The sequence below is a fragment of the Alkalimarinus alittae genome (genome assembly GCF_026016465.1).
Lineage (GTDB): Bacteria > Pseudomonadota > Gammaproteobacteria > Pseudomonadales > Oleiphilaceae > Alkalimarinus > Alkalimarinus alittae.
Genome location: NZ_CP100390.1, coordinates 4,086,075 through 4,201,417, shown reverse-complemented (window position 1 = coordinate 4,201,417; position 115,343 = coordinate 4,086,075). Strand labels below are relative to the sequence as shown.

The following is a 115,343-nucleotide window of genomic DNA, read 5'->3' as shown; positions in this document are numbered from 1 at the left end:
TCAATATTGTTGTGAAAGGCAAGCCCGGCACGGCCATGCAAGCATTTGCTGCTCAATTGAGTGATGTCGACCTTGCGGCTGTCATTACCTACGAACGAAATGCATGGGGCAATAACACGGGCGACTCTGTGTCACCACAAGACATTGCTAAAGCGAAGGGAAACTAATCTTATGAGTGCTGTCGTTGAAACCGAGTTGAAAGAAGAGAATCATCACGGCCCTGCAACTGGGATTGGCCGTTGGTTGTTTACCACTAACCATAAAGATATTGGCTCGATGTATCTTTGGTTTAGCTTTGCCATGTTTATGGTAGGCGGTTGTTTAGCGCTGACTATTCGCGCTGAGTTGTTTCAACCTGGTCTGCAAATTGTAGACCCTGGTTTTTTCAACCAGTTGACCACTATGCATGGTCTAATTATGGTGTTTGGGGCGGTAATGCCCGCCTTTGTGGGGCTCGCTAACTGGTTAATCCCCATGATGATAGGCGCGCCTGACATGGCGCTGCCTAGAATGAACAACTGGAGTTTTTGGATACTGCCTTTCGCCTTCACTATGTTGCTCTCTACTTTTTTTATGGACGGGGGCGCACCTAATTTTGGTTGGACATTTTATGCACCTCTCTCGACGACTTTTGCGCCGCCGAGTGTGACGTTCTTTATCTTCGGTGTGCATATGATGGGGGTTTCGTCGATCATGGGGGCGATCAACGTGATCGCGACTATTTTGAACATGCGTGCACCAGGCATGACCTATATGAAAATGCCCATGTTTGTCTGGACTTGGCTGATAACGGCATTCTTATTGATTGCGGTCATGCCGGTATTAGCAGGCGTGGTCACCATGATGTTAATGGACATTCACTTTGGCACTAGCTTTTTTAATGCCGCGGGGGGGGGCGATCCTGTCTTGTTTCAGCATGTGTTTTGGTTTTTTGGTCATCCAGAAGTTTATATTATGATCCTGCCAGCCTTTGGTGTGGTTTCTCAGATCATACCGACCTTTAGCCGTAAAAGATTATTTGGTTATCACTCAATGGTCTGGGCGACCTGTGCGATTGCCCTGCTTTCATTCTTAGTGTGGGCTCACCATATGTTCACCGTGGGTATTCCTTTATTCGGTGAGTTGTTCTTTATGTATGCCACGATGCTAATCGCCGTGCCAACGGGGGTTAAAGTGTTTAACTGGGTGGCGACGATGTTTAAGGGGTCGATTACGTTTGAAACACCGATGCTCTTCTCTATCGCATTTGTAATTTTGTTTTCAATTGGGGGATTTTCTGGGCTCATGTTAGCGATAGCCCCGGCTGACTTTCAATACCATGATACATATTTTGTTGTAGCGCACTTTCATTATGTATTAGTACCCGGCGCGATCTTCGGTATTTTTGCTGCGGTGTATTACTGGTTGCCGAAGTGGTGTGGCAACATGTATAGCGAAACATTAGGTAAAACGCATTTTTGGTTATCGTTTGTGGGGATGAACTTAGCGTTCTTCCCTATGCACTTCTTAGGATTGGCGGGGATGCCTCGCCGAATTCCGGATTACGCATTGCAATTTGCAGACTTCAATTTGATCTCATCGCTGGGTGCGTTCTTGTTTGGCTTCACTCAACTGTTATTCCTATTTATTGTCATTCACACCATACGCAGTGGTAAGAAAGCAACGGACGAAGTTTGGGAGGGTGTAGAAGGACTTGAATGGACGATTCCATCACCTGCACCTTATCACACATTTACAACGCCTCCTGAGGTTAAATAACCCAATATGAGCGGTCAATCAGCGTCTAAAAATAAACGAACAGTGCTGATAGCGCTGGTCGTTGTTGTGGGGATGTTTGGTTTTGGTTTTGCCCTCGTGCCTTTGTATAACGTGTTTTGTGAATTAACCGGCATTAATGGCAAAACGGGGCCTAAGTATGTACTGCAGTCCGGTGAGTTGGACACAGACTTAACCAGGTTGGTTAAGGTGCAGTTTGTGACTCAAAACAATGAGGCGATGCCCTGGCACTTTAAGCCAGAGATCAGTCAGGTGGAGGTTCACCCCGGCGAGATGATGCAGGTGGACTTTATTGCGCGTAACCCGACTTCTCGCGATATGGTAGCTCAGGCTGTACCGAGTTTATCACCCAATGAAGGGACGGACTTCTTTCATAAAGTCGAGTGTTTTTGTTTTACACAACAAACGCTAAAAGCGGGCGAAGAGGCCCGTATGCCCTTGAGGTTTGTAGTAGATAAAGATCTTCCTGAATACCTGACCAAACTGACACTTTCTTATACTTTGTTTGATCAGCCTGAAGCCCAGATAGTTACAGAGTCAGATAAGGCTGGTTAGGGATACATAAGCGAGTATAAAAGCAAAATAATAATAGGAGGCTCCATGACCACACCACAGTCATACTATGTGCCCGCACAAAGTAAGTGGCCCATCATTGCGACCATCGGTTTGGCTCTCACCTTATTTGGTGCAGGGTCAATAATGAACGACAGTTCAGCAGGCCGAGATACCGGCGGCTCTTGGTTAATATTTCTAGCAGGGTCTATTGTGATGGCCTATATGCTGTTTGGTTGGTTTGGCAATGTGGTGCAAGAAAGCCGCAGTGGTATGTATAGTCATCAAATGGATCGCTCGTTCCGTTGGGGGATGAGCTGGTTTATTTTTTCTGAAGTGATGTTCTTTGCCGCGTTTTTTGGTGCATTGTTCTATGCGCGGGTATTTGCCGTGCCGTGGTTAGGGGGTGAAGGCGAAAGGGGATCATCAGCGATGTTATGGCCAGGCTTCGAAGCGGTGTGGCCGTTATTGCAAACTCCGAACCCTGAACTTTTCCCCAGTGCTAAAGCGACGATTGATCCTTGGCATCTGCCTTTAATAAACACGCTGTTGCTAGTGAGCTCAAGTGTCACCATTACCATCGCTCATAAAGCCTTAAAAAAGAACAACCGAACACAGCTTAAACTATGGTTAGCTGCGACCATATTGTTGGGTGCGATCTTTTTATTCTTTCAAATTGAAGAGTATATCGAAGCCTATACCACACTCGATCTGACGCTACGATCGGGTATTTATGGTTCGACGTTCTTTATGTTAACAGGGTTTCATGGGGCGCACGTGACATTGGGAACGCTGATGTTATTCATTATGTTCGTGCGCATTCTAAAAGGGCACTTTGATAATGAAAACCACTTTGGTTTTGAGGCGGCTAGCTGGTATTGGCACTTTGTTGATGTGGTGTGGTTAGGGCTGTTTATTTTTGTTTATGTTATCTAGCGACCGTTACCTGATGGGTGACGGGTTTATAGGAAGTTGCCCGCTCAAGACCGCATAAACCAGCAATGCCAATAGTAATACGGATAGTGTCACCCGAACGGTTAGCGCATTAACGGTTCGAGTGGACTTTCCGTCATCTTTTACAAGAAAGACAAGCCCACTGAAGAGGCTGATGATAATCGCAAATAACAGTACCACAATAAGGATCTTAAGCATTTTGTATTGGCCTAGTCGTAATCAGTGTTATCTCAGTATAGTTGTAAATTAATGGTAAGAAGGAATAGATGCACAAAAGGAACATTAGGGCTGATGATCTTTGCGCTATTGATGACGCCGCTATTAGTGGGGTTAGGGGTATGGCAACTCAACCGTGGAGATGAAAAAAAAGCGCTTATTAAGCAGCAGGCAGAAGGTCGCCAAGAGCAACATATAGAGCTAACAGACCTCAATACTGTTGACTGGCATGACTCCGCAGCGGCAGAACAGTGGAATTATAAGAACGTCGATACGAGAGGACGATTTGATCGCAAGGTCTATCTACTGCTCGATAATCGAACGCGCAACGGACATGTGGGTTACGAAGTGATTAACTTGTTCAGAACAGATAATGGTCAGGCGGTGTGGGTAAATCGGGGGTGGGTTAAAGCACCTCTTTACCGGGATCAGTGGCCGGATATTGAGCCCGTATTAGGCGATGTGGAGATTACCGGCTCCGTCTATTACAAAAATACTCAAGCCTTCACGCTGGCTGATAACCCCACAACCCTGCAGTGGCCAAAGCGTATTCAGGCGCTCGATATGACAGGTCTTATGGCAGAGCTAAAGCAAGATATCTATCCATTTACGCTGCGGCTGATTGATGATGAACAGCCTGGCGCATTAAAAACCGGTTGGCGCGTATCAATAATGTCATCTGACAAACATTTTGGCTATGCGGTTCAATGGTTTTCGCTGGCGTTTGTGCTAGTGGTCATGACAGCCATAGCGATTAAAAAAAACAATACAACAGAGGTTGAAAAAACCCATGACAGTTGAGACAAATCTGACCCGCAAAACGATCCGCATCAATCGACTTAAACTCTTAGGCTTGTTTTCCATTGTGTTTGTGCCGATGGCGGCCGCGACCTCGATGTATTTTGCTGGTTGGGGGGTACCTTCAGGTTCAACCAATAATGGCGAGCTGATATGGCCGCCTATTCATATTGCGGAGTTACAAGCCATCGACTCGCAAGGCGCGCCATTGGAACAGCATTTTTCACTGGATGAGCCCGGCGCTCGACCATTGAAGTGGGATTTACTCTCGGCTGATGCTGATAAAGACGCCACTGAAAGCAAGTGGGTTTTATTAGTGACAGGTAATCAGGATTGCAGTGAAGCTTGTCAGAAAGCCCTTTATACCGTGCGGCAAGTTAATATTGCGCTAGGAAAAGAATCTGAGCGCGTGACGAGAGTGCTAGCGAGTAGTGATGATATCAATTCACTCTCGAAAGTGATTGCCCCGCAATACCCTATGTTGGCGTTGGCTTCGGTAAACACTGAAACGTTACAACGGTTTTCTGCAGGGCGAGTGGCGAATGCTAATACCGACAAAATGAATGGGGAAACCATTGATAACTGGAGTATTTGGGTTGTTGATCCACTCGGTAATGTGATTTTGAGATACGAAGCCGATCGCCATGGCAAAGAGATCTTAAAAGACATGAAGCGGTTATTGAAATTGTCAAATATTGGCTAAGTCTTATAGCGAAATAAAGAACATAGTAAAAAGCTCGCAGTGAATAAGGTGTTGAAATGGAAAAGGGAATGACAACCACTATCAGGCGAATGGCAGTGATTACTACGCTGTTAGCGGCTATTGTGGTGGCGTTGGGGGCATACACAAGGCTTAAAGATGCCGGGCTTGGCTGTCCAGATTGGCCCGGTTGTTATGGATTTCTAACCGTGCCCGAACATGTAGATGATGTAAAAGTAGCCGAAGCGCGTTTTCCTGAGTCTCCCGTTGAAGCTCATAAAGGCTGGCCAGAAATGATACACCGTTACTTTGCGAGTGGGCTGGGGTTATTGATAGTGATACAAGCGGTGCTCTGCGTGCGTTATTTTAGGCGCTTTCAAAAAGAGCATCGCGAGCATCAAACCAGCCAGCGGCCGCCCTTAAAACTGCCACTATTTTTGGTGTTGTTGGTAATATGCCAAGGACTGTTTGGTATGTGGACGGTCACGTTAAAGCTCTGGCCGCAAGTCGTGTCAGGCCATTTGTTGGGCGGGTTTGCAACGCTTTCATTATTGTTCTTGTTAACGTTGCGGGTGTTGAATCAGTCTAATCAAAGCCCAAGTATTGATCGGTCTTTTGTCAAACAAATGCGGTTTTCACCTTGGGCCGTAACCGGTCTAGTATTGGTCGTTATACAGGTGTTTTTGGGGGCGTGGACGGCTTCTAATTATGCCGCCGTCGCGTGTCCTGATTTCCCAACGTGTCAGGGGGCATGGTGGCCCGAAATGAACTTACAGGCAGGCTTTAATCTGTTTCAGTCAATTGGCCCTAATTACTTGGGGGGATTGATGGACGGCGAATCACGCGTTGCGATTCAAATGGTTCATCGGGTCGGTGCGTTGTTGCTCACCGTTTACCTTGTTTTGATGTCATGGCGGTTATGGGGTCGTTCAGCTCGACCCGCTAAAATGGCGATTTTATTGGTATTAGCGGCACTAACGGTGCAGGTTAGTCTAGGCATTATTAATGTACTTTGGCTTATTCCTTTACCTGTCGCAGTTGCGCATAACGCGGGTGGCGCGGTGCTGCTACTCAGTCTCGTGTACTTAAATTTTAAGCTTTATGGCGCGTATCAGAGTGATGCGCATCAGGCTGAGCTAGGTCAAACTTATCTAAATATAACAAAAACAAAAGCACCACAATTTGCGAAAAACGCAGAGGTGACCTCATGAAAGCAATTCCAGAGTCTTTGGCTCAGCCCACTCAACCAACAGCCTATAGCTCAAAAACCATGGCTTCTAATGATGATAGGGTAAAGGCAAGTTGGCGAAGTTATCTAGAATTATGTAAGCCCAACGTAGTGGCTCTGATGATTCTTACTTCTGTTATCGGCATGATGTTGGCTAGCCCGACGTTTCCTCACTGGAAGGTAATGCTGTTCGGAAATTTAGGTATTGCGCTTATGGCTGCATCGGCTGCGGCGATTAACCATATTGTCGATCGAAAAATAGATCCTATCATGTCTCGTACTCGCAATAGGCCATTAGCCAAAGGTAATGTAGATGTGACCCACGCGTTATTATTTTCAACCATACTAGGCGTATCGGGTATGGCCTTATTAATCACGCAGATTAATGCATTAACTGCATGGCTCACGTTTGCTTCATTAATAGGTTATGCCGTTGTTTATACGTTATTTTTAAAGCGCGCGACTCCTCAAAATATTGTCATTGGTGGTTTAGCCGGTGCGGCACCTCCTTTGTTGGGCTGGACCTCTGTTACCGGTGTTGTTGAGCCCAATAGCTTGTTGTTGGTACTGATTATATTTGCTTGGACGCCACCACATTTTTGGGCATTAGCGATACACCGAAAAGCGGAATATGCTAAGGCTGATATCCCCATGTTGCCAGTGACGCACGGGGAGGCCTATACCAAAGTTCAAATTTTGCTGTACACCTTAATTCTTCTGGCAATTAGCTTGTTTCCGTTTATCACCGGTATGAGCGGTTATCTTTATTTGGGGGCTGCATTAGCGTTAGGTTTACGGTTTATCTATTGGGCTGTAGTGATGATCAGAAACGTACGGCCTCATGCGGCGATTAATACATTTAAATACTCCATTACGTATTTGATGCTGTTGTTCTTAGCGCTTTTAGTTGATCATTATCTAGTGGCTTACATTGGAACTTAGCAATCACTTAATATGCTAGTGAAATGATATAAGTCCATTCTATTTCTCAATGAAACCGCTAGAATGGGCTTTTTACGATAGATTGGACATTTCCTCTTGGATACACAACTTTTAATGGCTGCATTAGCCGGGTGTCGTGATGGCATTGTGATTACTGATGCTATTTCACCCAAAAATCAAATTATCTATACGAATAAAGCATTTCAGCTAATGACGGGCTTTAGCGAATCAGACCTTATTGGTAAAGGATCTCGTTTTCTATTGGGTACTAAAACGAGACCTACCGCGGCAAAAGCTTTTCGGCAAGCGCTAGGGGAAGGTTCGCGTGTACAAGTGACCCTCAGTGCTATTTGCAAAGATGGGTCCCAAAAATGGCTAGAAATTAGCGGTGGCCCTTTTGAATATAATGGCGAAAAGAAACGATATTTTATCGGTTCTTGTCGAGATGTCGGCGAAAGAGTTGAAGCGGTAGAGGCGTTAATGGCGTCTGAAATAAAGTTCGAGAAAAGTGATGTAGAGGCTAAAGTATCAAGCTACGACAGCATAACCTCCTTGTATAACCGAAGTTATTTTGAAGAGGTTGCTGAACGTGAATGGTTGGCAATGCTAAGAGAACGGCGCCCTCTCTCGGTTTTTTTGATAGGCATATCGAACCTAGCAGGCTTTAAAGCGTCACGGGGGTTAGATAATTCGAACAGGTTGATGGCTAATACGGCTGACGCATTGCGGCAAGTCTTTCGTCGAGGGATTGATTTAGTCGCAAAGTATGATGACGAGCGGTTTATTGTCATTTCAACGGGGATGGCTTGGGAAGAAGCAGAAAACATGGCAGCAAAACTCAATGATGTCGTGGATGGTGAGCTTGCACAAAATACCCCTATAGAAGCGAGATTATATGGCTGTATTGGTGTTGCCACTAAAATTCCAGAAGAGGGGTTTCATGTAGACCATCTTATTGAGTTGGCTGAACAGGCGTTATTAAAAGCGTCTACTTACCCAGAGAGTACTATCATTGTCGCTGAGAGTGATTGTGTAGCTTAGTATGTCATAATATTATTGGCAGTCGCCTTTGTTAAAACCATGGACGACTGCTAAATCTTCTCTTCTTGGTGCTGATTTACAGGGTGCTGAAGCCAGCAATTTGATAGGCACTGTACTGCCAACCTCTATGCTTTCGTAAAGCGCTTTCCTACTAATATCAAATACCGATTTATAGGCCTTGTCGTAAGCATATTTGTATTCAATAAAATAGGTCGTTTCGCCTAATTTTTCTTCACCATCTTCACCGTAGTGTTTGGTTCTGTCAAAAAAATGCGAGGTATCCTCTATATATTTATGGCTTACGATACCGGTTGCTTTAATCCCAAATTGATTCACAAGAGCGACTTCATATTCATGTTTGATAGTCGACTTAAGCATTGAGAGCATGAAGTAAGGGATGATGAAAAACAGTAGGCCAACGATGATAGGTATGAGGAGTATTTCGTTACCTGCAATTCCGATCGCAATACCGCCGAGCGGAATTAACAGTGCCACGATAAAGGTAATGACAAGGCCTAGATGGTTTTTTGCGGCGGAAAGGTAGAGAAAGGTTTTTTCAGATGTGGGTATCGGGGCACTGGCGCCTTGCATCTCTTCTTCCTTGAAGTGAATATTAAAATCGGTGCGAATAGTATCATAAATGAGCTTGTTGTCGCCTGCTATAAATGCATTTATAAACTTTTTAGGTATTTTTAGTCAAGATGATTTTATTCCCTCTAATTTGGCAACAAATCTCAAGGGCTAATAGCGCCTACTGAGTCGTGTAGATTCAAGGATAAGCTAACTGAAGACATTGTTCCTTAATAATGGGTTATAAAAAACACGAATCAGTCTAATGATTAAACCCAAAAACCCTGATATTCTGAAACTAATGTACCTAGAAGTTAATGCACCTAGAAACTAATGTATCTGTAGGCGTTATTATTTGAACTGCGGTTATGACGGTTGTTGCTAACAGACATGGCTGAATAGTGTTTATGCCATCTGAGGTGTGTGCAACCTGTGTTTAGAATCAGTGAGAAAAGACCCGATGAAAAAAGCGTTAAAAAAAATACTAAATACCATCGATGTTCCTAGTGATCTTAATTCGATTATATCCATTGACCATAAGCGAGAAGTGTCTCCTGAGTCAGTAGGGATGACTGAGAACGGTGTGAATGACATATGGCAGTCGGTGATAAACTTATACAAAACGGGTACACAGCCTGCGATAGAGCTTTGTTTAAGGCGTAAAGGCGAAATTGTATTGAATCGTTCTATTGGTCATGTGCGAGGCAATGGCCCTTTAGACACCCCTTACACGCCTAAAACGATTGCGACCCCTGACACACCTATTTGCCTTTTCTCTGCCTCTAAGGCGGTTACTGCATTATTGGTTCATATTTTGGCTGAAGACGGTAGTATTAGCTTGCTTGACCCTGTTAGTTATTACTGTCCTGAGTTTGCCCAAAACGGCAAGAAAAATATAACCATTCACCAAATTCTGTCCCATCGAGGCGGTATACCAGGCATTCCACCGAATACACCGATTGAGGTGCTCTGGGATAACGATGAAATATGGCGTTTGCTCTGCGAGGCGAAGCCTATATCCGTTGATGGAGACCACCTTGCCTATCATGCTATTACTGGTGGGTATGTCTTAGAGCGAGTGATTAAAACCGTTACAGGTAAGAACATTCAACAATACCTAGATGAAAAAATCCGCAAGCCAATGGGCATGAAATACTTTACGTATGGGGTTGAAGATAAAGATTTATCTACGTTGGCGGAAAACTATATGACGGGGCCGAAGCTTGGCTTTCCAATATCATGGGTCGTCAAGCGTGCATTAGGCGCGGATGCTGAGACCATCGGGCAGGTCATCAATGACCCTCGTTTTCAAGAAGCGGTTATTCCTGCGGGTAATTTAGCTGCCACCGCCGAAGAAATTTCTCGATTTTTCCAGATGATGAATAATGGTGGTGAATGGAGTGGTAAACGCATTTGTGACCCGTTAACGATTAAGCGTTCAGTGCAAGAGTACGGCTCAATGCAAATCGATAGAACGATGATGGTGCCCATGCGTTACAGTGCTGGCATGATGCTCGGCGGTAATCCTGTCGGCATTTGGGGGCCAATGAGTGGCTCTGCGTATGGTCACATTGGCCTGATTAATAAAATGTGCTGGGTTGATGAAGCGAGGGATATTTCTTGCTCGATGCTGACCACAGGGATCTCATTTGTGGGTCATCATATTCCGAGTTTGGTGATGTTTGTTAATTCGGTGGGTAAAAACTGTAGTCGCATACCCAATGCAAAAAAAGTAAGTGCATTTGCTTAGTTGAACTTACTCCTGCTAACTGTTTTTTGGGTTAGCAGGAGTGACCGTAATACTTATGAACCGCCTGTTTGAGCTTCAAGAATACTAAGCACGTTTGACATTACCTCTTTAATATCAATCAACGTTTGAGTACGTTGAATAACATCCTCTTTCTTTTCATCTAAGCGTTCTATTTTTGGAATCACTCTTCGAATGCCTTCGGTAATGATTTCATAAGGGTAATGGTGATCTTGAATACTAAGCTTATTGAGCTCAGATATTTCTAATGAAAAAATACTAATAATATCGTACAGAAGGTCTTTAGATTCTAAGGTGGCGGCTTCCCAATAGGCATCATCCATTAGTTCGATAAACGACATAAACTCTTGAATAGTACTGGCTATCGTCACTTGTTTCATTGGCTGGTTTCCTGTCCTTTGCCGCTCAATTATTGAAATACACTTGTTAAAACCGTCGCACTGAAACTGCGAAGCGAAATAAGGGGTGTTTTATCGGTGCTTTTTAAATTGAACAGCGAGTTAAGGTTTATATCTTTGAAGCATAGCAGGTTTGTGTAAGTTGGCTTTGTTTGGTGGGGCGCGGGGAAGGTAGAAGCGGGCATGATGCCCGCTTCTAAGAAGATTATCGGTCGCCTACTGAAAATGTGCCGGTATAGGTTTCAATAGGAGTAGGAGCTGTGCCCGAATCAGGCTTGTCAGGGTCCACTCCTGTTATATCATAACCTGGGTCGCGATAAGTGGTTCTGTCTTCAAGGTTTTGACAGTTGTTGTCTATAAGATCTTGGGGGCTAGGGTCTTTTAGTATTAATGATGTGTCACCGTTAGAGGGGTTGCAGGTAACTGCACTCACAAAGTCAGAAATAAACACATTTGCTTCTCCTGTTCCATAGTTGATGGAGAGTTTAAGTCTATTAATCTCAGTGTTGGTGCCTGTGGCGCTAGTGGTTACTGTAAAGTCAGTAGCCGAGACATATTCCGCCCTATCAATTCGGGTTTGGTAGTCTTTAGTAATTTTTAAAGATTCTTTACTGTCCCCCCAGCTGATGACTGATGACAAAGGTTCGTTATAACCCGATGTTAAAAAAGTATCAGGGTTCAGGGCTGTTAGACTTGTTGCTAATACTTCATTGGTGGTTACTTCTTCGTCATTGACGGTTTTCTTAACTTCTTTGAAGTAGGCAAAGGTTCGTGAAAGTTGCTTACTTGAAGATATAAAACTGTAATCCAAGATATAAGGAAGGAAGTTAGTGGTTTCGTCAGAGTTACTTTCATCACGCAAGATAGCTGCTTTGTTATTATAGGAGCAGCTTACATTATCACGAATGGCGCCTTGAATTTGAATTCTACCACTTTTGATATTGCCTGCGGTATCTTCAGAAGATTCGGCTTGATCCATAGTATCGATGGGGTTGTTGAGAGATATGATCCCAGTTGACGGCCCTTCATATACTGCAAACTGTTTTATTTTGCTTTCCATCAAGGCCACTATGTCGGGTGTTTCTGCACTAGCATTAGCGGTTGGCTGAATAGCTTGTAAATAGTCCCAACTAGAACTTCGGCTGAGGTTTTCTGATACTTCAAATGTTGGGAGAGGGAGTTCAAATGGTACTGCGGTGTTAAGACAAACCGGTTGCCCATTATGGCCTAAGGCTTCCTTTTTATCGCACCCAACTAAACCTAGAGACACTATAGAGATTGAAGCTATGAGTAGATATTTCATTATCATCCTGCTGATAGTACATAAATGGTGCCGAAGAACTATAGTAAAACCGGCAATATAGGCGCTATTTTCGCTATTAGAGACTGTTATTTCAATTGCTGTATTTGTTATCAGTGACGTAATGCCGATTTAGAGGCTACTTTAGTGTGAAAAAGTAACAAAAAAATGCATAAATATGGTCTGTGGCAGGAGCAAATTAGAAGTTAAAGGTCTAAAGTTACAGGGATGCCATGTATTTTAATAGCGAGAGTCGGTCTACAAGGTTCGTTTTAGCTGTCAGCATTCATTTTCAGTGATTACTTTATAACAAAAAAAGGATATTAGACGAGTGTACCGCATTCAAAAAACAAAGTGGCCGCTATCCGTATTTTTATTTGGATGGGTCATCGTATTGTGCGGGTTAATACCATCGTTAACTTCAGCCGAGGTTCTTTATCCCGCCCAAAAAGTCTTAGAATTAAACGATAAAAGCTTGTTGTATGAAATCAATGAGGCCGTAAGGGTTCTTGAGGACTCAAGCAATGGGCTAACGTTAAATGATGTCGTTAAACCAAGTTGGAAAAATAAGTTTAAGCCGGCTAAAAAGGGACCATTGAACCTAGGTTATAGTGATTCCTCCTTCTGGATAAAGCTTCCTATGCGCTATACCGGTAGCCGTGACTCTGTTGAGTGGTGGTACCAACTTGACCTTCCATTGCTAGAGTACTCTGCGTTTCATTTAGTGGTGGGGGAGCCGGATTCACCGACACGAATAATCAACAAATCAATGCATTATGACCTCCCTTTAAATGATCGTGATGTTAACCATGTTACTCAGGTATATCGCTTTTCTTTAAATAAAGGTGAGCAGGCAACGTTGTATGTCAAAATTAAGAATGACTTCTCGATTCATTTACCGTTATCAATTTATACACCTGAAGGGTTTACTGATCATGTTGCGGTAGAAGAGCTGTTATATGGCGCGTTTATAGGCGCAATCCTGATTATGACTGCTTATAACCTCTTTATGTTTATATCGGTTAGAGAGCGTAGTTTCCTGTTTTATATTTTATACATGGCCTCGTATCTTGTCTTCTTAATGACTGAGCGTGTGCATGGGCTATCGTTGTTTGGCGATATTCCTGATGTATTTCATAAAAAGTATCTGGCTTTCTATATTTGGGCATCATGGTTTTTTGCGCTGCTAATGGCTCGCTCTTTTCTTGATACTAAAGAGAAAGAACCAGGGCTAGATTTTGTTATAAAAATGTTTATCGGTATTGTCGTTATATCGATGACTATTACGGCCTATACCGACCTTACAACAGGTATTCAATGGGCCGTATTTTGTACTTTGCTATATGCCATTTTAATGGCTTGGATCGCTTATACGGTGATGATGAGAGGCAATGCAGCCGCACGCTTTTACTTTGTTGCATGGATATTGAATTTTGGCGGAGTCGCTATTTATGCTCTCACGGTGACCGGCTATATCCCCTATAACTTTATAACGGGTAACTCCCCTCATCTTGGTATTGTTTGCCAGTTAGTACTTATTTCATTTGCATTGGGTGATCGCTTGAAGGTTGCTCAGCGTGACGCAGTGTTGGCTAACCGACAAGCACTGGATAACATGAAGCGATACCGAGCGCTATTTGATAATGCTGTGGAGGGTATTTTTCAAATATCTCTAAATCGACGATTTATTGATGTAAACCCTGCAATGGCTAGCATGTTAGGGTATAGCTCTCCTCAGAAAATGATCAAAAACGTTAGGGATGCTATTAGTATTTGTTACCCGAGGGAGGAAGATTTTAATACTGTGGTAAGCGCTATTGAAGAGGGTCATGAAGTTTATGAAATGACAGCGCGTTATAATGGACGAAACGGCCAAGAGTGTTGGGCCACATCAACGGTAAGGGTGATTTATAATCACAAAAGCATCCCTCAGCATCTAGAGGGTACGTTTGTTGATATTACTGAGCGTATTGAACGAGAGCGAGTCGAGCGAGGCAGTGAGCAGGCACGACTTGAAACAGAAGTAGCAGAAGCCTCGGCTGCAGCGAAAAGCCAGTTCTTAGCGAATATGAGCCATGAAATACGGACTCCGCTCACCGCGATTATTGGATATGGCGAGAGCTTATTAGATGAGACGTTATCCGACGAAGAACGGCAAGAGTCATCTGAGGTAGTGGTACGTAGCGGAAAGCACTTACTTCAACTTATTAACGATATTCTAGACCACTCAAAAATCGATGCAGATAAACTCGATACTGAAGTGATGAATGTTAATCTATTAACGTTATTGAGTGAGATAAAAACCTATTTTGATGCCAAGGCAGCTGAAAAGAATATTAGTTTTAATCTGAAATACGACTTCCCACTGCCTTCTGAAATTCAAACAGACCCCACGCGCTTAAAACAAATACTGATTAACCTTTGCTCTAACGCACTCAAATTTACCGACCAAGGCAGTGTTTCGTTGATGGTGCGTTGTGAACCTATCGCTGAAAAGCTGTATATTAATGTGCTTGATACGGGTATAGGGGTTAAACAGGAGCAGCTTGAAAAACTGTTTGACCCGTTTGCTCAGGCCTCGCCTTCGGTCGCTCGGCAATACGGTGGTACAGGCCTCGGTTTAAGTATATCCCGCCGACTTGCTGAAATGTTGGGGGGCACCATTAGCGCCTCGAGTGTATATGGTGAAGGGAGTCAATTTGAAGTGACCATTGCGACAGGCCCACTAAAAAATGTTCGCTTTGTTCGTGATCGCAGCGAACTACATAATCAGCGTACTAAGCTTGAAGTGACCACTACACCCTGTTTACAAGGGGAGGTTTTATACGCCGAAGATAATGAAGTCAATCGCCGTTTAATTAAGCAACTGGTCAGCCGAACAGGCGCATCGCTAACATTAGTTACAAACGGTGCAGAGGCGCTTGAAGCCGGCACCCGAAACGGGCAATGTTTTGATCTGATTCTGATGGATATTCAGATGCCGGTAATGGATGGGCGAGACGCCACGAAAGCCTTAAGAGAAGCGGGTATCAACACCCCGATTATCGCATTAACCGCAAATGTGATGGCTGAGGATATTGCCGAATACAAAGAGGCGGGCTGTAATGAAGTGATGGCTAAGCCGGTTGAAAAAAGTCCGTTTTATAAAATGCTGAGTCGGTATCTTGAGCATAGTGACGAGGCAGAGACATCACCGCTAGATATACCTGATAAAGCTGCTATGAGTAAGATGCAGCCACTGTCGGGGCGTGTGTTGTTGGCAGAAGATAACGCGGATAACTGTCTGCTGATGACGCGTTATTTAACCAAGCTAGGCGTGACAATAATCATTGCCGAAAATGGACGAGAAGCGGTGAGTAAAGCGATGAAAGAGACCGTTGATGTTATCTTGATGGACCAACATATGCCAGAGATGAGTGGTCCAGAAGCGGTCGCGCTGTTACGTCAAACAGGGTTTAACCGCCCCATTTTGGCATTTACCGCTAGTGATGAGGCAGATGAATTGTTACAAATGAAAAATGCCGGCTGTAATGGTGTTGTCGAAAAACCCGTTAAGATAGCGAACTTGTACCAGATGTTGAGTCAGTACTTGCCTATTGCATCTGCAGTTAATGCAGCTTCACCCGACGAGCACCCTTGGCAAGACCCAGATCTGAGGCCGATTGTTGAGCATTTTGTAAAAGGCGTTCCTCAAAGGGTTGAGGCGATGATTGCTGCATTTAGCCAGAAAAATTGGGATGAGCTCCGTAGTCAATCACATCAAATAAAAGGTACTGCGGGCTCTTTAGGGTTCCCTGAGCTGACCGAAAGAGCGAGTCGCCTCGAAACGGCGATCAAACAGGGTGAAAATGAGAATATACAGGGTCTATTTGATGCGCTAGTCGAAGAAGCGACTCTATCAATAACAAAATTTAGCTGATAACGAATGTTAGACCCGCAGAATATCGTCAAGGTAATGGTTTTATTAACAATGCTCATTCATGGTCTATGCTAAAGACTAGAGTGGAAAGCAACGCACAGAGTGGTTAGTAATGAACAGGTATGATTTAAAAGATCAAAAAACAGAGAAGTATTTTGTAAACACTATGTACGGCACCTATGCCGATATTTTGTTTATTCTCTTTCCATTCTTAGTGATAGCGCTTCAGCGAATGTGGAATGAAGAAGGTATTGAAATGCTCAAGCAGCCTGATTTATCTATCGCTGCCGCCATTTTGGCAGGTATGGGCGTGGGTAAGTTTGTATTGGGGTTGATTGGCACGCAAGATCTTGGGCGCTATAAAGAGCGTATTGTGTTTTTTATTGCTGTGACGCTGTTTGTGGTATTAGGCCCGGCGTTGATTTTGATTATCAAAATCATAAACGAAGCTGAAGTACCCCGCTTTGTTATTTTTGTGCAACCTGTATTACTGATCATCGCGATTGCATTGTATTCAACAGCAGTGAGTATTGGCAGTATTATTACGTCTCACGGAGGCGATGATGAGGCGCTAGAAGAAGAGGCTTACGACCCTTATGAAGGTGAAGCTCCTGTGCCTCTAAAAATACAGCCTAAAGCTGAACAAGATAAAAGTGAAGAAACGAACACGCCCCAACGTTGAGGTTGCGGGCTAACAATTTTTAAAATAATGAGGTAAATGTCATGCGCAAAACCAGTGTGCTCATGGTAGAAGATGAAGCAGAAATGAGAGATTTGCTTCGAAATACGTTAGAAAAAGTCGGCGTAGAGTCTATTGGTGAAGCCGGAGACGGAAAAAAAGCCCTAGAAGCTTGCGTAGAAACCCACTATGACATCATTATGTTAGATATTGGGCTTCCAGATATGGATGGGCTTTCGGTGCTTAAAGCGATGAAACGCTTGAATAAAAAGCTATTTGTTGTTTTGGTGACAGCCGATGATTCGATCGAAAGCATCCAAACGGCTATTAGCTCTGGTGCTAACGGTTACGTAGTGAAACCGTATTCTTATGAAAAAATATTAGATGTTATTAATAATTATATTATGACCAACGATGTGGGTGATGATGCTATTAGGGATAACAACGCGTTTTAGTGCTTGTTATTCGTAGGTAGGGTGATGAGTGATGAGTGATGAGTGACGAGGGCATAGGGTTATGCCCTTTGTATTTCTTTGAGGCTGTCACTAAATGCCCGTATAATTCATCAATTCAAAACGATTGATTAGATCGAAATTTGGCAAGGATTGCCTAATTGACAGCGACCAGGAAGGTTAACATGTCTAAATATACGCCCGCGAACACCCCTGCAAAAAATATTGTCGCCCATATAAACCTCAACGTATAGGGGTCTTAAATTTGCTGCTATTTATTGCGTGAGGTGAGAAATTTGATACCTTTGCTTTGTAATAACACTTGTTTTTATAGATTACAGAATGAAAATTGGTCTCTTTTACTAGACTGAGAGCATACTCTAAGTCAGCTTTGGGTATTTTCGCGATATCGTCTTTGTAGTTTACTGTTCTAAACAGGGTGTCTTCATTTGTTGACCTCACCCCACCCGTCACATAAGTAACCACCTGCTCATCCAACGAATAATCAAACGGTGTATACTCAATCGAATCGTCCCCCATTGGCACCATGATAGCAATGATTTTATTTCGTTGATGCTGGTAGTTATTCACTCCTTTACCATGAGTGTGGGTGTATTTATAGCCGTTAAATGCGGCTAAAAAATAAACCAAGGAGAAAATAAAGGTAATGTAAACGGTTAATGCATAACCTGAGGTGTAAAGGTCTATAGTATGACCCTGAATATACGTGCGGATAAACATCGACGGCCTCCTTGCCGAGCGAGTGATACCGTAAATTGTGCAGTGAATGGTGGAAAGTACTTATCCGTTACCGGCTTTCGCGTACAGATTTCATTCTTTGTCTGATGAATAATAACACCATGTTGAAACAACCCGTAGGGCGTTTTTTCATTTCTCCTTTCGAGTAGCAAATACTCTGTTGAACCCAGTGTAACAAGCTCTCATTTAGGGGCATTATTGCCCCTTTTTTTCTTTTCTTTCTTTTCGCTTTTACTTAATGTGCTGAAGTCGTTTCCACGTTTCTTGTAAAATCATTGCGTCATTGGCTGCTCTGTGAGTCACGATATCCATTTCGCTAATCACTTGTTGACGAACGTCTTGCCACTTTAAAATCTGCTCTTCATTTAGCAACATAGAAATAGAGTCTAAATGAAAGGTTGGTTTAGCTTTTGCCGCCTTAAATAAACGGTGCATCCAGAAACTATCAAATGTCCAAGCATCGCAAAAAATATCGCCACTTAGCAGCTCATTCATTTCTTTGACGACCCTATATACCTCGATACCTTCGTCTACTAAGCGCTGACGGCAGAGACCATGAATTTCTTCAGCTGATTCTGACCAATCATTCCATAGCACGTGAGGCTTAATAAGCCAGCTATGGGTGCTACTATCTGGAAGGCAAATGCCTACCTCAATAGGGTAACTGGCAACCAGGTCTAGGCTGGATGCTTCAAAATCAATAAAAACAGGTTGCGATGGAGAATTCATTTTGACTAGGGGATTGCACTCTTGTGTTGTTGATTTTGAAAACCGAAGGGCTTTGAACAATGGTTATAGTAACGGTTTTGTCATTGCCCCTGCAATTTGTAATTTAGAGAAGGCTCTGATTAGTTGCTACTGCTCTGTGCTTCAGCTTTTGATAAAGAGCGTGAAGACGGCCCTGTTAGTGGCGTGTAGATCAGTTGATTACCTGCTATTTCGGGGAAATAGACAATCATTTTTGAGCCTGTATCTTGCTGTTTATGATAGATCACGGTGAGTAACCCTGGACGTTCGTCTGCAAGATACTTAATCATATCCTTGTGACGGTCATGTGAAAGGTCTATTAACACCGTGTCTTCGCTTGAATTGAATTCGTCAGAGTTAAATAATAGCTGAGTGACGTGGCTTCTAAGTTTTTGAAAGTCAGGGCTTTTGGGTTCTTCTGCGATTTCTTCTGCAGCTGTAATGGCGCGCGCCTCAGCAAGCGCGCTGTCAGACACTTGAATTTCTTCAAATGTGGGTGCAATTCCGGCTGCAGATGACGGCAGTGACTCTATAATCTTAATCGACGCGAGTGAATCGCTACCTTGTAATAACGTGTTATCGGCATTAATACCGAGTAAAGACCATGACACAGCGCTTGCTAAAAGTAGTAGCCCCGTTAGAGGACGTGCGGTTGATTTGGCAGATACTTTAGCGGGTAGTGGTTTCATTAGTTGGTAACTGGCAAGCAGCGATAAGCAGGCCGCTATGATGCAAACAATAGTAACCGTCATAGATAATGTAGTGACTTCTGCAGGCATGGCTTATTCCTCAGTAAATACTGAATAGACGCTTCAAAAACGTACCGATATTAGTATTAGTTATAGCAGATTAGCGTAGCTTCCGTTTAGGTTTTTGTATCAAATGAGGTTCTGGTCACTATTAACATTAGGCGGTGTAGTATGAATTATTGGGGAAGAGCCTTTCCCCTGACTTGCTGCAGCCGTACAATAGACATTTTAGGCAGTTAAGCTGCCTAGCGGGATGAGACTTTTGCGCCATAAAGGTGTTCGCAATGTCGAACAAAAGTCTTAGGAACTTAGCTACGTTATTACCGATTGGAAAATTATGTCTGAAAAAGTCGTGGTGATTTATTCAGGAGGGATGGACTCCTTCACCTTGTTGCACAAGGCGATTAAAGAAGGGAAGCAGGTCTATGCGCTATCATTTAACTATGGTCAGCGCCATTCTAAAGAGCTTCATTATGCACAAAAGGTGTGTGATGACTTAGCGATCCCTCATAAAATTGTTGATATCACAGCGATTAACCAGCTGCTGCTTGGGTCTTCTTTAACCGACGATATCGAAATTCCTGAAGGGCACTATGAAGAAGAAAGTATGAAATCGACAGTGGTGCCTAACCGCAATATGATCATGCTTTCTTTAGCCATCGGCTATGCGGTTTCGATACATGCCGTCGCAGTTTATTATGGTGCTCACGGGGGAGATCATGCCATTTACCCTGATTGTCGACCTGAATTTATAGACAAAATGGACGCAGTTTCGCAGATCGCAAATTATGAGGCTGTGGATATTATTGCCCCGTTCTCTAAGCAGAATAAGATAGATATCTTACGTACAGGGCTTGCGATGGGGCTAGACTATGGTAAAACCTGGACCTGCTATAACGGGCGTGATCGTGCCTGTGGTAAGTGCGGCTCGTGCCAAGAGCGTCTTGAAGCGTTCACTAAAAACGGCATGACCGACCCCGTGCCTTACGAGTCCGTTTAATCGTTGTTATTTCCTGAAAGGAAACCCATGCCTAGCGTTAATGTGTATCGCGTTAAAGAGATGTTCTATAGCCTGCAAGGTGAAGGGGCTCAGTCTGGCCGCGCGTCTCTCTTTTGTCGTTTTAGTAAATGTAATTTATGGACTGGGCGTGAACAAGATCGTGCAGATGCCGTATGTAATTTCTGTGATACCGATTTTGTCGGAACAGACGGCCAAAATGGTGGTACGTTTGACACCCCTCAGGCACTCGCTAACGCAATAAAAGTCCTTTGGGATGCTGGGATAGAAGCCGCAGGGGGCACAACGACAACGGCTGACAGCAACAAAACTAAGCCCTATGTGATCTTTACTGGCGGGGAGCCTTTGTTGCAGCTTAATGAGGTGTTAGTTGATGAAATGCACTTGCTAGGCTTTGAAGTAGGTGTTGAAACCAATGGTACTCGCCCTGCCCCTAAAGGCATAGATTGGCTCTGTGTAAGCCCTAAAGCTGATGCTGAAGTGGTGCTGATGCAGTGTAATGAGATAAAACTCGTATTTCCGCAGCCATTGGCAAAGCCTGAGCGCTTTGAGCACATAAAAGCACAGCACTATTTTTTATCACCGATGGCGGACCCTCTAATTATCGCAGGGCGAGATGAGAAAAAGGCAACGAATATGCGGTTGGCAACGGACTACTGTCTTGCTCACCCCCAATGGCGACTAACATTACAGATGCATAAGATCTTAGGTATTGATTAGACGAGTAACGCTTGCCTTTGTGGTGCTATAACCTTCTAGGAATTGAGTACGATGTTAAGTTTAAGAGATATTGTTCGAAGCGGTCATGTGGTTCGTTGGAATAGCGTTAAGCATGGTAGACCACAGTATCTGGCCGAGCATCATTATATGGTCACTATGATCGCTAGAGCATTGGCAAGGCGAATCTTAAGTGCCGATTATTACACGGCTGAAAAGCAAATATTGTTGGTTGATTATTGTCTTAATCACGATCTCCCTGAGCTTATAGGGGGGGATTTACCGTCAGTGAGTAAGCGTAAGCTAGAAGCCATGCTGGGCGATAAAGCCGATGTTTTTAAGCAGTTTGATTATGAGATTCACCCTCCACTGCGAAAGCTCGACCAGAAGATGGAGAACACGCCGTTAAAAGAAATTGCTAAGCTGGCAGACTGGGCTGATGCTATTGTTTATATACAACAAGAAGGCCAAGGAAACTACGAAGCCAAAATAACTCAGCACGCTATTAACAGCCTGGTGTCATTCTTGCCAGAATCATTAGTGAAAGAGGCGGGTATAAAAGACAAAGTCGCTACATTTTTTGAGCAGCCTATATCTCATACCCATAGCATTGAGATGAAGCTAAAAAAAGCTTACGCAGATAAAATAGTCAGTGCTCAAGCTATGTTTCCTGAGTTTGAATGGGCGGAAGCCGGAAAGGTTTTAGAGGCGTTGCTAGAAGGAGAGGATGCGCAGATAAAATTCGAGTATTAATGCATTTTTTGTGTATAATTTAACCAAAATTAATCTATGCTCATAATGGAATATTCTATGATGGGTGACCTTACAGCCTTCTAAGATATTGGGTAGATTTAAAATGTGTTTTATTCGTTACTCGCTGTTGGCCATTTTGAGTATGACTGTTTTTGTTGCCCAAGCTGAAACAGTTATCACTGTCGGTGGTTATGAGTTTCCCCCCTTCGTTAGTTCAGGCGATATACAACAACCTAATCACGGCATCACCATTGATTTGATTGAACATTTAAACCAAGTTCAAAGTGAGTATACGTTTAAGTATTTTCCCACCTCATCAAAACGTCGTTATATGGATTTTTCGGTAGGCCGTTATGATCTTATCATGTTTGAGAATTCTGGCTGGGGTTGGGCAGAACAACCGGTTGAGGCGTCTAACGTATTTATGCACGGTGCCGAGGTTTATATTGCTTATAATCGACCAGAGCGCGATCAGCAATTTTTTGATGATATCGCCAGTAAGCGCATAGTCGGTATGTTGGGTTATCACTATGGCTTTGCGAACTTTAATTCCGATGAAGATTACCTGTCAGAGCACTTTAATGTGCTACTCTCGACTGATCATTTAAGAAATATACGGTTAATCCTAACAGATCGCCCTGAACTGGCTGAAATCGCGGTAGTTACGCAATCTTTCTTGAATGATTACCTTGCCCAAAACCCGAAAGACCGCGAAAAGCTATTAATATCCAATAAGCTAGACCAAGAATATTTGCACCGAATGCTAGTACGGAAAGGCGCTGCAATATCGGTGGGCGGGCTAAATCATCTCATCGACAGTCTACAGACAGAGGGTATCATTGCTAAGTTAGAAAAAAAGTATGGTATTAAGCGAAATCGACTTGATTAGGCTCACCATCGATTAGTTTCAATACCTCGTTCATAGCGACGTGCACGTAGTTTGTGTGCCGTCAATTATCGAGTCGTTAAGTTAAACTCAGTGATGACTCGACCCTCTTTTGTTTGCCCTTCCAGTGAGGGCTGTAGTGCAAATACTTGGTCATTGGGTACGTTATTTTGCGCTACCAGCTGTGTTTTGATGCTGGTGATGCGCAGCTTAGCGAGAGTTGTCAGTTCTAGGCTAGAAACCGGTTCGGTTTTTAAAGCGGAGTTATAAAGTGCTGTTTCGTAGGCTTGAGCATTGATAGTGGCTTGTTCTGGGGTCGTCTCATTCTCGTTACTAACGGATGAAGCGACGGTAGCCTTGATCTGGTCTATCGCAGTCTGACCAAATGTTGTTGTAATAATTTTTTCAAGTGCAGCAGTACGTTGTTGACTGCCGTGTGCCGCCAGTTTTTCTTCTAGCTTCGCTTTCTTGAGTGCTTCTCCATCGCGGCTTTCGTCAACACTTGCTCTTATCTCAAGCATGAGTTGTGGACGGCTATTGAGTGCTTTAGCTAGTTTTTCAAGGTTACCTGTTTGCTCGGCTGTTAATGCTGCTTTGCCTGGCTCGAAAGAGACTGAATTGAGCGCCTCTGGATCTCCACCAACTAGGCTTCCGATCATCGAAAACGGCGCAGTAGCGGCTTTGGTAATGACGTTAGTGAACGCCTTTAGAATAATCCCGCTGATTTTGAAGTTCGGATCATCAAGGTTTCCTCGGGTTGGCAAGTCGATATCGATAACACCGTTACGGTCTTTTAGAATGGCGAGCGCTAACTCTAATGGTAGGTTAATAGACTCTTCGCTATTGACGGTATCGCCTAGCTCAAACTGATCGAGAATCAGTCGGTTTTCGCCTACTAACATGCGTTTATCGATTTTATAGTTAAGGTGAAGGTTTAGCTTACCTTTATCGATTCTATAGCCTGCATAGCGGCCAGAATAGGGCGTCATTGTTGATAACTCGATATTATCGAACTTGACGGCTAGGTCAGTATACAAGTCGCCGCTGAGCGGGTTGATTTTGCCTTTTATCAGTGCTTTTCCGTAGTCTTCAATCGTACCTTTAATATCCACGGAGGCTTTTTCGGCGTTTTTGGAGGTTAAGCCACTAATTTCGCCGCTGATATTCTGAATGCTGGTACCAAACTGAGGCGTTAATGATAAGTCAGCAAAATAAGCTGCGCCGTTATTAAATAAAATGCGATTGATATTTAAGGGTAGCGGTTCAGTTTTTGCTGCCGTTTTTTCGGTTGCTGGTTCAATCGGTGTTGGCTCTACCGTTGTGGATTCTTGAACCGCCTGTTGAGGTGCTTTATTTGCGACAACCAGCTGAGCTAGGTTTGTAGAGCGGTCTTCAGTGACGATAATTCGGCCATAGGGTTGCTCAAAACGAATGTCGTTGATATCAATGGAGAGTGGGTTAAAGTTTACCTTGATGGGCTCAATTGAAAGACTTTGCCAACCGATTAAGCGCTCATTGATAGTTTGATCTGTGGTGTTGAATTGATTAATGCTAACGGCCCCATCAAAGCCACCATTCATTACGTTGCTATTAGAGTCAGACGCCAGGGTTAGGTTGCCATTTACTGAAAGCGCACCTTCTTCAAGGGTTATTCTGACATGGTCATTAAGGTACGGCTGAATAATAGGCAGTGCTAGGTTGTCGATGTTAATCGCGGCTTTAAGATTAAGGGGTGTGGGTGTTACCTGCCCGCTAATCTCGCTTTTACCGGAGCTTTCAACAAAGTAAGAAAGCCCAAAATCGAGACTCTTGGTCATGTCCTGACTTAGACCTGATAAACGGCTGTTAATATTCTCTATGGTTACTTTTGCCGGCGTTGAGGGTTGTCGATCGGTAATATTGAGGCGGCTTTTATTTAGCTGAATCTCGCCAATCGACCATAGAAAAGGTTTATCCGCAGGCACTGAGGCGTTTACAGTTGAAGCAGTCGTGTCAGCGTTTGATTCTGCTTGGGCGCCAGAGGACGGTTTTTCGGTAACCGACGTTTGAGCAAAAGGCGCTAATAATGTTAGCTGGCCTTGAGCGTCACGCTCAAGATTGAGTGATAATGCGTCGATAGCGAGACGACTGATATCTAGTTTTTGTTTGGCTAGATTAAAATCAAGCGGACCAATAGACAGTTTGTCGATATCTAAAAATGCATCGTCTGTTGCATTAAGTGCGAGTAGTAGCTTATCTAGGGTAATAGTGGCATTACTAATCTCTAATAAGGGCTCGCTTTCAGTCATTCTGACATCATACTGCCCTTCGATGCCGATAAGACCGTGTGTGAGTGTATAGGGTGCTTGATTTTGTGCGTATGCCCATAGCCGCTCAGCTTTTATATTTTCTACTTTTAGAAAGCCGCTTGAGTGGAACGGAGCAATGCCGAGGTTTCCTCTCCAAGCTAACTGCTGACCGGTGCCTAGGGCAATATCTAATTGGTAAGCGCCTGCTTTGTTCACAAACGTAGAAAAGTTAGTTAAGGCAAAGCTGATGGGCTTGAGTTGATGTTCGATTAACTCAGATTGTGTGTGGTCTATGACTTCTACTTCACCGCCATCAACGAGAATGCTATCAAATAAAAGTTTAGGCGGCTTAGCGTTATTGTCATCTGTTGTGCTAGCCTCTACAGGTTTGTCTGCTTGAGCCTTCTCGATTGCTTTTTGGAAGTTGGTCTGGCCGTTTTCATCAATGACCAGTTTGACATACGGGGCGATCAGCTCAAGGTTGGAAAATGTTACCGCACCTTCAATAAGTGAGCGAAGCTCAATATCGTTGTGATAGCGATCAAACGATACAACGGTTTTACCTTGTTCGTCCTGTATTGCAAATTGGTTAATGGTTAGTGTAAGTGTAAATGGATTAAGCTCAACCGTTTCAATGCTGCTTGTCCAGCCTAGGTTTTGTTCTATTTGCTCAATCGCTATATCTTTGATGACATTCGGAAGAATAAAAAAACCAGCAATGGTATAGCTGGATAGAATGAATAAAAGCCAAAAAAGGCGTGACCGATACCAATAGCGACTAGTAATCTTTGAGAGTGCGTACACGTGAGTTCCTTGCGCTGAAAACTGATGAATTCAGAGTAGTAGATCAAAATAAAACTGAGATAAAATATTTTAACAAAAAGTATAGTTCAAAACTCATTAATTATAGGTTAACTCGGCATTGAAAGGTGTCCTAAAAAACAAAGGCAGGGTAGACGTGTGGATAAATGGAATATCAATAAAAAATGCGCTAACAGCTACATCATAGGGGGGCTGACGTCAGTACTTGTTTCCGCAGGTGCGATGGCTGATGAAGCCGATGACTGTATTTTAGAAGGCGTAAAAAATGCCACGCCAGAGTCATCGTTAGTAACACTAAAAGAAAACTGTGAGCGCTTGAGAGCGGCTGCAGTAGAAGTGCCTGCGCGGTTAATAGAAGAGAAAAATACTGAATTTAACCCATTTGTCATTACGCCACATCGCCAAAATTATATTCTCGCTTATAGCTATATAGACTCGCCTAACCAGCAGCCATACCAACAAGATATTTACCCAGGCATTACTGACCCGATTAACAATGAAGAGATTAAGCTTCAGCTTAGCCTTAAAGTGCCGCTAACGTACTCTAAATTATTGTATGAAAATGATGGCATTTACTTTGGTTTTACACTGAAGTCTTTTTGGCAGCTTTATAGTCCAGATATTTCTGCCCCTTTTAGAGAGACAAATTACCGCCCTGAAATTTATTATGAAACATCATTTCCGTTTGAACCGTGGAACGGAACGTTATTGACTCGGGTCGGTATTGAGCACGAATCCAATGGTCGCTCACAACTGTTAAGCCGAAGCTGGAACCGAATTTATGCAGGCGTAGGTTTTGCACAAAACAACTGGAGTGTTTACGTTCAGCCTTGGTATAGAATCCCTGAGCAGGCTAAAGTCGATGATGGCGACCCAACAACGCCTCCACCACCTAAAGGGGATGACAACCCAGATATTGAAGACTATTTAGGGCACTATGAATTACACGGGGTGTACTCCCATAAAGATGTCGAGTTTACAGGCATGACACGGTACAACTTTGAAGAAGGCAATGGTGCGATTGAAGTCGGTGTGAGCTTTCCCTTGTGGGGCCGACTCAAAGGTTATGTTCAGTACTATAATGGCTATGGTGAGAGCCTGATTGATTATAACTATCAGATAGAGCGCATTGGTATAGGGATTATGTTAACGGATATGCTTTAAATCCGTTTGAGAGTGTTAGGTTAGATAACGCTTATATACATAGGTGAAAAATATGATGGTAAATAGTCGCGATATTATTGAATTTTGGTTTCATGAAACCACGCCTAAACAATGGTTTGAAAAAGATGCTGCTTTTGATCAGGTCATTAAAGATCGATTTTTTATGACTCACCAAGCAGCCGCGCAAGGCGAGCTCTATCGCTGGCGTTCAAGTGCAGAAGGGTGTTTAGCTGAGATTATTATTTTAGACCAGTTCTCTCGTAATATGTTTCGAGATCAAGCGTTAGCGTTTGCCTATGATAACGTTGCATTGGTGTTGGCTCAGCGTGCGGTTGAGTTAACGCTAGACCAAGCCTTACCTGTAGAGCAACAGGGGTTTATCTATATGCCTTATATGCATAGTGAGTCTCGCCTTATTCATGAGCAGGCAGTGCCGTTATTTAGTCAGCCAGGGCTGGAGGAAAAACTGCACTTTGAATATCGCCATAAAGAAATTATAGACCGGTATGGTCGATATCCACATCGTAACGCTGCCTTGGGGAGAGCGTCTACCACTGAGGAACTAGATTTTCTAGAATCACCGGGCTCGTCATTTTAACGCATAGCCTATTTAATTCATGGCTATGCGATTTAACCTGAGCCCTTAGAGTCTCATGCTGACATTCGCTCGCGTGTTGATTTATCAAGCGAGCAGATATCCTTTACACCGACTAATTTAGTTAACTGATTAATTAGCATAGAAATACTCCGCTCGCCGGATACACTCAGTTCTATTTCCATGAGTTGGTCATTAGATTTCATGACCATATTGTCTAATGCAAAGCCTCTTACTCTGATGGTGCGCAGCAAGCGCTCTAAAATAGCCGGTGTGTTTTCTACGCTAAATTGAATGGTTGTTTGGTTGTAGGCTATCTGGCTCATGCTGCACTCCCTTTTGTTTGTTGAGTATGGCTAGTTTCATCAATCATTTCGCTATTAGCTGAACCGGGCTTAACGATCGGCCAAACGTTTTCTTGGCTGTTTATCTTTACATGGAGCAGCATCGGCCCTTCATAGGCAAACAGTGTTTCGATTGCCCGTCGCATCTGACTCGCCTGCGTGATTGAGTGCGAGGGTATCTCAAAGGCTTCGGCCATTTTAAGAAAATCTGGGTTGTCTGAAAGGTCGATTTCGCTGTAGCGCTGTTTATAAAATAATTCCTGTTGTTGCCTCACCATTCCTAAGCATTGGTTATCAAGAATAATAATCTTGATCGGTAATTGGTGGCGCTTTATGGTCGCTAGCTCCTGTACATTCATCATAAACGAGCCGTCACCACTCACATTAATAACGGTGTGGTCAGGCATAGCAAACTGCGCGCCGATGGCAGCGGGTAAACCAAAACCCATAGTACCTAAACCGCCACTGGAGAGATGGCTTCTTGGGTGATTAAACGTGTAGTGTTGTGCAACCCACATCTGATGTTGGCCAACGTCACAACTGATAATGCTCTTATCTTGGCTTAACCGCGATAACATAGCGACAAAGTCAGGGCCATTGATCGTCTCATGCGGAGTCGTTTGCTCGCTATTGGCTGGACGGCAAAAACCATTGGTTCTTTTGTCAATGGTGCACTTTTTCTGCCATTCGGTAATATCTAGAGGCATGCTTAATGCGGGTAATATCTCGGCTAAATTACCCTGTAAGGCAATATCACAGGCTTTTAACTTTGATATTTCAGCAGGGTCACACTCGATCTGAATAATATGAGCGTTAGGTGCAAAGGTGTTAACGTTACCGGTCGCCCTGTCATCGAACCGTGCGCCTGCCGATATGAGTAGGTCGCACTCTTGAACGGCTAAGTTTGCCGCTTTAGAGCCGTGCATTCCAAGCATTCCAAGGTTGTGACTATATGAGCGACCGCTATTACCCAACCCTTTTAGGGTTTCTACGCAGGGTATTTGGGTTTCTTCAAGAAACGTTCTAAGCGTATTTTCTGCCATGGCCATTGAAACCCCGCCACCACTATACAGTAATGGTTTCTTGGCAGATGCTAGCAACTGGCGGGCTTTTTCGATATTGCCTTGCCATGTTTTTCCAATTGTTTCCTTCTGAGCTGGCATCGCTATGTCAGGCCTAGGTGTTTGTTTTTCAGGTGAGGTCTCGCAGGCATTAGACTCAATTGCCATTAATGCCTCGCGGCTCACAGGCGCTAATAAAACATCCTTGGGAATATCTACCCAAACAGGGCCGGGTCTGCCACTTTGAGCCAACTGTATCGCCTGATCCACAATGCTCGGCAACTCATCAGCGTCAGTCACTAAATAGCTGTGTTTAACAATACCTAGCGTCATGCCAAGAATATCGGTTTCTTGAAAAGCGTCTGTGCCAATTAGCGCCGTTGGTACTTGCCCTGTAATGACTAGCATCGGAATTGAGTCGGCAAAGGCATTGGCAACCCCTGTAATAAGGTTTGTGGCACCCGGCCCAGATGTAGCCATGCATACGCCAATTTCACCACTGGCTCGAGCATAACCATCAGCAGCTAAGGCACAGCCTTGCTCGTGTCGACAGAGGATATGCTGTAATGCTTGCTCAGGTGTATTGTCGCTGACAGAGACCAACGCATCGTAGAGGGGCATGATACAGCCACCAGGGTAGCCGAAAATAGTCTCGATTTTATGGGTCTTAAATGCCGCGATAATACTCTCTGCGCCGTTCATGATTGTGTCCTTGTTCATTTTCACTATTGAGTCATCCTCGCGAAGGCGGGGATCTATTATTGTCTTTTCTGTTACCCAAAAACGAAAAAACCCCCGGTTCTTTCGAAGCGGGGGTTTTATACGTATTAAGTTAACTATTTACTCAGCAACGCAAAACTCCCCGGAGCGGTACGACGACCACCAGGACGAGAACATTGACGACGAGCATAATAGAGCGATTCATGATTACGTATTTTATACCTGATTCAACGAGCAAAACGTGTTTGCAAGGCTCGCTGTTGATTAATGGGCTGATCTAAATTTGATCATTATGGAGCAAAGTCTAGCCTTAGATGCTTATGGTTGGCAACCCTCTAAGGCCATTTTTTGTTAAAACAGTTAAGTCTGGCTAGGTTATTTTGGCGTTGATAGCTTTTTTAGCGCCGCTAATAGGTAGGTCCAAAACAGTTGAACGCTTTCGATATGTACTCGCTCATCGGGCGAATGAGCGCCTCTGATGGTGGGGCCGAATGAAATCATATCCCACTCAGGGTATTTTTGACCTAAAAGGCCGCACTCAAGCCCTGCGTGAATCACTTGTATTTTTGCGTCCTTACCAAACGTATTTTTATAGACGTTTTGCATGGTGGTTAATAATGGTGAAGCTGGCGCAGGTTGCCAACCAGGGTATGCGTTATCGGTAATAACGTTTGCGTTTGCCTCTGAAAAAACAGATTGAATGAGTGCGCAGGCTTTTTCTCTGGCAGTGTTGTCTGAACTGCGCACCAAACATTGGGCTGCACAAGATTGTTCATTTAGAGATACCGTGGCGAGGTTATTGGATGTTTCAACCACACCGTCAAATATGCTGCTCATTTTTATAACCCCGTTGGGGCATCGGTAAAGGGCATTAAGCAGCTGTAATTGGCTCTCATTGGTTAAGCATTTAGATGGGCTTTGGTTGTTCTGTGGATGAATATCAGCGGTAACAGTATCATTAGCCGCGCTCAGTTCACTTCTGAAAAGAAGCGTCATAGCGTTTACATAGTCTTCAAAATCTTCTTGTTGTTGTTTAGGTAAAACTACGGTTATTTCACTGTTGCGGGGAATCGCATTGCGCAATGTGCCGCCCTCAAAACGACTTATTCTAAGGTCAGGAAAGTCATGTCGAGACTCTAACGCAATACGGGTTGCTAGTTTAACGGCGTTGCCTAGCCCTTTATGAATATCAATACCCGAATGGCCGCCTTTCAGATCTTTTACTGATAATCTGAGTGCCGTGTAATGGTCGGGGATGGCTTCCCATTCAACAGGGATAGCAATATTAACGTCGATACCGCCTGCACAGCCAACATACAGTTCACCCTCTTCTTCGGTATCAAGGTTAAGTAGTAAACGCGCGTTGAGCACGCCGGCTTCAAGGTTTGTAGCGCCACCCATACCTGCTTCTTCATCAACGGTTAGGAGTGCTTCTAGTGGGCCATGTTCGATATCTTCGCTTAACATCACTGCCAGAATCGCGGCCACGCCTATACCATTATCAGCACCGAGTGTCGTGCCGTTAGCGGTCACCCACTCGCCATCAATATAGGGTTCTATCGGGTCAGTAAAGAAGTCATGAGTACTGGCATCGGTTTTTTGAGGCACCATATCTAAATGGCTCTGCATCACTATAGCGGTAGCATTTTCACGGCCTTTCGATGCCGGCTTTCTAATAATCACGTTGCCGGCTGAGTCAGTAAATGCGTCTAAGTTTTTCGTATGAGCGAGCTTGAGTATATGAGTGACTAGTGCCTGCTCATGTTTCGACGGGCGTGGAATCTCACACAGCTGATTAAAATAGTGCCAAATTAAGTGGGGTTTAAGTTGTGTGATATTCATAATGATGACCTTTAAAGCGCCTCGGTCTGACAGACATTGGGACGCATGCGAGAATAAATGGTTGAAACTATGCGTCACACAATAAAGAAAACTAGCTGTCTTGAAAAGGGCTGGTGATATCAGCCTTCCTAGGATAATCCTTGCGGCTTTATTTTTTCGGCTAGACTTACATTAACCTAGAGTCAATTCATCAACCCATTGAGCATGAGTGTTAGGAGTGAAGCCTATATGGCGGTGTCACCAGAACAGCGAGAAATTGAGCGTAAAGCACGAGAATTAAAGGTTCAGGAAGATCGCCTGACACGACGTTTAGAGCAGCAGCAGAGGCAAGAGGATAAGCTTGCACAGAAGCAACAAACGCTCATAGAGCGAGAGGCGTCAGTGGCGGCTCAAGATCAGGATATTAGACGTCGAGAGCAACAGCTTGAACAACAACTTAAGCAGTTTCACAGTGACCAATCAAAACGGGCTGATGAACTGCAAGGGTATCAGCGAGCGAGCAAGCGCCGGTTATCGTTTATGCTACCGATACTATTGATGGCAGGGGCTGCTTCAGGGTATCTAACGTATGATTATTACGCAAAGAATAATGTGTTTTCGCAGCGTCTGACTCAAGCTAATCAAAACGTTAATAAATTGAGCTCAGTGCTGACCAAGGCAGAAGACCAAAAAGCGGAGGTACTGCAAAAGCTTGTACTAAAAGAAGATGAATTGAATGGTAAGCAAAGAGAACTAGACACTCGGCTAAAAGCATTAGAGGCCTCCATTGCTTCTTTGACCTCAGAAAAAGAAGCCTTACTGCAAGCGAGCAAAAAATTGGAAAGCACGTTGGCTGAGAGCGCTCATAAACTAAATGATAGCAGTGACTTAATCGCCCGCTTGAGTGAGGAGAACGAGCAGATTAAAGCCGCTATGGTTGAGCATGAAGCCTTACTAGCAGAGATGGACGTGCGTGAACAAGCACTGACAGCAGCGTTTGAAGAAAAAAAAGCGGAATTAATCGACTCAGCACTGGTCATGGGTGAACAAGAGGAAGCAATAGCCGAACAAGCTCAGCGACAATTAGCCATTGAGCTGAAGTTAGCGACACTTCAAGAGAAGCATGATGTGTTAAATGTGAATCGAGATGAGTTAGCAGAAACGTTGGATGAATTGACCCAGTCATATAAAGCGATTAAGTCTGAATTAGCCTCTTTAAAAGCAGAAAAAGAAAAGCAGGTAATACTTGAGCCATAATGGAGTGGGTATTTGAAAAGAGAATCGCGCCATTTTGGCGCGATAGACTACTCTTCTAAAATCACTACTTTAAACCATAAATACCCACGGCTGTACGCACCTTTTCCATCATGCTTTGGCTTAGCTTGCGCGCTTTCTCTGCCCCTTTTTGCAACTCTGCTTCAATTTCTTGTGGGCGTGTGATTAGATCGTTGTAACGCTCACGAGCTTCGCCAATCTCTTCATTAATCAGCGCGAATAAACGCTTCTTGGCATCCCCCCAGCCTATACCTTCAGCAAATGCTTGACGCATTTCAGCTGTTTGTGCTTCGCTGGCAAATGCTTGCCAAATCTGAAAGACGGTAGAGGTGTCGGGGTCTTTAGCTTCGCCAGGCTCAAGTAGATTGGTTTGTATCTTATTGATATGTTTTTGCAATTGTTTTTCAGTTAAGAACAATGGAATAGTATTGCCATAGCTCTTACTCATTTTACGACCATCAAGGCCTTGTAGTATTGCGACGTTATCGCCTACCACATATTCAGGTAGTGTCAAAATAGGTTGTTTTTTGCTGGCATAAATATGATTGAAACGTTGCGCCATATCGCGTGCCATTTCAACATGCTGAATTTGATCCTTACCAACCGGGACTTTATTGGCGCCAAACATCACGATGTCGGCGGCCATTAATACGGGATAGCTAAAAAGCCCCATGGTGATGGCTTTATCGGGGTCTTCGTTGTTGGCTACGTTAGCATCGACAGCACCTTTGTAGGCGTGAGCGCGATTCATTAACCCTTTGCCGCAAACGCAACTGAGCAGCCATGTCAGTTCAGGAATTTCACGAATATCTGATTGTCGGTAGAATAATGTGTTATCGGTATCTAACCCGAGCGCAAGCCACGTGGCCGCGATTTCCATGGTTGATTGATGTACCTGTTTAGGATCTTGGCACTTGATCAGTGCATGATAATCGGCTAAAAATAGAAATGACTCGATATCATTGTTTTGGCTTGCTTCAATGGCAGGCCGGATGGCTCCGACATAATTCCCTAGGTGTGGAGTGCCAGTGGTGGTGATTCCGGTTAAAACCCGTTGTTTGTTCATCGACTACCCACCTATGCTAATCGCCATTTTAAGAGGCGTTGAGAAAAAGCCGATATAATACCTAAGATAATGCAATCAGTCGATGTATGTCAGTGCTCTCGTTGAAAAGTCTGGCAATATTAATTACGTAAGACAAATACCTTAAATTGATGTTGAGACAGTATATGGGCGGCGATATCACTACGTTGTCCGCCGTCTTCAGTCAGGTAATAGGCCACGGACTTGTCGAGTTTAGATAGGCTATCGCGCAGTTCGCTTAACGGTATATGAAGGCAGTCTGGCATCGGGATATGCTCAAATTCTGACAACGAGCGAATATCCAGTAGTGCCATTTTTTCTTCAGGCGCTGCAAGTGTATTACGGTACTCTGCGATTGAAACATATTGTACTAATGGGCTGTGAAGTAATTTCTGAAAAGACTCTTTATCAAGCCTAGCAAGGCAGCCATCCTCCTCCATTATCACAGAGGCAGAACGCACAATATCTGACACCAACGCCTCTTCGCCAAAATAAGCGCCTGGCCTTAATGTTGCGACCTTGGTTTTTGGGTCACCGACTACCACTTGAGCACTCCCGTTTATGAGTAAATAGAAGTAGTCGCCCTCATCATTTTCTTGAATGATGGTTTGCCCTTTTTCGACTTCTACGCGTTCAAACTGGTCGAATAGTTCGGTGATATTGGCAGGGGGTAGGTTTAAGAAGAGTGGGAACTCCAACAAACTGGTCATCCAGTTAAAATATTCCTCATCAAACTCACCTTGAGCGGCGTTTGGCGTTATTGTTTTTGAGTTCTTTTTAGGACCGTTGTTATCATTTTTTGGATTTGATTCACTCCAGGCAAGGGCTCGGTCTAGCAGTTTAGGGTCTACTAAGAATAGATGGCCGGTTGTTTGGGCTTTTACGGTAGCATCGCTGGGAATAAGATGGTTGATCGGGTGCTTTGACTCTTTACGTTTACTATCAACGGTTTTGCTAGAAAAAAGGCCTTTTTTAACGGTGATCTTGCCTGCTAATAAATAGTAATGAAATTTTAGCGCGTGGCCTTTTTCAAAGAGTACATCGCCTGCTTCAAAAACGACCACACTGCCCTTTTTGATAACCTCAATTAAATACGTTGATGAGAGTTGATCCAATGGAGAGTAGCTCGCCATGGTCTTTTCAGTAATATTGTATTGTGATTGCAGGGACATAATCAGATCTTAAATGAGGTTAGCATTTCGCGTAGCTGATTGGCTTTGCTTGCCATCTCTTCACTCGCTCGGGTTGTTTCTGCTGCATTGCTGACATTGCCTTCTGCTGCTCGGCTGATACCTACAATGTTTCTATCAATGTCTTCAGCGGTAGCAGCCTGTTGCTTAACAGCCTCGGCAATATGGGTGTTCATTTCGGCAATAGACGAGACTTTATCATGAATGGCATCTAATGCATCCTCGACTGCTTTTGACTCTATTACCGTCGCTTCTGCCATTTTATGGCTATTGGACATGGCGGTGACGGCATTACCGACACCTAGCTGAATCTTATCGACCATCTCTTCAATCTCTACGGTTGATTCGTGAGTACGACCTGAAAGGGAACGTACTTCATCAGCCACTACGGCAAAGCCTCGTCCGTGCTCACCGGCACGCGCGGCTTCGATTGCAGCGTTAAGAGCGAGTAAGTTGGTTTGCTCTGCAATGCCTTTTATTTGAACCAGCACCTGACTGATATTGGCGCTATCTTTTGCTAATTGGTCAACAACGGTGGATGAACTTTGAATCTCACCCGCTAGATTATTAATATTGAGCAGGGTCTTTTGAACCTGTTCTCGCCCCCGGTTTGCCTCATTACTGGCTTCTTGAGCGGCACTTTCTGCTTGTGCCGAGAAGTCAGAGACTTCACCAAAGTTAGAAGACATCTCAGTCATAGCGCTTGAGGCTTGCTCGGTTTCTGCCATTTGCTGGTTAATAGAGCTACTGGTCACGCCGGTTATTTGGCTTACTTCTTGAGATTGCTGATAGACGCTATTTGAGGTGTTATGGACTTCCCTGATTAACTCTCTCATACGTTTTGTTGTTTGGTTAAACTGTTCAGTTAAATGCCCTAACTCATCGTGAGTCGCTACTGTCATTGTGACCGTCATATCCCCCTCTGCCATCTTACAGGCGGCGTCTAATAAACGGTCTATTGAGGTACGTAAAGACAGGTAGAAAGACGCATAGAGATACATAATTAGTAACAGCACAGCCCCTATGGCCATACTGGTTAGCTGTAATTTGTTATGTTGCTCGTCTAGCCTCACTTTAAAACGCTGATCGACTGCGGAGAAAATTTTGCTGGTGAGCGTGTATTGAAGGTCTGTGAACTTTGAAGCCGCATCAAAATAAGTTTGCCAGGGCGTATCAAAAGTTACTGCGGTCATGACTTTATTATCAACTAGATCTAACAGTTGGGTAATATCAGTGGCGAGCGTTAACCCCATTTCTTGTAAATCCGACTGGCTCTGAGGGATCATGATACTCACGATTTTTTTGAGCTGTGGCTGAGCTTCATACAGTTTGACTGAATTCGCATCTAACTCTTCAGCAATATTAGAACTTAAATAGGGTAAGGTTAAGGCGTATGAACCCGTACTTCTGAGTCGCCCCACGGTTTCGCTGAATGGCTTTAAATCACGGACGGCAAAGTCGACTAATGATTTTGTTTCAGGATTTGAATCAATTGACAGCTGACTTAGTTCGACGGTGGCCTGAAGCAATGCGTTACTGTTTGCTACCAGAGAATTGAGAGTATTAAACGTGGTGAACGGCGTGTTATTGCTGGTGACGGAAACGTGTTCCATCTCTTTAAACGACTGTTTAATCGATTGCAGTAATTTTAAATAGGTTGCTTCTTGGGTGAATTTAGCGTTACTTTCCTCGAGGGTGCTGATCGCCTTTGTGACCGCCTTTTGATAGTCGACTAAACCGGCATTTAAATCAGTTGAGAATTGATATGCCGCGACGATTTTTGCGTCTCTATAACGCTCAGCTGCATTCACTAGTGTCTGTGTTTGATTCAGTAATTCCAATCCTTTTCGCTGATTCTCTGTAATCTCTATTTGTCGATAGGCGTCATTGATGACGGTATAACTCAGCCAGACCAACGGTACAAAAAATAGCAAACTGATCAGCATAAACTTGTTGGCAAAGCCGAGTCGAGATATGAGTTTCATCCCTGGAAAGAAAATATTTTTTAGCACAATAAGAACCTGAATACTTCATGATTATTTTGCTTAGCCATGGGGTTAAGCGTCAGATGTCAGCTAACGAGCGGGTTGACCCGTTTTATCATTACTATGAATACATCGCCCAACTACCCGAAAACTTTAGCTTTTATGCTACCGAGAGAAACCATTGTTGGGCACTCTATTGAGTATAGAAGGTTATTCTGCAAGCGACAAAACAACCTATCAGATTTATCGCCACTTATGGATTAAAGGCGCTAAAAACCATAAGTGGACGACTCACGAGCGAGGTTTAATGTCGGCTAAGTGCGTCTTGATAGGTTTCACGAAGCTTCATTTTGAGTAGTTTGCCGGTGGCTGTGTGGGGTAACTCGGTTACAAATATTACATCGTCAGGCAGCCACCATTTGGCTACTTTGTCTGAAAGATAATCAATAAGTGCTTGTTTACTCGTCTCTTCGCCTTCTTTGGTGACAACTAACAACAGTGGGCGCTCATCCCACTTAGGGTGAGGGACACCAATAACGGCACACTCTGCAACCGCAGAATGTCCAACAGCTGCATTTTCTAAATCAATCGAGCTGATCCACTCCCCGCCTGATTTGATGACATCTTTAGCTCGATCGACGATATTCATATAGCCTTGTGGGTCAATCGTGGCGACATCTCCGGTATCGAACCAACCATCCACTAGTGGCGACTTTTCATCTTTATAATACTGTTTTATCACCCAAGGGCCTTTCACCATCAATCGGCCAAATGAATCACCGTCATGGGGAAGGGTTTGATTATCAGCCCCGATAATCTTCATCTCAATGCCGAACACTGGACGACCTTGTTTAGTTTGCAGTTGGTAGCGTTCATCAAGCGTTAAACTTTTCATGTGGCGGTTCATGCTGTTGATCGTGCCGATAGGGGATAATTCAGTCATTCCCCATGCATGCATGACAAAGGCATCGTGATGCTCCTGAAAGGCTTTAATCATCGACAAAGGGGCAGCGGACCCACCAATCACGACATTTTTGACCGGCTTAAGGGTGACATTTTGCTGTTCGCAATATTGTAAAAGCCCCTGCCAGACCGTTGGTACGCCGAGAAGCAAGTCCACTTGTTCTGCATCAATGAGCGCTGAGAGTGACGCACCATCCATACCCGCACCCGGTAAAACCAATTTTGCGCCCACCATCGTCGCTGAATACGGTACACCCCAAGCATTAACGTGAAACATCGGTACGACAGGCAATAAGTTGCTACTGTTTCCAATATCGAGCGCGTCTCTTGAGATGCTCGCCCAAGCATGTAAAACGGTTGAACGATGACTGTAAAGCACGCCTTTAGGGTTGCCCGTTGTGCCTGAGGTATAGCAGAGAGAGGCTGCGCTTTCTTCATCGACCTCTGGCCATTCAAATTCTGCTGACTCTGAGTCGACTAATGCTTCGTAACAAAGAAATGGGATCGCGTCAGGTAGGGGTGAGTCGGGCATGTTTGCGCGGTTTGTCATGACCACCACTTGTTTAAGAAATCTTAATTCCGGCGCTATTTTTTCTAGCAATGGTATAAATGTTAGATCGATAAACAGCACTTCATCTTCTGCATGATTGAGTATAAATGCCAGTTGCTCAGGGAACAGTCGCGGATTCATGGTATGTAAGACAGCGCCACTGCCAGAAACCGCAAAATAAATTTCATAATGGCGGTGGGTATTCCAGGCGAGGGTCGCGACTCGGTCTTGCTGTTTTATGCCTAATCTTTTTAAACCATTGGCAAGGCGTCTAGCTCGGGCTGCGGCGTCTTTATAATGATACCTGTGAATTCCGCCTTCCACGTTTCGGCTGACAATTTCACCGTCTTGGTGATACTGCTCTGCATATTGGAGGATGGATGAGACTGTAAGTGAGGTGTCCATCATTAATCCGTGCATGATTATCTCCTGGAGCAAAATCTAACTGATGTAGATGATTAGTTTTATTATTAATAAGTTATGGTGTCTATGATGGTCCTAAAAAGCCTGTTTAGGCAATAGATATTAATTCGATTTAATTTTTAGATGGCATGTGCGCTGGTAACTCACCCTAGCCCAACGTAAACTTTGTTGTATTCATCCGGCTAAGGAGTATCTGTTTTATGGCTATGTTGTCTACTGTGATTCAACCTATTAATTTTTTGAGAAGTACCGTGCTTATCTTATTAGGGGCTATGGTGCTTTCGGGGTGCAATGAGAAGCAGCCTGAACAGCTATTCTTGAAAGAGAGTGAGATTCAAGCGGGTCTTGACCAGCAGTTGCCGGTTAATGGTATTGTGAATGTTCAAATTCACATCCCTGATGAAGTTGCGAGCCTGAGTGGTTTTTTTGCTGAGCGAGTAGTGTCTGACCCGATTGTTGAAGCGAAAGTTGAACTTAATAGTGCAGACGTAGCATTAATAAACGGTGAAACCGACAAGGCTGGACGTATAAACCTTATAGCAAAGCCTGTCATTAGAACGACTATACTCGGTTTCGATATAGCGGAGTCTTTGAGTATTGAGCTAACGGGGCACTTAATCGCCCGCGAAGAGAGCCTTTATTTCGAGCCCACTGCATTGAACGAAACCGGCTCATTCTTTTTTAATAATTTTGTGCCAAAAGAATATCGCAGCCAATTCATCGAAAACTTAAATGACTGGTTTGTGGCTTACTTTAGTGCTTATCCCGTATATACATTGACTCCGAATGATCGGTTTTCACCTAGTGACATCAAGAACGCCACACTGACTATTGAAGATGACCTAGTACGATTTCATTAATTGTTATATGACACGCTCATTATTCTTAATAGGATAATCGACTATAGCGAATGATTTATAGTCGTAAATAGTCGAAAGCATCAAACGCTTCTCAACTACACTGTAGGTGGTGTGTAGCATCCTATTACTAGCGAACGTAAATAAGCGTTCATGAGGAGCACAGACAATGAAAATGATATTAGGGATCTTTTTAGGATTTTTCTTGATGAGCCAGACTGCCTTGGCAGGAGACGCGACCAAGAATGAATCAATGGATGACGTAACCGTGCAGGAAGGTGCTGCAGAACAGTTTGAGCAGACATTGAAAGACTCTCCTACCGCTTCAGGTATGACTGAAATGGACACGAAAGAGGGAGACATGACAGATCAGGTTCAGGCGCCTATTAAGACAGGCGAAGAGGCGGATATGTCTCAAGAAGAACCGATGGATGATGAGTCAGAGTATTGAGGCAGCGTCACAGCATTAGCTATCCCCGCACGCAATAATCGTGGCATGAGTATTCATTAGTAGGTTATGCCCCTTCGATTAGCAACAAGCCCTAGTTTTTACTGGGGTTTGTTGTTTTTGGCGCTATTATTACCATTAAGTGGGTGTCGAGCTGAAACCGCGCGACATTTTGCAGCAGTTCTGCCAAAAAACGTTATAATCACACTTTTGAGTTTTTGAGTAATAAATATGCTAACCGAATTATCGCTCCACTCGCACTTGAACGAGGCAACTCAAGCGCTGGGTTTTGAGACGGCTACACAGGTACAGGAAAGAGCGATCCCGCTTGTATTAGACAATAAAGACCTTCTGGTCAGTGCCGCAACGGGTAGCGGTAAAACGGTTGCATTTCTGCTACCTATTTTGCATCGTATTTTAGCTAAACAGGCTGAGCCGAAAGCGATTCGCGCGTTAGTGCTGGTGCCGGTAAGAGAGTTAGCAGACCAGATTGTTAAAGCCGGTGCTGCGTTAGCCCAGTTTACCGACCTAAACCTGCTAAGTGTTACCGGCGGAAAAGATTTTAAAGTACAGGAGCGCGCATTAAAACGCCTACCGGATGTTGTTGTAGCGACCCCTGGCCGTTTGATTGAACACTTGGAAAATGAATCTTTAAGCCTGTCTGAGATTGATGTATTGGTGTTAGATGAAGCCGACCGTATGTTGGACATGGGGTTTCAAAGTGACGTGCTTAATGTGATGAAGTACTGTACTACTGAACATCAAACGCTGCTTTTTTCGGCGACTTTACCCAGCGTTATTCGACGGTTTGCAGAAGAAATCCTCAATGAACCAGAGTCCGTGTTGGTGCATCACCATCGCCAGCAACATGGGGCTATCCTGCAGCAGATCGTTTTGGCCGATGATGTTGACCACAAAGAAAAGCTATTGCGTTGGTTGTTAGATAACGAAACCTACGAAAAAGCGATTGTGTTTACTAATTCAAAAACACTGGCTGCACGGCTTGATGGTTTAATGCGTTACCATAAGTTTCGCGCGGCCCAGTTGCATGGCGATATCCAGCAAAAAGGCCGTCAAGCGACTATTGAGTCATTCCGTAGTGGCAAGGTTAATGTGTTAATTGCCACAGACCTTGCAGCCCGAGGTCTAGACGTAGGTGGCATCGATCTGGTTATTAACTTTGATATGCCTCGTAAAGGTGATGCCTATGTACATCGTATAGGGCGAACGGGCCGTGCGGGTGCAGAGGGTAAGTCTATTTCGCTTATCGCTCAACCAGAATGGAACTTAATGTCGTCGATTGAGCGCTATTTGAAAGTGAGGTTTGAACGTAAGGTTATTAAAGAGTTGGCCGCGACCTACAAAGGCCCGAAAAAACTTAAAGCTTCAGGTAAGGCCGCGAGTAGCAAGAAAAAGAAAAAGTCTGCGGACAAAGGCAAACTGAAAGTCAAAAAAGTTAAAAAGACAAAAAAGAGTTAATCTTTGTAAGGCGGCTTTATTCAGCCGCCTTTTCGACCTTGCGTAGCCACTGATTTATGGTGGCTAGCATGCTATCAAGGTCAATCGGTTTCGCTATGTGGTCGTTCATACCTGCGGCAATGCATTTCTCTTTATCACCGACCATGGCGTTAGCGGTCATGGCAATAATCGGCAGTTCTTTATACTCTGGATTACGCCTTATTTTTCGTGTGGCCTCATAGCCATCCATCACGGGCATTTGAACATCCATTAATATTAGATCATATGTTTCTTTCTCTAATGTATCTAAGGCCTGCTGGCCGTTTACCGCGGTAGATACTTTAAAGCCTGCTTCAGTTAATAGCGCGCTGGCTATTTCTCGGTTGACTAAAATATCGTCGACTACCAAAATATGGGCGCCTTGGACTTCACTGCTTATTTTATCTTTAAGCGGCTCAGACGTATTTGAGTCGAGCATGCTTTCGGGGTCGGTTTGCCCAACGAGAATCTGTGCGACACTATCAAAAAGAATTGAGTTTTTAATGGGTTTTGTTAAAAACTTTTCAATACCAATATCTCTTGCTTCAGAGACGACGCGTTGGTGTGCATGAGCGCTTGCCATGATGACGGCGGGCATTTTTTGTGATATTAACTTTAGTTGTCTGAACGTTTCTAAGCCGTCTAAGTCAGGCATGTTCCAGTCGAGAAGAATCAGGTCATAGTTATTCTGTTTGCATTTTTCGAGTGCCTGAGTGCCATTAATGGCCGTGTCGACATTACAGCCAAATCGTTTAAGTGTCTCAGAGAAAATTTCTCTGGCATGGGCGTTATCGTCAGCTACAAGAATGCGTTTATCTTTAAGTTGATTGGCAAACTGCTGATAATCTATCTGCTTTTGTTGGGATATTTCAAAAGGTAGGGTGACAATGAACTCAGAACCTTTATTTTCAGTGCTTGCTACTGAGATATTGCCGCCCATAATATCAATGAGTTTTTTAGTGATGGCTAAACCAAGGCCAGTACCTCCATATTTTCGGGTGGTTGTCGAGTCTGTTTGATAGAACTCATCGAATAGGTGTTTGAGTTTCTCTGGAGGCATACCAATACCAGAATCCCGAACACTGATCTCGAGTGTGACGTTGTATAAATCTTTCTTGACGGGGCGAATAGCGACTATGACTTCCCCTTTATCGGTAAACTTTAAAGCGTTTGAGCATAGGTTGACCAGAATTTGGTTAACTCGTAGCGGGTCCCCAAGAAGGTGGTGCGGCGTTTCTAGGTCATTTTTAATGATGAATTCAACCCCTTTTTCTTCGGCGTTGACCGCGACTACATTCGCCAGGTTATCGATCAGCTCATTAAGATTGAAGGGAATATCTTCGATATCAAGTTTCCCTGCTTCAATTTTCGAAAAATCAAGAATATCGTTGATCAATGCGAGCAACGTACCCGATGCAGACTTTAGCTTATGTAAATAAGCTTTCTGGACATCGTTTAAGTCGGTTAATAAGCAAAGATTTGCCATCCCGGTTATGGCGTTCATAGGGGTTCTTATTTCATGGCTCATATTAGCCAAAAACTCACTTTTGGCTGCGTTCGCGCGCTCGGCTATTTCTTTTTCAACTTTGAGTTCTTGATTCGCTCTATAAAGATCAACATTACGGCTTTGATCTCGCTTTTGAACCATTTCGGCGGTGCTTTCGAAGGTATCTATTAACGATTGAAATTCGGTTATGTTAGAGGTTAAGTTTAATTTCTCACTCCCCTCAGGGTTAAATTTCTGCAATGCTTCCTTTAGGGTGACGACGGGTGAGGAAAGCTCTTTTGACAAAATATATGACACAAAAATACTTAAGGCGATAGCGACTAAAAGGAGCGTCAGCATTAGCGCGATCATTTGAGAAACGGGAGCGAGTATTTCGTGCTTAGGTACCGATAGCAATAACGAGTACCCTGTCGAGCCTATAGGGGTATAGACCGCGTAATCGAGCTCCCCTGTTTTTTCATTACGGTAGGTTTTATAACCGGATTCGCCTGATAGAATTGAGCGTCCTATGGCTTTCAAGTCGGGGTCATTTTCATGAATAATGTTGGTTAATTGGGATGCTTTCTCACCTGAGTGCGTTTTGATTATATTGCCATATTCGTCTTTTAAAACGCGAATAACTTTATTTTTATTCCAGTGGTACCAATAGGTTCCGTCCCCGGACAGCATAGCAAATTGAGCATTAGGGTAATGTGAGAATATGCCTGCTTTAATCGAGTTGAGCTGTGCTTCAATGAGCGCCCAAGGTAAAGACCCAGCAATAAGCCCTTTTACGTTGTTATGTTGGTCACGCACAGTTGCTGCTACGACTATTTGCTTAACCCCTGTGGTGAACGAAATCATGGGGTTAGATGTGTAAGTTGGTGATGATTCAGGGCGAGGTTTAGCCACTGTGAATTGCCAGTAATCTCTATTCTTAATTGACTTAGGCTGTGATGTTGGATTGCTGTCGTCAAATGTGCGTAGCATCGTCTGATGAGGGTTACCCCCAGAAGTATTTCTAAAGTAGCCGTTGGCGTCACCTAGAATAAATTTTTCAAAGATATTGGGTTGTCGTAACAGCTCTTGTTGTAAATAAGGTAAGGACTGCTCAAAAGACTCGTTTTTGAGCAAAGGGAGTGACGCCAATAAGCTAATTTCGCTCTGTCGTTCTCTAAAAAAGCCGTTTAACTGCTCGCTACGTGACGCTAATTCACCTTCTACGCTGCTGAGTGTTAACTTGATGGTGTGACTCGACGTAAGCCATAAGCTGAGGCCTATGGCTAAGCATAAAGGAATGAGGCTAGCTATTAGGGTAAAAGAACCGATGCGGGTACTAAATTTCATTATTACAATCTATTTATGAGCGATATTTTTAGTATAGGCAAGATTTGCAATAATACAGATTGAATTTATCGTGGTCGCAAGCCTATAAATTCATCTAAGTTGCTTTATGATTAAAGGATTACCCGCTAGTATTTCGTTAATAGCGGCAGGATAACGTGCTTTTTGTTAATCAACTTTAGATGAGGCTTATTCCCTGATATGGCGATTCATTCAATCAATCAACTTTTACTGGGTAGCGTTGCTGCAGGTAGCGAAGTGACTATCAGAGGGTGGATTAGGTCCCGTCGAGATTCGAAAGCAGGTATTTCGTTTCTCCATGTTCATGACGGCACTTGTTTTAATCCATTGCAGGCGGTAGTGCCAAGCGAGCTTGATAACTACGAAGAAGAAGTATTAAAACTCTGTGCGGGTTGCTCAGTGATCATCACTGGAACCTTAGTGGAATCTGAAGGCAAAGGGCAGGCATACGAAATTCAGGCCACAGGTGTTGATGTGGTGGGGTGGGTCGATGACCCTGAAACGTATCCTGTAGCTAAAAAAAGGCATACCTTTGAATACCTTAGAACAGTTGCTCACTTGCGCCCAAGGACGAATGCTATTGGTGCTATTACTCGCGTAAGAACCTGCCTCTCAAGCGCAATACATCGCTATTTTCATGAGCGTGAATTTAACTGGATTAACACCCCTATTTTGACGTCGAGTGACTGTGAAGGCGCAGGCGAAATGTTTAGGGTCAGTACGCTGGATATGGTAAACCCACCGAAAACAGACGCGGGCGCGATTGATTACGCTAAAGACTTTTTCGGACAAGAAACCTTTTTGACGGTGTCTGGGCAGCTTAACGTTGAATCTTACTGCCTAGCCATGTCTAAGGTTTATACCTTTGGCCCAACATTCCGAGCTGAAAATTCCCATACCAGTCGCCATTTGGCTGAATTTTGGATGGTTGAACCTGAAATAGCGTTTGCTAATCTTAAAGATGATGCAGATTTGGCTGAGGATTTCCTCAAATACCTATTTAAAGCGGTGCTGAATGAACGTGCTGACGACATGGCATTTTTTGCTGAGCGCATTAACAAAGACGCTATTAATCGCTTGCAGAACGTTGTTGAAAATCAGTTTGTGCGTATGGACTACACCGAAGCGGTCGCTATATTGCAAAAATGCGGAAAGACGTTCGAATATCCGGTTGAGTGGGGTATTGATTTGCAGTCAGAGCACGAGCGTTACCTAGCCGAAGAGCATGTCGGCGCGCCGGTTATTATTATGAATTATCCTAAGGATATTAAGGCATTTTATATGCGACTTAATGACGATAATAAAACGGTGGCCGCTATGGATGTATTGGCACCGGGTATCGGCGAGATTATTGGTGGTAGCCAGCGGGAAGATCGGTTAGATGTTATGGATGCCCGTATAGATGCAACGTTTAAAGGCCCCGCCGAATCTCACAAAGAGGCTTTATGGTGGTACCGTGATTTGCGACGGTATGGCTCGGTTCCGCATGCAGGCTTTGGTCTGGGCTTTGAGCGACTGCTAAGTTATGTGACGGGTATGGAAAATGTTCGCGATGTAATTCCATTTCCAAGAACACCTGGAAATGCACCTTTTTGATAGAGATTGACCCCTTCAGTATTCGTCGGTGTGGCTGAATACTGAAGGGGTATGCATTCAAGTGCTAGAACACATTTAATATATTAAACATGCCAACAAAATCAAAGACGGGTACCGCGCGTTTATGGCAGATATAAGTGCGATCAACCTGCCCTCTAAATCTAGACTTAGTGAACTCGATGCCTTTAAAGTTATACATAAAGCCACCGTGTTCATAACATAAGCGCAGCGCTTTTTTTATCCACCAACTTTCTTGGGCTTCGTCGTCTTTGGCCATGCTAGCCGGTATAAAGCCTAAATCGAGCTGCTTAATCCCTTCTGCCTGAAAAATTTCCATCGCGTGGCTCATAATGGTGTAAAACAAGCCTTGGTTGAACTCTACATTTGAGCGTGAGATGTTGGGCACATAGCTGATAACTTGATTGTTTTCATATATAGGGTCAAAGAAGACAAATCCGACTGGGTTGCCATCTACGTATGCGTAAAAGTATCGAACACCCTCGGTGTAAGTCATATTCATAGGGCGGATCAAAAAGCGAATCTCTTGGCCTTTTATTTTACGTGTCTTCAGCCATTTTTCAGAGATTTCTCGGGTGTGATCTTCACAGCGCGACTCATGCACTTCAACGCCACTTTTTATCGCCTGATTCACGGCGGTTCGGATAACCTGTTTTTTCTTACCTTTGAGGTTCCAGTTTTCTAAATCAACGGTAGATTGAGAGCCCATCTGAGTACCGTAATACTTGTGCTCATTATGCAGGTGTTGCATGACAGGTTTAGATACCTGACAAAAAACAGCATTAGAGTGCTGCTCAAGAAACTTATTGATGATTAACGGCATGTGTTCAGATGAACAAACAGGGTCGCCCAGCGTAAAGGGTTTGCCATTAAAGTTCTTCATATAGCTAATATAACCAATACCAGGCATATCAAAGTAGCGCATATCTGGCTGCATAGAGCAGAAAGAAAGCGCGTGGCTGCCGTGGCGTTTTAGATACGCAACTCGCTCTGAATGAGTAAAAAATCCGTCAACGGGACGGTCAGCGTACCTAAGGTCTAAGTTAATGGCCGCAGGGCTTTGCGATGCCGCTGCAATGTGGCTGGAATTTGAATATTTTTTTATTGTTGGCGCTGAAGCAACAGATTGATTATGCATTAGTACCACCAAGCCTCTTTAGCTTGCCTTGTTTTTATTAATGGCCGACCATCGTAAAGGACTTTAGTGTTTTTGCATGCCTCCAAAGGCGTCAATTGCGTAGCATTTCACGACAACCTCTTACAAATTGGCATTTTTGTGACAAATTCGTCACTTTGGCGAGGCAAATGTATCAAGCAAAAGGGAGCTAAGGGGGGGGGAATCGTTGTGACGCAAGCAGGTTATCTTCTACTACACTTGATTTAAAGAATGGCGGTAAAATAGCAACAACAAACATTATTACTAGATAAGGAATCACTATGATCACTTACGCATATTGGGCGCTGGTTATTGGGTTAGCATTATTAGCGCTGTATTTTCTTGGCGGAAGGCATGATAACTGGAAAGCGGCTGCTATCACTTCACTGATTGTTATGGTGGTTGGTTGGGGAGCCTACTTCTTTCATTTCCAACAGATTTTTGTAAAAAACTGGGGCGGTGTGATGACGTTTACAATCCCCGCAGGACAGCTTCATATGGGGGCAACGTGGAAAGATGATAATCTTTGGATTGAAAACTATGACCCTAAAACCAATACCTGCCATTTTAGAGAATACTCTAAGGGGGCTTTACTAGAAGGGAAGGTCGTAATGAAAGACTGCAACCCGCTAATGCCAAGATAGTGGATAATAATCTGACGTCGGTGTCGATATAGTTTACATTTTTTATGGCGCGAGTAATGAAGACTTTACAGGCCTGTCTTTATCTTGTTGAATTATAAGCGTTAGTTTTAGTTGGCACGATAGGTGCTATTGTTGTTATTCAAGTTAAAACTATTGATATTATTTTTTAGGATTTAGAGATGATTAAGCAATTAGTAGCAGGTTTCGGTGCTCTAGCGCTGGCAGCTGGTGCAAACGCCTCACTGATACAGAATGGCGACTTTGAAAATGGACTTACTGGGTGGGGAACAACCAACCTTATAGGCGGTGGTGTTTCTGTTATCACAGACCCTGAAAACAGCAGTAACCATATTGCTCGTTTAGATGATCCAAGTGGGTTTGGAACTGAGCTTTTGTGGCAGACGTTTTATGTTCCTGCTGATGTGGAAAGCATCACTGTATCGTTCGACTACAAGTTTGTAGAAGAAGATACTACGCGCTGGTTTACTGATACTGCATGGGCAAAGCTTTTTAAACTAGACGAAGATACATTCTTAGATATCGACGTATTGGTTCACACCCATAAAGATTCAAATGGCTGGGTTTCGTTCTCTGGAACGATAGATACTTCTACTATCTACGACTTTAACCCAAATGCAAAAATTCAGTTTGGTATTTGGGAGAGTATCTCTCACAGAACTGACTCTTCATTATATGTTGATAACATCTCAATTGCAGATACCTTTCCAGATGTAAGTGTATCTGTTCCTGAGCCTTCTGCATTAATGCTAATGGGCCTAGGCTTAGTTGGTTTTGGTTTAAGCCGCAAGCGCGCTTCTAAGTAGTACGCTATGTGAGTTAATTAGCAGTAGGTGCTTTGCATCTGCTGTTAATTATTTCTTTCGTAATGGTTCCCACCGATTACATCGTGCCTTATGGCGCCTCTTATTACGCTTTCACGGTTTCGTTAAATAACTGTTTAAATTAAAGCGACTCACATACACTCATGTTAATAATATTAACGTCCTTCTAGTTTTTTTGGAGTGTAAAGGTATGGAGTTGCTGATTATCGGGCTATCTATTTTCTTTTTGATACACCTTCTGCCGACGAATCCGACATTACGATCAATTCTGATCAGAACGTTTGGAGAATTGTCTTATAAAGCGGTATTTTCTGTCGTATCTTTGGTGGGGTTTTCGTTAATGATATATGGGAAATATCAGGCAGAATTTGTAAGCGTGTGGCATCCGCCAGCCATGTTAGCGGTTGTGACAAAGTTAGTTATGCTGCCTGCGATGGTGTTGCTCGTAGCTGCTTATTTACCTTCTAATATCAAAAAGCATACGCGTCACCCTATGTTGTTAGGGGTATCTCTCTGGGCGGGAGGCCATCTTTTGATCAATGGCGATATGGCGTCAATACTGCTATTTGGTGGTTTTTTAATGTATGCGGTGATTGATTCTACGTCTGTCAATGCCAGAGGTGTCACTTTACAGGTTGAGACGAAGCCTTTGTGGAATGATGTTATTGTGCTTATTCTAGGTGGTCTGATGTATGCCCTGTTAGGGATGTTTCACCAGAATTTGTTTGGCGTTTCAATTGTTTGAGAAGAAGGTTAGCGCCTGTCTCAGATTGAATGCTGAGCTCTATCGCGGCAAAGTGGCACCCCTACAGGTTGCACTATAGGTACTGGGTATGAGTCTTTTGTAGGTGCTACTCTAAGCCGCGACCAGAGTCTAATTTAAGCTGAAGCTTTATTAAGACTTCTTAATATCTAGCAGTTCAACTTCAAATACTAATGCTGAGTTTGCCGGTATTTTAGGGCTCGGGCTACGTGCGCCGTATGCAATCTCTGCAGGTAGGTAAAGTTTCCACTTATCGCCTACTTTCATTAGTTGAAGCGCTTCAGTCCAGCCTGAAATAACGGCATTAAGTGGGAACTCTGCAGGCTGTTGACGCTCAATAGAGCTGTCAAACACAGTACCGTCGATTAACGTACCGTGGTAATGAACTGACACGATATCGGTAGGTGCTGGGCTTTCGCCTTCGCCGCTACCCTGTGTAATCACTTCATACTGAAGGCCGCTTTCAGTGCTAGTTACGCCTTCACGCTTGGCGTTTTCAGCTAAAAACGCTACACCTTTTTGGCTCTGCGCATCAGATAATGCTCTTTGCTTTTCCATTTCTCTATCGCGAACAGCTTCTGCAGATGCTTGGATAATGTCATCATCTAAACGTTGCTGGCCTGCCATTGCATCACGCATGCCTTCGGCAATCGCGTCAATATTCATGGGGAGATCTTGTTGCTTGAAGTTTTTTCCGATGTTTAAGCCCATGCCGTAGCTGACTTTATCTAGGTCAGTGTCCAGAGAGACTTCTTTTTTCTGACCATCATTACACGCGGCTAACGCCAAGCCCAAAATACCCACACCTGCCAGTTTTACAATTTTCATCTATTATTCCTAAAGGTTTAAATGTGTCTGGTTTTACCACCAGCTAATTGTTCGCTAACCATGATATCGTTATTTTTAGCCATTAAACATTACTGATTGGTTAGACTGGTTCACATGTTACGTATTTTGGGATGGCTATGAGGAGCGTTAGGGTAAGCGCTTAAACTGCCCTACTGCTTGTTCTTCAAATGTAAGTGTAGCGAGGCTTTTTTCGCTATTCACTTCAAGGGCGTAGAAAATAGTCCCCTCTTCCTGGTTTTCGCTACCGCACTGTATCCCTATTTTTTCTGCACTGGTTGCTTGCCAGTAGCAGTTTAGCGTTGGGCTGGCTCTATCGGTTGGGTGGATAGTGGCCTTCCCGTCAAAATCAACCTTGATGTGAGAAAACGGCGCGGAATCGCTATCGACTGTAGCCCACTTTCCTGTACCTGGGTGTCCGCTGCAGCCTGTTAATAATGCAAGGCTGAGTGCCAGGCAGGAAAGTATCGTATTTTTTAGCATCTGTATTGTTGCTCGACGTGATGAAATATTATTCAGGGTTTGATGAGAGTAAGTCATGTAATGTATGGGCGTGTTCAACGGTGACCAAGCCTCTAGGGGTGAGATAACCGCCGTCTTTCTGGGTAATCATTCCTTTATCGAATAGACGCTCAGCGGCATCTATCAATGCGGGTGCTGCTGTTTTATGTACCTTTATACCTTCTTGGGTACTGTCTTTAAATTTAACCAACACGTTTAGTTCATCTACTAACTCAGGTTTAAATGGCATGAATATCTCCGATTTTTATTAGCGCTTGATAGACGACACTCTACGGGGAGTGATGTCCATTTGATTTGTTTTATATCAACAGTCTAGAGCAAAAAACCAAAATATTGACAGCGATATTGATTTTTTACGCAATTTTAATTCTTACCACGTTCATTACTTCAAACGGTATTCCGCCTACCTTCTCATTGCTGGGGTAATAGGTGAGATTAACGCGTGCGCCTTTAAGGTTTTTATATTGTTCTTTACGTTTAAATTTAAACGGCACATCACAACCCTCGATCATGACGGTATTGATAATCCAGTCGTTATCATCACGCTGTACATGAGAAACCACTTTCTGCATTTCTGAATGCGTTAGGTTTTGGTTTTTCTTTAACAGTTTTTGAGGGTCTGATTGCATCGTGTATAGGTCTTCTTTCTGTGGAGGCGGTATATATTTTAAATTAAATCACGTTAGTAAAGTGTAATGGTATCCCATGCTTGCATCATTATCAGCGACCCTTTTTCATTATCATGCATATAGTCTGCTAGATCCGTTATTGATTGTTCAATATTATCGATAAGTGGATGCGCAGGTACTAGTGCTTTTCCTATCGGCCGCATGAAGTTATCCCAATGAATGGGGATGACTTTAATGGCACCTACCGCATGGAGTGTTTCTTTAAAATAATCGTGTTTGAATTGTTCAGACTGTTTGCTTAAACCTGCGACGCCTAAAAAAACAACATCGGCTTGATAAGGCTCGAGCAAACCGCTGATATACCCACCGCTGGCTTGCACTAAAATGTTACCAAGAGGGTGCTTTATGTGCACGGCATAGCTACCGCCTTCTTTGAAATCGGTGAGTCTCGGTTTTGGCGGCAATGGCTGCGAAATATCTTTACCATGACCTGTCAGCCAAGCCATAGCGGCAGGTACAGGGGTATGTTTAGACTTGATCATCGTGACCTTGAACTGACCAAACGAGAGGGTTCGTTTGGCGCCGACCACCTCTATTTGTGTTTCTGCTAGCCCTGAGGCTCTTGCAATGTTAGCGGTAGACCCTGACCCGAATAGTGTCGCGCCTGTTAATTGGGCGACTATTGGGGCGTCCATGGCATGGTCATGGTGAGAGTGGGCTACGATGACGCTTTTGAGCTGGGTAATGTTGAGTCGTTTTAGACTTGATTTAATTAACGGAATGTCTGGTTGAATGGGTTTCCACAGTAGTGTTTTGATGGTGGGGCGAGTGAAGAATCCGTCTATCATGATGGCGCTATCGCCATCTGAGAATAGCAATGTCGAGGTGCCGATAAACGTGGCGGTAAGCTGATTCCCTTGATTTGAAACGGTTTGCATTTGAAGGGTTTGATCAAAACCCTCAAGGGGCTCTTTATAATTGAATAAATAAAAAGCAGTAGCTAGTAAGCTGAGGACTAAGCCACAGATCATTAATATTAATGAGAAAAACGTCCGTTTCATAACCTCATCCTTGTATTAAGCCTTTTTGCTTTAAGTATGTTGCGTGAACATTGCTATCTAACTGCTCAGGCGACTATGCGTGTATTTTTCGCCAAGCTTGTGCTTGTTCTATTTCGTATGCGACCTCTAAAAGTGTTCGCTCTTGACCATGGCCCGCCATAAGCTGAACCGAAATGGGTAAATTATTTGGGGTTTGCCCCATTGGCAGTGATAACGCGGGTCCGCCAGAGGCATTGGCCCAAGGAGTAAAGCTTACATACTGCATTAAGCGGCTAAACAGCTCATCAAATGGCACTGTGGGGCTGATGTGCCCTAGCGTTGGCGTTGTGTGCGCTAAAACAGGGGTTAAGATAACATCATATTGTGAAAATGCTTTAGCGTAATCCCGTTGGGTTTGCCTAAGGCGATATAGAAACAGCGGGGTTTTGTGATAGTTCTTTTTAAATAGTCCTGCGAGTCCAAGGCTTAGAGGATCAAGTCGGTCTGAGTTGAAACTGCGGTCCATCACAATTTTGCCTGTTTTTTGGGTCATAAACGCTAGCATCGACCAGTACAGGCTAAAGTCTTCAATGAATGATTTAGGGATCTGCATCGGCATCTCTTCAACATAGTGTCCCATGTCGCTGAGTAAGGTGGCTGTGTTATGAACCACAACGCGAGTTTGTTCATCGGTCTCGTATCCGGTGATAGAGTCAATCATTAACCCTACGCGCAAGCGCTTATGGCTGGGGCCTTCTACTAATCCGATTTCAGGTAAACGTTTATTGCGGAAGTATTTTTCTGCTTCATGGTGAAAGTAAGCGGTATCTCGGACCGTGCGGCTGACTATGCCCTCACTAATCAGATTGATTGGCAGTAACTTGGCCTGATCTGAGTCTACATGCCGCCCTCGGCTCGGCTTTAGCCCTATCAGTCCGCAGCAGGCTGCGGGAATACGGATTGATCCGCCTCCGTCATTAGCATGAGCAACCGGTACAACACCCGCCGCAACTAGCGCAGCAGAACCGCCTGAAGAGGCGCCCGTTGAGTATTCAATATTCCAAGGGTTGCGTGTGGGAGCCGCGTGTACGGGTTCGGTCGTGGCATTAAGCCCAAATTCAGGCAGGGTACTTTTACCCAGCACAGAGAACCCTAAGTTGATATATTGACGGGTGTAAGGTCCATGTTTTTTCTCAGGTTTGGCGCGAATAGCATCCGAGCCATGTTGAGTCGGTAGCCCTTTAACCGGTGTATTGTCCTTGATAAATGTTGGCACGCCGGCAAAGTATCCGCGTCCTAGGGTGTGCGATTCTGACGAGGCTTTCTCAAAGCATTCTGTCGCAATCGCATTGATTTTGGGGTTAACGCTGTAAGCCCGAGCGATAGCCGCGTCAGTCACGTCTTTATGGCTGATGGCTTTTGACTTTAATAATCGAGCGATTTCAACGGCATCGTGATCCGCTAACGCGTCATCACAGAACGAGTGGAAGGTTTTTTTATTATTAATCACATTAACTCACGGGGCTAAAGGCTGTTTTTTATCAAGTCTAGCATAGTCTTTATTAATGTTTCTTTGCTGCCGGCGCGATATAAAAAACGTTTGGCTTGATCTATCCCATTTAACCCATATGATTGATGATGCAGAATGACTCATTCCTTGATGGGTTATGTGTTTGACAATATGGGTTTAAGCAACGATGTCTAATGTAGATAATACCAGTGCCGCTTTGGCAAGTACCCCAATTTTGCGTTTGGCGTTTAGACCCCTGTTTTTAGGGGGGACGCTCTTTTCTCTTATTGCAATCAGTTGGTGGGCTTATTTTTGGGCTTCGCCGTTTGATTGGCAGCCTTATGGTGGCCCCATTTGGTGGCACGGCCATGAAATGCTGTTTGGCTTTGGTGCTGCGATCGTGGTTGGCTTCTTGTTGACAGCGGTGCAGAGTTGGACAGGGGTTCCAGGGGTAAAGGGTAATAAACTAGCGGTATTGGCTAGTGCATGGTTGTTAGGCCGACTACTGGTTGCGTTTGGTGCTGGGTTGCCTGGTTGGGTTGTTGCTGTGGGTGATTTAAGCTTCTTATTTCTGAGCGCATTAGCCATGGCTTACCCCGTTATTAAGGTAAAACAGTGGCGTAATCTGATGTTTGTACCGATTCTGTTAGTGCTGATGATGTTGAACGCAGTCAGTCACTGGGGCACATTAATCGGTGATGCTTTGGTCGCGCTCCACTCGTTGCATGGTGCCACGTTGTTGACTGCGTTGGTGATCACCATCGTCGGCGGTAGAGTGATTCCTTTTTTCACCTCGAGCGCTTCGGGCTATACACGGCTACCTAATATTGGGTGGCTAGATGGCCTCAGTATTGGCAGTATTATTGCGCTAGTGATTGTTGCGTTTATTGGGTTTTCGGTGGTGCCGGCACCATTGCTTGCAGTGCTGAGCCTTGTCGCGGCTGTATCGAATGGCTGGCGCTTTTTACGTTGGGGAATCGCACACACCTTAAATATACCGCTACTTTGGTCGCTTCACTTCTCGTACTTGTTTATTCCTGTGGGTATGGTGGCCTTGTTCCTGTTTAGTATGGGATGGCTGACCAATATTAGTATTGCGTTGCATTGTTTTACAGTCGGTGCGATGGGCGGCATGATTCTGGCGATGATTTCAAGAGTCACGCTAGGCCATACCGGACGAAAACTCCAGCCACCTAAACTCATGACCTTGGGCTATATTTTAATTTTGATCGCTGCAGCGGTTCGCGTGCTATTACCTGCGCTACTCCCTTCGTTTACAAACTGGGGTATTGTGGGGGCTGCGGCTCTTTGGGTCGCGGCTTATAGCATATACCTGTTTTATTATGCTCCGATGTTGGTATCTGCAAGAGTTGATGGTCGACCTGGCTAGTGCCTGACATTCATCAAGTACAATGAGTGCAGCACCCTCTATTATTAGTGAATGTGGATAAATAATTAATCTGATTTAGAGGGTAAGCATATGAGTTGTTGTGGTGGGTGCGGCGGTGAAAGCAGTGATACAACAAAAGGCACCGAAAAAGATAAAGAAAAGGACCAAGATAAGAGGTAACGTTTAAGTATTTAAACGGTAAGGCGAAAAGGCCTTATCGTTTGGGTACAAAAAGCTGGCTGATGCCGGCTTTTTTGCGTTTTAAGCTTAGCTAAACCGCGTTACATTGTGGTACTTGCTTATGTCAAAATAATCACTTCTGGGCTATAACTATCGCTGTTAATAGCTTAAACCTTATCACTTCGTAATATCAGTGCCATTACTACGTCATAATAAGGTTATTTTCTGGTCTCGATCACAAAATTTAGCTAAAATCCTCACCCTTTTTGAGTCCAACCGATTAGATGGCAAAGGCGGAATGTGAATGGCTGTAAAAACTGCAGATGTATTGTTGGTCGGAGGTGGCGTGATGAGCGCCACGTTAGGCATGATGCTCAGTCAATTAGACCCATCATTGAAGATTATTATGGTGGAACGGCTAGATCATGTTGCTCATGAGAGCACCGATGGGTGGAACAATGCGGGTACTGGGCATGCAGGGTATTGCGAGCTTAATTATACGCCTCAAACAGAGGATGGTCGCGTTGAAATCGAGCGAGCGCAAGATATCAATGCTTCATTTGAAGTAACGCTCCAGTTTTGGTCGTACCTGGTTGAGAATAACATTCTCCCAGCGCCGACAAACTTTATTAACCCTGTACCTCATCAGAGCTTTGTTTGGGGTGAAAAAGACGTCGAGTTTTTACGTAAGCGCTTTGAGTTAATGAGTGCTCATCATCTGTTTAAAGATATGGAATATAGCGAAGACCCCGAGGTGCTGAAAAAGTGGATGCCGCTAGCCATGAGTCAGCGAGATCCTAATCAGCCCGTTGCGGCTACGCGTGTTGCCTATGGCTCAGATGTCGACTTTGGTTCATTAACACGACATATGGTTGAAAACCTAAAGCGTAACCCTAACTTTGAATTATTGATAAGCAGCCCAGTGACACGAATTAAGCAGCAAGAGTCTGGTCGTTGGTCGGTTTGTGTTAAAGAAAAACAAAGCAAGGGTGTGAGTACTATTGATGCTGGGTTTGTTTTTCTTGGTGCCGGAGGTGGTGCGTTGCCGCTACTTCAGAAATCAGGAGTTCCTGAGCGTAAAGGTTATGGTGGGTTTCCAGTCAGCGGTCAGTGGTTAGTCTGTACTAAGCCAGAAGTTGTTCAGCAGCATCAATCAAAAGCCTATGGTAAAGCGCCTATTGGTGCGCCGCCAATGTCTGTTCCTCATTTAGATACACGCATTATCAATGGTAAGCCTGCGTTGTTGTTTGGACCTTTTGCTGGGTTTACAACCAAGTTTTTGAAAAAAGGCTCTAAGCTTGATCTCTTTGGCTCGGTGAAAGGAAATAATCTAGCGCCGATGATGTCGGTTGGTGCTAAGAATATGGATCTGACGCGTTATTTGATTGGAGAAGCGTTTCAGTCTCATCAGGAGCGAGTAAATGCGCTACGTAATTTCTACCCTGAAGCGAAAGAAGGTGATTGGACATTAGCCAAAGCTGGTCAGCGAGTACAAATCATCAAGAAAGACGAAAATGGCAAGGGTAAACTAGAGTTTGGTACTGAGTTGGTAGCATCAGCAGATGGCTCGCTTGCGGCCTTGCTAGGCGCGTCCCCTGGTGCATCTACGGCTGTTCAGGCGATGGTTGATGTAATAGAGCGTTGTTTTAAAGAGCGCCTTACAGATTCAAATTGGCACTCAAAAATGAAGACGATGATCCCTTCTTATGGCCAGTCACTTGTTAATGATGCTGCTTTATTGAAAGAAACGCGTGAAAGAACGTTAGCGACATTGAAACTGGTGTAAGCTTAGGGTTCACTTTTAACTTTAATATTATGCGTTAGGGAAATGATTACATGAATACAAGAATAATAACGGCGTTAGCCATACTATTAATATCAGCTAGCGCTCATGCTCAATATGTTAGCCAACGCGCAGGTAACTGGGAAGGCACCTTGATGGCAAAGTATCAAGGTGAGGACACTGTCGCGAGTAAAAATGGTGCAAAATCAACGTTTGCCGATAATACAGGCTGGGGGTTTAGCCTAGGTTATAACATGGATAACCATTGGAATTTTGCATGGGAGTTTTCTCATAACAACCCCAAATACAAGGCGGAATATACTGATTCCCTAGGTAATGCTAGAACGCTGAGTCACCGTAGTGACTTTTATACTAATAATTTTAATATTACCTACCATCTACTAGAAGGAAGGATAACGCCTTATGCCGTCTTAGGGGGCGGCTTTACCTATGTTGACTCGAATGTGAGTAACGGAGATTACTACTGTAGCGGCTACTACTATTGGTATTGTTACTCCAACTCATACAATACAACAGAGTGGTCTTACAATGCGGCTTTAGGGCTGAGAGCTGATTTAACCTCGAATGTATTTGTAAGAGGTAGTTATGGTTATCAAAAAGTGGATATGGGGTCTGGCAGCAATAAGTCTGATGCTAATATTGCTCGCTTTGAGGCCGGATTACGATTTTAAATTAATTAAAGAGATAACGGCTGTGTCGTATTTGCCCACCATAGAAATAGAACCTATTGTAAAAGCCGATGCCTCGGTTATTTGGCTGCATGGGCTAGGTGCCAGTGGGCACGATTTTGAGCCTATAGTGCCAGAGCTTAATTTACCTGAGTCTGCGGCTATCCGGTTTATTTTACCTCATGCGCCGTCTATCCCTGTTACGGTTAATGGTGGGTATATTATGCCTGCTTGGTACGACATTTTAGAAATGGATATTGATCGTAAGGTTGATGAGGCACAATTGCTACAGTCCGTTGCTGAAGTCCACAAATTGATTCAGCGAGAACAGGAACGTGGCATTGCCAGTGAGCGTATTATCATTGTTGGTTTCTCGCAAGGTGGCGCAGTGGGATACCATGCAGCACTCACGTATCCTGAAAAGCTGGGTGGCCTTTTGGCGTTATCAACGTACTTTGCTACGGCTCAAACGATCGCACCTAATCCGGTCAATAAAAACATCCCTATTAAGGTTTATCATGGCTCCCTAGACCCTGTGGTGTCGGAATCATTAGGTCGTAAAGGCTACGAAGATATTCTTGCGCTCGGTTATCAGGCGGAGTATTTGACCTACCCGATGGAGCATCAGGTGTGTCTAGAAGAAATTGAGGATATCTCTAGCTGGCTGCAGAAGCGGCTGCTTTAAATCCTCAGTAGATGGCGCTTTCGTCTACTCTATTGAGCGTTTTTATCATTGAATAGGTTCCTGTTTCGTACCATGCTTAGGGTTATAATACACGCAAAAAAATGGGCAGAAACCTATGGCCGACTCGTTAGACCAATATTTAGTTACTACGCCATTCTATGATTTCGATAAGCCTTCTGTTCAACAATGGGCTGATCAAGCATTAGCCGGTGTCTCTAATGCCCCGGTTGACGTGGCAAAAGCACTATATCTCGCAGCGCGAGACGATGTGAGTTATAACCCGTACGTATTTTCTACTGACCCTCAGTCCTTTAGTGCTAGTCATGTGTTAGCAACCCGTGAGTCTTATTGCATTCCTAAGGCTGTGCTTTTAGGGGCTGCAGCGCGTTATAAGGGTATTCCCGCTCGCCTTGGATTGGCTGATGTAAAGAATCACCTTTCGAGCCCACGCCTAATCGAGTTTTTACGTTCGGATATTTTTAGAATGCATGGCTATATTGAGCTGTATCTTAATGGCCAGTGGGTGAAAGCGACGCCTGCGTTTAACAAACGGTTATGTTTGATAATGAAGGTTGAACCTTTGGCTTTTGACGGCATAAATGATTCTATTTTTCAAGCGTTTACGGATGATGGCGCACAGCATATGGAATATGTAAATGAACACGGTGAATTTGCAGATGTTCCCTATGACTTTATTATGGATGGGATTCGATCAGCGTATCCGCACCTTTTTGATAAAAAGGCGGGCGTTATGCCTATATCAGGTGATTTAGCATCAGAGGTATAACGAAATAATAAACACATAAAAAATTGAGCAAATTCTGAACAGCCTAATATACTTAAAGAACCTAAACTTCAATTATAAGAACAGGGCTCTTTATGGAAAAGCACACGTCTAGTTGGTTGGATGAATTCGGTGATTATATTTCTGGCGGGTTAACCGCGCTGCTTTGTCTGGATCTAGCAATGTTCTTTATACATCTTATGTTAGAGAGGACTACAGAGGGGTATAGTTTGAGTACGTTGCCCTTTATCATCGTCGCGCTAGCGCTGTTTCATATCGAGCGTATGTACAGTAAACAAACCGCGGGCGATCACTGATAGCCGTATTGGTTTCTGGCAGGAAAAAAGCACTAACCCCATGTATTAAACTGGGGTTAGTCGGTGGTTACTAAGCTACAGCCTGTTGTTTTTCAAGCATGTACTGGTTAGTCGCACTTAAAATAGCATTTAGCGAAGCGGTAACAATGTCTTCGTGAATGGCTACACCATAGAAAGTTTGCCCCTCGATAATTACTTGTAAATATGAGATGGCATCTGCGTCACTGCCTTCTTGCATGGCGTGTTCGCTATACTCCTGAATGCTGATTTTATAGCCATAGCGGCTTTGCAATGCGCGTGCAAAAGCGTCCATTACCCCATGCCCATCACCCGATACATCGATCGTTTGATCGCCTGCTATTAGCTGAGCGTCAACATGATCATGAGTCGTACGCTTTAGTTCAAAAGCACCTAAGCGTACGGGAGCTTGATGATCAATATAAACCTCATTAAACAACTGCCACATCGACTCTGGAGATACTTCTCCTCCATTCACTTCTGCTTGGCGCTGAACCACGGTGCTAAAAGCAATTTGTAGCCAGCGTGGTAGTTGCACGCCATACTGTTGCTCAAGGGTGTAAGCGATGCCACCTTTGCCTGACTGAGAGTTCACCCGAATGACCTCTTGATAGCTACGACCCAAATCAGTAGGGTCTATCGGTAAATAAGCCACTTGCCAAGGTTGTTCAGGCTTATATAGCGCTAAGCATTTCTTGATTGCGTCTTGGTGACTGCCCGAGAATGCCGTATAAACCAGTTCGCCTGCATAAGGGTGTCTTGGGTGGACAGGTAATTGGGTGCAGGCTTTGACCACTCGGACAATTTCATCCATATCCGCTAAATACAACGCCGGATCAATACCCTGACTGTAAAGGTTCATCGCCATTGTGACGATATCCATGTTACCGGTACGTTCTCCGTTGCCTAACATGGTGCCCTCTACTCTTTGAGCGCCGGCCATCACCGCCAACTCTGCCGCAGCGACACCGCAACCGCGATCGTTATGGGTATGAACACTGACGATAATCGCATCACGACGTTGAACATGGTTGCAGAACCACTCAATTTGATCAGCAAATACGTTGGGCGTTGCCATCTCGACTGTGGCCGGTAAATTAATAATGGCCGGATTTTCAGGGGTGGGCTGCCAAACTGCTGTGACAGCATCAACGACTTCAACCGCAAAATCTAATTCGGTACCGGTAAAGCTTTCAGGTGAATACTGATAAACCCACTCTGTTTCAGGGTTTTGCTCCGCCAACGCTTTAACTTTGCTGGCGCCATTAACCGCAATATTCACAATACCCTGCCTATCTAACTTGAATACTTGCTCCCGTTGCACCGTTGAAGTGGAGTTATAGACGTGAACCACCGCACGCCTAGCGCCTTTTAGAGACTCAAAGGTGCGTTCAATTAATTCGGGGCGCGCTTGTGTTAATACCTGTAAAGTGACGTCGTCGGGTACTTGGTTTTCTTCAATCAACCAACGCACAAAATCAAAATCCGGCTGTGATGCGGCGGGAAAGCCAACTTCTATCTCTTTGAACCCTACTTTAACTAATAATGCAAAAAGCATCTGCTTTTGGCTAACTGACATAGGCTCAATCAACGCTTGATTACCATCACGCAAGTCAACACTACACCAGCTAGGGGCTTGGGTAATAACCTGATCAGGCCAAGTTCGATTGGCCATTTGAACGGGGGCAACGGGGCGGTATTTTTTATGATTGAACCCTGACATGGTGGGTAGCTCCTGTATTAACGTGTCGAATGCAAATTATAGGGCTATTTCTAGGGGTAAAGATTGCAAATAAAGCTTTAATTGGTATATGTTTAGCAATTATTATCTATTATTTTGTTATCTTGTGGTGATATATTGCTTATTAATAATTATAGTTAGGGCTATTGATTTTAAAATTGGGTTTTTATGGTGACTTTAGATAGGTTAGATCGAAGGATATTAGAAGAACTACAGAGAAATGGCAGTATCACTAATCTAGAGTTAGCTGAACTGGTTGGCCTGTCGCCCTCACCTTGTTCTCGGCGTGTTAAGCAGCTTGAAGAGAGCGGTATTATTAATCGAACAGTGACATTGTTGAACCCTGATAAATTAAACCTTAAACTCACTGCCATCATCCAAGTGAGTATGGATCGACATACTCCTGACCGGTTCGAAAATTTTGAGCAAACATTAGAAGGTTATCCTGAAGTTATGGCCTGTTCGTTGATCACAGGGCAAGCAGCGGATTACTTAATTGAAGTGTTGGTACAGGATATGGATGGTTATCAGGCGTTTTTGTTGGGTCGATTGACGCGCATTCCAGGGGTTACAGGGGTTCACTCTAGCTTTGTTTTGCGTAAGATTATTGATCGAACAGAAATCCCCCTGACTCATTTAAAATAATGACTCCAAAAGAGAGCTAAGTATGTCAATTGCGTTATCTTTACACCTGCTAGCCGCCGTTATCTGGGTTGGCGGTATGTTTTTCGCTTATGTATGTCTACGCCCTGTTGCGGTTACAGTATTAGAGCCACCTCTAAGGCTTCAGCTCTGGGCACACGTGTTTGTCCGCTTTTTTAGTTGGGTTTGGGCGAGTATTATTACTTTAATCGTGACAGGTCATGGCATGATCGCCTTATACGGTGGCTTTGGCAGTATCGGTAAACATGTTCATATCATGTTAGCGCTAGGTTATGTGATGTTCTTGCTTTACGCGCATCTTTATTTTGCCCCTTTTAAGCGTCTTAAAAACGCAGTAGAAGCGGCCGATTGGGCGACTGCTGGCAATAACTTAAACCAGATCAGAAAGATCGTTGGAATTAACCTTGTTTTAGGTTTATTGACGGTTGTTGTCGCGAGTGCTGGTAAGTATTTGTTGTAAGTGATGCTTCGCCCTTCCCCTGTCTCCTTGTCATTCCCGCGCAGGCGGGAATCCACGGTGTTCATATCTACCGAAAGAAAATGGATCCCTGCCTGCGCGAGGATAACCGTAGTGAAAAGTGGTTTATGCTGAACTTAGTTAGTTAAATGCAGGTGAATAGAATATTGCCTGCTGACCTCTAGGTTCTACTGCAAAGCGGTATTGACGTTGCTCCCCATCAAACAAAGGGTTGAACCAGTAAGCGCTATACTCCGCCATACCATTGCCTGCATCCGTTTCATTAATCCTGATTGCCATATCATACCCATCATCGTTAACGGCTACGCCATCTATCTCTAACGGCGCCCACTCTTCCTTATTGAGGCGAGTTTCAATGCTTAATAACGGTCGGTGCAGCTCAATTTTTGATGCATTCACATCTAGCCAGCTAAACGTCCACTGTCCTTCTAAGTTGGTTGAGGCGTGGATGTAGGTTGGGCTTTGTAGAACACTTCGATGCCCTGATGCACGTGTGGATTGAGGTAAAAAGCGTTTTACTTCAAAGCTATATTGCCACTGTGCAGGTAGCGCTATAACGGGGTCTTTGCTATTAAGCATGTCATGAGCTAGTTTGCTTGATTGGGCCGTTAAGTAGGGTAATGTTTGTTTTCCATAGATAGTGTGGCCCCCCTCATAGTATTGTCGCCCATACTCTTCAGGGGTTGTAACATAACCGGTATAGCCTCCGGCAAGGCTAGATATCATAACGTGCTTAATCGGTTTGTCCGCTTCAATGAACGATTGTTTAATAGCGTTAGAGAGTCTATAGCCTGATTCGGTGGTGAATTCGAAAGGCAGAGGTACCATGACTAAGTCGTTAATTTTGACTAGCTGGAATAATACGTAATCTGGAAAGCTATCTTTGGGCTCAAAAATGGGTTGAAGCAGGGAAAATCCTAGAATACGTTTGCGGCCCTGACAGTTATCTTCTTCGCTACCCCAGCGACGAGAACCTTCTTTAAAGAATGGCAAGTAACCAATCACCGGAGAGGTATGTTCTTGCGGCGCGGCGGCTAACGTCATGCCTGCAGCGGCATCTTTACAGATTTCGTAGCCGTCGATAATGTTATTCTCACGTAAGTTGACGTGGCGAATAGCGGATGCAATATCCACTTGATCGGTTAGTTGGTCGTCTAGCTGTTGGTAGAGTGCGGTGACTTTTTTAGCCACACCTTGGCCAATTCGTCTGGCTTCAATATAGCCGCCCATGCCAAATCGCTGTGCTGGTGCAGTGTCTGCATGCGCCCCCTCAAATGCTGACACATGAATAGCGCGAGATAGGTCATAGGTACGGGCGATAAATCGCTCCCAGTCTTTATGGATATAAGCCCAAACATCCGCATTGAATAGGGTTTCTTGCTGAGGTAGCGCGGTACCATGAATGGAAAAACTGGCAAATGCGCCCAAGGGTTCGTATTCGTTATTTTCGTTGAGGCTATCAATCCTAACCATATAGAGTGATGGGTTTACTCGGTGGAAGGTGCGATTATCTGTGATGCTTTTGTTTTCTACATTGTCATTCTCAATGTGAGCCTGTATTGAGCGGTTACGGGTTAGGCCCCATATATCAACTTTACCCGTTGCCAGTTTAGCGGGCCTTTGTTGCTGATATGCTTCGATAGCCGCATTACTAATTTGGTTAAATACAAAGTCAAAGTAGCCGCTGGCAAACCCTGACTGGTGTGATATATGTTTGTTATAGAACTGGCTACCCAAAATCTGACCGGGTGCTGAGTGAGTATGCGTTGCTGTGATGGTGATATTACTAGTGCTTATATCGGTGTGCTGAGCCAGGAATTCTCCTAATCGAGTATGAAGTATTCTTGAGCCCGCGGTTAGGTCTGTCTGAACAATAAGGTGACTGTCACCGTCGCTATCGCGTAGATAATAAACGCGAGCATAAAGTCGAGTGCGAAACCCTTCGCCAATGTTTGACCAGAGAGCATAGCCTGCTCTGGGTAGGTAGCCGGGAGGTGGCGTTATGTCGGCAGTTGCAGCTCCTGCCATAAAATGAGCAGGAGGCGCCAGTGTTAATGGTTGGATATTCTGAACACTAAATGATTTTTGCTCAGTGCAGGCAACTAAAAAGCAAAACAGCACTAATAATGGTGAGCGCAGCATGAATGGCGTCATCCTTTTTTGTTGGGTTCTTATTTTAGGTTATTTTATTGTGTTACATATGTACCAGATTTTAACGGTTTTTTGAGCTAGAAAATGTGACGGCGCGCGAAAATGGGCTTGAATCTCACCGTAACTGAGTGACTATTCACAAACTGACAAGATAGTTTTTGCTGAATTATGCGTCATCTTTGGTTTTAACCTATAGTGATAACATAAGGTGAAAAAGCGAAAATGAGCGTAAAAACAAGAGATTATTGTTTTTTATGTGATTTGTGTCGCATATCGGCGACGCTTTTGTTGTGTGTGTATAACTGGTTAATATGGCGACCTGCTTCATAGACCCTTCGGGGCTTATGTATTTGGAGTAAAAGTGATGATGTTAAGAGAGCAAAAGAAAACCCGCTTAGGCGATTTGCTGTTAGACAGTAATGTTATTACTCAGCAGCAACTTGACGATGCGATTATTGCTCAAACACACACAGATAAACACCTGGGTGATATATTGGTTGAGATGAAACTGGTGTCTAGATGGCAGGTTTGGAAGTTATTAAAGCTCCAACGTCATTTGCGAAACACTATATTAACCTCAGTTCTGAGTTTATCTCCGCTTATGTTAACGGGGTGTGGCGGTGGTGGCGGAAGCTCTACCAGTAGCGCAGTCCAGCAAGTGGCGGCAGCAGAAGTGCAGGCAGAAGAAGAGGTCTTAATAGAAGAGCGCCGATCTGCAAAGCTATCTTGGTCTTTGCCCAGTTCTCGAGCCGATGGCAGTGACCTTGAGCTATATGAGATTGATACCTTTAGAATTTATCACACGACCGAGGATGGCAGTGTAGAAGAAGTTCTTGAAGTGGCTGGTGATGTTACAGAGCTTGATTTATCTGCTTTAGATGCAGGCATACACCTTTTTGCCATTACTGTTGTTGATAGTAACGGACTGGAAAGTGACTTTTCAGAAACTGTCACTAAAACGATTATTTAAGCATTCTATTCGCACACAAAATTAGACCTTTTTATGGATTGGGGTTCGCCTAACACCTCTGCCATCGTTTAAGCTGCGCCTTCTATTTTTTCTACTTACAAAAGATTTCTTGGATTAAGCCCTCCATTTTGTTTAAATCCCCCTCCTTTTTCTTACTATTTCAGGAGTGAATAGATGTCTTTTAGTCTCTTAGCCCTAATAGATGATATTGCGGCGATAATGGATGACGTCGCGATATTGTCAAAGGTTGCTGTTAAAAAAACGGCAGGTGTATTAGGTGATGACCTCGCGCTAAATGCAGAGCAAGTGTCTGGTGTTAAAGCTGATCGTGAATTACCGGTTGTATGGGCAGTTACCAAAGGTTCTTTTTTAAATAAGCTTATTTTAGTCCCCGCAGCATTGGCGATTAGTGCTTTTGCGCCGTCCCTAATTACCGTGCTGCTTGTTATTGGTGGCCTGTATTTGTGTTATGAGGGGTTTGAAAAAGTTGCGCATAAGCTTTTGCATAGTAAAAAAGACTTAACAGAACAACACCAAGCACATGTCAATGCGCTGCAAAAGCCTAACGTTGACCTTGTTGCCCTGGAAAAAGCAAAGATAAAAGGGGCTATTCGCACCGATTTTGTTTTATCCGCAGAAATTGTAGTGATTGTATTAGGTACGGTTCAAGAAGCAACGTTTGCCATGCAGGTAATGATTGTTTCTTCATTAGCGTTGCTTATTACGGTGGGGGTGTACGGGTTAGTTGCTGCGATCGTTAAACTCGATGACCTTGGCTTATATCTATTGCGTAAGTCAGTCTCAGGCTCTTATCGTTCTATCCAACGATTTATGGGGCGTTCTTTGCTGATATTTGCACCTAATATGATGAAAACACTGTCTATTGTCGGCACGATTGCTATGTTTTTGGTCGGGGGGGGAATATTAGTGCATAGTTTCCACTGGTTACATGAGCAGTCTGCAAATGTGGCCGCAATGGTCGCCTCAGGAGTGGGGTCGTACTCAACGGCTATTACGCCGATATTATTTGATGGCATAATCGGGATGATTGCGGGTGGGCTGGTATTGCTATTAATATCGGTGGCCAGTAAGGCTAGAGCGGTAGTTAAAAGCTAAGTTGTCAGGCCTGAGTAACGTACTATTCGGTCAAACGTTATATTACTGACCGAACAGTGCTTGTAAGCCTGCGCCCTCTTAGCCAACTATTGCCGAGAACTAATACTGTCCCTTACGTCTATTTTTCCGTTCTTCTTTTGCGGCTTTTTTAGCTTCTTTTTCTACCGCTAAATCAATTTGTTCCTTCTCCACCATGGCGGGTGTTTCGAGTGTTAGGCGCCCTAGGGTTCCATCTCTTAGCTCGTTGAGAATAATCTCAGATACTTTGTGAAGATTTATCTTTCCACCCGGCCTTAAACAGCCTCGCTTACGGCCAATGATTTCCATTAGCTCGAAATCGCTAGCGGGTAAAGACTCTAGTTGGTATCGCTCCATGACGGCTTCGGGGTAATCGGTTAGTAGAAACTCAGCGGCATAAGAGGCGACATCTTCATATTCAATGGCGGTATCTTTCACTGCGCCGGTTACCGCTAGACGATAGCCACAGCTTTCAGGTTCAAGCTTTGGCCATAAAAACCCTGGGGTATCTGACAGCACAATACCATTTTGCAGGTTTATTTTTTGTTGGCGCTTGGTGACAGCAGGTTCGTTACCCACCTTGGCTATCATTCGACCGGCGAGTGTATTGATAATGGTCGATTTACCCACGTTGGGTATGCCCATAATCAAGGTTCTGACCAAAAGTTCTGAATCGGCTTTATGAGGGAGCATCTGGCGGCATAGGTCTAATAGATTTTTAATCTGCCCCGGTTGCTCTGAGGTGGTAGGAATCGCCTTAACACCCTTGTTCTTCTCTAGATATTTTACCCACTCTTCGGTGCGCACAGGGTCAGCGAGATCACTTTTATTGAGTACTTTAATGCAGGGCTTATCCCCTCTTAGCGCGTCGGCTAAGGGGTTTTCGCTACTAAACGGGATGCGCGCATCAAGTACTTCTATAATGAGATCAATTTGCGGCATGATCTCTCGAATCTCTTTGCGGGCCTTGTGCATGTGGCCGGGGAACCAGTTGATCGCCATGAATGTCCTTAGAGTGAAGTGCTAAAGTCGCTAGTTTACCCGTTGCAGCGGCTATGCGGAACACCCTTTTGGCAGGGAGTGCTAAAAGGGGTTGATCGTCGCTTGATGACGAGAGACTTAAAGCGTAGCTTATACTATATAGTTTAAAACGATGATAAGGAGTGTACACCGTGTCTTTAGTCAAAGAGCAGTCAGTGCTGGTTATTATTGATGTGCAGGGTAAGTTAGCTAAGCTCATGTCGGGTAGCGAGGGTTTAATCGAAAGACTCGGGCTGTTGATAGACGGTGCTAAGTTGTTGAATATACCGATTATATGGTTAGAGCAACTACCCGATAAATTAGGGCCAACAGTTGAATCCCTTGGGTCTAAATTATCACCGGAACAACCTATCGCAAAATCAAGCTTTAGTGGCTATGGGAACGACGAGTTCCGCCAACGGCTCAATGATGAAGGCCGCAAACGTGTGATATTAGCAGGTATCGAAACGCATGTTTGCGTCTACCAAACCGCACAAGACTTACTGGAACACAAGTACGACGTTACCGTTGTCGCTGACGCTGTTTCTTCTAGAACTGAAGATAACAAGCAAATCGGCTTACAAATGATGACCCAGCGTGGCGCAAAGTTAAGCTGCGTTGAATCGGTACTGTTTGAGCTTCAACAGAAGGCAGAAGGTGATGTGTTTCGTGGGTTGATTAAATAAAACGAGCATATTTACCCTAAAGACTCGCCACCTATAGAGGCGGATTGGTATGTCCGCCTTTGTGTTAATACCGCGGTAACGAACGTAGTTAGCGCGTATCTTCCATTCGGCTAATCCAGTCTAGAGCTCGGTCAGTCGCATGATTCTTTTGTTTGATTGTTAATGTAGGAAGAAGCGCGTTCATCATACCTGCGATGTCTTGTTTGTTTTTATAGTAAGCGCTTGCATACTCCTTAGTCCATAAAATATCGGGCGACTCTATCCATTTTTGTAATTGTGCGGTATCTCTAGCTAGCGCTGCTGCTAATATCTTTTCTCGCCACTGGTTGTTATTATCGACTCTAATCTGGCGCTCATCAGGGTAAAGCTTTGTATAAGGCTTGATGGTTGTGATTTGTTGGTCGGATAAATGGCCAAACCACTTTTCGAGTTGCTCTATTCTTGCATCGGCCTTTGATTCATCGGACTCCGCATACTCAAACCATTCTTTTTGCTTCTCATTATTATATTGTCGATAGTGTTCGGCATTCGCCTCGGTGAGCGTCAGTGATAGCGTTTGCACAACGGGTACTAACTGAACTAAAAACGCCGAGATAAGCACGTCTGATGTGCTTTCCATATAGTGATAAGCCGCCTCTAACTTCCCATTGTTCCACAGTCTAAGGGTGTGGTTCAATTCATCAGTGACCTTCGGAAACCCTTCGTTTCTAAGCCATTCGCGCAACTCAATCGTCTTGGGTTTAATATGTTCTTCTTGTTCTGTACTGAGGTCGAACATACGGTCTAATTGCCAAACCATCAGCCAGTCGAGTCTTTCAAATAAAAAACCAAAGCCACTGCACCCAGACATTAACAAGGTGATGGTTAGGATTAAAATCTTCGCTGTTTTTGATGTTGGTGTAATGCGACTCATGGTACCAATATAGACTATCAATAGTGGAAGCGGTGATGGGTAGGCGATATCACTACTGATAATCATAGAAAATAATAAGATTTATACAAATGAATCTGTGATGCTTATCGCGTCCTGGTACAGATTTCTTGATTCCGCTTCGCTGCATCACGGCTACGGGGGGGGGCTGAGTGTGTGGTGTGGGTCTTTCAAGTTTGATCATCCCTTGAATATTGGCTACTTTAGAGCCATTAACTAACGTTTAAACGGATTAAAAAGGGTGTCTTATGAGTCAAACAGTGGTCGTTACGGGCGCGAATAAAGGGATAGGGTTTGAGTTTTGCGCTTACTACAAACAAAAAGGGTTGAACGTTATAGCCGTTTGTCGCAGTGCTTCTGAAGCGTTACAAGGGTTAGGGGTTGAGGTTGTTGAAGATGTTGATGTGTCGAGTGACCACGGCATTGATCGGCTGAAACTTGCAATAGGCGAGCGTTCGATTGATATCTTGATCAACAACGCGGGAATTTTTTCTAATCAATCGTTCAACGATATGGACTTCGAAGAAATATCTCGTCAGTTTGAGGTTAATGCCGTCGGCCCCTTAAAAGTGACTCACGCCTTAGATAATGCGTTGAAACGTGGCGCTAAGGTCGCATTAGTGACCAGCCGAATGGGCTCGATTTCAGATAACACCTCTGGAGCTTATTATGGTTACCGGATGTCGAAAGCCGCACTTAATGCCGCGGGAAAGTCATTGGCCAATGACTTAAAGCCTCGAGGGGTTGCAATCGCCATTCTTCATCCGGGTTTTGTACAGACCTCTATGGTGGGTTATGCGGGCGATATATCACCTGCCACAGCGGCAGAGCGATTGGCCCAGCGTATTACAGCGCTAACGATTGAAACGACGGGTACGTTTTGGCACTCCAATGGTGATGTGTTGCCTTGGTAGTGGTGATGTATGGGCTAATCGTAAAGTGCTGGCGGGCGGCTATCCGTCATAATTAAATCGAGTTTTTGCTGAGCCTGTCGTGGCTTTAATAGGTCATGTGGCTCCAGCATTTCGCACTCATCCCGCTGCATCTCATCAATAAGGCTAGGATAGTGGCGGCAGTCTTCGGGTCTGTCGCGGTATATGTCACAGCTATAACGTACTGAGTTTGTGCCTTGAGGTGGCTCTTCACGTAACCAAGGGCAACGGGTTAGCGGTTTTCCGGATTCGGGGTCAAACCAGATTTGGTTATTGCGCACATAACGATAGATATCCGGCCGGAATAGTTCCCACATCTCGATATCGTCTTTTGAGGCCGATAAGTCACCATCACCATATTTGATGCAGCATTTACCGCATGAGTTACATTCTTTCAATGGTGAAGGCTCATCAAGCGGTCGTCTCTAGTTGCTTAGCTTTTAATAACACCTTCACCATATCAGAATAGGTAATGATGCCTTGTAATGTATTGTTTTCGATGATGACGATGCCATCTATCCGGTTTTCTAACATGACGTGAGCCAGTTCGTAGAGGTCGGTGTCAGGCGTTGCTGATAGTAGTGTTCGACGACAAAAGACGTCTAAGGTGATTTCTTTGATTGGAATTTCGGTTTCTATTAAGTAGGGCAGAATGTTTTTTTCAGATAATAATCCTGCCAGCTGATGTTTCTCATCGATAATAACTAAGTGATTAATACTGTGATGCTGCATTAACTTTATTGCATCACTCAGTGAAGATGTAATAGGTGTGGTGATAACAGGCTTAGACATAATCGACCATGCAAAGGCCTGAAACATGTGGTCGGTTGGCTGATCACGTGTGGCTGAGTAAGCATTGGCGGCCAGTTGGCTTTCCCGTTGCTGCTCGGTGGGCTGATCATCGTCTGGGTTGATTCGCTCACGTTGTGAAGGTTGGGGGTAGTTTTCAGGGTTAGAGGTAATCTTTCGATGGGTTTTTTGAATTTCATCCAGCTCTTCAGGTGCAAGTATTTGCCGTATCCGAAACTTATCGGAAAGCGGTGTGACTATTCCACGAGAGGGTTCATGAACGAAAAATACCGACATCGATAACCTCTTTTAGACAGAATACATTCTAATCTGTGCGTCTAATAGACGACAGGCCTTCGCATAATATAAACCGTTACAGATGCGCCGATAGTCCCCAATAATAAAACGGCCCATAGCTTAGCAATTAGTAACATTGAGAGAATCATACTAACCCACATAAAGAAGATGATTCTGTTTCTCACTCTCACCGGAAGCCCATCTCCGTTAGTCCACGTTTCAATAATAGGCCCCAGTTTGGGGTGGGCGATAAGCCAATTATGAAAGAAAGGTGAAGAACGACTAAAACACCAAGCGCCCAACAAAATAAAGGGAGTGGTAGGTAGTAGAGGGAGAAAAATACCAACCACGCCCAACACAACGCTGACCCAGCCGATAAACATAACAAGATAACGTGTAGAGCCCATCACCCAGTGCCTCTTAACCCAGATAGTAAACTACTTATTACCCCTCATCATAGCATAGGGCTATTCAATTCGCATTTCATTGGTCGTGCTCTTCAGCTGTTTGATGAGGTTCTTGCGCTTCAAGGCAGGAGCTACGATAATAACGGCCTTTTTATTGACCCTTTCCTGAGGAAATACGCATGATCATAGATAAAAACAAGGTCGTCAGCTTTCATTATCGGCTAGCTGAAGAGGGAGGAAAGGAGATAGAGAGCTCTCATGATGGCGACCCTATGTTGTTTCTGAAAGGCCACAATAATATTGTTGCAGGTTTAGAAAACGCAATGGAAGGCAAACAGGTCGGTGATACATTCTCAGTGACTGTGCCACCGTCTGAAGGCTATGGCGAACGTAACGAAGGCAACCAGCAGCGGATTCCGATTAAGCATTTGCATGGAGACAAGAAGTCGAAGTCTAAGATTCGTGCCGGCATGGTTGTGTCAGTTGAAACCGAAGACGGGCCGCGTCAGGTTACGGTGGTAAAAGCCGGTAAGTTTAACGTTGATGTTGATAGCAACCACCCGTTGGCGGGCCGCACATTAGTATTTGATGTTGAGATTGTTGACGTGCGTGAGGCAACCGCTGAAGAAGCATCTCATGGCCATGCGCACGGTGTTGGAGGTCATCAGCACTAATTGGTGCCTATTCAGAGACACCGTAATTGTATCCTCTTGTCATCCTCGCGAAGGCGGGGACTTAGGTTTTAGCATCGCTTCAAGACATGGATTCCCGCCCACCCAAGGACGCGCGCTCTTGCTTCGCAATTCATCTGGTTTGCGGGAATGACAGCCTTTTAATGATGTTAAGCATCAGTGAATAAACCGTTTATCAGAGATCCATTTTCTTGATAGGTTTGATAATATCGGTCAATCCATGAATATGGACTTCTAAAGAAAGTTTGAGTAAGTGCCCTAACTGCCCCTCAGGAAACCCCTTTTTTGCAAACCAAAGCAGATACTCTTCAGGCAAATCAATCAATACTCGACCGCTATACTTGCCGAAAGGCATCTTCACCTTTGCTAATTTGACGAGATCTTGTTTATCAAACATTATTTAGCAGCGAGTGCCGGTTGATCAAACTTGATACCGTCCCAGCCAGCGTTCATAAATGTTCTAATGTTTGCGTGATCTGTCCCATTTGGGTGCTTTAATACATCGTCACGATAATACTTGCCGAAGCATGCAAGCATCTCTTCGTCAGATAATTGATTAATCAACCCGAATGCAAACAACTTGCAAGAGCCCTCGTTGGTACCTGCTTCGTTGACGATATCACCATTGGTAAAACGTGTGGGCTGGTAGTCGTAATTTTCTGCAATAACGGCAATAACCTGATCAAATTCAACGGTTTTAGGTGTGTTTTCCAGTTGTTCTATTAGTTGGCTTTCTGTCATAGTGGTACCTCAAACGTGTTGTTTTGATTCGAATATTAATATCTTCAACGCTAATGGCGCGAGTGTAGCTTGGCGATGTTAGGTTGAATAAACACTAAAATCAATACAGTCGATGACCGATATAGAGTGAGCTGATGAAACCTATTGCTGAATCTTGCCTAAGAAATCAACAACCTATTGCTGAAGTGCTCAGTGGTGTGTTGAATAATGTGAAGGCTGTTTTAGAGTTAGGGAGCGGCACAGGGCAGCATGGTGTGTACTTAGCCCAACGTTTCCCCCATTTAACATGGCAGCCGAGCGACTTAAAAGAATGCTTGCCAGGTATGAGGCAGTGGTGGCAAGACGCGGCGCTAGGCAATTTGTGTGAGCCCATTGAGCTCGATGTAACGAGTGAAAATTGGCCAACGACCCTGACTTATGATGCCATTTTTACCGCTAATACGCTTCATTTTGTGAGCTGGCGTATTGCTGAAGCCTTGTTAGTCGGTGCCGCAAACATATTACCGTTAGACGGTATCCTCTGTATTTATGGGCCATTTAATGAAAATGGGCAGTACACCGGAGAAGGGAATCGGCAGTTTGATCAGTGGTTAAAAGCAAGAGATCCAGAAAGCGGCATTAAAGAGATAGAAAGGGTTGAAGACCTATTGGCTAATTTTGGCCTAGCACTAAAAAGCCGGCATCAGATGCCGGCTAATAATCTTATGCTAGTGTTTCAGTAGTAGGTTAGACCTCTAGAATTGGTAACGTACACCAATAGCAGCATCTAAGCCAAACTCAAACTCTTGCACTATTTCTAGCTCGGGTATGACTTGCACGTAAGCATCCCATCCTTTTGCAAAGTTTAGATCTAGGCCCACAGGTGAGCGTAAGCCAAAGTCATCATCTCCTCTCCAGTCGATGTAACCACCTCCCGCAATATACCAATGCAGCGGGATTTCAGCTTCTATTTTTTCTCTCACAATAATGTAGTCTACTGCGAGACCATCATTGCCAATAAAACCATTAAACTTGCCTAGTTGACCGGTCAGACCAAACCCTTTGTCATGGCCAAAGCCTAACTTTGCACCACTTAATGGGTTCTCTTCAGCATGAGCTATTGTGCTCGAGGATAGCGCGAAAACGGCGCTGAGTATAACGGGTTTAATATGTCGCATGTTTGTGAAACGTCCTTTATTTGATACTGTGTTTCGGTTGATGCTACGCTACAGTAACTAACGCTTACATCGCTTCTTCTTCATCATTTAGCTTTTGTTGTATCTGCTGAATATAAGGCTTGATAGCGGCTTTATCGGCAGGCGAAGAATTAGCCATTGATTTTGCCATGTCGATAGATGATTGAATCATGTTCATCGCCATCGCTTTTTGCTCTTCAGAAATATGGGGGTTGTTTTTGATTTGATCGAGATGGGCTTGTATTTCGCCGCCGGCGTACCCTTTATCGATTTCCAGTGACATCATTGCCTTCACAATTCGAATTTGAATATCAGCGAACTGCTCTAGTGAGTCAAACCCACCCTTTTGGACGACATCTTCAGCTTCGTCATAAACGTTGGCAGCTTTTAGTTGATTGAGCATTCCGTCTACGGTAAATGAATCTTCAGCGTCGTCTGATGAGTCATCTTGTAATACCTCAACGCTATCGGACCACGCCTGAATACTGTCGATTGAGCTGAGCCATTTTTCAATAGCCTGCTTGGTGAGGGGTTGCTCGGCATGTACTGCTGACGCTATGAAAAGCGTAATGGCAATGGCGAACGATTTTAAAATAGTTGAAGGGGTAAATACTGACATAAGAATCTCCTTTTCTCTCTTATCGGTGTGGTCACCCCACCTTAATCGTGACGTGACCGTGATAGTTTTTGTGGTATCTGTCGCTGTTTATTTTAGTCGTTCATTCCACAACAGCCAGTAGGCTAATTTCAAATACTAACGCGCTATCGCCTGGAATTACTGGAGGTGAGCCAGCCTCACCGTAGCCAATATTGGACGGTACTGCGATACGCCACTTGCTACCCACAGGCATCATCTGTAAGGCCTCCGACCAGCCAGGAATAACTTCATTCAAGGCAAACTCAGCGGGTTCATTACGCGTGACGGAACTATCAAACACTTGTCCGTTGATAAATGAACCGTGGTAATGAGTGCGTACAACCGAATTAGCAATAGGCGTGGGGCCGGTTCCTGCTTCGAGTATCTCATACTGAAGACCTGATGCAGTGACCTTAACGCCTTCACGCTTAGCGTTTTCTTCAAGAAACTGTTGATTGAGCGTCTTAAGGTTTTTGGCGTGCTCTGCTTTTGCCTGCTTCATTTTGTCTTTGACGGCATCGTATGCTTTATCTAACTCTTTATCGTTGAGTAAGCTGGGTTGGCCTTCGTAACATTGCTTGATTGCCGTCATCACAGCATTGATGTCGAGCCCTTCAAAATTGTTCTTATGAAGCTGCCGACCAAACTGCCAACCGAATCCGTAACTGACTTTTTGTTCGTAACTGTCTAGCTTAATGTCACTCTTATCGGTCATGCGATTGTCTCTCGTATAGTTCTAGTGGGCATATTCTAACACCGCTTTTCTCATCTGCATAAGCCGCATTTATGGTTTGTTGGCAGACAGTGTGCCTCCCCCAAATGGGCGATACCTTTGTTTTGGCAGGCTCCATAGAATGGATCGTTCAAATGCGCAATTTGACTACTTTAAATAAAAATAAAATATGGAGACAGGAATGCGTAAACTCATGCTCACAGCGGTGTGCCTATCCCTTGCGATGGTTGCATCAAACTCCCACGCCTGGTGGGGATATACTAAAACTAAATACCCAATTGTACTGGTTCATGGGGTCACAGGGTTTGATACTCTGGGTGGTTTAGTGAATTATTTTCATAAAGTACCCTATAACTTAGAGCGCGATGGCGCAAAAGTTTATACCGTTAGCGTTTCGTTCGTAAATTCAAGTGAAGCACGCGGAGAACAGTTGGCTAACTTTATCTCAGGTTTAGGCGAAAGTAAGGTTAACTTGATGGCGCATAGTCAGGGCGCTCCTACTTCGCGGGTTGCTGCTTCGATTATACCGAATAAAATAGCCTCTATTACCTCTATAAATGGCGTCAACTATGGTTCTAAAGTAGCGGATGTTATTCGCAATGTTATTCCGCCGGGTTCATCTGTTGAGGGGGGTGCAAATGCCATAGCCAATGCCTTTGGAAACATCGTTGGCGCGCTATCATCGAGTAATAACCCACAAGACGGTATTGCAGCACTAGAAACGCTGACTACTAGCGGAACAATAGCGCTTAATAATGCACTTGGTTGGAAAGGCGTAAACCCAACCTACTGTCAGGCTTCTTCAGAAAACGTCTCAATTAATGGTAATAACATCAAAATGTATTCTTGGAGTGGTAAAACCCCTTGGACCAATGTATTAGATCCCGCAGATGCTTTTTTGTTGATTACTTCAAATGCATTTGATTCTGGCGAAGATAATGATGGTTTAGTCGCGTCATGTGCAACCAAAATGGGTAAGGTTATTAGTACCCGCTATCAGTTAAATCATGTCGATGCTATCAATCACTTGTTTGGTGTTCGCTCTGTTTGGACGAACCCAATTTCATTGTATAGAAGTCAGGCCAATCGTCTTAAGAATCAAGGGCTTTAGACCATAAGGATAAAGGCTCTAGGCAGAGGGCGTTAGCGCGCTCTGCCTTTTTAATCAAAAAGCACCGACATAAAACAATAATAGAGTGAGTCTAATGAACAATAAACAATGGGCAAAAGTGCTAGGCTTTATTGGTGCATCATCGTTGGTTGTGGCCGTTTTAAGTGTGCAATATAGCGGTTCGAAGGTCGGTGCGATACCCTCGTCCGTTGGTTTGACCTCAGTTCAGCCAGATCAAGCCGCTATAACTTTGGGGCGTCAAGCAAGTCTGAGTGACAACAGCCAACCGCTGAACGTTGACATTGAAATACAGCCCATTGCAACCCCTAGGCAATTGCCTAATGCCTTTGCGCCCTCCTTAGAAGGTACAGACATTGACGGCCAGTTAAAGCTTGATGCCGCAGGTAATCTGGTGGTTGATTTAGAGGTTAAGGACTTCTTTGATTATTTTTTGAATACCGTGGGAGAAGTGACCCCTGATGTAGCGGTTGCTGAGATGCAGCAAGTGGCGGCTAGCTATTTGCCTCCGTCAGCGGTTGATCAAGCCATGAAGCTACTGGGAGAGTACCTCGCTTACAAAAGCCAAGCAGTGGAATTGATGGCCCAACCCATGTTGCCGATCGAGCAGCAAACCAAGCAATATCAGATAGACATGCTAGAAATGACCTTTCAAACCCTCAAGTCGATTCGCCGTGAAACCATGAGTGAAGAAGCAGTTACGGCTTTTTTTACTCTAGAAGAAGCCTATGGTGAATATACGTTAGCTACCATTAGGGTGCAAAATGATGAAACATTATCGGTTGATGAAAAGCTCGCCCTCACTCAGTTTTATCGTGAACAACTTCCAGCGATTGTGCGTAAAACAGAAGAAACAGTACTGGCAGATGCTGATAAGCATCAAGTGATTCATCAGGCCATAACATCAGGCAATGAAGAGACGTTAAGGCAGCAGTTGGCGGATGACGGTTATGATGAAGACGTGGCAGCTGAAATAGTCGCATTTCAAAGCCAGCAGCGTTTATTCGATCAGCGTTACCAAGCCTATCTTTTAGAAAAACGACAGTTGGTGAGTGCAGGCTTGACCGATGAAGATCAAACGTACCAATTAGGGTTATTAAGAGCGCGCTATTTCAGCAATGAAAAAGAGCTGACTCAAGCAAAAGTGAGAGATTTGAAGCATCAATCTTGATAATGTTGTACTGAGTTCAAAGGCTCTGCTTATTTAGGGTGATTTTATTCGTGGGTTGATTTATGTTTGAGCAAACAAGTTATGTCCATTATGCTCAAACATAAGAAATGTGCCCGTATGTCTCGCTGGATAAAAGGTCTCAATGAAGAACAGATAACGCGGGATCTTGCGCTAGGATTCCGTCAATTAAGATTTTCCTCTTCTTTAGAAAACGTCTACCAGCAGTATTTTTATCAGTGGTTAACAAAGCGGGCTCGTCCTATCGGCTGGTTCAGCCTTGCCATATTTCTATCATATTCACTGTTAGATTATCGGCTATTCCCTGACTTTGTTTCGCAGTGGACGATTAGTATCCGTCTTTTTCTGATCTGCCCGTTAATTCTCATCTTAATATGGTTAAGTTACCAACCGCTTAAGCCACGTTTGTTCTTTGCCTATTATGGCGTGAGTTACTTTTTGTCGGGGTTGGCTATTGTCGCCATTATTATGAGTGCCCGATTTCAGCAAGTTTATATGCCTTATGATGGTTTGCTGCTAGTAATGATGTACGGTTACTTTGTCATGAAAGTCCCATTTTATTCAGCTATTGCTGCGTCATGGCTGATATTTTTGACCTATCTTATTGTAGGGGGATTGGCAGGTATTCCTCAACAAGAGCTGATCTATAACAGTTCTTTTCTGATCACGGCCAATATTATTGGTGGCGTCGGGAGCTATCTTCAGGAGCATTCACAAAGGACACATTTTTTGGGGCAGTTACTGCTAGAGTTTGCACATGAAACCGCCGAGATAAAAAGCGAACAGAAAACCAAGCTGATTGCGACCGCAAGTCATGAATTAAGGCAGCCGCTTCATGCAATGAATCTGTTGGCAGAAAACCTTTCGGGCGAGCTAGGCAATTCACAGCAGCAAGACACGATGTCGAGGTTACAGCTATCGATTCTCCAGTTGCAAGACCTACTGGGCTCATTGTTTGATATTTCTAGACTCAGTATTGGTGTCATTAAACCCCGAAAAAAAGAAGTTGATTGTAGTGAGCTAATTAATTCTTTAGTGACAGAATATCGACCTCGTTGCGACGCTAGCGGGATTATTTTGACCGCAAACCTCCCGCAACACTTATTTGCCAACACAGACCCATTGCTACTCACTCGCATCCTTAGAAACCTATTAGAAAACGCCCTTAAGCATAGCCAAGCAACAGAGCTTGCGGTTACGTTAAATAAAGTGCGCGATGCTGACCAGCAAGATGCTATTGAGATTAACGTGATCGATAATGGCGTAGGCATTGAACAGCAAGACCAAGAAGATGCATTCAAAGAGTTTAATTCATTAGCGCGTCATGGTGGCGGGTTAGGCGTTGGCTTGGCTGTGGTTAAACAGCTGACAGCCATGCAGGGCATTTCATTGACGTTAATATCCTCGAAAAATACAGGCTGCCAGTTTAGATTGTTGCTGCCCGTTGGGAGACCGCTTAGGTTACTTAGAAATGACGAAATACGAGACAAAGACCTATTCGTCCGAGCCGCTAAGTGTGAAAATGAGAAGATTAAACAGCTAACCATAGTCGATGACGACCGTGAAATTCTAGCGTCAATGGCGCATCTAATAACGGGTTGGCACTATCAAGTAAGCCTGTTCGACTCCCCTTCACGGCTCTTGAACGCAGTGCAAGCCGAGACCCCTGACGCGATAATCGTCGATTACCAATTCTTAAATGACCCAGATACAAATGGTGTTGAACTCATTCAGCGATTGCGTCAGCACTATGGTCGGGAGGTGCCTGCTCTATTGCTGTCTGCTAACACCGAGTTGGACTTAGACGCAGCCGTTAGCGGCAATACCGTAGTGGCATACAAGCCATTAAAACCGGCCAAACTGAAGCTTATTTTGAGCCATTTAACAGCCAAGCCTAATTAAGCCTCCTTACTTTAACCGAGAAAACCCAGCTTGGCCGCTTTTTGCACACACTCTGTCCGATTATGCACCTCTAGTAACTGAAACAGTGTTTTGAGGTGGGTTTTTACCGTATGTTCAGTCAATTCTAAGCGTTGGCATATTCGTTTATTGGGCAAGCCCTCCGCTAGCAGCTCAAGCACCTCTAATTGACGAGGCGTAAGCGTGCACTGCGTCGCCAGTGTTGGTTGGTTTTGTTGGGGGGGATGATAAAAATCAGGCAGGCATTCTTCTCCTGCTAACACGCGTTCAATAGCTGACACAATAGCAGCGCTATTATTAGCTTTACTAATAAAACCAGACGCGCCTGCAGAGATGGCGGCTCTTACATCAGACTGATCTTCTGAGGCAGATATAATGGCTACGGGAATAAATATTCTTTTAAGTTGAAGATAGCGCAATAACGTAAGCCCTTGGCCATCGGGTAAATGAAGGTCTAGTAAGATAAGGTCATAGTCAGCTGATTGTGTTAAAGCCGCTTTTGCAGCTTGCGCACTACCCACTGACTGTAAATAGATGTGTGAGGGCATTTTTTGCAATGCCAACGTTAACCCCTCCAAAAATAGAGGGTGATCTTCAACGATAAGAAAACGCACCGATGCTGTTTGCAGCATAGTATTGTTCGTATTCATAATGGTCTCTGATTATTTTTATTTTTTTAGTACGTACTGCGTAATATGAGCGGTCTGAGCTTTGCAATGTTTAGACAGTCGTATCAAGTATATACCGATCAATAATAATAAAGTGTGATTGTGGTCGGTTTTGCGTAGACACATGGCGTCGCTACAGGGAGTAGATGAAGGGGGTTTGTGATAGATTTTGGTTTTAGGGGCGGCAGCTTTTAGTGCATAAGCTATTATTTACAATATAACGAGAAATTCGGCTAATGCTAAGCCAAGCATCAGTTAGATAGAGCCTTATAAAGAATAAAGAGATAGGACATGCGAAAGATAATACGAGTAAATATGAGGTGTTCGTTATTAGTCTTATTGACTGCTAGCGTGAGTTGGGTAGAAGCAACTGAGAAAGAATCAGAAGAGCAGGTACTCACGGCTTTAGAAGAAGAGATTCGTTGGTTGCAAGAGGAGTCTTATGTCACAACGGCAACTAAAACGTTAGAGAATATTAGAAAAAGCGGCGCAACAGTTTCGGTGATTACGGCCTCTGAACTAAAAAATATGGGGGCTAGAAACCTGATGGATGCCCTGAAGCGGTTGCCCGGCATCGGCGTTAGCCAGTTTAATATGGGGATTTCTTCGGTTGAGGTTAGAGGAGTAAAAACTAACTTTTCCGAAAAAGTACTGTATCTAATTAACGGCCACCCTACGAATAATAATCTGGTTAATGGCGGTGGACAGACTTCTTACAACAATTTTATTGTAGATGATATTGAGCGGGTTGAAGTGGTTAGAGGGCCTGGCTCTGCCTTGTATGGGGCTAATGCGTTTGTTGCGGTGATAAACATCATCACTAAAGATGCGTCTGATATTAACGGGACCGAATTAACCGTGGGTGCCGGTAGCGATGAAACTCACAAACTGAATGTGCAGTTTGGAGATACGTTTGATCAGTTAGACGTCTCAGTCAACCTAAATGTTTTAGATACGGACGGTATAAACGGGCATGTTGAATCAGACGCTATTGGGCAATCGGGCACCACCGATTTCTGGCAACAACGTTATGAGTTAGGCTTTCAGCTGGGGTACGGCGACTATTCACTGCAAGGCAAATATTTGAAGCGGCAAAGTGGTTCTTATTTAGGTGCTAATAATGTTTTGAATGATGGAACAGAGCAGGAATATGTCGATTACTTTTTTGAACTAGGCTACCGGCGAGCACTCTCAAGTCAACTTACATTTATAAGCAAGTTGTATTTTGATCACTTCCAGTTTGATAACCTGTGGGAAATTGTGCCCAAAGGGTATACTGATACTAGCGGATTCACTTACCCCGATGGTTTGTTTTTAAGAAGCCCGATTAAGCATGATAAAACAGGCGTGGATGCTCAACTTGAATTTCAACTAAATAGCCAACACAAGCTACTTGGTGGTGTCACGGCGGAACATCAAAGTCAGTATAATGTAGAGCTTTGGACTAATTTCGGGTCTGGTCCGATGAAAGATATATCTTCGACGACTAACTGGAATGGCAGCCATAATCGAGATATTTATGCCGCTTATGTACAAGATATTTGGGATATGGGTGAGAACTTGAGGCTCATTGCGGGCGCGCGTTACGACCATTACAGTGACTTTGGTAGTTCATTTAACCCGCGCTTGAGCTTTACTTGGGGCTTTATCGAACATTATAATTTTATTGCCACCTATGGCTCAGCGTTTAGGGCGCCCACTTTTGGTGAGCTATACAATATAAACAACCCCTCTATCATCGGGAACCCTGATGTTGAGCCTGAGGAAATAGAAACCTTTGAATTAGGCATTAATGGCGACATCACTAAACGCACTAGCTTACGGGCAACATGGTTTAGAAATGATATTACTAATTTGATTGGACCCACACCTACGCCCTCGGGAGCTGCAGTGAGCGAGTCGGGTAATGTTGGTCGGTTAAGGGTTGATGGTATCGAGTTTGAAATATCATCAAGGCTTAGAGATGGTTCAAGCGTAGCGCTCAATTATACTTATCAACATCCGTTTAATCAGGTGACTAATGAGCGTGCGCCAGAGGTGCCACTGCATAAGGCTAACGCATCGTTTAACTATCGCCACTCAAAGCATCTTGACGGTTTTGTCGGGTTGTTATATCGAGGTAGCTTAAGTCGGGATAGTGCGGATATGCGAAGTGATGTCCCCGATTTAGTTACCTTAGATCTGGCTGTTACTTGGAAGAATTACATCGAAGGGTTAGAGCTTCAAGCATCTGTTTATAACTTAGCCGACACCACCTACTCTGATCCATCGCCATCTGGCTCAATGCTTTCAGATTACCCTAAACCCGGTAGAAGCTTAATGGTTGAGTTAAGCTATAAACTCTAAAATAGTTGGGTTATCCGCTGTCTATATTGTAGGAGTGTCACCTTGTTACTCTCCTACAAGCTCATTTACTGAATCCAATGCGCTGCTATTGAGCTTTATATTGTATTCGTGCACTTTTCTCAGGTTTAGTGAAATACTGCTGCCCGCAGGGAATTGAATAGATGACGCTTGATTGGAACCACTAAGTAGGTTGTTCATGATTAATGCAGCCTGGCGACCAGTGGTTGCAACATCGGCTGAAATGCTAAGCAGTGCACCCATTTCAACAAATACAGGGTTATATGAAAGGATAGGCGTTTTGTGTTGATCTGCGGCAGCAAAGAGTTGTTTTGCAGTGTCCGTAGAGCTTAGGACTGTTGAATCTGAAATAAGCCATAAGGCATCCACATTAGGCAACAGAGCATTAGCTTGAGCCATTAGGCTTGAATTTGAATGGACTTCTTCCCCGACTATATTGATTGAGAGTTGCGAGGCTATCTTAGTTGCATGTTTAAGCAGTTGACGGTTTTTAGCACTGTACAATACACCGATCGTTTTTATGTCAGGGAAAAAGTATTTGAACCAGGTCAGTTGGGCTTCGGTGGCAGGATCACTAGCAATACCTGAATATCTAGGTTGGTCAACAAATCGTCGCCAATTTAAAACTGAGCTAAATACCACCTGTGTGTTTGGATCTATATAGTCTACTGACCCTAGTGCTTTGGCGCCTATGCAGTAAACCGCATCATAATGGCGCTGATTTAGAACATCTTGTAGCGTCTCTACCGGAGTGTTGTCCATATCTAAATCGATCGTGCTAACTGCACGCGTGTTGTCTGCGGCTGTTAATTTAAGCGTTTCGATAAAGGCGGCTTGAGATACCCTATAACGTTCGAGCGAGTGATTGGTATTGATAACAAGGATATTTTTCACTCCCGTAGCATCAATCGTAGGTGTTGTGCTGTTGATCGCAGGTCGATGCGCACAAGACGCTGTCAGTAAGGTAAGCAGTAAATATACTGCGAGCTTTGGCCAAAAACTCATTGTGCTGGCCTCCCGTCTTCATCCAGTCTTTCATCTAACGACTGCCACCCGTTTAGTCCGAGTGTGTTGAGTGCTTGCAAGCCCTTACTGCTCTTGCTCATATCATGCAATGCGTCAATGGCTTCTGCTTTGGTAGGTGATGGGGAATTATGACGAACAACAAGCAATCGTTTAAGTGGACGACTATTACCGACTATATGTAATTGCTGCCGTTGGTTCTTATACAGTGTTGATAATGTTTCGAGGCTTAGCTCACTTGCAAGAGCTGCATCCGCTAAACCAAAGCCGACAGCCATTAAGGCATCGATATCTTTTGGCACTAATAACAATTTGGGTTTAGCGAGTTGGCTCGGGGTGTGCTGTGGGTAAACGTCGGCCAAAATAGAGCGGGAGAATGGCGCCGTACCTGAGGTTGCGATGGTCATTGTTTCAATATCGGCATCCGCATTTTTAACTACTAGAAACTTGCGGTAAGTATCACTACCATTTTTAATACCTCTAAGCACCGGAGACGCTGTCAGAGGTTGCTCTTTTAGTTGGTTAAAGTGCCAGTTGGAGATCATAAATATAGCATTTGGGTCATTTTGTATTAGAGACTCAAAGGTGCGCTTGTTGTCCACTGGCTGAAATTGAAATTGACCTTTTTCTTTAAGGTATTGATCAAATACCATTTTTAAAACGACATTTCGAGTGGTGTTTACTTCAGGGTCATAAAAGTAAATAGTGAATTTATCTTGGCACAAAGCAACAGAAGGCACACCTAATAGCAGGAGTGCTAATAGCGCAAAGGCGGAGGCTCTGCGAAAAAATGGTGTCAGTTTCAGTGCAATAATACTGAACAAATTGAATCTTCTTATTATGAATTTATGGTCTATTATATACTGAGTGTAGGCTATTTCAGACGGTTATTGAATGAGTAAACCTTTCATATTGTGTGTAGATGATGACAGAACCATTTTAATGAGCTTGCGGGCGCAGTTAAGGTATTGTTTAGGAACAAAATTCTCGTATGAAATAGCAGAAAGTGCAGAAGAAGCATGGGAAGTGATTAATGAGATATTTGACGTAGGCGATGAACTTGCGGTTGTTATTTCTGACTGCTTAATGCCTAAGGTGAAAGGAGACGCATTATTGATTGCATTACATGAAAAATATCCTCGTGTCGTTAAGATCATGTTAACCGGACATGCGGACCCTGACGTGATCGAACGTGTTAACGAAAAAGCTAATTTAGCCGCTTGCTTGACTAAACCTTGGAGTAAAGAAGACCTCGTGAATATCATCAAAGCAACACTGGAGGATAAGTGAGCAGACCTGTCATTCTTTGTGTTGATGATGAGCGTATCATTCTTAGCAGTTTAAAAAGCCAGTTGATGAACAATTTGGGGGATACTTACCAAATAGAATTGGCAGAAAGTGGTGAAGAAGCGCTAGAAATTTTAGAGGAGCTCACTGAAAGCCGAACAGAAGTACCGCTTGTAATTGCTGATCAGATTATGGGGGGCATGTATGGTGATGAGTTATTAGCTCGAATTAAAACGTTGTTACCCAATACTCACGGCATTATGTTGACGGGCCAAGCGACCGCCGAGTCAGTGGGTGAGGCCGTTAACAAAGCGAGCCTATTTCGTTATATATCTAAACCCTGGGATGAAGAGGATTTAGTCTTAACCATCAAAACCGGGTTGCGTAGTTACTATGACCAAAAGGAGCTAAGACGGCAGGCTTGCTACCAGAGCATCATCCATAAGGTGCTTCAATTAGTTATTACCAACGTATCATTCGAAGAACAATTGTCTCAAGCCCTATCTGCTATTTTATCAACGGGGTGCTTTTCTGTATCTGCAAAGGGGTCTATTTACACAGTAGATTTGGAACAGGCAGATTTAGAGTGGTCGACTAAAGATCCTGATCTTGTGATGATATCACAGGTGAACCAGGGTGAAGCACCTGAATCTAATGTTAGCGATGGCGAAGTGGGTCAAGACGTCACGCTAATTACATCGTCTCCCAGTGTTAGATATTATAGAGCACCCATTACGCTCCAAGGTAAGTCGGTTGGCATACTTTATATCTATATTGATGAAACCCATGATGAGACGCCTCAAGTCAAAGCATTTTTATCGTCCGTTTGCCACACGCTAGCAGGCATGATTCGTATATCTCAGTATAATCGAGCGCTTGAGAAGCACAGCTTAAACCTTGAACAGTTAGTTGAAAAACGCACTCATGAACTGCACCAGGCGCTGAGAAAACAAGAGCAACTGAACGATATTTTTCTGGATGTGAACAAAAAGCTGAATTACTTTGCGACCACAGATGAGTTAACAAAACTGATGAATCGACGGTGCTTTTTCGAACGAGCTGATGCAGAAGCATCTAGAGCTCGTCGTTATGGTCGAAAGGCATTACTAGCGATTCTTGATGTGGACTTTTTTAAGGAAGTTAACGATAAATTTGGGCATCAAGTCGGCGATACTGTGTTGGAAAAAGTCGCTCATGTTATTGTTGAAACAATAAGAGAACATGACGTTATTGGGCGTATAGGGGGCGAAGAGTTTGCCTTATTAATGCCTGAGACAGATGTAGATGAAGGTAAGGAAATTTGTGAACGTGTGCGTTTGGCTATTTCGTCTAATACTGTCGTCGTTGGTGACCACTGTATCTCTATCAGTGTGAGTATGGGACTGTCTGAAGTTAAGGATGAGGAATCCACGATCAGTGGTGCGATGATTAGAGCAGACCAAGCGCTGTATGACTCAAAGCATAAGGGGCGCAACCTAATTTCTTATAATTAGGGCGTCAGCTGATGAGACTAGGAGATAGCGTAGAGTGACAGTAGGGATTCGCGGTAAGTTATTGCTAATAACAGGTACAATTGTATTTATTGCCTTAGTTATATTGACCTCAATACAGGTTTCGTTGCAGCGAGAAGCATTTGAAGAAGAGCTGCACAAACGAACGGCATTAATGAAAGAAAACTTATACCAGCAAGCCACTTTCCAAGCCGAAACGCTAGAACGATTCGTTACTGAAAACATAGCCTCATATAACCTGTTGGCGCTTACTTATAGCGTACAGCAAGCGGCTCAAGAGAATCAAGATCTAGAATATGTCGTTATTCTTGATGACAATAACAAAGTGTATGTTCATACGGCCGATGAATCGCAGCAACTTGAAACTTTTGTTCCACCTGAAGGCTGGTCTTCGGCAAAAACCACGACTACCGATAAAGGGCATGCTATTACCTTGATCGGAAAGCAGAATAGCGAGTCGTTGATGGCGTTTCGCGTTCCGCTTCAAATAGGCTCTTCAAAATGGGGCAATATGTTGTTGGTCTATTCTCTGGCTCGACTAAATGATCAAGTCGCGTTATCTCAGCAAGAAAATGAACAAAGACTGAGTAGTTTAACGCTCAGAACGTATTTTTTGGGGTTAGCCGTTCTTATAGTGGCTTACTTTTTAATATCTCAGTTATCTCTTCGGCTTGTAGCCCCCATCCTTTCATTGAGCCGCTTTGCTAAAGATTTATCAGAGGGTGACTTCTCCAACACTGATAAAATTACCTCAAACGCGAAAGATGAAGTGGGTGCACTAACGCGTAATTTTGCTCATATGGCGATTAGAGTTGAGCAAAGTCGAAGGCAGCAAGCGGAATACAACCAGACCCTTGAAAAAGAAGTCAATCAGCGAACGAATGAACTAAATTTGAAAAATGACGAGCTAACAAAAGCGTTAGACGGGTTAGAAGAAAGCCAGCAACAGCTTATTCACTCAGAAAAAATGGCTGCACTAGGCCAGCTTGTTGCAGGTATTGCCCATGAAATTAATACCCCGTTGGGCGCCATTAAAGCGTCAGTGGGGAATACTTCTAAATACCTTTCGCTATTTATTGACGGCTTTTCAGTGTTTCTAATGGGCGCTAATAATGATGATAAAGCGTTGCTAAGAGACCTGTTAACGCATGCTCGACATGAGCGCGTGAGTAGCACCCGAGAAGAACGCAAGATCAAGCGGCGGCTTATTACTATTTTGGATGAGCATCAGATCAATAGAAGTGATGAAGTGGCAGATATGCTAGTTGATATGGAGTTGAGCGATCATTTACCTCGTATGCTGCCTGCACTGTCTCAGCCCTCAGCATTTAAAGTGGTTGAGTTAGCCCACCGCTTAACTGGGGTTGGGCGGAATAGCGAAACGGTGCGTACTGCTATTGGCAGGGCATCAAAAGTGGTCTTTGCCTTGAAAAACTTTGCTCATCATGACAATACAGGGCATATGATTTCAAGTGATATTAACCTTGGGATTCAAACGGTACTGGTGCTATATCAAAGTCTTTTAAAGCAAGAGTGTGAGGTTGTTGAAGATTTTGGCGAGCTGCCAATGATTCTTTGCTACCCAGATGAGCTCAATCAAGTGTGGACAAACTTAATCCATAACGCTTTATATGCAATGGAAAATAGTGGCCGATTGATTATCTCGACACTGAGCGACGGCGAGAACATCCAAGTGATCATTACTGATAATGGTTGCGGTATTCCTGAAGATATTCAATCGAAGATATATGAATCCTTTTTTACCACTAAGCCTGCAGGCGAAGGCAGCGGATTGGGATTAGGTATATGCAAGCGAATCATAGATAAGCACCAAGGCAGCATTGAGTTTATCAGTCGGCCGGGTAAAACAAGATTTGTTGTAACACTCCCTATAAATCAATAACTGTTTGGTTAATGGTCAGTGTATACTACACCAGATTAACCTAGACCTTTCTATCTCCCTATCAGCGTTCTTTTATTGAGGCCAGTTATGACTGCCATTAACCCACCCTGCTTGGCATTCCCAGTTGCTGTCGTTAATACGGTCATCGATGCATTAGTTGAAAAAGGGTATGTCATCATTGATGATTTTTTACCCCAAGAGCTGACCCAAGCATTGAGAAACGAGATTATTGTGCTTAACGGTAAGGGAATTGATCGAGCAGGCATTGGAAGAGGCGGACAGCTACAGGTTAATACTAATATTCGCTCAGATAAAATTCATTGGCTCAATGGGTCTACTGATGCCCAGCGCTGTTATTTAGCACAGTGTGATGCGCTAAGACGTGATGTGAACCGTGATCTCTTTATGGGGCTAAATGACTATGAATCACACTTTGCCGTTTATGAACCGAGTAGTTTCTATAAAAAGCATTTAGATGCATTTAAAGGACGTTCAAACAGGGTGCTGACGAGTGTTATTTACCTGAATGAAACGTGGGAAGACGGCTGGGGCGGAGAATTGGTTGTTTATGACGAAACTGATCAAGTTATTGAGCGTGTTTTACCCAAAGGAGGTCGGGCTATTTTCTTCTTAAGTGAGCGCTTTCCTCATGAGGTTCTTATCACCCAACAGCAAAGGTTGAGTATTGCTGGCTGGTATCGGATTAACAGCAGCACAGCCAACTATGTTGATCCCGCTCATTAACTGCGTTTTTGTCTAAACCCGTTAATCAAGCCTCAAACTGGCTAAATTGATTTTGATACTTAAGCACTTTATTCACATAACTATAGGTCTCGCGTGGCGCTTTGGTCCAAAGTACCCACTTCATCTCTTCTGCATTTCGAGGCGGGTTCTTAGCTAACAGTTTACGTTTAACATTTACCGGCCCCCAGTTATAAGCGGCTAGTACTAACATTTGCTTTAGTTTTTCATCGGTAATATGGCCAAAGTGATGTTCTTCGAGTAATTTTAAATAGGTGCTGCCTAGCTGCAAGTTGGTGTAAGGGTCTTTTAATTGAGCTAACGTTGGCGTGGCTCTTTTCTTGTGTAAGCGATAATAGGCATCTCTGCCGGCTGCACTCGCAATAACTTGCATCAAACCAATAGCGCCAGCATGACTTTGAACCCCTGAACGGAAGCTAGATTCTGCTTTGGTGACGGCATAAACAAGGCTTTCATCTATTTCTACCTCACTTGCGACACGCCTGATTTGCCGTTCGAACGGAAAGGCTTCTTCTATCTCAACTGTATAAACATCTACTGCATCATTTAGGGGGTCTGATAGTGTATGGCGTATCGATATCTGCTGTTCTGCATCACTCTGGTTGAGTGCGCTTTTCTCTGATATCTGATGATGCTGGTGTAATGCTTGCTCTGTACTGGAATGGTTGATTGGAAATAATAGTACGGCTGATAAAATACAGAATGAGGCGGTGATGTGTGCGGTTAGGCTTTTATTTTTAAGTGCGGTAAACGGCAGCATAGTGTTAACCTCGTCACAACTAGTATGTGATTTAGATTATACTTTTACATGTTTTTTACGCTGTTGAATCGTGGTAATGTTTTTAGCTTTAGTGGTGAGATTGTGTAAACTCGATAACAATTGTGCAACGTAGTGAAAAATGTAAAACTTTGTGAAAACCACTTTGATCGCCATATAGTCAGCCAAACATGACCTCTACCTATCCTGTTCCTGCTAAACCGTGTGAAGTCTGCTACGAAATTAAGAAGAGCCGTTTTATTGGGTTCGCCGCCTTTGCCGATACTCGTGAGCATGCAATGGCGTTATTGGCAGAAAGAAAGCAAGCGTACCCAGACGCTCGCCACCAATGTTGGGCCTACCAGTTTGGCAACCCTCAGTCGGCGGCTAGCGCAGCTATGTCTGATGATGGTGAACCTAGTGGTACTGCGGGTAAACCTATATTGAATGTGTTACAGCATAAAAATGTGGGTGACGTGATGATTATCGTGACCCGATACTTTGGAGGTATTAAGTTAGGTGCAGGTGGTTTAGTGCGCGCCTATTCTGCGGCGGCACAAATGGCTATGGAGTCATTAGAAACGCAGCAGCAAGTGGCGCGTGAACAGCTTCAACTCAGTTGTGGGTTTGCTCAAGAACAGCTCGTACGGCATTGGCTCAGCCAGCATAATGGACTGGTTGAAACGATAAACTACCGAGAGCAAGTAATAATGGACGTTGCTCTACCAGTGGAGTGCGGGGCGTTATTTCGTGATTATGCTGCGAGCATCAGCGGTCATATCATCAGCGATAATTGAGTTTATTCAGACCATTTTAAACTAACGCCAATCGCATAAAGTGGCTCGATACTATCAGTATAAAAGTACTGACTATCATTTTTGTTTGATAGGTTTTTGACTGAAACAAACCCATTGATTGCCTTGTTGAACGTGTGGCTGAGCGTGAAGTTAGCATAGACTGCAGAAGCAAAATTTTTGGTGCCTTGAGGCCTTATAATAAAGCGATGTGAGCTCATGTAATAGGCATTAGCATTCAGGCTCCATCGCTTGACGGGGTGCCAGTTGAGATTGACGCCGCCGTAATAGTCTGGCGTCCCTTTGTTATCGGTATTGAACAGCACTAAGGGGGCAGCGCTATCCACATATTGATTATCGACATGAGTTTTTTGAGTTGTCATAAAGAGGCTCATATCCCACGTAAGTTCTTCGTAATTCCAGCTGGCAGTGATACCGGTTTGTTGGGCTTTGGTCGGCAGCATTTCTAATTGGCTTGTGGTGACGAACTGGCTGCCATCAAATACAGTGTCATGGTCAACGAACTCAGTAAAATCATTAAGCTCACTTCGGAATAGCTCCAGATCAATCCAGTTATTAAAATTAAACTGGTGACGTAAACCTAGTTCATAGGTGGTCGTAGTGACTAGCTCTGCTTCCTCGTCACCTAAATAGTCCAATCGGATAGAAGGGTTAGATGGGAGTGTGTATTTCAAGTTTACAAAGCTGTCTAGCATAAAAGGTGAGCGATTGGCGGTTTGTAGGGCTGCTCTTAATAGTGTGTCATGACGTAATTGATAGGTGCCGAGTACTTGATAACTAAAGTATTTTTCATCGGGAACATTATAGTCGTCAAGCCTGAGGGCGACGATTAGCCGATAATCTTTAGCGGGGAAGTACTCAGTTCTTAATAGGTAGCCTACATCTTTAATAGTTTGTTTGCCGCCGATAAACGACCCTTCGTAAGCAATATTCTCATAGCTAATACCGGGGCGAATAATCCATTTAGGCAGGCGGAATTGATATTCAGCAGAGGCCTGACTAACGGCAAGGTTGTAGGTGAAATCGGTATAATCGAGTGTTTTTTGCTCCCCCCATTCATGGCTTGCCCTTAACTCTAGGTCACCATAGCGAACTTTGGCGTTGATCGCGTCTGTTGTTGAGTCATTGAACGTTAAGGGGGTGGCTCTTGAGCCCAAATGAACTTTTTGAACGCGGGAGTCTTGGTGGCTATAACTTAGGTCGTAAGCGAGTAATTCTAATGGGTCATTATTAACCGCCACGGTGACAGCGTGTAAGTCTTGAGCTTCATCGGGGTCAGGAAAACGGCTATTTGTTGTAGGAATCAATGCCAGCGGTACGTATTCCTCTTGGCTATAGCTGTAATAAGTTGATTGATAACGATCTCGTTGATTGACAAACCCACTGATACGAATGCGAGCATCACCAATAGGTTGTTCTGCTGCTATATGGGCTATTTGGGTATCGTGACTACCGGTGGTGAGGTTCACGCTGACCGCGCTTTTATCTTGGGCTCTTTTGGTGATGATATGAATAACACCGTTGACTGCATTAGGCCCATATAGCGCGCTAGCAGCTCCTCGAATGATCTCTATCCGGCTAATATCATCAATACCTACTGGTAGTGTTTCCCAGAATAGACCACCATCAAAATAGTTATAGACTGTTCGGTTGTCGATCATGACTAATGAGAGGCGATTACTGAGAGTATCTGTACCGCCGCCTGTGGGTACGTTTTCTAAGCCTCGGATATGTACTTCGAATTGTCCGTTGGTTTGCTCACGTACGATGACCCCCGGCACAAGCTTTAACGCTTCAGGAACACTTAATATGCCCGCTTGTTTTATTTGTTCTGCAGTGACAACGCTGGTTGATAATGGAGACTTAAAAAGGTCCTCCTCTCTTTTTGACGACGATACGGTTGGGATGTCACTAATATCTTCTGAAATACCATAAAATAGCGGATCAGAAAGCGCCTTGTAGGGGGTACCCAATAGAATAACTAGGCCACTCAATAGCCATCTAGCAATGTGCCTAGCCGAGGGGCTATTAGCCTTGTATTGTGTCGGTGGGTGGGAGGTAGCCTGCTGCAGGGCTATATCGTTATTCATGGTTGTGTATCACTCGTTCATCGTTAACTGGACGGGTATAACTCGCTGGGCGGGCATTGCTTATTTGCTCAGCATAACGGTCAGCAATGGCTTGTGCCGAACCATCCTTTTTCATGAGGTCAATTTCAGCAGATAGGTGCTGTATGGCTTCTGGGCATCGAGACTTTTTAGAAAAGGCTACATAGAGCGGTTGTTGGGTTAACGGGTGTGGTAGAGCGATAAGCGATTCGTTAAGTTTGAGCCTTTTGAGTTCATCAAAGCCACTTTGCAGGTAGAATATTCCAAAATCTACCCGCTTTGCCGCCACCATCTTGAATAGGCTATCGGTATCGGTGACTTCTTCGATGACTAAGTTTTCAAACGCGTATTCATCCAATTCTTGGCCGAGACTCATGCCGCGTATTTTGATGCCACGCCTGCCTTTCAAGTCTTCTAACGCGTTAAATTTAAATGCGCTATTCTTACGAACAAATATATGATATTCGGAGTAATAAACAGGGCTAGAAAAGAAAAACAGCTTTTCTCTTTCTTTGGTTTTAAGGGTGCCTGCAACAACATCAATATTGCCGTTTTTAAGATCAAAGAGTATGCGTTTCCACGGCGCTTTATTACCCATAACAGGCTTTATAGCTATGCGGTTGGAAGCGGTTATAACCGTGTCCCCCACAATACCAAAATGGCCTGAGCCATTGCGATAAAAATAGGGAAACGAATTAGACCCCCCGTTGATTGTTAGCGAGTCGCATCGTTCTGTATTAGCTTCGGAGTGAAGACTGATGATCGTGAGGAATATCCCCAAAACCTGAAGTTTGCGAAAGGCCACAAATATACTCGTAATATAGGGTTATGTTTACTCAGTATAGACGAGTTTTTGTGGCAGCAAGGTAGATTTGTGGCTCAGGCCTTATAGTAAGTTTTACGCCGCATTGAGCTCAGCAATGAAGGCTTCTGACTCAGAAATTGATTTCTCCATTTCTTTAATCAGGCGGGCAACATCTGATTCAATAGTTTTGAGTTCGCCTTTTAGCGAGTCAATGGCTCTGGCATTAAGGTTGTGCTTTAGAAAAAGCACTTGGTCTTGCAGTGCGCCAAGTACGGGTTGCATTTTTGCTTCAGCACGGCGCATTGATTTCATTAGTTGAGTGTACTTTGCTTTAGTCGCCGCCATTTTTTGGCTGCTTTGCTTTTTAAGGCTACGATTAGAGTAAAGCGTCAGTTCTTCTTTCCACTCATCAAATAATGCTTCCGAAACATCTTCAACCGCGTTGATGCGCTCGCTAACGTTCTCGGCCGCCGCTTGGCTGTCTTCAAACTCATCATTCAGCGCATTATATTGGTCAACAAGGTTTTGGTCTTTGATGAAGATAAGTGATTGATAGCGCTCTAATGCAGATGAAAATTGCTCTTTAGCGTCACTTTGGGCTTCGCTGACGTCTTCAACCCGGTCAACCATAATATCGCGCTTATGGTAGCCGACCTTTTCCATCGCACCGTAATACATACTTTGACAGCCGGCTAAAATGGTTAATAGTGTGCAGACAAGCAATGATCGAGCAAACGGTTTCATAGTGACATTCCATACAAAAATAGTATAAATAATAATAACACCTGATGCTGATAATGCTACTTATTGCCAGCCAAGCACGTTAGTTATGGTTTTCTAAGTTCTGTCACCACTTTACCACCTATGCCCCAGTTATCAGTATCCACTTCATCAATCACCACTACGGTTGTTGCGGGGTTTTTGTTTAAGGTTTTTTGTAAAAGTTTGGTGACACCACTAATGAGTTCAGCCTTTTGCTCTTTTGTTGCGCCTTCCCGAGTTATTTTTATATTAACGTATGGCATGTAGTTCTCCTTTTTAAATTACGGTTGTTTGAGTTTCTGCTGATTTTCTTTTCGTTCGACCACTCTAAGCAGCAAAACAAGCGAGGTACCTATTACCATAAAAATACCCGCCATGGTGAGTCCGTCACTGTAGCTTCCCCCCATCTCGGCTATTTGACCGGTAACAGCGGGGGCAATAATTTGGGCAAAGCCGTAACTGATCGTCATTTTTCCCATCATTTTAGAGGGCGCACTTGGGTACAGCCTACCGGCCATGGTTAATACTAGGCTGACGATGCCGATAAACGTGCCACCAAAGAGTATAGCGCTGAGATAGGCCACCGTTGACCCGTTATTAAACACGGGTAAAACTATACCAATGGTATGAATAGCAAAGGCCAGTGCCAAAGCATTCAAATCTCCCACTTTTCGTGCAACTAAATCCCAAATAATACAGGCGGGGGCTGCAGCTAAGCCTAATACCATAAACACGACGGTGCCTTCATCGACTAATGGGTTTTGCTGGTCAACAATGGCGACAATGAAGGTCGCACTAATCACATAACCTACCCCTGCGCACAAGTAAGCAGCAATAAACAATCTTAAATAGGTTTTAGAGGGAGGCGTATCGAATAGTGTTTCTCCACTTTTCATTAAGTGGCTATCTTTAGGCTTTGGGAGCCATAGCCAAGCAGGAATAGCCATAAAAACACCGAGTAGCGATAGTGCAAGCCACTGTTCTCGCCAGTCAAAGTTAGGCGACATAACATTAACAATATATGAGCAAAAGGCGATACCTAGACCCGCCCCCGCGAAATGAATACCTAACTCACTACGATAGTTGTTTCGGATAAGCCAGTTTAGTATTAACCCTGAACCCAATAGCATGCCAGCAGCACTACTTAGGCCAGCAAAGTAACGCATCAGACTCCAGACCCAAAAATGGGTTGAAAGTGCCATGCCTAAGGTACTGATTATGGCAACGATGATGCCGAGTCGATAGAGGCGGTCTTTTAGCATCATATTGCTAATCGATGCGGCAATAAGTACACCGCTAAGGTAGCCCATATAGTTGATGCTAGCCAACCAACCGCCCTCTGAGATTCCTAGCGAGGCTTGTTGCTGCATAAGAGGCAGTAGAGGCGTGTAAGCAAACCGAGCCACACCCAACATCAGAATAAGACTGATGACCCCGGCCGTCAGTACTTTGAGTCGTTCAATTGAAGATGCCATAGCGGTTTCTCACAAAACTGAAGCTAAGACAGTATAGGCGTGAGGCAAGCTTTACCAATTACTTATATTGATGCTGGATATTCAGCAGGGTGATGTTTCAGCGAAAGAGTCGGTTATCAGGGGGGATTCTTTGTGGAATACCCCCTATGCCGACTTAATAGAGAAGGTTAAAACAAGTCTAGGAGCGAACCATAGCCCTCTTTTTCAAGGTCTTCCTTGGGAATAAAGCGCAAAGCCGCAGAGTTTAGGCAATAGCGTAAGCCCGTAGGCTCTGGCCCATCCTCAAATACATGCCCTAAGTGAGAGTCACCATACTTGCTACGGACTTCTGTTCGGGTAACAAAGAGCTTAGAGTCTTTCTTTTCAACTATGCTAGCGTTATCGATCGGCCGCGTAAAGCTAGGCCAGCCAGTACCTGAATCATATTTATCTTTCGATGAGAAAAGTGGCTCATTGCTGACGACATCGACATAGATACCTTCACGCTTTTCATCCCAATAAAGGTTGTTGAATGCGCGTTCGGTAGCGTCTTCTTGGGTGACTTGATATTGAAGTGGTGTCAGCGTTTTTTTGAGTTCTTCGTCGGTGATTTTTCTATATTTATTCTGGCCTGGGATTACCTGAGTCATTTTTCCATGCTCCTCTGGTTTGTGGAGGTCGTCGCCCCATGTTGCTTCTAAAAACTGATCTCTACCTGAATTGTAGCGATAATATTTATAACGAATAGGGTTCTTTTTATAGTAGTTCTGGTGATACGCCTCTGCCGGCCAAAAGTGAGCGGTTGCTTTAATCTCTGTTGCGAGTGGTTTATCGAACCGACCAGACGCAGCAAGCGCATCACGAGAGGTTTCTGCCAACACTTTTTGCTGGTCATCGTGATAAAAAATAAAAGGGCGATATTGGAAGCCTCTATCAACAAACTGACCGCCGGTGTCTGTAGGGTCAACCTGTTGCCAAAAAGCGTTGAGCAGCTGACCGTACGATACCAGATTCGGATCGTAGTGCACCTCTACCGCCTCAACATGGCCAGTTTGACCGCTAGAGACCTGTTTATAAGTAGGGTTTTCGACGTGACCTCCGATATAACCTGAGATCGCATCAGTAACCCCCGGAACTTTCTCAAAATCAGATTCAACACACCAAAAGCAGCCGCCAGCAAAGGTCGCAACCGCTAGAGATGCGTTAGCTTTGTTTGTGTTATTGATTGCCTCAATATTGCTGCTTGTTCCTGCACTACACGCAGCGATTGATATGACGCTAGCTATCATTAATAGGGTTTGTTTAATCATGGGGGTAACCTCATTCTAGCTTTATCTAATGTTTATTATGCGCTTATAGAACCTAGGTTTATATGCTGTACTATTAATTTTTGGTCATATCTTTCTATTTAAATAGACTAGAATAGCGCCGAGTTAGCCCATAAAACAATATCTACCGGATTTACCATGAGTGTGTAATAGATGATTGAATGGATCGTAGTCGTGTTGGCAGGCTTTTTGGGCGGTATGTTAAATGCCGTTGCCGGAGGCGGTAGTTTTTTAACACTACCGGCATTGATATTTGTTGGTGTGCCGCCTATCGCCGCCAACACAACAGGTACGGCTGCTTTGCTTCCGGGTTATATCGCGAGTGCTTGGCGGTTTCGGCATGATATTGAATACCCGCGTGGTTTGAGCCTATTGACGGTGAGTGTGGTTGCGCTACTTGGTGGAAGTGTGGGTGCTGCAATGCTACTACTCACCACTAATGAGGTTTTCTCGGCGCTAATCCCTTGGCTTATTTTGTTGTCTACGGCGGCCTTTATTATAGGCCCAAAACTAATGAGTTTAAAAAAGAACACAACAGGCAGCCGCTCCGAACGTCACTACTGCCGCTACATTCAGGCCATTAACATTACTGCATTATTAGTGATCTGTATTTATGGTGGGTACTTTAATGGTGGGCTTGGCATCATACTGCTTGCTGCGTTTGGCCTAATGGGTCAAGTGAATATGTATGGCATGAACGGTTTGAAAAGTATTGTGTCTGCATTGCTCACTGTTATTGCTGTTATCGTTTATGCGTTTGGGGGTACCCTTCAATTAGAGTACTTATTAGTATTAGGCGTATCGTCAGTTGTTGGCGGTTATGTCGGGGCTGCGTTTACTTATCGGTTATCTCAGCAGAGACTTCGTTCGATTATTGTCTTTATTGGCGTCGTTATGTGCGTTGTGTTTTTCCTTCGTGCGCATATTGACTAAGCGTGAAGTGATAACTAGTACAAAGTTTTACAATTTATGTACATTGCGAAATAAGCCCTTATTCTTCCTATGGTTCCCTCTTAAAAATCTCTGCAACTGCCTTTTTTCAGTGCTTTATAATTTATATGTTGGCCTTTTATGGCGCAAAATACTTATGGTATATAAGTACATAAAGCCCGTGTTATCAATCATATAAGCGCATGCTAAGTATCAAATTAAGTTCTTAAATATCATTTTTATTATTTGTTGAGCTTAATTAAGCGGCGTTTTTTTACTGAGGTATGCGAAGGTGATTTTAGTGAGACTTTCACTTTTGACGCAGCGTAGCGTCAGCAGGGTCAGTGGAAATTGGAAATGCCCTCGTGTATATTTTTATCCATATTGATCAAACATAGATCAAATTAATAATAAAAGGCTATACCTAATACCGCTCTAAAATAATAAGGGTAGCCAAATAAAACGTAGGGGGGTGTTATCGGTGAGTGATTAACCTTGTGCGCATTTTGCCGAGGTTGGTAGGGACACATCAATATTAGAGAGGTAGTAATACTCTATGGATACTAAAATAAATACAAAAACGCTTTTATGTTTAGCACTAATCGCTACAAGTGGAATTGCCAAGGCTGAGTTGAAGCCGTTAATTGATCACGAATTACGTGATGTCGTTGGGCAGTCTGCAATACAATATTCAGCAACCGATATCAGCTATGATCTCGACCATCTCGTCGGTGTCGATTTCAGTAAAAAAGCAGGTATTGGATTTGATCGTACTGAGAAACGCTCAGCCTCTGAACACGTCGACGCTACCGTTCACCGCCTGCAAATAAATGGTAGTGGTGAGCTTCATGCATTCATCGAAGAATTAACGCTCGGTGATTATGGCGGCACTAATAACTCAATATACAAAGACGCTAACGGGCAAGGTGTGCCTGATGTTGCTCTACGCAATTTTGGCTTTGGCGAATCTGCAGATAAGCCGTTTTATATTGAAGATCCGTATATTGAAATACAGCAACAAAATAACCCCGATGGCACTCAGTCTTTTAGAGGGTTTAGAATCGGTTTTGGTAAGGCGGAAGGTCATACTCCAGTCACCATTGATTCTATTTCAGGCTATATCCCGACACTGAGTGTACTCGCAGATACTGGCGGGCTTATTCGAGCTCAGGTTTACGGTAGTGGTACTAAAGATAGTTTTGGTAATATCATTGGTGATACACCAGATGGCACAGGTAACTACGCTCAAACAGGCGAGCCAGGCGAGTGGGTATGTAACGGCATTCACTGTGGCTTTACGCCCAATAACGTTCAGCTGACGGGTAATACGGCGCTCGGGCAAAGTAAGGGGGGTAAAGAGATCAACCTTGAGCACCTAGAAAGCCTAGACTTACATAATGTTGAAAACTTTTACATCTCTCTCACTCAAGGAGGGGGGAACTCGTTTGTTAATGCCGATGGTACGGTTAATGGTGCAAAATGGTCACAACACTTAAATGGTGTCATTCCTTCAAGTCGCCCAGATTTACCGGGCTGGAATTTAGCAATCCCATTTAATGACCCCAATAATACTACGGCGGGCTATGCTGAAGCCCATACTGATATTGGTGCTTCACTAGGCCAAATCTTATTTGCGACGGGCGATGATAATCCTCGTCAACAATACCGACCTGTTTTTTAAGTCGGGATACGAGGTAGTAAACGATGAAAACAATTATAGCGAAAACGTTTATTGCGGCAATGGCGTCTACGTTTAGCTTTTCTGCTATCGCACTAGAAGCGTTATCAGATGAACAGCTGAGCAGTGTTAATGGCCAGGGCCAATTCAACTTTGCGTTTGAGAATATTAAATTTAAAGCCCAAGCTATTGATGGTGTGGCTGAAGCAGGAAGCTACAACACTATTGCGACAGACGGCTCTAGTCTTAGTCGACAGAACTTCCAGTTTTCGGCAGATAGCATTGGTACATTAACGTCTCCGTTAACGACCAGTACCGTAAGGCTAGACCCTTCGGTTAATAGCATATCTGATGGGAATGTCACTAAAAATGGTACTAGCTTAGCAGAGCAGGACTTTTTGCGAATAGATCTGCCTGATCGTGCTGGTTGGAATAATGTAGACTTACAATACGATGCGGTTTATGGCAATCCTACTAGCCCAGACCCGACTAACCCTAATATTGCCGCAGGTGGTACGCCTTCGTCTAATTTAGATTTTGGCAGAATAACGATTGATAATATCGTTGCGCTTGGAAGCTTAGAAATCGCAGGTATTCCTGAAGGTTATAAAATTGAAAGTGTATTAGTAGATGATGGTAGCCGAGGCGCAGGCTCGAGAGAAGGCTTTCTACTTAATGTAAATATTGATGAGTTATCAATCGATCAATGGCTGTTCGAAACTGAACAAGCAGATGGCATTTTTGACCCTGACCGCGATATGGTCATTAAAGATCTTAAAATCACTAACTTGAACCTAAAATCAGCGACCATTGAAACGACCTCAAGTGGGTACAGAATAGCTTATTCTGACCCGCAGCCGTTTACTAAAGCTGAAGGTTTACTTATCAAGTCAGGCGGAGGCTTTCCTGATACAGGGCATGCTGCTTACGATGCTAGTCGCCTTAAAACCAATATTACGCTCTCAACTCAAATGCCTCATGGCCAAATGAGTGAGTCTCGACTACACGGTGTTACGTTGGACCATTTAGTCTTTAATGTACGTAATTAGAGCGTTGCTTGACGTTGAGAACGGATAAAGGGTAAAGCGTTATGAATTTTAAGTACACATTATGTGTTATGAGTAGTTTAGCCATCAGCTATATGCCGACGCTTACGCATGCAGAGCTGGTTGGAATGGAAGAAACAGAGCTTTCTGAAGTCTCAGGCCAAAGCGGTCTTTCAATTGAGATACCTCACCTTAGGGTCAACGCGCATAATGTCGGAAGCGTTGACAACCCTAATACGACTGCAGATGAAAGCGATGGCCGTCGTACTAAAGGTTTTAAAGTCGACTATGTGACCAAACAGCATGACGGAACCAATGAGAGCCACTACTTTGTAGAAGAGGTTTCCCTTGCGGTTGATACTACAGGGGCCTTTACGATTGATGTTGAGGGTGATGGCAAGCTAGTAATTGGCTTACCTGATAGCGTTAACTTTGTCGGAGACGGCTATAGCGCTAAGGGTATCTATCTTAACAACGATGGTCTTGCGGCTAGCGGTGGTAAGATGCTTAATGAAGTTAATATCCAGGGTAACTTTGATACCGGCGGAACAGTGACTATTTGGGGTAACTAATTGGGTTAGCTAAGTCGTCGTTTTTGGATGAGCTAAGCTGGATCAGTTAAGTTGAATGAGTTAAAAAGGGCCTTCTAATCGTTTAGAAGGCCCTTTTTTTGAAGACTAATCTAACAGACTAATGTAAGCGGTGTGTTTCAAGCTGAATAGATTCAGTGTGATTACCGAGTAAAATAACTTTGCCTTTGTAGCGGTCATCACCTGTACTCGAAAACTCAAATATATACGAACGCCAGAGCTTTATTCTTCCTTGTCTATTTCGTTTGAACCAGAAACCCCGCAATACCACGCTTTCGTCTAGTAGTTCTACGTCGACCTCTTTGCAATATTCTTTGACCGCCTTTAAGGCTACATCTTTAATCTCTCTGGCACTAAGCCAGTACCAGCCTCCCAAGATCAGAATTGACAGCCAGAATAGATCGCTAAGTTCTACCATTACGTTACAGGTCTCTTGGTTAAGCTGTTTTCCAGTGTTCGGGTACGAGATGTAAATTCTGGTTGCCATCTGCGACCCAAATTTCCCCGTCTTGAATTGTGACTTGTAGTTCCATATTACGCTCTGCTAACGCGGCTAAGGGCTCCACAAAGGCTTCTGGGATAAGTACGACAGAGAGGTTCTTGAAGCGTTGTAGCTCCGCTTGCGACTGCACCCACCATTGTTCGGCAGAGCGATTGCTGTAGCAGTACACGGTGACGTGTTTAGCGCGTCCGCACGCTTTTCGAATGCGTTTTTCGTCTGGGTTGCCTAACTCGATCCAGTGCTGAATTGTGCCTGAAAGATCAATATCCCAAAGGTCGGGCTCTTCATCTGAGCTAATGCCTTTGGTAAAGCTAAGGTGTTCGCTGGCATTAAGGGCAAACGCCACGACTCTTACCATCATCCGAGCATCATTTTCAGACGGGTGGCGGGCAATCGTGAGCTCATGTGGTTGGTAGTAATGGCGATCCATATCTGAGATTTGGACGCTCGCTTTGAAAATAGTGGCTTTAAGTGCCATATGATGGGTTCCCTTATAAACGCTCTTAGGATTTAACCAGAGAAGCTTTATGGAGAGCAACTCATTTTCTGCTTTTGTCCAGACTCTGGAGGCGTGCCTAGGTGTTGCTGATCGCGATGATTAGTCGGCTGGCCAAGCGGTAAAGCCGCCATCAAGGCTATAGCACTCTTCGAAGCCTTGTTGGTTAAAATAATCTGCAGCGCCCTGGCTTGAGTTGCCGTGGTAGCAGCAAACGACTAAAGGTAAGCTACGGTCTGTGTCCGCAAGAAATTGTTCGACGTTATGATTACCGATATGTAACGCGCCCTCTATATGGCCCGCTAAGAACGATACCTGATCACGAATATCGATAAGTGTAATAGGTTGTTCTTTAAGCATTGCTTGAAGTGTAGCAGCAGACATGTGTTTAAATGACATAAAACCTTAATTCCTGATATCTAAAATGCTCAATCATTATACTCAGCTATGCGGGTAGACCAAGCTTTCGCTTAGTCTGATAATGTTTTAAACGGCAGGTATTGGCGAGCATCATCCATATATTCGTTGACCTGCACAGTTTCTCGATGGATAAAGTCGTTGATGGGGGCTTGAAAGTCTTTATTTTTGACCCAGTGTAACGAGTACGTCGGGATAGGCTTAAAGCCTCGCTGAATCTTATGTTCTCCTTGAGCACCTGCATCAAAGCGTTTGAGTTGGTGTGTTATACAGTAATCTATGCCTTGGTAATAACAGGTCTCAAAGTGGAGTTGCTTATAGTCTTCTAAACAGCCCCAATAGCGGCCGTATAGTGTCTCATGATCTTTAAGGAACAGCGCTCCTGCAACAAACGCTCCCTCTTTTTCAGCCATAACAAGTAGTAAGTTGTCAGGCATCGAATCGGTAATCTGTTGAAAAAATGATTGATTGAGATAACCCTGCTGCCCACGTTTTAGGTAGGTCGCATGATAGAATAGATAAAACTGACCTAAGGCCTCTTGAGTGATCTCTTTACCTTCGAAATGCACAAATCGAATGCTTTGGTTGCTAACCTGAAGTCGCTCTTTTTTGATGTTTTTTCGTTTTCTCGACGTCATTTGATTAAGAAAATGATCAAATGAGGTAAACATCGTGTCGGCTGTCTCGTTCTCCGCCTGGTTACGCCATTGAAATTGACAACCCTGTCTAACCATCAAGTGGTTATCGTTCAGAGCGGCTAGGCTCGGCGGGTCTGGAAACAACAAATGCCAAGAGGATAAGCTTTTTTTATCGGCATACGCTCTGACGGCATCAAACATGAGCTGGGCGGTATCGCGCTGCGGCTCGATAGGCCCTGCTAATAAACGTGGCCCTACTGAAGGCGTAAACGGAATGGCAGATAACAGCTTGGGGTAATAATTAAGCCCGTAATGGCTATAGGCGTCTGCCCACGACCAATCAAACACATATTCACCATAAGAATGCTGCTTGATATAGGACGGCATGACGGCGACTAGCTGTTGGTCTTTATTACGTGCAGTTAGATGGCTAGGCTGCCAACCCGTTGCGGCAGAAACGCTGCCTGATGTTTCTAGCGCGAGTAGAAACTCATATTTTAAAAACGGGTTGCCAGTATGATTTAATGCGTTCCATTGGTCAGAGGGTATCTCTAACAGGCTGCTTAGAAACTGAATGTTTAATTCGGACATTTTTTATTCACGACCTATTAGCTTTATAATGCTTATATCTGCAGGTGCTGCAACGAAGGAGTCTGCGTTGGGGTAAATACCGCTGTATGTTCTATCCGCCCCTGTAGGTCGGGAATCGCTCATGAGCGTACTTCTGGCATCCCGACGCTAGGATAATAACGTTTGCCGGCCCATTAACCCGAAAAGACACAAACACTGAATGCTACACTCGTTATCAGCGGTGTAGCCGTCTACCAGTATAGCCCGTGCAGTTTACGTCAGATATTCAGTTATTTTATTTAATAGGGTTTCTTTGGTGACCGGCTTACACAAATAGCTTGCCATACCTGCCTGCTCTGCTTTGGCTATGTCTACTTTTGAAACATGGGCTGAAACACCCACAATAGGAGGCGCTTGGTCTCCTAGCGTTGCTCTAATGCGCCGTGTGGCTTCTAGCCCATCCATGACCGGCATTTGGATGTCCATAAGAATTAAATCAAACGAGTGATGCTGGCAGGCAACAACAGCATCTGCTCCGTTTTGTACCAGATAAATATCAAGCCCAGTACTTTTAATTTGATTCCCCATCGCCTTGAGGTTTACGGGGTTATCGTCAACGATGAGTATTTGACCCGAAAGGCTGTAAGCGCCGGTGGGTGACTCTTCACTGACGGTCGAATATAGGTTAGATAAGCGGGTTCGTGTCAATGGCTTGTTGAGTACCTGAATATGACGCGCAAGCTCGGATGTGAGTGGCTGACCTGGCCATGCTATCCATACACATCGTTGGGAGGTTGTATTCATAAACGATTTTAGCGTGTTTAATTCTGAGGTACCAACCGCGGCATCAACTAGCACTAGGCTAGCATCCTTGATAGCCATTAAAGCCTCTTCAGTAGTGGTCACGTGCTGGCACGTTAGGGCATCAGATTTATACTCATGCTCTAGCCAAGCCCATAGTGAGAATGACGCTGTATATACCAGAACCTTTGACTCTCTTAGAAGAGCGGCTGGCGTAATATCAATACTTGAGGCTGCAGGCGCAGATACATAAAATTTAAACACTGAGCCGCTAGAGTCAGATGCTTTTAGTTGAAGTTCACCGTTCATTGCTCGACAGATTTGCTGAGAAATAGGCAGTCCTAACCCGGTTCCTCCATATTGGCGCGTAGAAGAGTTATCGACTTGCTGAAAGGTCTCAAATATTCTTTTTTGAGCGTCTTGGGGAATGCCAATACCGTTATCGATAACCGTGCCGGATAGCACCCCTTCTCGCCAGTAAAGCGATACTTGAACGCCGCCTTTTTGGGTAAATTTAACGGCATTGGCTATTAAATTGATTAATACTTGCCTTAATCGAACGGGGTCAACATTGATTTCAGCCGGAATCTCTGGGGAGAGCTGAAGCGTCAGGTCTAGGCACTTTTCTGCAATTTGAGATGCAAACATCTCAATGATATCGTCAAAGAAAGCTGTAGTCTCTATAGGTTCTGGCTTAGTAACCAGGCCCCCATCCTCAATCGCTGCTAAGTCGAGTATCTGATTAATAGTATCAAGCAACACCTTCGCGCTTTTGCTTCCCAATCGGGTATATTCGCGTTGTTCGGCTGAGAGTTGAGTGTCGAGCAACAGCTAGTTCATGCCGATAACCCCATTAATAGGGGTACGCAATTCATGACTCATATTGGCTAAAAACTGACTTTTTATTTTATTTGCGGTGTTCGCTTTTTGGGTTGCTTCTTTCAACTCTGCTTCAAGCTTCATTGCTTGATTAATGTCCGACTGTAGTTGGTTATTGAGCCCTACCAACTTACGGTTCATTTCGGCGTATGTTTGTCGGTACGCAAGGACCAGCGGAATGGCTAATAAAAATAGCACTAAGCTGATACCAACAATCGAAAGCACCTTGTTCATTAACGATTCTTCAATAACCGTAATATCAATATCAGCCGCTGCAACATAGGGTTGGCCCCCTGGTGACTTAAGCGGTATGAGAATCGTGCGGAATAACCCCCAGCGATCACCGGCGGTAACATAGACGGGTTCGGTTGCGGTCATGGCGTCAAAATACTCAATTGAACCTTCTGGGTAAGCGGTCCAGTAAGTAACTATTTGATTTTTTTTAATATCTTTTTTGGTGTAATTACAGGTGGTGAAATGAATCATTCCATCAACCATTACATAGCTATAAAGGTAGGTTAGGTTGCCGGTGCGAGTATGCTGCGACATTAATTCTAGGTTGTGCTGGTCTTGTTCTTTAGAGATGGCTTCAGGTGTGCGGGCAATATCGTGAAAATTGGCAGGCAAAATGGAGGGGATATTACTGGCAGCGGCAAACAGGCGAGCGTCTATTTCTTCCATATAGCGCTGGCGCTCAAGCCAGTAACTGGTAGAAGCAATAACAACAACGCCTAAAAAATAGGTGATTAGTGCTATGGCAAACTTGCGTACTCTAACCTTCAAAACATCACCTCAAAAGCATTGCCTTAAATACTCGACACCTAAACAACCATCCTTGCTTATGGCATGGCGATCACCAGCCATCTTATATGAATACTATAAACTCAAAAAAACCCGCAAATAGAGCGGGTTTTAAATGAGCCTTACGGGTTTAGAGTAAAGCTCATATTTGGATAGTTCAACAGGATTAAGGTAACTGAATACCACCTCCGCCCATGCCTCCCATTCCGCCCATACCACCACCTTGACCTGGTACGACAATTGACGAAGCTTGTTGACGTTGCATTTCACGAAGCTCTTCTAAGGTACGTTCTAAGCAGGCTTGAGCTTCTGCCCCAAACTTATTAAGAGCGTCTGACAATGAGTCTGCTTCTATTTCAAAATTGAGTGGTAGTGCGCCTGCAGGGGTCATCATTTGCGCTTGACCCACAAATAGTACTTCGCGATTTGTATCTAGTTCGCCTTCAGGGGTGACGGGCGTCATTCTTCTCAGTGTTCCGACTTTATGATCCGTGAACATCTCTTCGCGATAAAGGTTCTCGGTATCTAGCTTGATCTCTGGGAGCTGATCATTACTCATAATGCTTGGCTTCTCTTGATTGTCCGAATAAAACTTTGACTGTTAGTTTAGCGTGTTAGTTCGCTAGTGCCCATTTAGAAATACCTAAATTGCTCTTTTTGTCATCCTTGCGTACAAGGCGAGTGGCTGTTATTTCTGGGTAGGCTCTAGCTCGTAACAACAACTCTAATCGCTTCCAATTGCACAGAGCTGCGGTTGATTGCGTCTGCTGATGCACTGATCTGCTGTTTAAAGAAGTTAATTTCTTCGTCCCGAATGCTGGGGTTTACCGCCTGTAATGCTTCTAAACGATCCACTTCGATTTTTAAGCTAGACATCATCTTTTCATTCGCGGCATTAATAATATCGGGTAGCGTTTGTTCAGCCGTGGTGGTTGAGTGAACGAGCATTTTTTCGATATCACCACGGACTTGCTTAACAATTGCTTGAGCAGTGTTACGTTTTACTTTTTCACACATGCCATTTAGTCGCTCATGAGGTAGTACAGCGCCTAAGTCACGGCCATTAACATCAGACATGACTCGAATAGGGGTAATGGGTAAGAAGCGATCTACTTGAAGTTGCTTAGGGGCTATGCAGTTAACGGTGTAATAGGTTTCTAACAGCAGTGTGCCCGGCTGTAGGCCTTTAACTGAGATAGTGGCCACTGTTGCGTTGCCTAGTTCAGAGGTCTGCACCATTTCCATGGTTTCGACGACCATCGGGTGTTCCCAACTTAGGAACTCCATATCTTCTCGCGAGAGTGCTTTTTCTCTGGAGAAGGTAATGGTATTACCATCGTCTTTGAGCCCAGGGAAGTGGCTGGTAAACATATGGTCAGAGGGGCGAATGATATGTGCGTGATCAGAATGGTGTTCTTGGTCGACCCCATATTGGTTAAACAGCCGCATCATAAACTCTTCGAGTAAGGGGCCGTCTTCCTCTTCTTCAATGGTTTCAATGATGGCCTCTGCTTGCGGCAACTTGCAGGAGTTAAGTTCAAGTAGTTGGTCGCGACCTTGGTGCAGTAATTCGCGCATTTTTTCGGTGTGAGCCGCTGTTGCTGTAATCAATGAATCAATTGCGCCGTCTGTTGATTGCAGTTGCTCGAGTAACTCAAGCTCAAACTGCTCGTAAATAGAGTGTCCGACAGAACAGCTTTGCTCAAACAGGTTGATGCCTTCATGATACCAACGGAATAGGTTCTCTTGAGAGGTCTCTTCTAGGTATGGAACATGAATCTGAATGGTCTCTGTCTGACCAATTCGGTCAAGGCGGCCTATACGCTGTTCAAGTAAGTCGGGGTTTAGCGGCAGATCAAATAGCACTAAGTGATGCGCAAACTGGAAGTTTCGGCCTTCACTACCAATCTCGGAGCAAATAAGTGTTTGTGCACCGCCTTCTGTTTCAGCGAAGTAGGCAGAGGCTCTATCTCGCTCAATAATTGAAAGCCCTTCATAGAATGCAGCGCTTCGAATTCCCGCGCGTAACTGAAGGTATTGTTCTAGTGCCACCGCGGTACTGGCATTCGCACAGATAACGAGCACTTTTTCAGACTTGAGTTGCTTAAGGTGCGCTTCTAACCATGCGACACGAGGGTCGTTTTGAATCCAGTCGTCAGGTTCAACGATTACCTCAGGGTATAGTCCGGTAATACCGGTTGTCTGACCTTGATACAGCTCGGGTACAGGCAGCGGGTAACTATTAAGCTTACGTTGAGGAAAGCCTTTGATCGCTGCACGAGTGTTGCGGAAAAGCACTCGGCCAGTACCATGTTGATCAAGCAGTCGAGCAATGATGCCATCGATATCATTGGCGTTTGAAATATCGGTAAACTCAGCTAGCTGTTTAAGTAGTTCAGGGCTAATCGGTTGATCATTGTTTTGCAGCGCAACCAGTTGCTGCACTAATTGATTGAGTGGCTGGTAGCCGGCTTCTTCTTGCTTAAAGCTTTCTAAATCGTAGAAGCGAGAAGGGTCGAGCAGGCGAAGTCGGGCAAAGTGGCTTTCAATACCTACCTGTTCAGGTGTGGCGGTTAGCAGTAATAGTCCGGCGCTGTTGCTCGCAAGTTGCTCAACGCATTGATACTCAATACTGACGTCCGTTTCGCTCCATTGCAGGTGGTGGGCTTCATCAACGATGAGCAAGTCCCAAGACGCTTCGACGGCATGGGCCATTGCATCAGGGTTTTCAGTTAAGAAATCTAAGCTGCATAACACCAATTGCTCCGATTCAAACGGGTTCGACATTGAGTCAATGTCTGCTTCGAACATATCATCTTCATTGTCACTATTAGCGCGCGTGAGTGCGTCATATCGGCTCTCATCGAAAATTGAAAATGCCAAGTTAAAACGACGTAGCATTTCGACTAACCACTGATGGATAAGGCTGTCTGGTACGACAATTAAGGCTCTTTTTGCACGGCCCGTGTGGAGTTGGTAGTGCAAAATCATACCGGCTTCAATGGTTTTACCTAAGCCCACTTCATCGGCTAATAAAACACGCGGTGCAAATCGTTGCGCGACTTCATTGGCAATATAAACCTGGTGAGGTAAGTGATTGGTGCGCGCCCCAAGCAGCCCTTTAACAGAAGATTGCTGCAAACGATGGATATGGTTAAGGGCTTCAATTCTTAATGTGAAGGCTCTGTTTTTATCAAAATGACCGCTAAATAATCGATGCTGAGGGGCGGTGAGCTGAACAAAGCAACTTAAATCAAGCTCTTCAACAATCTGTGAGAGACCTTCGTCGTCCTCACAGTGATAGATGTAAATACCATCTACTTCTTCTGCAGAAATGACCTGAAACGTTAAATCATCCAGTGTGGTGATTTTTTCCCCTTCGTTATAAATCAGGCGACTTAAGGGGGCATTGTCGGCGGCGTAAGTACGCTCTTCGCCAACAGCAGGAAAACTAACTGTAATACGTCTGCCATTAACTTCAGAAATAATACCCAAGCCCAATTTTGACTCGGTATGGCTGACCCAGCGTTGTCCAATAATAAATTGCATGTTGTGAACTGCCTATCAAATAGTAAATGGTGTTGGAAATATGCAGATTTTACCAGATTCACCGGTAACGGTGGTCTATTTAACAATATTTATTTAAAGCTGTTGGGGGGCTGTTTTGGTCTTGTTGGTTGTTTTGGTCTTGGACTCGTAAGGGCAGGCCTACTGCCTGCCCTTGTAGACTATTGTTCGTAGAATTTACCAAGGTCAACGCATCGATTAATCCCCAGAAATCACCGAGTCCACCAATACCTGAGCCTCTTTCAATATTTGTTGTAAGTGATCCTCCCCACAAAAACTCTCGGCATAGATTTTATAAATATCTTCCGTGCCCGATGGTCGTGCAGCGAACCAACCGTTTTGGGTCATTACTTTCAGCCCTCCAATCGCTGCACCATTACCAGATGCGTGAGTCAGGCTGGCTTCAATAGGGTCACCGGCGAGTGTTTCTGCGGTTAGTTGGTCGGTTGAGAGCTGTTTAAGGGCTGCTTTTTGCTCTCGATTGGCGGGTGCTTCTATGCGTGCATAAAGCGGTGTGCCGTGGCGTTCGGTTAATTCTGCATATAATTGGCCGGGGTCTTTTCCGGTTACGGCGGTCATCTCTGCGGCTAATAAATTCAGAATGATACCGTCTTTATCGGTACTCCACACGGTGCCGTCTTTGCGTAAAAACGATGCGCCGGCGCTCTCTTCGCCGCCAAACCCAAAGCGACCTTTCGCTAAACCATCAACAAACCATTTAAAACCGACCGGCACTTCTACTAACTCGCGTTCAAGCTGTTTGGCGACTCGATCAACCATGGCACTAGAGACTAAGGTTTTACCAATGGCGGTTGTCGCAGGCCACTGGGTACGAGTTTTAAACAAGTAATCAATGGCCACTGCAAGGTAGTGGTTGGGGTTTAATAACCCCGAACTTTTGGTGACGATACCGTGGCGGTCATAATCGGGGTCGTTACCGAAGGCAATATCAAAGCGATCTTTCAGCTCTATTAACCCTGCCATTGCGGCGGCTGAAGAGCAATCCATACGGATTTTGCCGTCTTTGTCGACTCTCATAAATGAAAAGGTCGGGTCTACTTTTTTATTGACTAGCACTAGGTCAAGGCCGTAATGCTGAGCGATGGGCTCCCAGTACTCGATGCCAGAGCCGCCCATCGGGTCGACGCCTATTTTTAGCCCTGAGCGAGCAATAGCGGCCATATCAACCACTTGATCCAGTGACTCCACATAGGGTTTTATGTAGTCATATTCAGTAATATATTCAGAGTCTAGCGCGTGTTGAAAAGAGATTTTTTTGACCTCTTTTAAGCCGCCTGCCATAAGTTCATTGGCTCGATCTTGCACCCATTGAGTCACATCTGTATCGGCAGGGCCTCCATTGGGCGGGTTGTACTTAAAGCCGCCATCTTCAGGAGGGTTATGAGAAGGCGTTATGACGACGCCATCGGCTAATTCAGCATGACTGTCATCGGCATTGTAAGCCAGTATGGCATGTGAAATAACCGGCGTAGGGGTGTAACCTCGACCCGCCTGAATCATCACGTTGACTTGGTTAGCTGCGAATACTTCTACGGCTGAAATTAATGCCGGCTCTGATAGCGCATGGGTATCCATGCCCATAAAAAGAGGCCCGTTGATACCATTGGCAGCACGGTGCTCGCAAACCGCTTGGGTGATCGCTAAAATATGGCTTTCATTAAAGCTTCGCTTAAAGGCGCTGCCTCTATGGCCCGATGTACCAAAGGCGACTAATTCATCAGGGTTTTCTAGGTTAGGTTGATCTGAATAATAAGCGCTTATCAGGCGGGGTACATTAATAAGCATTTCATCTGGAACAGGCTGACCAGCCAAAGGGTGTTGAGACATGTTGCATCCTTGTGTACGGCATAAACTAAATAAGCATGGCCTTGATGGAAGAAAAATTACCTATCAAGGCTATTTAATGCTTGTAAGCTTACGCGATTACGGCATGATATTCACTTATTCTGCTTGACGAATATGGTCTAGATGTTTATATCTGCATGCATCTCAAATTGAAGGACTTGTAATGAAACCTGCTAGCAAACCCGCAAACCCTAATTTTTCTTCTGGCCCTTGCAGCAAACGTCCGGGCTATCGACTAGATCAGCTAGATACTTCGACACTGGGTCGTTCGCATCGCGCTAAAGTTGGTAAGGCTGCATTAGAACGTGCTTGTTTCGATACGGCCAAGATATTGGGCCTGCCAGAAGGCTATCGTGTCGGTGTTGTGCCGGCGTCAGATACGGGTGCTATGGAAATGGCCATGTGGTCGATGTTGGGTGCGCGACCTGTTGATGTATTTGCATGGGAGTCGTTTGGTAAAGAATGGCACACCGATATTGTTAAGCAGCTCAAACTAGACAACGTTAACAGTTATATTGCTGATTACGGCCAGTTGCCAGATATGAGCCAAGCTAACCCTGCTCACGACATTATCTTTACCATGAACGGCACCACCTCTGGCGTGAAAGTGCCCAATGCTGATTGGATTAGCGATAGTCGTGAAGGTTTAACTTTCTGCGATGCGACATCGGCCGTATTTGCGATGGAAATGCCGTGGGAAAAGCTGGATGTCATCACCTTTAGCTGGCAAAAAGTATTAGGCGGTGAAGGCGCGCATGGCATGCTAATCCTAAGCCCGAAAGCTGTTGAGCGCTTGGAATCTTATACACCGACTTGGCCTCTGCCTAAAATATTTAGATTAACCAAAGGCGGTAAGTTGATCGAAGGTATTTTTGAAGGCGCGACGATTAACACCCCCTCAATGTTATGTGTGGTTGATTATTTAGATGCATTAGATTGGGTGGTTGATATCGGCGGTGTGTCAGCCTGTATTGAAAAGTCTCGCAGTAACTTAGCGGTTCTTGAAGCGTTTGTTGAGAAAAACAACTGGATTCACTTTTTGGCGGCAACCCCTGAAATTCGCTCAAACACCAGTGTTTGCTTAACCTTAGATTTAACCGAGGCGCAAACTAAGCAGTTGGCTAAATTATTAGAAGATGAAGGTGTCGCGTTTGATATTGGCGCTTACCGAGATGCGCCGGCTGGCTTGCGGATTTGGTGTGGTAGTACCGTTGAGGCGAGTGATCTTGAGGCGTTAATGCCTTGGTTAGAGTGGGCTTATCAAGAGGTTTGTTGATAGAGTAGGTTTTTAATTATACGGTTTAAACCCTTACCCGTAGCCTTGATGAAAGGAGGCACGACTGGAATCAGGGTTTGGTCATTGGAGGGCTCGGTGTTGGGGCTTTCCTTGATTCCGCTGCGCTGCATCACGGCTACGATAGACTTACCACATTAAATCATCAGGCACTTCATAACCTGCATACGGGTCATCTGGATCAATATCCTCTTTTTGCTCAATACAAATCGCCATGTCAGGGTCACGTTTATGAATCCGCTCGGCTATCTCGGTCGGCACCAAACGGTGGCTATCACCGTATATCGCAATAGATAAAAGCCCTTTCATCAACTTAGTCTGTAGCTCTTTGTTGACGTACAGTTTCTTAACTTGAGTGCCCTGAACAAAGTTATAAGCGATATCGCTGTCTTTTTTAGGTATCTCAACCGTATTACTGTCTATTAGCTGCTTTATTTCAGCTTCTGCTGCGCGTTTTTCTTTTTCTTCTTTTTGACGTTGATTTAGCTCTTTATCTCGCTTTAATTGCGCCTCACGAGCGGCTTCGGCTTGTTGCTCAGCGGCTAGCAGTTCATCAGGTAACTGGCCTGCTTTCTTTGCATTTTTAGCTTTCTTCGCTTCTTTTTTAGCTTTCTGAGCCTGTTTTTTGTTGGCGAGACCCATATTCAATAGTTGATCTTGTAGTGAACCACTCATTGTTTTATGCCATTAGAAAGTTGATTGAAATAATTAGATAAAGTGAGGGAACTATATCATATTAGCAAAGGCTAGCCGAAGTGTGCTTTTACGAGGAGAGTAGATTATGGCAGGCTTTGAAACCGGCCATAATCAAGGTACTAGAAGGCTCTAGAAACCAAAGCGTGTTAATAGGTTGTTGCCGCCTTTAGTGAACAGCAACCAGCCTAATAACGCACCCCCAATCGCTGCTGATACAACGCCATTGAGAAAGTAGAGCAATGACCACTCACTTAGATTAAACGCGATATTGATGGTTTCCATTTTAATAGCTGCTAGCTTGGCAACGACACCCAAAATAAGAACCGAAAAGAAAATGG

111 protein-coding genes (2 of these 111 cut by a window edge) are annotated in these 115,343 nt (G+C 44.2%); 55 read left to right on the top strand and 56 right to left on the bottom strand.

Features of this window, described 5'->3' with window-relative positions:
• The 4 genes in view from coxB to NKI27_RS19055 are tightly spaced (at most 45 nt apart) and all read left to right on the top strand, a layout consistent with a single transcriptional unit that may run on beyond the window.
• Nucleotides 1–167: the 3' end of a cytochrome c oxidase subunit II gene (gene coxB / locus NKI27_RS19070; RefSeq protein ID WP_406803179.1), read on the top strand. 994 nt of this gene lie to the left of the window's left edge; the window shows 167 of its 1,161 coding nt (coding positions 995–1,161); its start codon lies beyond the left edge, outside the window; its stop codon occupies nucleotides 165–167.
• Nucleotides 168–171: 4 nt separating this feature from the next.
• A complete protein-coding gene (gene ctaD, locus NKI27_RS19065; RefSeq protein ID WP_265047600.1) occupies nucleotides 172–1,758 on the top strand; it encodes a cytochrome c oxidase subunit I in 1,587 nt (528 codons plus the stop codon).
• A gap of 6 nt (nucleotides 1,759–1,764) precedes the next feature.
• Nucleotides 1,765–2,331 (top strand): cytochrome c oxidase assembly protein, encoded by a 567-nt coding sequence (locus tag NKI27_RS19060; RefSeq protein ID WP_265047599.1) that lies wholly within the window; start codon nucleotides 1,765–1,767, stop codon nucleotides 2,329–2,331.
• Nucleotides 2,332–2,376: 45 nt separating this feature from the next.
• Nucleotides 2,377–3,264 (top strand): cytochrome c oxidase subunit 3, encoded by an 888-nt coding sequence (locus NKI27_RS19055; protein ID WP_265047598.1) that lies wholly within the window; start codon nucleotides 2,377–2,379, stop codon nucleotides 3,262–3,264.
• A 6-nt stretch (nucleotides 3,265–3,270) separates the two neighbouring features.
• On the opposite strand, the gene NKI27_RS19050 is transcribed toward NKI27_RS19055, so the two are convergent.
• Nucleotides 3,271–3,480, bottom strand: coding sequence for a twin transmembrane helix small protein (locus NKI27_RS19050; protein ID WP_265047597.1), 210 nt, complete (start codon nucleotides 3,478–3,480; stop codon nucleotides 3,271–3,273).
• A 93-nt stretch (nucleotides 3,481–3,573) separates the two neighbouring features.
• Here NKI27_RS19050 and NKI27_RS19045 point away from each other — a divergent pair, with 93 nt between their 5' ends.
• The 5 genes from NKI27_RS19045 (at nucleotide 3,574) to NKI27_RS19025 (ending at nucleotide 8,207) form a co-directional block, all read left to right on the top strand.
• The gene (locus NKI27_RS19045) at nucleotides 3,574–4,299 is read left to right on the top strand and encodes an SURF1 family protein (RefSeq protein ID WP_265047596.1); all 726 of its coding nucleotides are present in this window, start codon (nucleotides 3,574–3,576) and stop codon (nucleotides 4,297–4,299) included.
• Nucleotides 4,289–4,999 (top strand): hypothetical protein, encoded by a 711-nt coding sequence (locus NKI27_RS19040; RefSeq protein ID WP_265047595.1) that lies wholly within the window; start codon nucleotides 4,289–4,291, stop codon nucleotides 4,997–4,999. The genes NKI27_RS19045 and NKI27_RS19040 overlap by 11 nt, the downstream gene beginning before the upstream one ends.
• Nucleotides 5,000–5,055: 56 nt before the next feature.
• Nucleotides 5,056–6,207, top strand: a complete 1,152-nt coding sequence (locus tag NKI27_RS19035; protein WP_265047594.1) for a COX15/CtaA family protein — start codon at nucleotides 5,056–5,058, stop codon at nucleotides 6,205–6,207.
• A complete protein-coding gene (cyoE, locus tag NKI27_RS19030; protein ID WP_265047593.1) occupies nucleotides 6,204–7,166 on the top strand; it encodes a heme o synthase in 963 nt (320 codons plus the stop codon). Before NKI27_RS19035 ends, cyoE begins: the two co-directional genes overlap by 4 nt.
• A 96-nt stretch (nucleotides 7,167–7,262) precedes the next feature.
• Nucleotides 7,263–8,207 carry a sensor domain-containing diguanylate cyclase gene (locus tag NKI27_RS19025; protein ID WP_265047592.1) on the top strand — a complete coding sequence of 315 codons (945 nt, stop codon included), beginning with the start codon at nucleotides 7,263–7,265 and terminating at the stop codon, nucleotides 8,205–8,207.
• 12 nt (nucleotides 8,208–8,219) lie between these two features.
• Here the strand turns inward: NKI27_RS19025 and NKI27_RS19020 are convergent, their stop codons facing one another.
• Entirely contained in the window at nucleotides 8,220–8,798 is a 579-nt protein-coding gene (locus tag NKI27_RS19020; protein ID WP_265047591.1) for a hypothetical protein, read from the bottom strand.
• A gap of 439 nt (nucleotides 8,799–9,237) precedes the next feature.
• On the opposite strand from NKI27_RS19020, the gene NKI27_RS19015 reads away from it, so the two are divergent.
• Nucleotides 9,238–10,527, top strand: a complete 1,290-nt coding sequence (locus NKI27_RS19015; RefSeq protein ID WP_265047590.1) for a serine hydrolase domain-containing protein — start codon at nucleotides 9,238–9,240, stop codon at nucleotides 10,525–10,527.
• A 53-nt stretch (nucleotides 10,528–10,580) separates the two neighbouring features.
• On the opposite strand, the gene NKI27_RS19010 is transcribed toward NKI27_RS19015, so the two are convergent.
• Nucleotides 10,581–10,925, bottom strand: coding sequence for a hypothetical protein (locus tag NKI27_RS19010; RefSeq protein WP_265047589.1), 345 nt, complete (start codon nucleotides 10,923–10,925; stop codon nucleotides 10,581–10,583).
• Between the two features lie 223 nt (nucleotides 10,926–11,148).
• Nucleotides 11,149–12,246 (bottom strand): hypothetical protein, encoded by a 1,098-nt coding sequence (locus NKI27_RS19005; RefSeq protein WP_265047588.1) that lies wholly within the window; start codon nucleotides 12,244–12,246, stop codon nucleotides 11,149–11,151.
• 328 nt (nucleotides 12,247–12,574) lie between these two features.
• Here NKI27_RS19005 and NKI27_RS19000 point away from each other — a divergent pair, with 328 nt between their 5' ends.
• The 3 genes from NKI27_RS19000 (at nucleotide 12,575) to NKI27_RS18990 (ending at nucleotide 17,296) form a co-directional block, all read left to right on the top strand.
• Nucleotides 12,575–16,162 carry a response regulator gene (locus NKI27_RS19000; protein ID WP_265047587.1) on the top strand — a complete coding sequence of 1,196 codons (3,588 nt, stop codon included), beginning with the start codon at nucleotides 12,575–12,577 and terminating at the stop codon, nucleotides 16,160–16,162.
• Between the two features lie 112 nt (nucleotides 16,163–16,274).
• The gene (locus NKI27_RS18995) at nucleotides 16,275–16,844 is read left to right on the top strand and encodes a hypothetical protein (protein ID WP_265047586.1); all 570 of its coding nucleotides are present in this window, start codon (nucleotides 16,275–16,277) and stop codon (nucleotides 16,842–16,844) included.
• 41 nt (nucleotides 16,845–16,885) lie between these two features.
• A complete protein-coding gene (locus NKI27_RS18990; RefSeq protein WP_265047585.1) occupies nucleotides 16,886–17,296 on the top strand; it encodes a response regulator in 411 nt (136 codons plus the stop codon).
• Between the two features lie 240 nt (nucleotides 17,297–17,536).
• Here NKI27_RS18990 and NKI27_RS18985 read toward each other — a convergent pair whose 3' ends face one another.
• The 3 genes from NKI27_RS18985 to NKI27_RS18975 form a co-directional block, all read right to left on the bottom strand.
• A complete protein-coding gene (locus NKI27_RS18985) occupies nucleotides 17,537–18,034 on the bottom strand; it encodes a hypothetical protein (protein WP_265047584.1) in 498 nt (165 codons plus the stop codon).
• Between the two features lie 249 nt (nucleotides 18,035–18,283).
• Complete coding sequence (locus NKI27_RS18980; protein WP_265047583.1) at nucleotides 18,284–18,781, bottom strand: 3'-5' exonuclease; 498 nt, start codon at nucleotides 18,779–18,781, stop codon at nucleotides 18,284–18,286.
• 119 nt (nucleotides 18,782–18,900) lie between these two features.
• The gene (locus NKI27_RS18975; protein ID WP_265047582.1) at nucleotides 18,901–19,578 is read right to left on the bottom strand and encodes a hypothetical protein; all 678 of its coding nucleotides are present in this window, start codon (nucleotides 19,576–19,578) and stop codon (nucleotides 18,901–18,903) included.
• Between the two features lie 307 nt (nucleotides 19,579–19,885).
• Between NKI27_RS18975 and queC the strand changes: the two genes are divergently transcribed.
• The 4 genes from queC to NKI27_RS18955 all read left to right on the top strand — a co-directional run bounded on the left by queC (nucleotide 19,886) and on the right by NKI27_RS18955 (nucleotide 22,925).
• Nucleotides 19,886–20,548, top strand: coding sequence for a 7-cyano-7-deazaguanine synthase QueC (queC, locus tag NKI27_RS18970; RefSeq protein ID WP_265047581.1), 663 nt, complete (start codon nucleotides 19,886–19,888; stop codon nucleotides 20,546–20,548).
• 27 nt (nucleotides 20,549–20,575) lie between these two features.
• A complete protein-coding gene (queE, locus tag NKI27_RS18965; RefSeq protein WP_265047580.1) occupies nucleotides 20,576–21,286 on the top strand; it encodes a 7-carboxy-7-deazaguanine synthase in 711 nt (236 codons plus the stop codon).
• A gap of 51 nt (nucleotides 21,287–21,337) precedes the next feature.
• Nucleotides 21,338–22,036, top strand: coding sequence for a YfbR-like 5'-deoxynucleotidase (locus NKI27_RS18960; protein WP_265047579.1), 699 nt, complete (start codon nucleotides 21,338–21,340; stop codon nucleotides 22,034–22,036).
• Between the two features lie 142 nt (nucleotides 22,037–22,178).
• Complete coding sequence (locus tag NKI27_RS18955; RefSeq protein ID WP_265047578.1) at nucleotides 22,179–22,925, top strand: substrate-binding periplasmic protein; 747 nt, start codon at nucleotides 22,179–22,181, stop codon at nucleotides 22,923–22,925.
• Nucleotides 22,926–22,990: 65 nt separating this feature from the next.
• Here the strand turns inward: NKI27_RS18955 and NKI27_RS18950 are convergent, their stop codons facing one another.
• Entirely contained in the window at nucleotides 22,991–26,014 is a 3,024-nt protein-coding gene (locus tag NKI27_RS18950; RefSeq protein ID WP_265047577.1) for a DUF748 domain-containing protein, read from the bottom strand.
• A 156-nt stretch (nucleotides 26,015–26,170) separates the two neighbouring features.
• Here NKI27_RS18950 and NKI27_RS18945 point away from each other — a divergent pair, with 156 nt between their 5' ends.
• Both NKI27_RS18945 and NKI27_RS18940 read left to right on the top strand, forming a co-directional pair.
• The gene (locus NKI27_RS18945; protein ID WP_265047576.1) at nucleotides 26,171–27,196 is read left to right on the top strand and encodes a phospholipase A; all 1,026 of its coding nucleotides are present in this window, start codon (nucleotides 26,171–26,173) and stop codon (nucleotides 27,194–27,196) included.
• A gap of 52 nt (nucleotides 27,197–27,248) precedes the next feature.
• Complete coding sequence (locus NKI27_RS18940; protein WP_265047575.1) at nucleotides 27,249–27,794, top strand: DUF924 family protein; 546 nt, start codon at nucleotides 27,249–27,251, stop codon at nucleotides 27,792–27,794.
• Nucleotides 27,795–27,847: 53 nt separating this feature from the next.
• Here NKI27_RS18940 and ilvM read toward each other — a convergent pair whose 3' ends face one another.
• The 3 genes from ilvM to NKI27_RS18925 form a co-directional block, all read right to left on the bottom strand.
• The gene (gene ilvM / locus NKI27_RS18935; RefSeq protein ID WP_265047574.1) at nucleotides 27,848–28,117 is read right to left on the bottom strand and encodes an acetolactate synthase 2 small subunit; all 270 of its coding nucleotides are present in this window, start codon (nucleotides 28,115–28,117) and stop codon (nucleotides 27,848–27,850) included.
• The gene (ilvG, locus tag NKI27_RS18930; RefSeq protein WP_406803177.1) at nucleotides 28,114–29,916 is read right to left on the bottom strand and encodes an acetolactate synthase 2 catalytic subunit; all 1,803 of its coding nucleotides are present in this window, start codon (nucleotides 29,914–29,916) and stop codon (nucleotides 28,114–28,116) included. Before ilvG ends, ilvM begins: the two co-directional genes overlap by 4 nt.
• Before the next feature lie 375 nt (nucleotides 29,917–30,291).
• Nucleotides 30,292–31,758, bottom strand: a complete 1,467-nt coding sequence (locus NKI27_RS18925) for an aminoacyl-histidine dipeptidase (protein ID WP_265047572.1) — start codon at nucleotides 31,756–31,758, stop codon at nucleotides 30,292–30,294.
• Between the two features lie 228 nt (nucleotides 31,759–31,986).
• Between NKI27_RS18925 and NKI27_RS18920 the strand changes: the two genes are divergently transcribed.
• Nucleotides 31,987–32,994 (top strand): coiled-coil domain-containing protein, encoded by a 1,008-nt coding sequence (locus NKI27_RS18920; RefSeq protein WP_265047571.1) that lies wholly within the window; start codon nucleotides 31,987–31,989, stop codon nucleotides 32,992–32,994.
• A 64-nt stretch (nucleotides 32,995–33,058) separates the two neighbouring features.
• Here NKI27_RS18920 and trpS read toward each other — a convergent pair whose 3' ends face one another.
• The 4 genes from trpS to NKI27_RS18900 form a co-directional block, all read right to left on the bottom strand.
• A complete protein-coding gene (gene trpS / locus NKI27_RS18915; protein WP_265047570.1) occupies nucleotides 33,059–34,078 on the bottom strand; it encodes a tryptophan--tRNA ligase in 1,020 nt (339 codons plus the stop codon).
• 119 nt (nucleotides 34,079–34,197) lie between these two features.
• A complete protein-coding gene (locus NKI27_RS18910) occupies nucleotides 34,198–35,268 on the bottom strand; it encodes a cyclic nucleotide-binding domain-containing protein (RefSeq protein ID WP_265047569.1) in 1,071 nt (356 codons plus the stop codon).
• A gap of 2 nt (nucleotides 35,269–35,270) precedes the next feature.
• A complete protein-coding gene (locus tag NKI27_RS18905) occupies nucleotides 35,271–37,298 on the bottom strand; it encodes a methyl-accepting chemotaxis protein (RefSeq protein ID WP_265047568.1) in 2,028 nt (675 codons plus the stop codon).
• Nucleotides 37,299–37,575: 277 nt separating this feature from the next.
• Nucleotides 37,576–39,204, bottom strand: coding sequence for a 3-(methylthio)propionyl-CoA ligase (locus NKI27_RS18900; RefSeq protein ID WP_265047567.1), 1,629 nt, complete (start codon nucleotides 39,202–39,204; stop codon nucleotides 37,576–37,578).
• A 203-nt stretch (nucleotides 39,205–39,407) separates the two neighbouring features.
• Here NKI27_RS18900 and NKI27_RS18895 point away from each other — a divergent pair, with 203 nt between their 5' ends.
• The 3 genes from NKI27_RS18895 (at nucleotide 39,408) to NKI27_RS18885 (ending at nucleotide 41,991) form a co-directional block, all read left to right on the top strand.
• Entirely contained in the window at nucleotides 39,408–40,067 is a 660-nt protein-coding gene (locus tag NKI27_RS18895; RefSeq protein WP_265047566.1) for a DUF1439 domain-containing protein, read from the top strand.
• Between the two features lie 166 nt (nucleotides 40,068–40,233).
• A complete protein-coding gene (locus NKI27_RS18890) occupies nucleotides 40,234–40,515 on the top strand; it encodes a hypothetical protein (protein WP_265047565.1) in 282 nt (93 codons plus the stop codon).
• A 228-nt stretch (nucleotides 40,516–40,743) separates the two neighbouring features.
• Nucleotides 40,744–41,991 carry a DEAD/DEAH box helicase gene (locus tag NKI27_RS18885; protein ID WP_265047564.1) on the top strand — a complete coding sequence of 416 codons (1,248 nt, stop codon included), beginning with the start codon at nucleotides 40,744–40,746 and terminating at the stop codon, nucleotides 41,989–41,991.
• Between the two features lie 16 nt (nucleotides 41,992–42,007).
• Here the strand turns inward: NKI27_RS18885 and NKI27_RS18880 are convergent, their stop codons facing one another.
• On the bottom strand, nucleotides 42,008–44,842 hold the full coding sequence (locus NKI27_RS18880; RefSeq protein ID WP_265047563.1) for a hybrid sensor histidine kinase/response regulator: 2,835 nt from the start codon (nucleotides 44,840–44,842) through the stop codon (nucleotides 42,008–42,010).
• Nucleotides 44,843–45,040: 198 nt separating this feature from the next.
• Here NKI27_RS18880 and asnS point away from each other — a divergent pair, with 198 nt between their 5' ends.
• Complete coding sequence (gene asnS / locus NKI27_RS18875) at nucleotides 45,041–46,456, top strand: asparagine--tRNA ligase (RefSeq protein ID WP_265047562.1); 1,416 nt, start codon at nucleotides 45,041–45,043, stop codon at nucleotides 46,454–46,456.
• A 64-nt stretch (nucleotides 46,457–46,520) separates the two neighbouring features.
• Here the strand turns inward: asnS and NKI27_RS18870 are convergent, their stop codons facing one another.
• Nucleotides 46,521–47,612: a DUF2156 domain-containing protein gene (locus tag NKI27_RS18870; RefSeq protein WP_265047561.1), complete on the bottom strand. Its 1,092-nt coding sequence runs from the start codon at nucleotides 47,610–47,612 to the stop codon at nucleotides 46,521–46,523.
• 299 nt (nucleotides 47,613–47,911) lie between these two features.
• Here NKI27_RS18870 and NKI27_RS18865 point away from each other — a divergent pair, with 299 nt between their 5' ends.
• The 3 genes from NKI27_RS18865 (at nucleotide 47,912) to NKI27_RS18855 (ending at nucleotide 49,861) form a co-directional block, all read left to right on the top strand.
• Nucleotides 47,912–48,274, top strand: coding sequence for a hypothetical protein (locus tag NKI27_RS18865; RefSeq protein WP_265047560.1), 363 nt, complete (start codon nucleotides 47,912–47,914; stop codon nucleotides 48,272–48,274).
• Nucleotides 48,275–48,453: 179 nt separating this feature from the next.
• Nucleotides 48,454–49,098, top strand: coding sequence for a PEP-CTERM sorting domain-containing protein (locus NKI27_RS18860; RefSeq protein WP_265047559.1), 645 nt, complete (start codon nucleotides 48,454–48,456; stop codon nucleotides 49,096–49,098).
• A gap of 208 nt (nucleotides 49,099–49,306) precedes the next feature.
• A complete protein-coding gene (locus tag NKI27_RS18855; RefSeq protein ID WP_265047558.1) occupies nucleotides 49,307–49,861 on the top strand; it encodes an NnrU family protein in 555 nt (184 codons plus the stop codon).
• Nucleotides 49,862–50,011: 150 nt separating this feature from the next.
• Here NKI27_RS18855 and NKI27_RS18850 read toward each other — a convergent pair whose 3' ends face one another.
• From NKI27_RS18850 to NKI27_RS18825, 6 genes are all read right to left on the bottom strand, one after another.
• Nucleotides 50,012–50,707, bottom strand: a complete 696-nt coding sequence (locus NKI27_RS18850) for an FKBP-type peptidyl-prolyl cis-trans isomerase (protein ID WP_265047557.1) — start codon at nucleotides 50,705–50,707, stop codon at nucleotides 50,012–50,014.
• Between the two features lie 147 nt (nucleotides 50,708–50,854).
• Nucleotides 50,855–51,208 carry a hypothetical protein gene (locus tag NKI27_RS18845; RefSeq protein WP_265047556.1) on the bottom strand — a complete coding sequence of 118 codons (354 nt, stop codon included), beginning with the start codon at nucleotides 51,206–51,208 and terminating at the stop codon, nucleotides 50,855–50,857.
• 28 nt (nucleotides 51,209–51,236) lie between these two features.
• On the bottom strand, nucleotides 51,237–51,476 hold the full coding sequence (locus NKI27_RS18840; RefSeq protein ID WP_265047555.1) for a TIGR02647 family protein: 240 nt from the start codon (nucleotides 51,474–51,476) through the stop codon (nucleotides 51,237–51,239).
• Nucleotides 51,477–51,600: 124 nt separating this feature from the next.
• Nucleotides 51,601–51,876 carry a hypothetical protein gene (locus NKI27_RS18835; protein ID WP_265047554.1) on the bottom strand — a complete coding sequence of 92 codons (276 nt, stop codon included), beginning with the start codon at nucleotides 51,874–51,876 and terminating at the stop codon, nucleotides 51,601–51,603.
• A 53-nt stretch (nucleotides 51,877–51,929) separates the two neighbouring features.
• Nucleotides 51,930–52,937 (bottom strand): MBL fold metallo-hydrolase, encoded by a 1,008-nt coding sequence (locus tag NKI27_RS18830; protein WP_265047553.1) that lies wholly within the window; start codon nucleotides 52,935–52,937, stop codon nucleotides 51,930–51,932.
• Between the two features lie 73 nt (nucleotides 52,938–53,010).
• Nucleotides 53,011–54,426 carry an amidase gene (locus NKI27_RS18825; protein ID WP_265047552.1) on the bottom strand — a complete coding sequence of 472 codons (1,416 nt, stop codon included), beginning with the start codon at nucleotides 54,424–54,426 and terminating at the stop codon, nucleotides 53,011–53,013.
• A 187-nt stretch (nucleotides 54,427–54,613) separates the two neighbouring features.
• Here NKI27_RS18825 and NKI27_RS18820 point away from each other — a divergent pair, with 187 nt between their 5' ends.
• From NKI27_RS18820 to NKI27_RS18795, 6 genes are all read left to right on the top strand, one after another.
• Entirely contained in the window at nucleotides 54,614–55,816 is a 1,203-nt protein-coding gene (locus NKI27_RS18820; RefSeq protein ID WP_265047551.1) for an NnrS family protein, read from the top strand.
• Nucleotides 55,817–56,300: 484 nt separating this feature from the next.
• Entirely contained in the window at nucleotides 56,301–57,782 is a 1,482-nt protein-coding gene (gene mqo, locus NKI27_RS18815) for a malate dehydrogenase (quinone) (protein WP_265047550.1), read from the top strand.
• Nucleotides 57,783–57,832: 50 nt separating this feature from the next.
• On the top strand, nucleotides 57,833–58,471 hold the full coding sequence (locus NKI27_RS18810; RefSeq protein WP_265047549.1) for a porin family protein: 639 nt from the start codon (nucleotides 57,833–57,835) through the stop codon (nucleotides 58,469–58,471).
• A gap of 22 nt (nucleotides 58,472–58,493) precedes the next feature.
• The gene (locus NKI27_RS18805; RefSeq protein WP_265047548.1) at nucleotides 58,494–59,153 is read left to right on the top strand and encodes an alpha/beta hydrolase; all 660 of its coding nucleotides are present in this window, start codon (nucleotides 58,494–58,496) and stop codon (nucleotides 59,151–59,153) included.
• 115 nt (nucleotides 59,154–59,268) lie between these two features.
• Nucleotides 59,269–59,940, top strand: coding sequence for a transglutaminase-like domain-containing protein (locus tag NKI27_RS18800; protein WP_265047547.1), 672 nt, complete (start codon nucleotides 59,269–59,271; stop codon nucleotides 59,938–59,940).
• Between the two features lie 92 nt (nucleotides 59,941–60,032).
• Nucleotides 60,033–60,254, top strand: coding sequence for a hypothetical protein (locus NKI27_RS18795; protein WP_265047546.1), 222 nt, complete (start codon nucleotides 60,033–60,035; stop codon nucleotides 60,252–60,254).
• Nucleotides 60,255–60,324: 70 nt separating this feature from the next.
• Here the strand turns inward: NKI27_RS18795 and leuA are convergent, their stop codons facing one another.
• The gene (gene leuA / locus NKI27_RS18790; protein WP_265047545.1) at nucleotides 60,325–61,995 is read right to left on the bottom strand and encodes a 2-isopropylmalate synthase; all 1,671 of its coding nucleotides are present in this window, start codon (nucleotides 61,993–61,995) and stop codon (nucleotides 60,325–60,327) included.
• Nucleotides 61,996–62,181: 186 nt separating this feature from the next.
• Here leuA and NKI27_RS18785 point away from each other — a divergent pair, with 186 nt between their 5' ends.
• Complete coding sequence (locus NKI27_RS18785; protein WP_265047544.1) at nucleotides 62,182–62,658, top strand: Lrp/AsnC family transcriptional regulator; 477 nt, start codon at nucleotides 62,182–62,184, stop codon at nucleotides 62,656–62,658.
• 22 nt (nucleotides 62,659–62,680) lie between these two features.
• Entirely contained in the window at nucleotides 62,681–63,136 is a 456-nt protein-coding gene (locus NKI27_RS18780) for a CopD family protein (RefSeq protein ID WP_265047543.1), read from the top strand.
• A gap of 138 nt (nucleotides 63,137–63,274) precedes the next feature.
• Here NKI27_RS18780 and NKI27_RS18775 read toward each other — a convergent pair whose 3' ends face one another.
• Complete coding sequence (locus tag NKI27_RS18775; protein ID WP_265047542.1) at nucleotides 63,275–65,296, bottom strand: neutral/alkaline non-lysosomal ceramidase N-terminal domain-containing protein; 2,022 nt, start codon at nucleotides 65,294–65,296, stop codon at nucleotides 63,275–63,277.
• A 370-nt stretch (nucleotides 65,297–65,666) separates the two neighbouring features.
• Between NKI27_RS18775 and NKI27_RS18770 the strand changes: the two genes are divergently transcribed.
• Nucleotides 65,667–66,275, top strand: a complete 609-nt coding sequence (locus tag NKI27_RS18770) for a hypothetical protein (RefSeq protein ID WP_265047541.1) — start codon at nucleotides 65,667–65,669, stop codon at nucleotides 66,273–66,275.
• A gap of 174 nt (nucleotides 66,276–66,449) precedes the next feature.
• A complete protein-coding gene (locus NKI27_RS18765; protein WP_265047540.1) occupies nucleotides 66,450–67,391 on the top strand; it encodes a DUF808 domain-containing protein in 942 nt (313 codons plus the stop codon).
• 99 nt (nucleotides 67,392–67,490) lie between these two features.
• On the opposite strand, the gene ylqF is transcribed toward NKI27_RS18765, so the two are convergent.
• Nucleotides 67,491–68,411 (bottom strand): ribosome biogenesis GTPase YlqF, encoded by a 921-nt coding sequence (gene ylqF / locus NKI27_RS18760; protein ID WP_265047539.1) that lies wholly within the window; start codon nucleotides 68,409–68,411, stop codon nucleotides 67,491–67,493.
• 170 nt (nucleotides 68,412–68,581) lie between these two features.
• Here ylqF and NKI27_RS18755 point away from each other — a divergent pair, with 170 nt between their 5' ends.
• The gene (locus NKI27_RS18755) at nucleotides 68,582–69,115 is read left to right on the top strand and encodes a hydrolase (RefSeq protein ID WP_265047538.1); all 534 of its coding nucleotides are present in this window, start codon (nucleotides 68,582–68,584) and stop codon (nucleotides 69,113–69,115) included.
• An 88-nt stretch (nucleotides 69,116–69,203) separates the two neighbouring features.
• Here the strand turns inward: NKI27_RS18755 and NKI27_RS18750 are convergent, their stop codons facing one another.
• Nucleotides 69,204–70,094, bottom strand: a complete 891-nt coding sequence (locus NKI27_RS18750) for a DUF6279 family lipoprotein (RefSeq protein WP_265047537.1) — start codon at nucleotides 70,092–70,094, stop codon at nucleotides 69,204–69,206.
• Between the two features lie 200 nt (nucleotides 70,095–70,294).
• Here NKI27_RS18750 and NKI27_RS18745 point away from each other — a divergent pair, with 200 nt between their 5' ends.
• Complete coding sequence (locus NKI27_RS18745) at nucleotides 70,295–70,960, top strand: SDR family oxidoreductase (RefSeq protein ID WP_265047536.1); 666 nt, start codon at nucleotides 70,295–70,297, stop codon at nucleotides 70,958–70,960.
• Nucleotides 70,961–70,974: 14 nt separating this feature from the next.
• Here the strand turns inward: NKI27_RS18745 and NKI27_RS18740 are convergent, their stop codons facing one another.
• Genes NKI27_RS18740 through NKI27_RS18730 form a run of 3 tightly spaced genes read right to left on the bottom strand, consistent with a single transcriptional unit; the run spans nucleotide 70,975 to nucleotide 72,471 of the window.
• Complete coding sequence (locus tag NKI27_RS18740) at nucleotides 70,975–71,376, bottom strand: YkgJ family cysteine cluster protein (protein ID WP_265047535.1); 402 nt, start codon at nucleotides 71,374–71,376, stop codon at nucleotides 70,975–70,977.
• A 13-nt stretch (nucleotides 71,377–71,389) separates the two neighbouring features.
• Nucleotides 71,390–72,064, bottom strand: a complete 675-nt coding sequence (locus NKI27_RS18735; protein WP_265047534.1) for a CBS domain-containing protein — start codon at nucleotides 72,062–72,064, stop codon at nucleotides 71,390–71,392.
• A gap of 41 nt (nucleotides 72,065–72,105) precedes the next feature.
• Nucleotides 72,106–72,471 (bottom strand): YbaN family protein, encoded by a 366-nt coding sequence (locus tag NKI27_RS18730; RefSeq protein ID WP_265049556.1) that lies wholly within the window; start codon nucleotides 72,469–72,471, stop codon nucleotides 72,106–72,108.
• A gap of 179 nt (nucleotides 72,472–72,650) precedes the next feature.
• Here NKI27_RS18730 and NKI27_RS18725 point away from each other — a divergent pair, with 179 nt between their 5' ends.
• Nucleotides 72,651–73,145, top strand: a complete 495-nt coding sequence (locus tag NKI27_RS18725; RefSeq protein WP_265047533.1) for an FKBP-type peptidyl-prolyl cis-trans isomerase — start codon at nucleotides 72,651–72,653, stop codon at nucleotides 73,143–73,145.
• A gap of 193 nt (nucleotides 73,146–73,338) precedes the next feature.
• On the opposite strand, the gene NKI27_RS18720 is transcribed toward NKI27_RS18725, so the two are convergent.
• Both NKI27_RS18720 and NKI27_RS18715 read right to left on the bottom strand, forming a co-directional pair.
• Nucleotides 73,339–73,560 carry a DUF3820 family protein gene (locus tag NKI27_RS18720; RefSeq protein WP_265047532.1) on the bottom strand — a complete coding sequence of 74 codons (222 nt, stop codon included), beginning with the start codon at nucleotides 73,558–73,560 and terminating at the stop codon, nucleotides 73,339–73,341.
• Nucleotides 73,560–73,904: a HopJ type III effector protein gene (locus NKI27_RS18715; protein ID WP_265047531.1), complete on the bottom strand. Its 345-nt coding sequence runs from the start codon at nucleotides 73,902–73,904 to the stop codon at nucleotides 73,560–73,562. The genes NKI27_RS18720 and NKI27_RS18715 overlap by 1 nt, the downstream gene beginning before the upstream one ends.
• Nucleotides 73,905–74,038: 134 nt before the next feature.
• On the opposite strand from NKI27_RS18715, the gene NKI27_RS18710 reads away from it, so the two are divergent.
• Complete coding sequence (locus NKI27_RS18710; protein ID WP_265047530.1) at nucleotides 74,039–74,626, top strand: class I SAM-dependent methyltransferase; 588 nt, start codon at nucleotides 74,039–74,041, stop codon at nucleotides 74,624–74,626.
• A gap of 12 nt (nucleotides 74,627–74,638) precedes the next feature.
• On the opposite strand, the gene NKI27_RS18705 is transcribed toward NKI27_RS18710, so the two are convergent.
• The 3 genes from NKI27_RS18705 to NKI27_RS18695 all read right to left on the bottom strand — a co-directional run bounded on the left by NKI27_RS18705 (nucleotide 74,639) and on the right by NKI27_RS18695 (nucleotide 76,431).
• Entirely contained in the window at nucleotides 74,639–75,061 is a 423-nt protein-coding gene (locus tag NKI27_RS18705) for a hypothetical protein (protein WP_265047529.1), read from the bottom strand.
• 64 nt (nucleotides 75,062–75,125) lie between these two features.
• The gene (locus tag NKI27_RS18700) at nucleotides 75,126–75,698 is read right to left on the bottom strand and encodes a hypothetical protein (RefSeq protein ID WP_265047528.1); all 573 of its coding nucleotides are present in this window, start codon (nucleotides 75,696–75,698) and stop codon (nucleotides 75,126–75,128) included.
• Nucleotides 75,699–75,798: 100 nt separating this feature from the next.
• Entirely contained in the window at nucleotides 75,799–76,431 is a 633-nt protein-coding gene (locus NKI27_RS18695) for an FKBP-type peptidyl-prolyl cis-trans isomerase (RefSeq protein WP_265047527.1), read from the bottom strand.
• A 199-nt stretch (nucleotides 76,432–76,630) separates the two neighbouring features.
• On the opposite strand from NKI27_RS18695, the gene NKI27_RS18690 reads away from it, so the two are divergent.
• From NKI27_RS18690 to NKI27_RS18680, 3 genes are all read left to right on the top strand, one after another.
• Entirely contained in the window at nucleotides 76,631–77,560 is a 930-nt protein-coding gene (locus tag NKI27_RS18690) for an esterase/lipase family protein (RefSeq protein WP_265047526.1), read from the top strand.
• A gap of 94 nt (nucleotides 77,561–77,654) precedes the next feature.
• Nucleotides 77,655–78,749, top strand: a complete 1,095-nt coding sequence (locus NKI27_RS18685; RefSeq protein WP_265047525.1) for a lipase secretion chaperone — start codon at nucleotides 77,655–77,657, stop codon at nucleotides 78,747–78,749.
• A 117-nt stretch (nucleotides 78,750–78,866) separates the two neighbouring features.
• Nucleotides 78,867–80,669 (top strand): ATP-binding response regulator, encoded by a 1,803-nt coding sequence (locus tag NKI27_RS18680; protein WP_265047524.1) that lies wholly within the window; start codon nucleotides 78,867–78,869, stop codon nucleotides 80,667–80,669.
• 11 nt (nucleotides 80,670–80,680) lie between these two features.
• Here the strand turns inward: NKI27_RS18680 and NKI27_RS18675 are convergent, their stop codons facing one another.
• Complete coding sequence (locus NKI27_RS18675; protein WP_265047523.1) at nucleotides 80,681–81,337, bottom strand: response regulator; 657 nt, start codon at nucleotides 81,335–81,337, stop codon at nucleotides 80,681–80,683.
• Nucleotides 81,338–81,646: 309 nt separating this feature from the next.
• On the opposite strand from NKI27_RS18675, the gene NKI27_RS18670 reads away from it, so the two are divergent.
• Nucleotides 81,647–83,701, top strand: a complete 2,055-nt coding sequence (locus NKI27_RS18670; protein WP_265047522.1) for a TonB-dependent receptor plug domain-containing protein — start codon at nucleotides 81,647–81,649, stop codon at nucleotides 83,699–83,701.
• Nucleotides 83,702–83,746: 45 nt separating this feature from the next.
• On the opposite strand, the gene NKI27_RS18665 is transcribed toward NKI27_RS18670, so the two are convergent.
• The gene (locus NKI27_RS18665) at nucleotides 83,747–84,724 is read right to left on the bottom strand and encodes an ABC transporter substrate-binding protein (protein WP_265047521.1); all 978 of its coding nucleotides are present in this window, start codon (nucleotides 84,722–84,724) and stop codon (nucleotides 83,747–83,749) included.
• Nucleotides 84,721–85,566: a phosphate/phosphite/phosphonate ABC transporter substrate-binding protein gene (locus NKI27_RS18660; protein WP_265047520.1), complete on the bottom strand. Its 846-nt coding sequence runs from the start codon at nucleotides 85,564–85,566 to the stop codon at nucleotides 84,721–84,723. The genes NKI27_RS18665 and NKI27_RS18660 overlap by 4 nt, the downstream gene beginning before the upstream one ends.
• Before the next feature lie 70 nt (nucleotides 85,567–85,636).
• On the opposite strand from NKI27_RS18660, the gene NKI27_RS18655 reads away from it, so the two are divergent.
• The 4 genes from NKI27_RS18655 to NKI27_RS18640 all read left to right on the top strand — a co-directional run bounded on the left by NKI27_RS18655 (nucleotide 85,637) and on the right by NKI27_RS18640 (nucleotide 90,187).
• The gene (locus NKI27_RS18655; RefSeq protein WP_265047519.1) at nucleotides 85,637–86,032 is read left to right on the top strand and encodes a response regulator; all 396 of its coding nucleotides are present in this window, start codon (nucleotides 85,637–85,639) and stop codon (nucleotides 86,030–86,032) included.
• A complete protein-coding gene (locus tag NKI27_RS18650; protein ID WP_265047518.1) occupies nucleotides 86,029–87,522 on the top strand; it encodes a GGDEF domain-containing response regulator in 1,494 nt (497 codons plus the stop codon). The genes NKI27_RS18655 and NKI27_RS18650 overlap by 4 nt, the downstream gene beginning before the upstream one ends.
• A 34-nt stretch (nucleotides 87,523–87,556) precedes the next feature.
• Nucleotides 87,557–89,443, top strand: a complete 1,887-nt coding sequence (locus NKI27_RS18645; RefSeq protein WP_265047517.1) for a sensor histidine kinase — start codon at nucleotides 87,557–87,559, stop codon at nucleotides 89,441–89,443.
• 87 nt (nucleotides 89,444–89,530) lie between these two features.
• A complete protein-coding gene (locus NKI27_RS18640; RefSeq protein ID WP_265047516.1) occupies nucleotides 89,531–90,187 on the top strand; it encodes a 2OG-Fe(II) oxygenase in 657 nt (218 codons plus the stop codon).
• A gap of 25 nt (nucleotides 90,188–90,212) precedes the next feature.
• Here the strand turns inward: NKI27_RS18640 and NKI27_RS18635 are convergent, their stop codons facing one another.
• Nucleotides 90,213–90,965 carry a transglycosylase SLT domain-containing protein gene (locus NKI27_RS18635; RefSeq protein WP_265047515.1) on the bottom strand — a complete coding sequence of 251 codons (753 nt, stop codon included), beginning with the start codon at nucleotides 90,963–90,965 and terminating at the stop codon, nucleotides 90,213–90,215.
• A 188-nt stretch (nucleotides 90,966–91,153) separates the two neighbouring features.
• On the opposite strand from NKI27_RS18635, the gene NKI27_RS18630 reads away from it, so the two are divergent.
• A complete protein-coding gene (locus tag NKI27_RS18630; protein WP_265047514.1) occupies nucleotides 91,154–91,759 on the top strand; it encodes a YigZ family protein in 606 nt (201 codons plus the stop codon).
• A gap of 2 nt (nucleotides 91,760–91,761) precedes the next feature.
• Here NKI27_RS18630 and NKI27_RS18625 read toward each other — a convergent pair whose 3' ends face one another.
• The 6 genes from NKI27_RS18625 to msrB all read right to left on the bottom strand — a co-directional run bounded on the left by NKI27_RS18625 (nucleotide 91,762) and on the right by msrB (nucleotide 98,216).
• Nucleotides 91,762–93,867 (bottom strand): TonB-dependent receptor plug domain-containing protein, encoded by a 2,106-nt coding sequence (locus tag NKI27_RS18625; RefSeq protein WP_265047513.1) that lies wholly within the window; start codon nucleotides 93,865–93,867, stop codon nucleotides 91,762–91,764.
• Nucleotides 93,860–94,690 carry a substrate-binding periplasmic protein gene (locus tag NKI27_RS18620; protein WP_265047512.1) on the bottom strand — a complete coding sequence of 277 codons (831 nt, stop codon included), beginning with the start codon at nucleotides 94,688–94,690 and terminating at the stop codon, nucleotides 93,860–93,862. The genes NKI27_RS18625 and NKI27_RS18620 overlap by 8 nt, the downstream gene beginning before the upstream one ends.
• A 93-nt stretch (nucleotides 94,691–94,783) precedes the next feature.
• A complete protein-coding gene (locus NKI27_RS18615; RefSeq protein ID WP_265047511.1) occupies nucleotides 94,784–95,434 on the bottom strand; it encodes a DUF2959 domain-containing protein in 651 nt (216 codons plus the stop codon).
• Nucleotides 95,435–95,517: 83 nt separating this feature from the next.
• Entirely contained in the window at nucleotides 95,518–95,715 is a 198-nt protein-coding gene (locus NKI27_RS18610) for a 4-oxalocrotonate tautomerase family protein (protein WP_265047510.1), read from the bottom strand.
• Between the two features lie 18 nt (nucleotides 95,716–95,733).
• Nucleotides 95,734–96,927, bottom strand: a complete 1,194-nt coding sequence (locus tag NKI27_RS18605; RefSeq protein WP_265047509.1) for a YbfB/YjiJ family MFS transporter — start codon at nucleotides 96,925–96,927, stop codon at nucleotides 95,734–95,736.
• 167 nt (nucleotides 96,928–97,094) lie between these two features.
• Nucleotides 97,095–98,216: a peptide-methionine (R)-S-oxide reductase MsrB gene (gene msrB / locus NKI27_RS18600; RefSeq protein ID WP_265047508.1), complete on the bottom strand. Its 1,122-nt coding sequence runs from the start codon at nucleotides 98,214–98,216 to the stop codon at nucleotides 97,095–97,097.
• Between the two features lie 174 nt (nucleotides 98,217–98,390).
• Here msrB and NKI27_RS18595 point away from each other — a divergent pair, with 174 nt between their 5' ends.
• The 4 genes from NKI27_RS18595 (at nucleotide 98,391) to NKI27_RS18580 (ending at nucleotide 102,460) form a co-directional block, all read left to right on the top strand.
• Entirely contained in the window at nucleotides 98,391–99,167 is a 777-nt protein-coding gene (locus tag NKI27_RS18595) for a sulfite exporter TauE/SafE family protein (RefSeq protein WP_320109472.1), read from the top strand.
• A 553-nt stretch (nucleotides 99,168–99,720) separates the two neighbouring features.
• Complete coding sequence (locus NKI27_RS18590; protein WP_265047506.1) at nucleotides 99,721–100,845, top strand: hypothetical protein; 1,125 nt, start codon at nucleotides 99,721–99,723, stop codon at nucleotides 100,843–100,845.
• Between the two features lie 23 nt (nucleotides 100,846–100,868).
• Nucleotides 100,869–101,891, top strand: a complete 1,023-nt coding sequence (locus NKI27_RS18585; protein WP_265047505.1) for a hypothetical protein — start codon at nucleotides 100,869–100,871, stop codon at nucleotides 101,889–101,891.
• 41 nt (nucleotides 101,892–101,932) lie between these two features.
• On the top strand, nucleotides 101,933–102,460 hold the full coding sequence (locus tag NKI27_RS18580) for a DUF6160 family protein (protein WP_265047504.1): 528 nt from the start codon (nucleotides 101,933–101,935) through the stop codon (nucleotides 102,458–102,460).
• Between the two features lie 118 nt (nucleotides 102,461–102,578).
• Here the strand turns inward: NKI27_RS18580 and NKI27_RS18575 are convergent, their stop codons facing one another.
• The 9 genes from NKI27_RS18575 to pgm form a co-directional block, all read right to left on the bottom strand.
• On the bottom strand, nucleotides 102,579–102,896 hold the full coding sequence (locus NKI27_RS18575; protein ID WP_265047503.1) for a DUF3301 domain-containing protein: 318 nt from the start codon (nucleotides 102,894–102,896) through the stop codon (nucleotides 102,579–102,581).
• Between the two features lie 19 nt (nucleotides 102,897–102,915).
• A complete protein-coding gene (locus tag NKI27_RS18570; protein ID WP_265047502.1) occupies nucleotides 102,916–103,458 on the bottom strand; it encodes a YaeQ family protein in 543 nt (180 codons plus the stop codon).
• Nucleotides 103,459–103,578: 120 nt separating this feature from the next.
• Nucleotides 103,579–103,875 (bottom strand): thiosulfate sulfurtransferase GlpE, encoded by a 297-nt coding sequence (gene glpE, locus NKI27_RS18565; protein ID WP_265047501.1) that lies wholly within the window; start codon nucleotides 103,873–103,875, stop codon nucleotides 103,579–103,581.
• A gap of 71 nt (nucleotides 103,876–103,946) precedes the next feature.
• A complete protein-coding gene (locus NKI27_RS18560) occupies nucleotides 103,947–105,122 on the bottom strand; it encodes a GNAT family N-acetyltransferase (protein WP_265047500.1) in 1,176 nt (391 codons plus the stop codon).
• A 252-nt stretch (nucleotides 105,123–105,374) separates the two neighbouring features.
• Complete coding sequence (locus NKI27_RS18555) at nucleotides 105,375–106,730, bottom strand: response regulator (RefSeq protein WP_265047499.1); 1,356 nt, start codon at nucleotides 106,728–106,730, stop codon at nucleotides 105,375–105,377.
• Between the two features lie 3 nt (nucleotides 106,731–106,733).
• Nucleotides 106,734–107,564: a histidine kinase dimerization/phospho-acceptor domain-containing protein gene (locus NKI27_RS18550; protein ID WP_265047498.1), complete on the bottom strand. Its 831-nt coding sequence runs from the start codon at nucleotides 107,562–107,564 to the stop codon at nucleotides 106,734–106,736.
• A gap of 184 nt (nucleotides 107,565–107,748) precedes the next feature.
• The gene (locus NKI27_RS18545) at nucleotides 107,749–108,141 is read right to left on the bottom strand and encodes a hypothetical protein (protein WP_265047497.1); all 393 of its coding nucleotides are present in this window, start codon (nucleotides 108,139–108,141) and stop codon (nucleotides 107,749–107,751) included.
• A 146-nt stretch (nucleotides 108,142–108,287) separates the two neighbouring features.
• The gene (rapA, locus tag NKI27_RS18540) at nucleotides 108,288–111,131 is read right to left on the bottom strand and encodes an RNA polymerase-associated protein RapA (RefSeq protein WP_265047496.1); all 2,844 of its coding nucleotides are present in this window, start codon (nucleotides 111,129–111,131) and stop codon (nucleotides 108,288–108,290) included.
• Nucleotides 111,132–111,347: 216 nt separating this feature from the next.
• Entirely contained in the window at nucleotides 111,348–112,997 is a 1,650-nt protein-coding gene (gene pgm, locus NKI27_RS18535; RefSeq protein WP_265047495.1) for a phosphoglucomutase (alpha-D-glucose-1,6-bisphosphate-dependent), read from the bottom strand.
• Nucleotides 112,998–113,178: 181 nt separating this feature from the next.
• Between pgm and NKI27_RS18530 the strand changes: the two genes are divergently transcribed.
• Nucleotides 113,179–114,291, top strand: a complete 1,113-nt coding sequence (locus tag NKI27_RS18530) for a phosphoserine transaminase (protein ID WP_265047494.1) — start codon at nucleotides 113,179–113,181, stop codon at nucleotides 114,289–114,291.
• Nucleotides 114,292–114,438: 147 nt separating this feature from the next.
• Here NKI27_RS18530 and NKI27_RS18525 read toward each other — a convergent pair whose 3' ends face one another.
• On the bottom strand, nucleotides 114,439–114,984 hold the full coding sequence (locus tag NKI27_RS18525) for a DUF2058 domain-containing protein (protein ID WP_265047493.1): 546 nt from the start codon (nucleotides 114,982–114,984) through the stop codon (nucleotides 114,439–114,441).
• Between the two features lie 150 nt (nucleotides 114,985–115,134).
• A protein-coding gene (locus tag NKI27_RS18520) for a hypothetical protein (RefSeq protein WP_265047492.1) crosses the window boundary here: on the bottom strand, nucleotides 115,135–115,343 show its 3' end. It continues 238 nt past the right edge of the window; only the last 209 of its 447 coding nucleotides appear in the window; its start codon lies beyond the right edge, outside the window — the gene reads right to left on this strand; its stop codon occupies nucleotides 115,135–115,137.

Bases quoted from the DNA above. Each gene is read 5' to 3' on its own strand.
- NKI27_RS18895 (WP_265047566.1), top strand. From the start codon at position 39,408: ATGGCTATGTTGTCTACTGTGATTCAACCTATTAATTTTTTGAGAAGT.
- NKI27_RS18955 (WP_265047578.1), top strand. From the start codon at position 22,179: ATGACTGTTTTTGTTGCCCAAGCTGAAACAGTTATCACTGTCGGTGGT.
- rapA (WP_265047496.1), bottom strand. From the start codon at position 111,131: ATGCAATTTATTATTGGACAACGCTGGGTCAGCCATACCGAGTCAAAA.
- NKI27_RS18855 (WP_265047558.1), top strand. From the start codon at position 49,307: ATGGAGTTGCTGATTATCGGGCTATCTATTTTCTTTTTGATACACCTT.
- NKI27_RS19015 (WP_265047590.1), top strand. From the start codon at position 9,238: ATGAAAAAAGCGTTAAAAAAAATACTAAATACCATCGATGTTCCTAGT.
- queC (WP_265047581.1), top strand. From the start codon at position 19,886: ATGTCTGAAAAAGTCGTGGTGATTTATTCAGGAGGGATGGACTCCTTC.
- NKI27_RS18590 (WP_265047506.1), top strand. From the start codon at position 99,721: ATGGATACTAAAATAAATACAAAAACGCTTTTATGTTTAGCACTAATC.
- ylqF (WP_265047539.1), bottom strand. From the start codon at position 68,411: ATGGCGATCAACTGGTTCCCCGGCCACATGCACAAGGCCCGCAAAGAG.
- NKI27_RS18830 (WP_265047553.1), bottom strand. From the start codon at position 52,937: ATGAAACGGACGTTTTTCTCATTAATATTAATGATCTGTGGCTTAGTC.
- NKI27_RS19045 (WP_265047596.1), top strand. From the start codon at position 3,574: ATGATCTTTGCGCTATTGATGACGCCGCTATTAGTGGGGTTAGGGGTA.
- NKI27_RS18670 (WP_265047522.1), top strand. From the start codon at position 81,647: ATGCGAAAGATAATACGAGTAAATATGAGGTGTTCGTTATTAGTCTTA.
- NKI27_RS18750 (WP_265047537.1), bottom strand. From the start codon at position 70,094: ATGATTATCAGTAGTGATATCGCCTACCCATCACCGCTTCCACTATTG.
- NKI27_RS18995 (WP_265047586.1), top strand. From the start codon at position 16,275: ATGAACAGGTATGATTTAAAAGATCAAAAAACAGAGAAGTATTTTGTA.
- NKI27_RS18665 (WP_265047521.1), bottom strand. From the start codon at position 84,724: ATGAGTTTTTGGCCAAAGCTCGCAGTATATTTACTGCTTACCTTACTG.
- NKI27_RS18710 (WP_265047530.1), top strand. From the start codon at position 74,039: ATGAAACCTATTGCTGAATCTTGCCTAAGAAATCAACAACCTATTGCT.
- NKI27_RS18975 (WP_265047582.1), bottom strand. From the start codon at position 19,578: ATGCCTGCAGAAGTCACTACATTATCTATGACGGTTACTATTGTTTGC.
- NKI27_RS19010 (WP_265047589.1), bottom strand. From the start codon at position 10,925: ATGAAACAAGTGACGATAGCCAGTACTATTCAAGAGTTTATGTCGTTT.
- NKI27_RS18680 (WP_265047524.1), top strand. From the start codon at position 78,867: ATGTCTCGCTGGATAAAAGGTCTCAATGAAGAACAGATAACGCGGGAT.
- NKI27_RS18990 (WP_265047585.1), top strand. From the start codon at position 16,886: ATGCGCAAAACCAGTGTGCTCATGGTAGAAGATGAAGCAGAAATGAGA.
- NKI27_RS18840 (WP_265047555.1), bottom strand. From the start codon at position 51,476: ATGCCATTTAAACCTGAGTTAGTAGATGAACTAAACGTGTTGGTTAAA.
- NKI27_RS18890 (WP_265047565.1), top strand. From the start codon at position 40,234: ATGAAAATGATATTAGGGATCTTTTTAGGATTTTTCTTGATGAGCCAG.
- NKI27_RS18655 (WP_265047519.1), top strand. From the start codon at position 85,637: ATGAGTAAACCTTTCATATTGTGTGTAGATGATGACAGAACCATTTTA.
- NKI27_RS18730 (WP_265049556.1), bottom strand. From the start codon at position 72,471: ATGGGCTCTACACGTTATCTTGTTATGTTTATCGGCTGGGTCAGCGTT.
- NKI27_RS18585 (WP_265047505.1), top strand. From the start codon at position 100,869: ATGAAAACAATTATAGCGAAAACGTTTATTGCGGCAATGGCGTCTACG.
- ilvG (WP_406803177.1), bottom strand. From the start codon at position 29,916: ATGAACAAGGACACAATCATGAACGGCGCAGAGAGTATTATCGCGGCA.
- NKI27_RS19060 (WP_265047599.1), top strand. From the start codon at position 1,765: ATGAGCGGTCAATCAGCGTCTAAAAATAAACGAACAGTGCTGATAGCG.
- NKI27_RS18885 (WP_265047564.1), top strand. From the start codon at position 40,744: ATGCTAACCGAATTATCGCTCCACTCGCACTTGAACGAGGCAACTCAA.
- NKI27_RS18940 (WP_265047575.1), top strand. From the start codon at position 27,249: ATGATGGTAAATAGTCGCGATATTATTGAATTTTGGTTTCATGAAACC.
- cyoE (WP_265047593.1), top strand. From the start codon at position 6,204: ATGAAAGCAATTCCAGAGTCTTTGGCTCAGCCCACTCAACCAACAGCC.
- NKI27_RS18525 (WP_265047493.1), bottom strand. From the start codon at position 114,984: ATGAGTGGTTCACTACAAGATCAACTATTGAATATGGGTCTCGCCAAC.
- NKI27_RS18705 (WP_265047529.1), bottom strand. From the start codon at position 75,061: ATGCGACATATTAAACCCGTTATACTCAGCGCCGTTTTCGCGCTATCC.
- NKI27_RS19035 (WP_265047594.1), top strand. From the start codon at position 5,056: ATGGAAAAGGGAATGACAACCACTATCAGGCGAATGGCAGTGATTACT.
- queE (WP_265047580.1), top strand. From the start codon at position 20,576: ATGCCTAGCGTTAATGTGTATCGCGTTAAAGAGATGTTCTATAGCCTG.
- NKI27_RS18850 (WP_265047557.1), bottom strand. From the start codon at position 50,707: ATGAAAATTGTAAAACTGGCAGGTGTGGGTATTTTGGGCTTGGCGTTA.
- NKI27_RS18900 (WP_265047567.1), bottom strand. From the start codon at position 39,204: ATGCACGGATTAATGATGGACACCTCACTTACAGTCTCATCCATCCTC.
- NKI27_RS19020 (WP_265047591.1), bottom strand. From the start codon at position 8,798: ATGCAAGGCGCCAGTGCCCCGATACCCACATCTGAAAAAACCTTTCTC.
- NKI27_RS18785 (WP_265047544.1), top strand. From the start codon at position 62,182: ATGGTGACTTTAGATAGGTTAGATCGAAGGATATTAGAAGAACTACAG.
- NKI27_RS18910 (WP_265047569.1), bottom strand. From the start codon at position 35,268: ATGTCCCTGCAATCACAATACAATATTACTGAAAAGACCATGGCGAGC.
- NKI27_RS18820 (WP_265047551.1), top strand. From the start codon at position 54,614: ATGTCTAATGTAGATAATACCAGTGCCGCTTTGGCAAGTACCCCAATT.
- ctaD (WP_265047600.1), top strand. From the start codon at position 172: ATGAGTGCTGTCGTTGAAACCGAGTTGAAAGAAGAGAATCATCACGGC.
- mqo (WP_265047550.1), top strand. From the start codon at position 56,301: ATGGCTGTAAAAACTGCAGATGTATTGTTGGTCGGAGGTGGCGTGATG.
- pgm (WP_265047495.1), bottom strand. From the start codon at position 112,997: ATGTCTCAACACCCTTTGGCTGGTCAGCCTGTTCCAGATGAAATGCTT.
- NKI27_RS18980 (WP_265047583.1), bottom strand. From the start codon at position 18,781: ATGAATTCTCCATCGCAACCTGTTTTTATTGATTTTGAAGCATCCAGC.
- NKI27_RS18700 (WP_265047528.1), bottom strand. From the start codon at position 75,698: ATGTCAGTATTTACCCCTTCAACTATTTTAAAATCGTTCGCCATTGCC.
- NKI27_RS18690 (WP_265047526.1), top strand. From the start codon at position 76,631: ATGCGTAAACTCATGCTCACAGCGGTGTGCCTATCCCTTGCGATGGTT.
- NKI27_RS18675 (WP_265047523.1), bottom strand. From the start codon at position 81,337: ATGAATACGAACAATACTATGCTGCAAACAGCATCGGTGCGTTTTCTT.
- NKI27_RS18745 (WP_265047536.1), top strand. From the start codon at position 70,295: ATGAGTCAAACAGTGGTCGTTACGGGCGCGAATAAAGGGATAGGGTTT.
- NKI27_RS18835 (WP_265047554.1), bottom strand. From the start codon at position 51,876: ATGCAATCAGACCCTCAAAAACTGTTAAAGAAAAACCAAAACCTAACG.
- NKI27_RS18715 (WP_265047531.1), bottom strand. From the start codon at position 73,904: ATGACAGAAAGCCAACTAATAGAACAACTGGAAAACACACCTAAAACC.
- NKI27_RS18635 (WP_265047515.1), bottom strand. From the start codon at position 90,965: ATGCTGCCGTTTACCGCACTTAAAAATAAAAGCCTAACCGCACACATC.
- NKI27_RS18780 (WP_265047543.1), top strand. From the start codon at position 62,681: ATGTCAATTGCGTTATCTTTACACCTGCTAGCCGCCGTTATCTGGGTT.
- NKI27_RS19050 (WP_265047597.1), bottom strand. From the start codon at position 3,480: ATGCTTAAGATCCTTATTGTGGTACTGTTATTTGCGATTATCATCAGC.
- NKI27_RS18795 (WP_265047546.1), top strand. From the start codon at position 60,033: ATGGAAAAGCACACGTCTAGTTGGTTGGATGAATTCGGTGATTATATT.
- NKI27_RS18545 (WP_265047497.1), bottom strand. From the start codon at position 108,141: ATGAGTAATGATCAGCTCCCAGAGATCAAGCTAGATACCGAGAACCTT.
- NKI27_RS18925 (WP_265047572.1), bottom strand. From the start codon at position 31,758: ATGAATATCACACAACTTAAACCCCACTTAATTTGGCACTATTTTAAT.
- NKI27_RS18575 (WP_265047503.1), bottom strand. From the start codon at position 102,896: ATGGTAGAACTTAGCGATCTATTCTGGCTGTCAATTCTGATCTTGGGA.
- NKI27_RS18625 (WP_265047513.1), bottom strand. From the start codon at position 93,867: ATGAATAACGATATAGCCCTGCAGCAGGCTACCTCCCACCCACCGACA.
- NKI27_RS18800 (WP_265047547.1), top strand. From the start codon at position 59,269: ATGGCCGACTCGTTAGACCAATATTTAGTTACTACGCCATTCTATGAT.
- ilvM (WP_265047574.1), bottom strand. From the start codon at position 28,117: ATGAGCCAGATAGCCTACAACCAAACAACCATTCAATTTAGCGTAGAA.
- NKI27_RS18810 (WP_265047549.1), top strand. From the start codon at position 57,833: ATGAATACAAGAATAATAACGGCGTTAGCCATACTATTAATATCAGCT.
- NKI27_RS18560 (WP_265047500.1), bottom strand. From the start codon at position 105,122: ATGTCCGAATTAAACATTCAGTTTCTAAGCAGCCTGTTAGAGATACCC.
- NKI27_RS18530 (WP_265047494.1), top strand. From the start codon at position 113,179: ATGAAACCTGCTAGCAAACCCGCAAACCCTAATTTTTCTTCTGGCCCT.
- NKI27_RS18720 (WP_265047532.1), bottom strand. From the start codon at position 73,560: ATGTTTGATAAACAAGATCTCGTCAAATTAGCAAAGGTGAAGATGCCT.
- msrB (WP_265047508.1), bottom strand. From the start codon at position 98,216: ATGATTAAACAAACCCTATTAATGATAGCTAGCGTCATATCAATCGCT.
- NKI27_RS19005 (WP_265047588.1), bottom strand. From the start codon at position 12,246: ATGAAATATCTACTCATAGCTTCAATCTCTATAGTGTCTCTAGGTTTA.
- NKI27_RS18860 (WP_265047559.1), top strand. From the start codon at position 48,454: ATGATTAAGCAATTAGTAGCAGGTTTCGGTGCTCTAGCGCTGGCAGCT.
- NKI27_RS18630 (WP_265047514.1), top strand. From the start codon at position 91,154: ATGACCTCTACCTATCCTGTTCCTGCTAAACCGTGTGAAGTCTGCTAC.
- NKI27_RS18775 (WP_265047542.1), bottom strand. From the start codon at position 65,296: ATGCTGCGCTCACCATTATTAGTGCTGTTTTGCTTTTTAGTTGCCTGC.
- NKI27_RS19055 (WP_265047598.1), top strand. From the start codon at position 2,377: ATGACCACACCACAGTCATACTATGTGCCCGCACAAAGTAAGTGGCCC.
- NKI27_RS18920 (WP_265047571.1), top strand. From the start codon at position 31,987: ATGGCGGTGTCACCAGAACAGCGAGAAATTGAGCGTAAAGCACGAGAA.
- leuA (WP_265047545.1), bottom strand. From the start codon at position 61,995: ATGTCAGGGTTCAATCATAAAAAATACCGCCCCGTTGCCCCCGTTCAA.
- NKI27_RS18725 (WP_265047533.1), top strand. From the start codon at position 72,651: ATGATCATAGATAAAAACAAGGTCGTCAGCTTTCATTATCGGCTAGCT.
- NKI27_RS18735 (WP_265047534.1), bottom strand. From the start codon at position 72,064: ATGTCGGTATTTTTCGTTCATGAACCCTCTCGTGGAATAGTCACACCG.
- NKI27_RS18960 (WP_265047579.1), top strand. From the start codon at position 21,338: ATGTTAAGTTTAAGAGATATTGTTCGAAGCGGTCATGTGGTTCGTTGG.
- NKI27_RS18605 (WP_265047509.1), bottom strand. From the start codon at position 96,927: ATGGCATCTTCAATTGAACGACTCAAAGTACTGACGGCCGGGGTCATC.
- NKI27_RS18640 (WP_265047516.1), top strand. From the start codon at position 89,531: ATGACTGCCATTAACCCACCCTGCTTGGCATTCCCAGTTGCTGTCGTT.
- NKI27_RS18685 (WP_265047525.1), top strand. From the start codon at position 77,655: ATGAACAATAAACAATGGGCAAAAGTGCTAGGCTTTATTGGTGCATCA.
- NKI27_RS18870 (WP_265047561.1), bottom strand. From the start codon at position 47,612: ATGCATAATCAATCTGTTGCTTCAGCGCCAACAATAAAAAAATATTCA.
- NKI27_RS18765 (WP_265047540.1), top strand. From the start codon at position 66,450: ATGTCTTTTAGTCTCTTAGCCCTAATAGATGATATTGCGGCGATAATG.
- asnS (WP_265047562.1), top strand. From the start codon at position 45,041: ATGGCGATTCATTCAATCAATCAACTTTTACTGGGTAGCGTTGCTGCA.
- NKI27_RS19040 (WP_265047595.1), top strand. From the start codon at position 4,289: ATGACAGTTGAGACAAATCTGACCCGCAAAACGATCCGCATCAATCGA.
- NKI27_RS18570 (WP_265047502.1), bottom strand. From the start codon at position 103,458: ATGGCACTTAAAGCCACTATTTTCAAAGCGAGCGTCCAAATCTCAGAT.
- trpS (WP_265047570.1), bottom strand. From the start codon at position 34,078: ATGAACAAACAACGGGTTTTAACCGGAATCACCACCACTGGCACTCCA.
- NKI27_RS18845 (WP_265047556.1), bottom strand. From the start codon at position 51,208: ATGCTAAAAAATACGATACTTTCCTGCCTGGCACTCAGCCTTGCATTA.
- NKI27_RS18985 (WP_265047584.1), bottom strand. From the start codon at position 18,034: ATGTTTATCCGCACGTATATTCAGGGTCATACTATAGACCTTTACACC.
- NKI27_RS18580 (WP_265047504.1), top strand. From the start codon at position 101,933: ATGAATTTTAAGTACACATTATGTGTTATGAGTAGTTTAGCCATCAGC.
- glpE (WP_265047501.1), bottom strand. From the start codon at position 103,875: ATGTCATTTAAACACATGTCTGCTGCTACACTTCAAGCAATGCTTAAA.
- NKI27_RS18615 (WP_265047511.1), bottom strand. From the start codon at position 95,434: ATGAAACCGTTTGCTCGATCATTGCTTGTCTGCACACTATTAACCATT.
- NKI27_RS18610 (WP_265047510.1), bottom strand. From the start codon at position 95,715: ATGCCATACGTTAATATAAAAATAACTCGGGAAGGCGCAACAAAAGAG.
- NKI27_RS18695 (WP_265047527.1), bottom strand. From the start codon at position 76,431: ATGACCGATAAGAGTGACATTAAGCTAGACAGTTACGAACAAAAAGTC.
- NKI27_RS18865 (WP_265047560.1), top strand. From the start codon at position 47,912: ATGATCACTTACGCATATTGGGCGCTGGTTATTGGGTTAGCATTATTA.
- NKI27_RS18880 (WP_265047563.1), bottom strand. From the start codon at position 44,842: ATGAAATTTAGTACCCGCATCGGTTCTTTTACCCTAATAGCTAGCCTC.